Origin of the sequence: Scopulibacillus cellulosilyticus (genome assembly GCF_042665295.1) — a bacterium.
Lineage (GTDB): Bacteria > Bacillota > Bacilli > Bacillales > Sporolactobacillaceae > Scopulibacillus_A > Scopulibacillus_A cellulosilyticus.
On sequence record NZ_JBHTCO010000005.1, the window covers coordinates 173,015 to 288,357 of the forward strand.

102 protein-coding genes, 3 pseudogenes, 1 riboswitch and 1 other annotated feature (2 of these 107 running past the window's edge) are annotated in these 115,343 nt (G+C 38.6%); of the genes and pseudogenes, 71 read left to right on the forward strand and 34 right to left on the reverse strand.

Translation table 11 applies throughout. The features are described from left to right. A protein-coding gene (gene odhB / locus ACFQRG_RS07405) for a 2-oxoglutarate dehydrogenase complex dihydrolipoyllysine-residue succinyltransferase (RefSeq protein WP_380965222.1) crosses the window boundary here: on the forward strand, positions 1-981 show its 3' portion. The gene continues 270 nt to the left of window position 1, outside the view; only the last 981 of its 1,251 coding nucleotides appear in the window; the start codon falls outside the window, past its left edge; the stop codon is at positions 979-981. A gap of 111 nt (positions 982-1,092) precedes the next feature. On the opposite strand, the gene ACFQRG_RS07410 is transcribed toward odhB, so the two are convergent. Together ACFQRG_RS07410 and ACFQRG_RS07415 are read right to left on the reverse strand one after the other, a co-directional pair. Next, entirely contained in the window at positions 1,093-2,475 is a 1,383-nt protein-coding gene (locus ACFQRG_RS07410; protein ID WP_380965223.1) for an FAD-binding oxidoreductase, read from the reverse strand. 220 nt (positions 2,476-2,695) lie between these two features. After that, positions 2,696-2,845: a hypothetical protein gene (locus tag ACFQRG_RS07415; RefSeq protein ID WP_380965224.1), complete on the reverse strand. Its 150-nt coding sequence runs from the start codon at positions 2,843-2,845 to the stop codon at positions 2,696-2,698. A 94-nt stretch (positions 2,846-2,939) separates the two neighbouring features. On the opposite strand from ACFQRG_RS07415, the gene ACFQRG_RS07420 reads away from it, so the two are divergent. The 3 genes from ACFQRG_RS07420 (at position 2,940) to ACFQRG_RS07430 (ending at position 4,570) form a co-directional block, all read left to right on the forward strand. Continuing rightward, positions 2,940-3,353 carry a CDGSH iron-sulfur domain-containing protein gene (locus ACFQRG_RS07420; protein ID WP_380965225.1) on the forward strand — a complete coding sequence of 138 codons (414 nt, stop codon included), beginning with the start codon at positions 2,940-2,942 and terminating at the stop codon, positions 3,351-3,353. A gap of 151 nt (positions 3,354-3,504) precedes the next feature. After that, positions 3,505-3,834 carry a PadR family transcriptional regulator gene (locus tag ACFQRG_RS07425; protein WP_380965226.1) on the forward strand — a complete coding sequence of 110 codons (330 nt, stop codon included), beginning with the start codon at positions 3,505-3,507 and terminating at the stop codon, positions 3,832-3,834. Positions 3,835-3,850: 16 nt separating this feature from the next. After that, positions 3,851-4,570, forward strand: a complete 720-nt coding sequence (locus tag ACFQRG_RS07430) for a pentapeptide repeat-containing protein (RefSeq protein WP_380965227.1) — start codon at positions 3,851-3,853, stop codon at positions 4,568-4,570. Positions 4,571-4,949: 379 nt separating this feature from the next. Here ACFQRG_RS07430 and ACFQRG_RS07435 read toward each other — a convergent pair whose 3' ends face one another. After that, the gene (locus tag ACFQRG_RS07435; RefSeq protein WP_380965228.1) at positions 4,950-5,759 is read right to left on the reverse strand and encodes a VOC family protein; all 810 of its coding nucleotides are present in this window, start codon (positions 5,757-5,759) and stop codon (positions 4,950-4,952) included. A 124-nt stretch (positions 5,760-5,883) separates the two neighbouring features. Here ACFQRG_RS07435 and ACFQRG_RS07440 point away from each other — a divergent pair, with 124 nt between their 5' ends. The 5 genes from ACFQRG_RS07440 (at position 5,884) to ACFQRG_RS07460 (ending at position 10,943) form a co-directional block, all read left to right on the forward strand. Continuing rightward, entirely contained in the window at positions 5,884-6,105 is a 222-nt protein-coding gene (locus ACFQRG_RS07440; RefSeq protein WP_380965229.1) for a DUF3892 domain-containing protein, read from the forward strand. Positions 6,106-6,375: 270 nt separating this feature from the next. Further along, entirely contained in the window at positions 6,376-7,725 is a 1,350-nt protein-coding gene (locus ACFQRG_RS07445; protein WP_380965389.1) for an L-cystine transporter, read from the forward strand. Between the two features lie 263 nt (positions 7,726-7,988). Next, on the forward strand, positions 7,989-9,182 hold the full coding sequence (locus tag ACFQRG_RS07450; protein ID WP_380965230.1) for an LL-diaminopimelate aminotransferase: 1,194 nt from the start codon (positions 7,989-7,991) through the stop codon (positions 9,180-9,182). Positions 9,183-9,249: 67 nt separating this feature from the next. Further along, positions 9,250-10,269 (forward strand): hypothetical protein, encoded by a 1,020-nt coding sequence (locus tag ACFQRG_RS07455; RefSeq protein WP_380965231.1) that lies wholly within the window; start codon positions 9,250-9,252, stop codon positions 10,267-10,269. Between the two features lie 59 nt (positions 10,270-10,328). Then, a complete protein-coding gene (locus tag ACFQRG_RS07460) occupies positions 10,329-10,943 on the forward strand; it encodes a C39 family peptidase (RefSeq protein ID WP_380965232.1) in 615 nt (204 codons plus the stop codon). Positions 10,944-10,995: 52 nt separating this feature from the next. On the opposite strand, the gene queF is transcribed toward ACFQRG_RS07460, so the two are convergent. Next, positions 10,996-11,490, reverse strand: coding sequence for a preQ(1) synthase (queF, locus tag ACFQRG_RS07465; RefSeq protein WP_380965233.1), 495 nt, complete (start codon positions 11,488-11,490; stop codon positions 10,996-10,998). A 90-nt stretch (positions 11,491-11,580) separates the two neighbouring features. Next, positions 11,581-12,639, reverse strand: coding sequence for a M20/M25/M40 family metallo-hydrolase (locus ACFQRG_RS07470; protein ID WP_380965234.1), 1,059 nt, complete (start codon positions 12,637-12,639; stop codon positions 11,581-11,583). A gap of 252 nt (positions 12,640-12,891) precedes the next feature. Between ACFQRG_RS07470 and ACFQRG_RS07475 the strand changes: the two genes are divergently transcribed. The 6 genes from ACFQRG_RS07475 to deoC all read left to right on the forward strand — a co-directional run bounded on the left by ACFQRG_RS07475 (position 12,892) and on the right by deoC (position 19,827). Next, positions 12,892-14,376 carry a PAS domain-containing sensor histidine kinase gene (locus ACFQRG_RS07475; protein ID WP_380965235.1) on the forward strand — a complete coding sequence of 495 codons (1,485 nt, stop codon included), beginning with the start codon at positions 12,892-12,894 and terminating at the stop codon, positions 14,374-14,376. Positions 14,377-14,506: 130 nt separating this feature from the next. Beyond that, positions 14,507-15,358 (forward strand): formyltetrahydrofolate deformylase, encoded by an 852-nt coding sequence (purU, locus tag ACFQRG_RS07480; RefSeq protein WP_380965236.1) that lies wholly within the window; start codon positions 14,507-14,509, stop codon positions 15,356-15,358. A 225-nt stretch (positions 15,359-15,583) separates the two neighbouring features. After that, positions 15,584-16,570 carry an NAD(P)H-dependent flavin oxidoreductase gene (locus ACFQRG_RS07485; RefSeq protein WP_380965237.1) on the forward strand — a complete coding sequence of 329 codons (987 nt, stop codon included), beginning with the start codon at positions 15,584-15,586 and terminating at the stop codon, positions 16,568-16,570. Positions 16,571-16,655: 85 nt separating this feature from the next. Further along, the gene (locus ACFQRG_RS07490; protein WP_380965238.1) at positions 16,656-17,603 is read left to right on the forward strand and encodes a sugar-binding transcriptional regulator; all 948 of its coding nucleotides are present in this window, start codon (positions 16,656-16,658) and stop codon (positions 17,601-17,603) included. Positions 17,604-17,828: 225 nt separating this feature from the next. Further along, positions 17,829-19,133 carry a pyrimidine-nucleoside phosphorylase gene (locus tag ACFQRG_RS07495; RefSeq protein WP_380965239.1) on the forward strand — a complete coding sequence of 435 codons (1,305 nt, stop codon included), beginning with the start codon at positions 17,829-17,831 and terminating at the stop codon, positions 19,131-19,133. A 19-nt stretch (positions 19,134-19,152) separates the two neighbouring features. Further along, the gene (deoC, locus tag ACFQRG_RS07500; RefSeq protein WP_380965240.1) at positions 19,153-19,827 is read left to right on the forward strand and encodes a deoxyribose-phosphate aldolase; all 675 of its coding nucleotides are present in this window, start codon (positions 19,153-19,155) and stop codon (positions 19,825-19,827) included. Between the two features lie 52 nt (positions 19,828-19,879). On the opposite strand, the gene ACFQRG_RS07505 is transcribed toward deoC, so the two are convergent. Next, complete coding sequence (locus ACFQRG_RS07505; RefSeq protein WP_380965241.1) at positions 19,880-20,689, reverse strand: DUF2935 domain-containing protein; 810 nt, start codon at positions 20,687-20,689, stop codon at positions 19,880-19,882. Between the two features lie 331 nt (positions 20,690-21,020). On the opposite strand from ACFQRG_RS07505, the gene ACFQRG_RS07510 reads away from it, so the two are divergent. The 18 genes from ACFQRG_RS07510 to ACFQRG_RS07595 all read left to right on the forward strand — a co-directional run bounded on the left by ACFQRG_RS07510 (position 21,021) and on the right by ACFQRG_RS07595 (position 37,692). Further along, positions 21,021-21,323 carry an LSm family protein gene (locus ACFQRG_RS07510; RefSeq protein WP_380965242.1) on the forward strand — a complete coding sequence of 101 codons (303 nt, stop codon included), beginning with the start codon at positions 21,021-21,023 and terminating at the stop codon, positions 21,321-21,323. Positions 21,324-21,498: 175 nt separating this feature from the next. Beyond that, the gene (locus ACFQRG_RS07515) at positions 21,499-21,939 is read left to right on the forward strand and encodes a CoxG family protein (protein WP_380965243.1); all 441 of its coding nucleotides are present in this window, start codon (positions 21,499-21,501) and stop codon (positions 21,937-21,939) included. 181 nt (positions 21,940-22,120) lie between these two features. Then, entirely contained in the window at positions 22,121-22,624 is a 504-nt protein-coding gene (gene mug / locus ACFQRG_RS07520) for a G/U mismatch-specific DNA glycosylase (protein ID WP_380965244.1), read from the forward strand. 183 nt (positions 22,625-22,807) lie between these two features. After that, the gene (locus ACFQRG_RS07525) at positions 22,808-23,458 is read left to right on the forward strand and encodes a cyclase family protein (RefSeq protein ID WP_380965245.1); all 651 of its coding nucleotides are present in this window, start codon (positions 22,808-22,810) and stop codon (positions 23,456-23,458) included. A 38-nt stretch (positions 23,459-23,496) separates the two neighbouring features. Continuing rightward, on the forward strand, positions 23,497-23,946 hold the full coding sequence (locus ACFQRG_RS07530; RefSeq protein WP_380965246.1) for an SRPBCC family protein: 450 nt from the start codon (positions 23,497-23,499) through the stop codon (positions 23,944-23,946). Positions 23,947-23,978: 32 nt separating this feature from the next. Then, positions 23,979-24,821, forward strand: coding sequence for an SDR family oxidoreductase (locus tag ACFQRG_RS07535; RefSeq protein WP_380965247.1), 843 nt, complete (start codon positions 23,979-23,981; stop codon positions 24,819-24,821). 197 nt (positions 24,822-25,018) lie between these two features. After that, entirely contained in the window at positions 25,019-25,864 is an 846-nt protein-coding gene (locus ACFQRG_RS07540) for a nitrilase-related carbon-nitrogen hydrolase (protein WP_380965248.1), read from the forward strand. 40 nt (positions 25,865-25,904) lie between these two features. Continuing rightward, positions 25,905-26,312: a VOC family protein gene (locus tag ACFQRG_RS07545; protein ID WP_380965249.1), complete on the forward strand. Its 408-nt coding sequence runs from the start codon at positions 25,905-25,907 to the stop codon at positions 26,310-26,312. Positions 26,313-26,365: 53 nt separating this feature from the next. Further along, positions 26,366-27,238 (forward strand): FAD binding domain-containing protein, encoded by an 873-nt coding sequence (locus ACFQRG_RS07550; protein ID WP_380965250.1) that lies wholly within the window; start codon positions 26,366-26,368, stop codon positions 27,236-27,238. Positions 27,239-27,260: 22 nt separating this feature from the next. Beyond that, complete coding sequence (locus ACFQRG_RS07555) at positions 27,261-27,758, forward strand: (2Fe-2S)-binding protein (RefSeq protein ID WP_380965251.1); 498 nt, start codon at positions 27,261-27,263, stop codon at positions 27,756-27,758. Further along, a complete protein-coding gene (locus tag ACFQRG_RS07560) occupies positions 27,755-30,070 on the forward strand; it encodes a xanthine dehydrogenase family protein molybdopterin-binding subunit (protein ID WP_380965252.1) in 2,316 nt (771 codons plus the stop codon). The genes ACFQRG_RS07555 and ACFQRG_RS07560 overlap by 4 nt, the downstream gene beginning before the upstream one ends. Then, complete coding sequence (locus ACFQRG_RS07565; protein ID WP_380965253.1) at positions 30,067-32,388, forward strand: molybdopterin cofactor-binding domain-containing protein; 2,322 nt, start codon at positions 30,067-30,069, stop codon at positions 32,386-32,388. Before ACFQRG_RS07560 ends, ACFQRG_RS07565 begins: the two co-directional genes overlap by 4 nt. Before the next feature lie 13 nt (positions 32,389-32,401). After that, positions 32,402-33,088, forward strand: coding sequence for a GntR family transcriptional regulator (locus ACFQRG_RS07570; protein ID WP_380965254.1), 687 nt, complete (start codon positions 32,402-32,404; stop codon positions 33,086-33,088). A 30-nt stretch (positions 33,089-33,118) separates the two neighbouring features. Further along, positions 33,119-34,105, forward strand: a complete 987-nt coding sequence (locus ACFQRG_RS07575) for an aminopeptidase (protein ID WP_380965255.1) — start codon at positions 33,119-33,121, stop codon at positions 34,103-34,105. A gap of 7 nt (positions 34,106-34,112) precedes the next feature. Next, positions 34,113-34,742, forward strand: coding sequence for a nucleotidyltransferase family protein (locus ACFQRG_RS07580; protein ID WP_380965256.1), 630 nt, complete (start codon positions 34,113-34,115; stop codon positions 34,740-34,742). 271 nt (positions 34,743-35,013) lie between these two features. Continuing rightward, positions 35,014-36,084, forward strand: a complete 1,071-nt coding sequence (locus tag ACFQRG_RS07585) for an XdhC family protein (RefSeq protein WP_380965257.1) — start codon at positions 35,014-35,016, stop codon at positions 36,082-36,084. A 60-nt stretch (positions 36,085-36,144) separates the two neighbouring features. Continuing rightward, positions 36,145-37,020 (forward strand): LysR family transcriptional regulator, encoded by an 876-nt coding sequence (locus ACFQRG_RS07590; protein ID WP_380965258.1) that lies wholly within the window; start codon positions 36,145-36,147, stop codon positions 37,018-37,020. 120 nt (positions 37,021-37,140) lie between these two features. Further along, positions 37,141-37,692, forward strand: coding sequence for a GNAT family N-acetyltransferase (locus ACFQRG_RS07595; protein ID WP_380965259.1), 552 nt, complete (start codon positions 37,141-37,143; stop codon positions 37,690-37,692). Between the two features lie 96 nt (positions 37,693-37,788). Here ACFQRG_RS07595 and ACFQRG_RS07600 read toward each other — a convergent pair whose 3' ends face one another. Both ACFQRG_RS07600 and ACFQRG_RS07605 read right to left on the reverse strand, forming a co-directional pair. Beyond that, a complete protein-coding gene (locus tag ACFQRG_RS07600; protein WP_380965260.1) occupies positions 37,789-38,394 on the reverse strand; it encodes a manganese efflux pump in 606 nt (201 codons plus the stop codon). 149 nt (positions 38,395-38,543) lie between these two features. After that, positions 38,544-39,785 carry an MFS transporter gene (locus tag ACFQRG_RS07605; RefSeq protein WP_380965261.1) on the reverse strand — a complete coding sequence of 414 codons (1,242 nt, stop codon included), beginning with the start codon at positions 39,783-39,785 and terminating at the stop codon, positions 38,544-38,546. Positions 39,786-40,195: 410 nt separating this feature from the next. On the opposite strand from ACFQRG_RS07605, the gene ACFQRG_RS07610 reads away from it, so the two are divergent. Then, complete coding sequence (locus ACFQRG_RS07610; protein ID WP_380965262.1) at positions 40,196-41,152, forward strand: nucleoside hydrolase; 957 nt, start codon at positions 40,196-40,198, stop codon at positions 41,150-41,152. Between the two features lie 269 nt (positions 41,153-41,421). Here ACFQRG_RS07610 and ACFQRG_RS07615 read toward each other — a convergent pair whose 3' ends face one another. After that, entirely contained in the window at positions 41,422-43,191 is a 1,770-nt protein-coding gene (locus tag ACFQRG_RS07615) for a sigma 54-interacting transcriptional regulator (protein WP_380965263.1), read from the reverse strand. Between the two features lie 255 nt (positions 43,192-43,446). Here ACFQRG_RS07615 and ACFQRG_RS07620 point away from each other — a divergent pair, with 255 nt between their 5' ends. The 6 genes from ACFQRG_RS07620 (at position 43,447) to ACFQRG_RS07645 (ending at position 50,364) form a co-directional block, all read left to right on the forward strand. After that, complete coding sequence (locus ACFQRG_RS07620) at positions 43,447-44,616, forward strand: amidohydrolase family protein (protein ID WP_380965264.1); 1,170 nt, start codon at positions 43,447-43,449, stop codon at positions 44,614-44,616. Further along, positions 44,613-45,995 carry an APC family permease gene (locus tag ACFQRG_RS07625; protein ID WP_380965265.1) on the forward strand — a complete coding sequence of 461 codons (1,383 nt, stop codon included), beginning with the start codon at positions 44,613-44,615 and terminating at the stop codon, positions 45,993-45,995. Before ACFQRG_RS07620 ends, ACFQRG_RS07625 begins: the two co-directional genes overlap by 4 nt. Before the next feature lie 16 nt (positions 45,996-46,011). After that, positions 46,012-47,202 carry a M20 metallopeptidase family protein gene (locus tag ACFQRG_RS07630; RefSeq protein ID WP_380965266.1) on the forward strand — a complete coding sequence of 397 codons (1,191 nt, stop codon included), beginning with the start codon at positions 46,012-46,014 and terminating at the stop codon, positions 47,200-47,202. A 4-nt stretch (positions 47,203-47,206) separates the two neighbouring features. Then, positions 47,207-48,571, forward strand: a complete 1,365-nt coding sequence (locus ACFQRG_RS07635) for a glutamine synthetase family protein (protein WP_380965267.1) — start codon at positions 47,207-47,209, stop codon at positions 48,569-48,571. Between the two features lie 111 nt (positions 48,572-48,682). Next, the gene (locus tag ACFQRG_RS07640; protein WP_380965268.1) at positions 48,683-48,883 is read left to right on the forward strand and encodes a DUF3311 domain-containing protein; all 201 of its coding nucleotides are present in this window, start codon (positions 48,683-48,685) and stop codon (positions 48,881-48,883) included. Further along, complete coding sequence (locus ACFQRG_RS07645) at positions 48,880-50,364, forward strand: sodium:solute symporter family protein (protein ID WP_380965269.1); 1,485 nt, start codon at positions 48,880-48,882, stop codon at positions 50,362-50,364. The genes ACFQRG_RS07640 and ACFQRG_RS07645 overlap by 4 nt, the downstream gene beginning before the upstream one ends. 218 nt (positions 50,365-50,582) lie before the next feature. Here the strand turns inward: ACFQRG_RS07645 and ACFQRG_RS07650 are convergent, their stop codons facing one another. Further along, entirely contained in the window at positions 50,583-51,662 is a 1,080-nt protein-coding gene (locus tag ACFQRG_RS07650; protein WP_380965270.1) for a sulfite oxidase, read from the reverse strand. Between the two features lie 394 nt (positions 51,663-52,056). Between ACFQRG_RS07650 and ACFQRG_RS07655 the strand changes: the two genes are divergently transcribed. The 7 genes from ACFQRG_RS07655 (at position 52,057) to ACFQRG_RS07685 (ending at position 61,199) form a co-directional block, all read left to right on the forward strand. Next, the gene (locus ACFQRG_RS07655) at positions 52,057-53,478 is read left to right on the forward strand and encodes an amino acid permease (RefSeq protein ID WP_380965271.1); all 1,422 of its coding nucleotides are present in this window, start codon (positions 52,057-52,059) and stop codon (positions 53,476-53,478) included. Positions 53,479-53,567: 89 nt separating this feature from the next. After that, positions 53,568-55,223 carry an amidohydrolase gene (locus tag ACFQRG_RS07660; RefSeq protein WP_380965272.1) on the forward strand — a complete coding sequence of 552 codons (1,656 nt, stop codon included), beginning with the start codon at positions 53,568-53,570 and terminating at the stop codon, positions 55,221-55,223. 144 nt (positions 55,224-55,367) lie between these two features. Then, positions 55,368-56,135 (forward strand): GntR family transcriptional regulator, encoded by a 768-nt coding sequence (locus ACFQRG_RS07665; RefSeq protein WP_380965273.1) that lies wholly within the window; start codon positions 55,368-55,370, stop codon positions 56,133-56,135. Between the two features lie 147 nt (positions 56,136-56,282). After that, a complete protein-coding gene (xsc, locus tag ACFQRG_RS07670; RefSeq protein WP_380965274.1) occupies positions 56,283-58,052 on the forward strand; it encodes a sulfoacetaldehyde acetyltransferase in 1,770 nt (589 codons plus the stop codon). A 119-nt stretch (positions 58,053-58,171) separates the two neighbouring features. Continuing rightward, complete coding sequence (locus tag ACFQRG_RS07675) at positions 58,172-59,596, forward strand: amino acid permease (protein ID WP_380965275.1); 1,425 nt, start codon at positions 58,172-58,174, stop codon at positions 59,594-59,596. Positions 59,597-59,624: 28 nt separating this feature from the next. Beyond that, the gene (phnX, locus tag ACFQRG_RS07680; RefSeq protein ID WP_380965276.1) at positions 59,625-60,452 is read left to right on the forward strand and encodes a phosphonoacetaldehyde hydrolase; all 828 of its coding nucleotides are present in this window, start codon (positions 59,625-59,627) and stop codon (positions 60,450-60,452) included. 432 nt (positions 60,453-60,884) lie between these two features. Next, complete coding sequence (locus ACFQRG_RS07685) at positions 60,885-61,199, forward strand: ArsR/SmtB family transcription factor (RefSeq protein WP_380965277.1); 315 nt, start codon at positions 60,885-60,887, stop codon at positions 61,197-61,199. A gap of 16 nt (positions 61,200-61,215) precedes the next feature. Here ACFQRG_RS07685 and ACFQRG_RS07690 read toward each other — a convergent pair whose 3' ends face one another. The 4 genes from ACFQRG_RS07690 to ACFQRG_RS07705 all read right to left on the reverse strand — a co-directional run bounded on the left by ACFQRG_RS07690 (position 61,216) and on the right by ACFQRG_RS07705 (position 67,721). Continuing rightward, positions 61,216-62,514 (reverse strand): serine hydrolase domain-containing protein, encoded by a 1,299-nt coding sequence (locus ACFQRG_RS07690; RefSeq protein WP_380965278.1) that lies wholly within the window; start codon positions 62,512-62,514, stop codon positions 61,216-61,218. Positions 62,515-62,590: 76 nt separating this feature from the next. Beyond that, positions 62,591-63,865: an exo-beta-N-acetylmuramidase NamZ family protein gene (locus tag ACFQRG_RS07695; protein WP_380965279.1), complete on the reverse strand. Its 1,275-nt coding sequence runs from the start codon at positions 63,863-63,865 to the stop codon at positions 62,591-62,593. Between the two features lie 5 nt (positions 63,866-63,870). Then, positions 63,871-65,994 carry a beta-N-acetylhexosaminidase gene (nagZ, locus tag ACFQRG_RS07700; RefSeq protein ID WP_380965280.1) on the reverse strand — a complete coding sequence of 708 codons (2,124 nt, stop codon included), beginning with the start codon at positions 65,992-65,994 and terminating at the stop codon, positions 63,871-63,873. A gap of 5 nt (positions 65,995-65,999) precedes the next feature. Next, complete coding sequence (locus ACFQRG_RS07705; protein ID WP_380965281.1) at positions 66,000-67,721, reverse strand: serine hydrolase; 1,722 nt, start codon at positions 67,719-67,721, stop codon at positions 66,000-66,002. A gap of 385 nt (positions 67,722-68,106) precedes the next feature. Here ACFQRG_RS07705 and spoIIP point away from each other — a divergent pair, with 385 nt between their 5' ends. The 3 genes from spoIIP to ACFQRG_RS07720 all read left to right on the forward strand — a co-directional run bounded on the left by spoIIP (position 68,107) and on the right by ACFQRG_RS07720 (position 70,339). Beyond that, a complete protein-coding gene (gene spoIIP / locus ACFQRG_RS07710; RefSeq protein WP_380965282.1) occupies positions 68,107-69,255 on the forward strand; it encodes a stage II sporulation protein P in 1,149 nt (382 codons plus the stop codon). A gap of 164 nt (positions 69,256-69,419) precedes the next feature. Continuing rightward, positions 69,420-69,668 (forward strand): hypothetical protein, encoded by a 249-nt coding sequence (locus tag ACFQRG_RS07715; RefSeq protein ID WP_380965283.1) that lies wholly within the window; start codon positions 69,420-69,422, stop codon positions 69,666-69,668. A 263-nt stretch (positions 69,669-69,931) separates the two neighbouring features. Then, positions 69,932-70,339, forward strand: a complete 408-nt coding sequence (locus ACFQRG_RS07720; RefSeq protein WP_380965284.1) for a Fur family transcriptional regulator — start codon at positions 69,932-69,934, stop codon at positions 70,337-70,339. Between the two features lie 46 nt (positions 70,340-70,385). Here ACFQRG_RS07720 and ACFQRG_RS07725 read toward each other — a convergent pair whose 3' ends face one another. Both ACFQRG_RS07725 and ACFQRG_RS07730 read right to left on the reverse strand, forming a co-directional pair. Continuing rightward, positions 70,386-71,231: a YitT family protein gene (locus ACFQRG_RS07725; protein ID WP_380965390.1), complete on the reverse strand. Its 846-nt coding sequence runs from the start codon at positions 71,229-71,231 to the stop codon at positions 70,386-70,388. Positions 71,232-71,451: 220 nt separating this feature from the next. Beyond that, positions 71,452-72,528: a YeiH family protein gene (locus ACFQRG_RS07730; protein ID WP_380965285.1), complete on the reverse strand. Its 1,077-nt coding sequence runs from the start codon at positions 72,526-72,528 to the stop codon at positions 71,452-71,454. A gap of 125 nt (positions 72,529-72,653) precedes the next feature. Between ACFQRG_RS07730 and ACFQRG_RS07735 the strand changes: the two genes are divergently transcribed. From ACFQRG_RS07735 to ACFQRG_RS07750, 4 genes are all read left to right on the forward strand, one after another. Further along, positions 72,654-73,547 carry a selenium metabolism-associated LysR family transcriptional regulator gene (locus tag ACFQRG_RS07735; RefSeq protein WP_380965286.1) on the forward strand — a complete coding sequence of 298 codons (894 nt, stop codon included), beginning with the start codon at positions 72,654-72,656 and terminating at the stop codon, positions 73,545-73,547. A 282-nt stretch (positions 73,548-73,829) separates the two neighbouring features. Continuing rightward, the gene (gluQRS, locus tag ACFQRG_RS07740) at positions 73,830-74,795 is read left to right on the forward strand and encodes a tRNA glutamyl-Q(34) synthetase GluQRS (protein WP_380965287.1); all 966 of its coding nucleotides are present in this window, start codon (positions 73,830-73,832) and stop codon (positions 74,793-74,795) included. A gap of 160 nt (positions 74,796-74,955) precedes the next feature. Then, on the forward strand, positions 74,956-75,978 hold the full coding sequence (locus ACFQRG_RS07745) for a C40 family peptidase (protein ID WP_380965288.1): 1,023 nt from the start codon (positions 74,956-74,958) through the stop codon (positions 75,976-75,978). A gap of 184 nt (positions 75,979-76,162) precedes the next feature. Further along, positions 76,163-77,515, forward strand: coding sequence for an MFS transporter (locus ACFQRG_RS07750; RefSeq protein WP_380965289.1), 1,353 nt, complete (start codon positions 76,163-76,165; stop codon positions 77,513-77,515). 47 nt (positions 77,516-77,562) lie between these two features. On the opposite strand, the gene ACFQRG_RS07755 is transcribed toward ACFQRG_RS07750, so the two are convergent. Continuing rightward, positions 77,563-78,558, reverse strand: coding sequence for an MBL fold metallo-hydrolase (locus tag ACFQRG_RS07755; RefSeq protein WP_380965290.1), 996 nt, complete (start codon positions 78,556-78,558; stop codon positions 77,563-77,565). Positions 78,559-78,952: 394 nt separating this feature from the next. Between ACFQRG_RS07755 and ACFQRG_RS07760 the strand changes: the two genes are divergently transcribed. From ACFQRG_RS07760 to ACFQRG_RS07820, 13 genes are all read left to right on the forward strand, one after another. Continuing rightward, positions 78,953-80,119, forward strand: a complete 1,167-nt coding sequence (locus ACFQRG_RS07760) for an acyl-CoA dehydrogenase family protein (RefSeq protein ID WP_380965291.1) — start codon at positions 78,953-78,955, stop codon at positions 80,117-80,119. 335 nt (positions 80,120-80,454) lie between these two features. Next, positions 80,455-81,492, forward strand: a complete 1,038-nt coding sequence (locus ACFQRG_RS07765) for a zinc-dependent alcohol dehydrogenase family protein (protein ID WP_380965292.1) — start codon at positions 80,455-80,457, stop codon at positions 81,490-81,492. A gap of 40 nt (positions 81,493-81,532) precedes the next feature. Continuing rightward, positions 81,533-82,498 (forward strand): ribonucleotide-diphosphate reductase subunit beta, encoded by a 966-nt coding sequence (locus tag ACFQRG_RS07770; protein WP_380965293.1) that lies wholly within the window; start codon positions 81,533-81,535, stop codon positions 82,496-82,498. 21 nt (positions 82,499-82,519) lie between these two features. After that, on the forward strand, positions 82,520-82,972 hold the full coding sequence (locus tag ACFQRG_RS07775) for an SCP2 sterol-binding domain-containing protein (RefSeq protein WP_380965294.1): 453 nt from the start codon (positions 82,520-82,522) through the stop codon (positions 82,970-82,972). An 88-nt stretch (positions 82,973-83,060) separates the two neighbouring features. Then, on the forward strand, positions 83,061-84,230 hold the full coding sequence (locus ACFQRG_RS07780; RefSeq protein WP_380965295.1) for an acyl-CoA dehydrogenase family protein: 1,170 nt from the start codon (positions 83,061-83,063) through the stop codon (positions 84,228-84,230). A gap of 36 nt (positions 84,231-84,266) precedes the next feature. Beyond that, positions 84,267-85,799 (forward strand): class I adenylate-forming enzyme family protein, encoded by a 1,533-nt coding sequence (locus ACFQRG_RS07785; protein WP_380965296.1) that lies wholly within the window; start codon positions 84,267-84,269, stop codon positions 85,797-85,799. 51 nt (positions 85,800-85,850) lie between these two features. Next, positions 85,851-86,996 carry an acetyl-CoA acetyltransferase gene (locus ACFQRG_RS07790; protein ID WP_380965297.1) on the forward strand — a complete coding sequence of 382 codons (1,146 nt, stop codon included), beginning with the start codon at positions 85,851-85,853 and terminating at the stop codon, positions 86,994-86,996. Position 86,997: 1 nt separating this feature from the next. After that, positions 86,998-87,396: a Zn-ribbon domain-containing OB-fold protein gene (locus ACFQRG_RS07795; RefSeq protein WP_380965298.1), complete on the forward strand. Its 399-nt coding sequence runs from the start codon at positions 86,998-87,000 to the stop codon at positions 87,394-87,396. Between the two features lie 57 nt (positions 87,397-87,453). Beyond that, the gene (locus ACFQRG_RS07800; protein ID WP_380965299.1) at positions 87,454-89,598 is read left to right on the forward strand and encodes an acetate--CoA ligase family protein; all 2,145 of its coding nucleotides are present in this window, start codon (positions 87,454-87,456) and stop codon (positions 89,596-89,598) included. A gap of 31 nt (positions 89,599-89,629) precedes the next feature. Beyond that, positions 89,630-90,973: an MFS transporter gene (locus ACFQRG_RS07805; RefSeq protein ID WP_380965300.1), complete on the forward strand. Its 1,344-nt coding sequence runs from the start codon at positions 89,630-89,632 to the stop codon at positions 90,971-90,973. Positions 90,974-91,137: 164 nt separating this feature from the next. Next, entirely contained in the window at positions 91,138-92,214 is a 1,077-nt protein-coding gene (gene xerS / locus ACFQRG_RS07810) for a tyrosine recombinase XerS (protein WP_380965301.1), read from the forward strand. 144 nt (positions 92,215-92,358) lie between these two features. Then, a complete protein-coding gene (locus tag ACFQRG_RS07815; RefSeq protein ID WP_380965302.1) occupies positions 92,359-93,918 on the forward strand; it encodes a YhgE/Pip domain-containing protein in 1,560 nt (519 codons plus the stop codon). Between the two features lie 86 nt (positions 93,919-94,004). Beyond that, on the forward strand, positions 94,005-94,571 hold the full coding sequence (locus tag ACFQRG_RS07820; protein WP_380965303.1) for a PadR family transcriptional regulator: 567 nt from the start codon (positions 94,005-94,007) through the stop codon (positions 94,569-94,571). A 226-nt stretch (positions 94,572-94,797) separates the two neighbouring features. Here ACFQRG_RS07820 and ACFQRG_RS07825 read toward each other — a convergent pair whose 3' ends face one another. From ACFQRG_RS07825 to ACFQRG_RS07835, 3 genes are all read right to left on the reverse strand, one after another. Next, on the reverse strand, positions 94,798-95,052 hold the full coding sequence (locus ACFQRG_RS07825; RefSeq protein ID WP_380965304.1) for a hypothetical protein: 255 nt from the start codon (positions 95,050-95,052) through the stop codon (positions 94,798-94,800). A 369-nt stretch (positions 95,053-95,421) separates the two neighbouring features. Then, positions 95,422-95,748: a phosphoribosyl-ATP pyrophosphohydrolase gene (locus ACFQRG_RS07830; RefSeq protein ID WP_380965305.1), complete on the reverse strand. Its 327-nt coding sequence runs from the start codon at positions 95,746-95,748 to the stop codon at positions 95,422-95,424. 579 nt (positions 95,749-96,327) lie between these two features. After that, positions 96,328-97,950, reverse strand: coding sequence for an ABC-F family ATP-binding cassette domain-containing protein (locus tag ACFQRG_RS07835; RefSeq protein ID WP_380965306.1), 1,623 nt, complete (start codon positions 97,948-97,950; stop codon positions 96,328-96,330). Between the two features lie 186 nt (positions 97,951-98,136). Here ACFQRG_RS07835 and ACFQRG_RS07840 point away from each other — a divergent pair, with 186 nt between their 5' ends. After that, positions 98,137-98,856 carry an EcsC family protein gene (locus tag ACFQRG_RS07840; RefSeq protein ID WP_380965307.1) on the forward strand — a complete coding sequence of 240 codons (720 nt, stop codon included), beginning with the start codon at positions 98,137-98,139 and terminating at the stop codon, positions 98,854-98,856. 75 nt (positions 98,857-98,931) lie between these two features. Here ACFQRG_RS07840 and ACFQRG_RS07845 read toward each other — a convergent pair whose 3' ends face one another. From ACFQRG_RS07845 to ACFQRG_RS07870, 6 genes are all read right to left on the reverse strand, one after another. Further along, the gene (locus ACFQRG_RS07845) at positions 98,932-99,105 is read right to left on the reverse strand and encodes a serine protease (RefSeq protein ID WP_380965308.1); all 174 of its coding nucleotides are present in this window, start codon (positions 99,103-99,105) and stop codon (positions 98,932-98,934) included. A gap of 20 nt (positions 99,106-99,125) precedes the next feature. After that, positions 99,126-100,913, reverse strand: coding sequence for a phosphomethylpyrimidine synthase ThiC (gene thiC, locus ACFQRG_RS07850; protein ID WP_380965309.1), 1,788 nt, complete (start codon positions 100,911-100,913; stop codon positions 99,126-99,128). Between the two features lie 130 nt (positions 100,914-101,043). Next, positions 101,044-101,159, reverse strand: a riboswitch (TPP riboswitch). A gap of 124 nt (positions 101,160-101,283) precedes the next feature. Further along, positions 101,284-102,450, reverse strand: a complete 1,167-nt coding sequence (locus tag ACFQRG_RS07855; protein WP_380965310.1) for an NAD(P)/FAD-dependent oxidoreductase — start codon at positions 102,448-102,450, stop codon at positions 101,284-101,286. 188 nt (positions 102,451-102,638) lie between these two features. Continuing rightward, positions 102,639-103,001: a Replication termination protein gene (locus tag ACFQRG_RS07860; RefSeq protein WP_380965311.1), complete on the reverse strand. Its 363-nt coding sequence runs from the start codon at positions 102,999-103,001 to the stop codon at positions 102,639-102,641. A 458-nt stretch (positions 103,002-103,459) separates the two neighbouring features. After that, entirely contained in the window at positions 103,460-104,980 is a 1,521-nt protein-coding gene (locus ACFQRG_RS07865; RefSeq protein ID WP_380965312.1) for a CoA transferase, read from the reverse strand. Positions 104,981-105,033: 53 nt separating this feature from the next. Continuing rightward, a complete protein-coding gene (locus tag ACFQRG_RS07870) occupies positions 105,034-105,465 on the reverse strand; it encodes an acyclic terpene utilization AtuA family protein (RefSeq protein ID WP_380965313.1) in 432 nt (143 codons plus the stop codon). A 175-nt stretch (positions 105,466-105,640) separates the two neighbouring features. Here ACFQRG_RS07870 and ACFQRG_RS07875 point away from each other — a divergent pair, with 175 nt between their 5' ends. After that, positions 105,641-106,180, forward strand: a complete 540-nt coding sequence (locus ACFQRG_RS07875; RefSeq protein ID WP_380965314.1) for a TetR/AcrR family transcriptional regulator — start codon at positions 105,641-105,643, stop codon at positions 106,178-106,180. 675 nt (positions 106,181-106,855) lie between these two features. Here ACFQRG_RS07875 and trpS read toward each other — a convergent pair. Next, complete coding sequence (gene trpS / locus ACFQRG_RS07880) at positions 106,856-107,866, reverse strand: tryptophan--tRNA ligase (protein ID WP_380965315.1); 1,011 nt, start codon at positions 107,864-107,866, stop codon at positions 106,856-106,858. Between the two features lie 52 nt (positions 107,867-107,918). Next, positions 107,919-108,177, reverse strand: a binding site (T-box leader). Between the two features lie 220 nt (positions 108,178-108,397). Here trpS and ACFQRG_RS07885 point away from each other — a divergent pair. Beyond that, positions 108,398-108,835, forward strand: a pseudogene (locus ACFQRG_RS07885) (Tn3 family transposase); the annotation flags it as partial. Positions 108,836-108,885: 50 nt separating this feature from the next. On the opposite strand, the pseudogene ACFQRG_RS07890 reads toward ACFQRG_RS07885, so the two are convergent. The 5 genes and pseudogenes from ACFQRG_RS07890 to ACFQRG_RS07910 all read right to left on the reverse strand — a co-directional run. After that, positions 108,886-108,999 (reverse strand): annotated as a pseudogene (locus tag ACFQRG_RS07890) (aldo/keto reductase); the annotation flags it as partial. A 140-nt stretch (positions 109,000-109,139) separates the two neighbouring features. Further along, positions 109,140-109,886, reverse strand: coding sequence for an SDR family oxidoreductase (locus ACFQRG_RS07895; protein WP_380965316.1), 747 nt, complete (start codon positions 109,884-109,886; stop codon positions 109,140-109,142). 18 nt (positions 109,887-109,904) lie between these two features. Beyond that, positions 109,905-110,660, reverse strand: coding sequence for a carboxymuconolactone decarboxylase family protein (locus ACFQRG_RS07900; RefSeq protein ID WP_380965317.1), 756 nt, complete (start codon positions 110,658-110,660; stop codon positions 109,905-109,907). A 260-nt stretch (positions 110,661-110,920) separates the two neighbouring features. Next, the gene (locus ACFQRG_RS07905) at positions 110,921-111,208 is read right to left on the reverse strand and encodes an MFS transporter (protein ID WP_380965318.1); all 288 of its coding nucleotides are present in this window, start codon (positions 111,206-111,208) and stop codon (positions 110,921-110,923) included. 393 nt (positions 111,209-111,601) lie between these two features. Then, entirely contained in the window at positions 111,602-112,771 is a 1,170-nt protein-coding gene (locus ACFQRG_RS07910) for an MFS transporter (protein ID WP_380965319.1), read from the reverse strand. A gap of 185 nt (positions 112,772-112,956) precedes the next feature. On the opposite strand from ACFQRG_RS07910, the pseudogene ACFQRG_RS07915 reads away from it, so the two are divergent. Next, positions 112,957-113,195: pseudogene (locus tag ACFQRG_RS07915) on the forward strand (TetR/AcrR family transcriptional regulator); the annotation flags it as partial. Between the two features lie 255 nt (positions 113,196-113,450). On the opposite strand, the gene ACFQRG_RS07920 reads toward ACFQRG_RS07915, so the two are convergent. Together ACFQRG_RS07920 and ACFQRG_RS07925 are read right to left on the reverse strand one after the other, a co-directional pair. Further along, positions 113,451-114,905, reverse strand: coding sequence for an FAD-linked oxidase C-terminal domain-containing protein (locus ACFQRG_RS07920; RefSeq protein ID WP_380965320.1), 1,455 nt, complete (start codon positions 114,903-114,905; stop codon positions 113,451-113,453). Continuing rightward, positions 114,898-115,343: the final stretch of a (Fe-S)-binding protein gene (locus ACFQRG_RS07925; RefSeq protein ID WP_380965321.1), read on the reverse strand. 958 nt of this gene lie beyond the right edge of the window; only the last 446 of its 1,404 coding nucleotides appear in the window; the start codon falls outside the window, past its right edge — the gene reads right to left on this strand; the stop codon is at positions 114,898-114,900. The genes ACFQRG_RS07920 and ACFQRG_RS07925 overlap by 8 nt, the downstream gene beginning before the upstream one ends.

Consider the following 115,343-nt stretch of genomic DNA (forward strand, 5'->3'; position numbering starts at 1 on the left):
AAAGCGCCTGAACAACAACCGGAACAAGAAGCTCCCGAACAAAAAACAGAAAAACAAACAGCAGCTCCTGAAGCTTCAGAAGAAAAAGCCAATGGCGACCGTTTAGTTGCTTCGCCGGCAGCCCGTAAATTAGCCAGGGAACTTGGTATTGATTTAAACAAAGTAGAAAATCGCGATCCATTAGGCAGAGTAAGGGTTGAAGATGTGAAAGCCCAAGCTCAAAAAGCAGCTCAACCTGCGCCTCAGCCAAAAGCTGCGCAACCGGCCGCTGAAGCGGATGGAAAGCCTGTTGAACGTATTAAAATGTCGCGCCGCCGTCAAACAATTGCTAACAGACTTGTTGACGTACAACATACTGCAGCTATGCTGACAACTTTTAATGAAGTTGATATGACAGCGATTATGGATCTTAGAAAACGCCGTAAAGATGCATTTGTTAAAAAACATGATGTTAAACTTGGTTTTATGTCATTCTTTACAAAAGCTGTAGTCGGTGCATTAAAGGCATTCCCATTATTAAATGCTGAGATCCAAGATAAAGAAATCTTAGTTAAAAAATATTACGATATTGGTATTGCAGTAGCTGCAGAAGAAGGGCTTGTTGTTCCTGTTGTACGTGATGCAGATCGTCTCTCATTTGCTGAAATTGAAAGAGAGATTGGCTCTTTAGCGGAAAAAGCAAGAAATAACAAACTTGGATTAAAAGAACTCCAAGGCGGTACGTTTACAATCACTAACGGCGGTACATTTGGTTCCCTGATGTCAACACCGATACTAAACGCTCCACAAGTAGGTATCTTGGGTATGCACAGTATCAAAACACGCCCTGTAACTGTTGGTGACAGAATGGAAAACCGTCCAATGATGTACATTGCGCTATCCTATGACCACCGTATTGTTGATGGCGCCGAAGCCGTTCAATTCCTTGTTAAAGTAAAAGAAATGCTGGAAGATCCAGAATCACTGTTGCTTGAAGGTTAATTAATATAGCCTCTCTTCTTTAAAAAAAAGCGTTGGGTTCACGAAAGGTGTGAAAGCCAACGCTTTTTCTTTATGCTGAGAGTTATTTTAAAAAATTGCCAATCAAGTCTTTTACGATTCCGGCAAAACTTTTCCAGGATTTAAAATATTGTTTGGATCAAATTGATTTTTAATCATCTGCATCAAAGGTATCGTATCCGCATGTTCCTTTTTTAAATATTTTATTTTTCCAAGACCGATACCATGCTCACCAGTACAGGTGCCGCCGCGTTCCAAAGCATATTCCACAATCTTCCTGTTCACATTATTTGCCTTTTCCACTTCCTCAGGATCATTTTTATCATACATTAAGTTTGTATGGAAGTTGCCGTCTCCCACATGACCAAGCGCTGAACCGTATAAACCGCTTTCATCAATGACTTTTCTGCTATAAACGATTGCTTCAGATAATTTAGAGACAGGAAGGCAAACATCGGTAATCATCATTTTTTTATCCGGAAAACCGTGGATAAAGGCATACGCTAAATTGTGACGGGCTTCCCAAAGCTTTGAGCGTTTTAAGGAGTCCGTTTCAAATATAAGCTCTTCACAGCTGTTAGCATCCAACAATTCTTTTGTGAACCCGATATCTTGTTTTACCCCTTGCTCGTTACCATGAAATTCAAGAAATAAAGTTGGACGGATAGGGTAATCAGTCTCGCTATGTTTATTGACTTGTTCAATTGATTCCTCATCGACCAGTTCAACACGTGCAATGGAAATGCCGGCAGATAAAAGGGAGACAGCCCCGTTAACCGCATCTTTAACAGATAGAAAAGTTGCCCGGCCGGCAACAATCATCTCGGGTATCCCGTATACTTTTAAAGTAATTTCTGTAAAAACCCCAAGCGTCCCTTCCGATCCAACAAACAGGCTCGTTAAATGATAACCTGATGATGATTTCGCTGATAGCCCGCCGGTATGTATAACATTGCCATCGGCTAAGACAACTTCCAAGTCACGAACTTGATTCCTCATAATGCCGTAACGGACGCTTGTAGTCCCGCTGGCATTCGTTGATGACATCCCGCCGATTGTAGCATCCGCTCCTGGATCAACCGGAAAAAATAAGCCATATTTTTTTAAGGCTTGATTAAGTTCAGTACGAGTGAGACCTGGTTGAACCCTGACAAGAAAGTCTTCAGGTCTCACTTCAAGAACCTTATTCATTAATTGAAAATCAATGGATATTCCGCCCTTAATAGGAATAGCATGTCCTTCAAGGCTTGAGCCAACACCAAAAGGAACGACGGGAATCCTGTAACTGTTCGCAAATTGCAATATAGCTGAAACTTCTTCCGTGGATTCAGGAAAGACGACAACCTCCGGAAGCACTGGTGTATGGTGTGATTCGTCTTGACTATGATGTTCAAGAATTGTTTTGTTTCTGGTCACGCGTTTTTCATCAATTAATTTTTTTAATTCTAATAGCAATTCATCATGTGTTATGGACATAAAAAAGCCCCCTTTGTTGTTCTATATAGTTAATTAAATATTTAAAAGCTGAAACCCTTTTATTTTAAAAGAATTTATTAAAGTTTTTATATTTATTCAAACAGGAAGCGCTTCATTAATTATTCACACAAAAAGACCTTGCGCATATTTTATTAAAAAGCGCATAGACGCTGACGGAGTTGATTGTAATGATGATGGAGAATTGGCTCACCATTTTCATCTACCTTGCCGTCGGTTTCACTATTGGATGGATGTTAATACTTCCGCTTCGCGCTAATTTATCTAGTTGGAATCGCTTTTTTTTACTTGTAATAATGATCTTCTTTTGGTTACCGATTTCCTTAATCTCGTTTGCTGTTGCACCTTTCATAAGCGCATGTTCCTCGAGGTCTCGATAAGAGGCCTCTTTGGTATGTTCATACATAAGGTTGGTAAAGATAAGTGGAGAAACGGAGGGATGCAGTTTGTCTGAAGATAAGCATGATTATGAGTCTGATGATATTGTCGTTTCTTTCTACCCCAATCGCTGCAACCATATTGGCAGATGCGTTCGTCTTTTAAATGAAGTTTTTAATCCGGATAACAAGCCATGGGTAAATTTAGAGAATGCCGATATCGAGGCCGTGTGCCGAACAATAGAGCAATGTCCGACAGGTGCGCTTCAATATCAGCGTTTGGATGGTGCAGATGGTGAAACGGCTCCTGATATTACAACGATAAAAACAGTAAAAAACGGTCCTTTTTTTATTCACGGGAATATTGAATTATTAGATGAAGAGGGCAACCCGCTGACAGAAAACAAAAGGATAGCATTATGCAGATGCGGCCGGTCAAAAAATAAACCATTCTGTGACGGCACTCATAAAAAATATCATTAATAATAAAAAATATCATTAAAATACCTCTGATAGCCTAAAATAAGCGGGTTATCGGGGGTATTTTTTATTGGGAAAAAGACGAAATTTGATTGCTGATATACCCTGACAGTCATAGTAATTTACATTACGATATACATAAGGAGGTGAGGGAATGGTTCAATCAAAATTGTCCTCTGACCTGCTGCGCGGCCATGCGGATACGATGATTTTAAAACTCCTTTTAAACGGGGATAAATACGGGTATGAAATTAGTAAACTCATTTTGGAAAGTTCGGAAGGACAATATGAATTAAAAGAAGCAACGATGTATTCCAGTCTTAAGCGCCTTGAAAAAGAAGGGAGCATTAACTCCTATTGGGGGGATGCCACACAGGGCGGCAGACGGAAATATTATACAATTACGCCAATCGGTGTGGACACATATAAGCAAAATAAAAAAAACTGGGAACAGGCAAAAGAAATTCTTGAACGCCTGTTATAAGGAGGAGCAATATAAAATGATTGAACAATTAAAAGCGCATGTTGAGCGAATTTTTGCGCCGTATCAAAATGTAAAATCTGCACAGGAACTCGAAGAAGAACTGTCTCAAAACTTAAGAGAAAAATACAATGACTATAAACTAAAAGGATACAGTGATAAAGAGGCATATCAGTTGACCATTGATTCTATAGGTGAAGTTTCAGAACTCATTGAATCTATTAACCTTCAGCATAATGAGCTTGAACAGGCAGTAAGTATGAATTTTTCCAAACAACGTCTGCATGATTGTGATTTCCGGTCGGTATCTGTACATGATGGTAAATTCAATTCAAGTGATTTAAAGGGATCTGATTTCAGTTATTCCGATTTAACGAACAGTACATTTAAAAGCAGTAACTTGAATAACTGTACATTTAAAGAAGTTAATTTAACAGAAACTTTCTTTAAAATGTCAAATTTAAAAGGGGCAACATTTAAAGGCTGCACATATGACCGTGCGTATTTTAAAGGCTGCAATTTAGAGGGGCTTGTTTTTGATGGGGAAACATTTAATCAAACGATTTTTGAACACTCTTCATTAAAGAAAGCATCTTTTCGTCATGCCGTACTAAATAATGTTCAATTCCGCTTGTCAGATGCAAAAAAAATCGATTTTGACGATGCAAAAATGGATAAATTAACATACAACTTTTTAAAGGGAGCTAAGGCTGATCTTAGCAATGTCACATTACTTTAAAGGAGGAGGATTTACATGAGTATAGCAACTGCTATTGTCGTATCTACCGCAATCGTTTGTGCAACTGTCTTCATCACAGCAGTTACATTAAAAGGCATGGGGATGGGTGACTAAATATATAGCCGGATTAAATAAATGAATATATAATAAACCTTTCTGAAAGTTAATTTTAAGATGTTAATATGACTTAGGAAATGAGGTAAGAAATGACGTCTTCTAAAGAAAGTAAAATAGGGTTTGTGGTTGCCGGTCTATGTATAGGTTCTAAAATTAAGAATCGGTCAAAAAGCCAATCAACTGAAACTCCTTCCTTCGAATAATACCTATTTTATCCTGAGATCCGGTGCTGCCAGCGGATCTCAAGATTCTTTTTTGATTTTTAATCTAGTATATAGAGCCCGCCGGACAATTCAATTTGCTTTTCTATATTCGCCCCGGAAATTTTTATGAGAAAGGGTCTTTCACCCCGGTTTTTTAATGTATCCGCTAGAATGCCATCACCTGTTGGCGAACAAAGCACAAGGTTGGTTCCTTTTAAATGCAGTCTGCAGTATTTGGCATTTAATTGTTCGTTGAAGATAATCTGATGATTTTTTAGATTAAACCATTCCTTCCATTTAGAAACGCTTTTCTCTATATCCTTGACAGCTATACCGACATGGGAAAGCCTTGCATCTCCTGCCAAATGACGGTCAATAATATGTTGATTAATTAAACTATTTCTTCTTTCTTCATCTGTTTGCTTCCAGTCAATGATAAAAGGTAAGTGGTATGGATCGGATTCAGGATCTTCTATAAATAACATTGACCATTCTAATAGTGATCCATCTGCTCTTTTTCGACTGCCCTTTACCGGACCTTTTACAGATAATCCTTTTTTATGAAACCATTCTCCGGCTTGCTCAATGTTATTGGTTCTAAGCGCGATTCTTGATAAGCCTTCACCTGAATTTTTTTCAGCAACGATCTGTTTAATAAGAAAATTATCTAATACAGATTCAGCTTTATTGATATCTTCAACCCCAATATACTCAATGTAGCTTAAATCAAAATGGCATAGTCCATTATATGTTCCCCAATCCTGGTGCTGACCTCCTAATAAGGCATGAAAACCCAAATCATTCATTTTATCGATAGCAGATTCAGGATTGTTTGTAAAATGAACAACGTGGTCAAAACGAAAATCCATGTGAAACTTCCTTTCCAGACAATTTATTTTTACATAATTCATTCTTCACATGACAGCTGTTCTCCTTTTTTGTATAGTTGTTAACACACTTTGTCAATGATAAAGGTGAAGGAGTGATTTTAATATGGAGAAATTTGTAGCTGTCAGAAAAAATGGTGACGGGGATATTGTTGAATTAAAAACATCATCCGGTCAAATTGTTGATTATAAACAAGCTCAGCAAATGGCTAAAAACGGGGAAGTAGAAGGCGTTAATGTCTTTCGGGGCAGAGACGGCGATGAACATTTAAGATCAAATGCTGATGGAGATCCATCAAATAACCTTGATAACCTGCCGACTTTTTAAAAGAGCCTATTTTGGCTCTTTTAATTTCTGAAATTACGTTGATTGAATATATAAAATAATATCTTTTCCAGTGGATTTAAGAAGTATTTCCAACCCTCGCCGCAAAGCTGCGATGAGGTTTATTCAAGCAGCAGGCTCACAATTGGGAATCTTACCTTATAAAACGAAGAATTCCTACTTGACTAATGGGTTTAGTTAACATATATTTTATAAAAGAGAAAGGGAGGGGTAAGCTTGGCCACGTTTTTTGTTATTTTGAATATCATTATCATGCTTGTCTTTATTTCAGTGCTATTTTACATGCAAAAGAAGCATGTTTCATTTTCCAAACGTGTTTTTACTGCGTTAGGAATAGGTATCATCTTCGGTCTTATTCTGCAGTTCTCTTATGGTGCAACGTCTAAGGTCATTCAAGAGTCTGTCAGCTGGTTTGATATAGCCGGTGTAGGTTATGTTAAATTACTGCAGATGGTTGTTATGCCTTTAGTATTTATTTCAATTCTCGCTTCATTTACAAGATTAAAATTTTCTAAAGGCGTTGGGAAAATCGGCGGATTGATTATTGTCTTCTTAATAGGGACGACAGCTATTGCTGCTGCAATCGGTATCGCTTCGTCATTATCATTCCATTTAGAAGGGATTAATCTTCACCAGGGCAGTGCAGAAACAGCGCAAATACAACAAATTCAAAGCAAATTAGGCGATGCTAAAATGACACTGCCTGAAAAAATTCTGGAGCTGCTGCCGGGAAATCCATTCTTAGATTTAACAGGGGCACGCCCGACTTCAACAATTGCAGTTGTTATTTTTGCCGCCATTTTAGGCATTGCTTTTCTTGGGGTGAAACGAAAAGACCCTGAACATGCCGAATTATTTTCAAAAATTGTTGATGCTCTGTACGCTATCGTTATGAGGGTCGTTACTCTTATTTTGCGTTTGACGCCGTTTGGAGTCCTTGCATTAATAACAAAAGTAGGAGCAACAAGTGATTTAGATGCAATTTGGAAACTTGGAAAATTTGTTGTAGCTTCTTATGTCGCTTTAATTGTTATGTTTCTTATCCATTTGCTGCTCATTACAATTTCAGGTTTAAGTCCATCAAAATACGTTAAGAAAGTCATACCGGTTTTAACTTTTGCATTTACGTCGCGTTCAAGCGCAGGAACTTTACCGCTAAATATTAAAGCACAAACAAAAGAATTGGGCGTTCCGGAAGGCATTGCCAACTTTGCAGGGTCATTCGGCGTGATCATGGGGCAAAATGGCTGTGCCGGCATTTATCCTGCTATGCTTGCGATTATGGTCGCGCCTGCTGCTGGGATTAATCCGTTAAGCCCTTCGTTTATATTGACGCTGATCGTTGTTGTCGCCATAAGTTCATTTGGTGTTGCCGGCGTCGGAGGGGGTGCAACGTTTGCAGCGCTCATCGTTCTATCAACAATGAATCTCCCTGTTGCAATCGTCGGTTTGCTGATTTCTGTAGAACCATTGATTGACATGGGACGTACAGCATTGAATGTCAGCGGAAGCATGACATCCGGTATATTAACAAGCAAGGTAACGAAAGAGTTAGATACAGAAATTTATACTTCCGAAACAAAGCAACAAATCGGAGCGTAAACTAAACGTTTTAATCAAGGCTGTCGAATAAATCGGCAGTCTTTTTATGTATTCCTTTATTTTTTGTCCCGGTGTAACCGTCCGTAAGACTCCCGCCTAAAACTTAAGTTTAATCGCGGAAGTTTAGGCGGGAGATAACGGACTCTAACACCCCGATAAGTTCAACTAACCATCAGTGGGGGATGAAAAAAACCCCACCGATGGAAGTTTCACTATATGAATTGTGCTAAAATTAAAATTGAATGGATGAAGGAGGAGAAACAATGGATTTCATAACTTCTAAAAGAGTACAAGCTTTTGAGAAACTTATCTTCAGTGAACTGTCGGAATATAAGAAAAATAAGCAAGCAGAGGGTATTGATATGATCGATTTAAGTATTGGAAGTCCAGATCTTTCACCGCCGCCATTCATCATGGAGGCTTTAATAAAAAATATTCAAGACCCTTCACAATACGGATATACTATGACAGGTTCCCGGGAATTTAATCAGTCTGTATCTTATTATTACAAAAAGCGTTTTAATGTTGACCTTGATGCAGATAAGGAGGTCCTTATGCTCGGCGGTTCCCAGGACGGGATTGTTCATTTGCCGATGGCTTTTGCTGATGCAGGGGATATTATTCTAGTTCCCGATCCCGGTTATACGGCATATGAAGCAGGTGTTAAAGCAGCGGGGGCTGCCTTCTGCCCAATGCCGCTTTTAAAAGAAAATCATTTTATGCCTGACCTTTCCAAGATTCCCGAAAAGATTGCGCAAAAGGCAAAAATGATGATATTAAATTTTCCAGGGAATCCTATTCCGGCGCTTGCGACTTATGATTTATTTGCTGAAATCGTCGCTTTTGCAAAGAAACATCAAATTTTGGTCGTTCATGATTTTGCTTATTCTGAATTGGTTTTTGATGGAAGGCGTCCTGTAAGCTTTCTTGAAACAGAAGGTGCAAAAGACATTGGTGTTGAATTCAATTCATTGTCTAAAAGCTTTAATATGGCTGGATGCCGAATTGGTTATGTTGCGGGCCATCCGAAAATTATTAACGATTTTGCCAGCTTTAAATCAAATTTAGACTACGGAGTTTTTTCGCCGATTCAAAAAGCGGCTGTCGCGGCTCTGAAAGATGACAGCGATTTTTTATCTGAACAGGCTCTGATTTATGAACGCAGACGGAATATACTGGTTAATGGATTAAATGAGATTGGCTGGCATGTAGACACGCCGCCGGCAACTATGTTTATATGGGCCAAAATTCCTGAAGGGTGGTCATCAAAGCAATTTGCCTATGAATTGATTGATAGAGCCGGAGTTGTTGTGACACCCGGCATTGCATTCGGCAAAAACGGTGAAGGTTATGTTCGAATTGCAATGGTACAATCAGAGGAAAAGCTGCGCCTTGCCATAGAAAGGATCAAAGAAAGCGGTATTATTTTCTCTAAAACGATCTTTGAAAAACATTAATGACAAATCATTATTTCATCGCATATAGTATCCATGAAAGAGAGACTGGAGGAGGGCAGGGTGCATCATGTTATTTCACCATGAGATTGTTTCACAAAGTATTTGTGCACCTGAACAGGTACTCATTCCTGAATTTTTATTAAATGCGATTGAGCATCTGCTTGTGGTTAAACAGGATGTGCTTTGTCCAAAGTCGGACATTTATAAGTATTACTCTGATAAAAATGAAAATCAGCTGGTTCTTTTACTAAACCCAATCGATCCGGAAACTGTTAACGGTTTTTTTGAGGTTGAAAAGAAAACCGGCGTTGTAATTGAACAGATTTTCAAAAAAATTAAACATGATTTCAAACACATAGAATATGTTGATTTAATGGACTTAAAAACAGAAAGTCAGCATAAACAGATTCTTTTTTTGGCTGAAGAGAAAGAGAAAAGATTAACTCAAGCCCAAAAAACTTTTATTGAAGCAAAGAATACTTTGAACAATATTTACACTATTTATGATGAAGCGACCGACCCGGATCAAATTCAAAAGTTTATAAATGATTTGTATCTATGGGTATCTCCATTACTTGATGAGGAAGAAAATAAAGAAAAGGATATTCAGTCTTGTTATTTTCGCTCTCAATCTTTGTTTCATCTAACCCTTCCTTTTAGAGATATTAAGCAAAAGGTTATTTTGAAAGGACACTACAGAACCGGAATCTCTTACTGTCTTAAAGTTTTAGAAAATAAAATAAAGCAGTTAAATCAAGCCATTATCCGTTATCATTGCCCGCTATATTCAAATGATGCCGATATGCTTTACCTTTCTAATCAGAATCTGGCTATTATTGACGGGATGGATCCGCATAGATTCGAACCTATCCATCCCCTTGATAAGACCTTCAATTTAGATGAACAATGCATAGATCTGAAAAAAATTCTTCTATATACAAAGGAAATCAATGACGCAATGTCAAAATATAATAAATTGTTAAGCCGGGCAACCTTAATTTTACATTCTGCAAATGTGTATCAAAAACAATATCAACACATCATGATTCAAAATAATCCCGGACTGGAGAAATTATTTAAGATGTAGAATGACAGAACTTCCGTTTGTTTGAAATATATCAATAAAGTCACAGGGAGGAAAATATAATGAATGAAATGGAAAATAAAGATCTCTTAGACGTGCCATTAATTTCACAGATGCCTGAGCTGCCCAGGGGGTGTGAAGTAACAAGTTTGGCCATGGTTCTTCATTATGCAGGTGTTGAAGCTGATAAGATGAAGCTGGCAAAAGACATTCGAAGGGACCCGACCCCTTATGAAAAAAAGGAAAGTCAAGTCTATTTTGGTCATCCTAATAAAGGCTTTGTAGGGGATATGTACAGTTTTGAAACGCCGGGTCTTGGTGTATATCACGAACCAGTGGCGGATTTGGCCCGTGAATATTTGAAAGATAGAATCATTGACTTAAGCGGTCAAGGATTTCAAAGTGTCTTAAATCAATTGGATGACGGCAAACCTGTCTGGGCCATCAATAACACTTGGTTCGACTTTTTACCGCAAGAATATTGGGAAACATGGCAAACGCCTGAAGGAACGCTGCAAATTACATATAAAGAACATGCCGTCGTTTTAACCGGATATGACGATCAGTTCGTTTATTTTAATGATCCTTTGGAAAATGAAAAAAATAAAAAAGTAGATCGCGAAAAATTTATTAAAGGTTGGGAACAAATGGGCAGGCAGGCAATTTCCTATCGATAGCAGTTATAAATAAGGCATTCGCCAGTCAATTTGGCAAATGCCTATTATTTTTTTATCGATTATCAATTTTTTCCGGATACATATCATGGTTCGCTAAACGGTTAAAAGCGACTTCTTCCCACTTAGTTCCTTTTTTGCCATAGTTAACATAGGGGTCAATGCTAATGCCTCCGCGCGGTGTAAACTTTCCCCAGACTTCAAGATATTTTGGATCCATAAGTTTGATCAGATCGTCGGCAATTTTATTCATGCAGTCTTCATGAAAGTCCCCGTGATTTCTAAAGCTGAATAAATATAGTTTTAACGATTTACTCTCGACCATTAATTTATCGGGAACATAACTGATATATATCGTTGCAAAATCCGGCTGGTTGGTGATCGGGCATAGACTTGTGAATTCCGGAAAATTGAATTTTACAAAGTAGTCGCGGTGAGTATTGACATTATCAAATGACTCCAGTAAATCCGGGTCATAATCAAAAATATATTCCGTTTTTTTATTTCCTAAAAGTGTTAATCCTTCTGTTTGCTTATTTCGTTCTGTCACGTATTTATCTCCTTCATGAATATTTTTCAGGGAATTTACTAAAGACAATTATACTAAAAATAATTAAACTCGCCAATCGGCGAGTTTAGTTTATAGGTCAATAGGTTTTAAGCTCTCTTCTCCGGTGAGATTGACAATCATATCAACAAGCAGTTCAATTTCTAACTCTATATCATTCAAACTGACTGTCTCTACCGGGGAGTGCATATATCTAAGCGGAAGTGATACGAGTCCGATTGGCACGCCGGCACCTGTTAAACGCATCTTGTCGGCATCCGTTCCGGTTTGGCGCGGGGTTAATTCATATTGCAATGACATGTTAAGACGCTGTGCCGCATCTTCTAATAATTGATTAATTTTATAGTTAATCGGTGCCCCCTTTGCCAGAACCGGACCGCCGTCCAGACGGACATCTCCGTATTTATTGACGTTGACGCCGGGATAATCTGTCGCAAAAGTCACATCGCAGGCAATGGCCATTGTCGGTTTGATACCGGCTGCTGCGAAGTAGGCACCGCCCATATTTGTTTCTTCATTAACAGTACTTGCGGCATAAACACCGACTTTCGGATTTCTTTCAGAACAGCGTCTGAGAACTTCAGCAACAATGAAAGCGCCAGTCCGGTTATCAAGGCCGCGGCCGCTTAACCTGTCATTAAACAGCCATTCAGGTTGGCGCGTATAAACAGCAAGATCACCAATTTGAACATATTGAGCGATTTCATCTTTATTTTTTGCACCGCAATCTATGTATAGATCCTCAAACTCTAAATCTTCTTTAACACCGCCATGATGTTCCGCATTAACCCCGATCACACCGGTTAACTTTTTCTTATAGCCTAGAACATTAACCTTCATTCCTACAGCAACTTTAGGACTAATGCCGCCCATTTTATCAAAGTATAAGAAACCTTTTTCATCAATCCGATTAATCACCAGACCGATTTCATCGCAGTGACCTGCTAATAAAACTTTAAAAGATGCATCGGGATTTATAGAGCCAATGACGTTTCCTGCTGCGTCCGTTTCCACACGTTCAGAAAAGTCTTTAATATAATTCAGCCATTTTTTTTGAATCTCAACTTCCTGGCTTGAAGGTGATGGGGTTGATAATAAATCCAATAAAAATTGCCTGGATTTTTCATTCATATTATTCACTCCTTTTTATTAAGCATTACGATCACTCTTATGGTAACATAAGTTTGAAAAAGTCTTTATATAAATACATTTTTCTTTTAATGCTTTATACTTATTCTTATTATATTATCCCGGTGAAACCGTCCGTAAGACTTTCGCCTCAAAACTTACGTTCCAGCGCTGAAGTTTAGGCGTGAGTAACGGACTGTAACACCCCTGATGGAAGTTTTACTTTATCAGCTTTATATGATGGAGGATTTGCTAATGAATATTCAGAAAGATCCGCAGCATGTAAGCAATGAATATTTAGATCAAGAAGCTGGGGATTTTCTTACCTTTACAAAATATTTTTCAGACATGATCTCGAGACATATATTAAGTGATGATGGTTATAATGGTGCATTTATTTACGCTTCACAAGCGGCAAAAAATCTCATTGGCTTGGAGCCTTATGAATTGCAAGGCAAACCAATTTTTCATTTTATTCATCCAAATGACCGCCTGAATATTGAAAATTACTTAACAATAAACAAATCATTTCAAGGTGAAAAACTGTCATTCCGTTTAAGGCGTCATGAAGGGGATTACATATGGGTTGAATCAACATTTTTCCAGGATGAAGACAAGCAAAATGAGTTTTTGTGTATAACAAGAAACATCTCAGAATTAAAGCTGGCAGAGGAAGAAATACATGACAGTGAAAGAAAATACCGCCTTTTAGTGGAACACTCTCAAGATACTATTGGTATTATGACACACGATGGACACTGGATATATATCAATCATGGTGCAAAACGTTTATTAGGCGTGACCAGACCGGGTGAAGTCATTGGTAAAACTTTATATGACTATATTCATCCAAAGGAACATGACCGGTTGTCAGAACAATTATCTATCATTAAGAAAACGAATGACCCGGTTGAAGTTCAAGATCTTCGCATTTTAAGAACCGACCATGAAACACGCCAGGTCGAGGTAAAATTTATCCCAACAAGCGATAAGGATAGGAAAACAATACAAGTTGTTATGAGGGATATTACAAAAAGAAAAAAGGCGGAAGAGTTATTGCAGCAAGCGGAAAAATTAACTGTTGTCGGTCAGCTCGCTGCGGGTATTGCACATGAAATTCGTAACCCGTTAACCGCCATCAAAGGGTTTACTCAGCTGTTGGAAAGCTCGACCGAGAATCGCTATGTACGGGTTATTCTTCAAGAGCTGGACAGTATCGAAAATATCGTCAGCGATTTGCTTATTCTTGCCAAACCTCAGGTAGCTCAAACTGAAAAAACAGATCTTATTTATCTCTTAAACCGGACCGTCACATTATTAAATGCTCAAGCGATTATGAAAAATATCGAAATCCTTACTGACTATGAAATAGAGTTTTTAGAAATTGAATGTGAGCCGGACCAATTGAAACAAGTATTTATTAATGTCATAAAAAATGCCTTGGAAGCTATGGAAAATGGCGGTAAGATTTTTATAAAACTTCGATTTATTAGAGAAGATCGTATTTTAATTCGGATCATTGATCAAGGCGTCGGCATACCGCCGGACCGCTTAGAAAAAATAGGGGAGCCTTTTTATAGTACAAAAGAAAAAGGAACAGGTCTTGGTCTGATGATTTGTCAAAAAATTATTCAAAGCCATCAAGGAACAATGAATGTAAAAAGCACGCTTCAGAAAGGAACAACAGTAGATATAACATTGCCTACACTGTTATCACCAGAGAAAGACGGGGATAATTAGGAGAAATAAAAAATCGTTGCTCTCCGCAAATGGAAGGGGTCTAAATTCACTTTGTTCTAACAGTTGCAAAAACTGAGGAAATAGGTTAAATTGTATAAAAATTGTTGAAGGAATAGGAGAATTTATAGAAATGATAGGAAGATTACTCGTCTCATGTCAAGACCGGCCAGGTATTGTAGCAGCCGTCTCCCGTTTTTTATCTGAACATGGAGCTAATATCGTTCACTCGGATCAACATTCAACTGATCCGGAAGGCGGAATATTTTTTATGCGAATTGAATTCCAATTGAAAGAGTTGGATGATAAGATTGAAAGTTTAAGAGAACAGTTTACCGAAATAGGAAAGCATTTTGAAATGGAATGGCGGATCGAAAGCACTGCTAAGAGAAAAAAGACAGCTATATTTGTATCCAAGGAAGATCATTGTTTACAAGATTTACTATGGCGGTGGAAAATAGGAGAATTGGTTACGGATATTTCATTGGTTGTCAGTAACCATAAAGATTTAGAGTCTGTTGTAAAGCCGTTTGCGATTCCGTATTATCATGTACCTGTAACAAAGGAAACTCGTCATGAAGCGGCGAACAGTCACTTGCAACTGTTAGATAAGTATAAAGTTGATACGATTATCCTTGCAAGATATATGCAAATCATTCCTCCGCAAATGATTGAAAGCTACAAAAATCAAATCATTAACATTCATCATTCTTTCCTGCCGGCCTTTGTAGGAGGAAAACCATATGACCAAGCGTACGAACGCGGGGTTAAAATTATTGGTGCTACTGCCCATTATGTGACTGAGGAACTGGATCAAGGTCCTATTATTGAACAAGATGTTCAACGCGTCGACCACCGTCATCAGGTTAATGATTTAAAACGGATCGGGCGGGATGTAGAAAGAATGGTGCTGGCCAGATCAGTACAATGGCATTTACATGACCAAGTTTTGGTTCATGGCAACAAAACAATCGTATTCCGTTAAAGTTATCTTACAACATGAAAATTTAGATTAAGAGCCGTTTATAAATAGAACGGCTCTTCTTAATTTGCTTTAGAAGTAAATATACTTATTTGATTATTCATCATTGCGGGAAAACTGTTATAATAAATGTAGATAAAATACTAACCGGTTAGTTTCATTGGAAGTGAAAGATAAATTATATGAGACAACCATGTGTGAAATCAATTTTAAGAAAGGATGAAAAAAATGATCAAAAAATTGCCTGAACAGCTGACCGATCAAATTGTGCTGCCCGTTATTGCAGCGCCAATGTTCCTTGTTTCCAGTCCGGAGATGGTTATTGAAAGCTGTAAAGCTGGGATAATTGGTTCATTTCCTCTTCTAAACGCACGTACAACTGATATTTTAGAAGGGTGGATGGAACAAATTAATGGGAAGCTTGAGAAAATACGCAGGGAAAATCCTGAACAGCGGATTGCACCATGGGCGGTTAATCTTATTGTACATCGGACGAATATACGATACGAGGCAGATTTAGAGCTGATTAAGAAATACCGGCCGCCGATTGTCATTACGTCCCTTGGGAAACCAACGACTGTTATTGATATCGTCCATCAGTATAACGGTCTTGTTTTCTCTGATGTCAGCAGTCTGGTTCATGCCAGAAAAGCCGCCGAGTCTGGGGCGGATGGCCTGATTCTCGTTTGTGATGGTGCCGGTGGGCATGCGGGTACCATTAATCCAATAGCTTTCACAGGAGCTGTTAAGGAGTTTTGGGATGGTATTACAATTCTCTCCGGATGCATATCTAATGGGCAAGATATTCTGGCTGCAAAGGCGCTTGGTGCCGACTTGGCTTATATGGGAACACGCTTTATTGCTACTCAAGAAAGTTTTGCAAGTGAAGAATATCAAAAAATGTTGATCGAATCCTCCCTAGAAGATCTGATTTATACGGACGCATTCAGCGGCGTTAACGGTAATTATCTTATCCCAAGTATTCGGAAAGCCGGTCTTGACCCGTCTCATCTTAAGAAAAAGGACGCCGTAGATTTTTCTAAAATAAATCAGCCTAAAGCAAAGGCTTGGAAAGATATATGGTCCGCCGGTCAGGGGGTAAGTACAATTAATCGGGTGGTACCCGTTAAAGAGTTAGTTAAGGAACTTAAGAATGAATACGATCAAGCGTTAGCCTCATTGATACCTGAGCGCTCAAGACCTAATTTAGCCTGAAAATAACCATTGATTTGGCCTGTATCTTTTATGTTACAAAAATTAATGTTAAACTAAACATTAGTAAAATTGTAAAGGTGAAGATATGGGACAAGATAAATTGAGTAATATTATTGAAGCAGCCAAATTATATTATCAATTAGACTATAATCAGCAGGAAATCGCGAAAAAACTAGGGGTTTCCCGTCCTACTGTTTCCCGGTTTCTTCAACAAGCTAAAGAACAGGGGATTGTCAGAATTGAAATTGTTGATCCTTCAGAAAGCTTAGAGAAAATAGCGCTTGAACTTGAACGAAGATTTCATTTAAAGAAGGTTTTAATTGCCCCTGTCTCGGAGTATGAGGATCATGCAGTCAAACAATCGATTGGAAAATTAGCTGCTAAATACTTATATGAAACTGTAAAAGATAATGATGTGATCGGGGTCACGTGGGGAACGACTGTATATCATATCGCCAAAGAACTTAAACACAAACCGGTAAAAAGTGTAAAGGTTGTTCAATTAAAGGGCGGCGTCAGCCATTCTGAAATAAATACTTATGCCTCAGAGGTTGTCGATCTTTTTGGAAAGGCCTATGATACAGTACCCCATTACTTGCCTTTACCAGCTATCGTCGACCATCCGGTAGTCAAGAAAACAATTGAGGCAGATCAGCATATTCATAAGCTGTTAGAGATGGGCAAAAACGCAAATATTGCTGTTTTTACAGTCGGCGGTATCGTGTCTGACTCATTACTGTTTCGATTGGGGTATTTGAGCGAAGAAGACCTTCAGGTAATTAATTCGTGCGCTGTAGGGGATATATGTTCAAGGTTTTTTGATCGTGAAGGTCATATATGCAGTGAAAGTTTAAACAACCGGACGATTGGCATTGAATTAAACCATCTCAAAAAGAAGGAGCAATCCGTTCTCGCTGCGGGAGGCATGAAAAAGATTGACGCTATCCATGCAGCAATAAAAGGCGGATATGCCAATGTTTTAGCAACCGACCAATTTACCGCAAAATTTTTATTAGATAAGGAAAACGATTAGTGCGCTGTTCAAAAACATTTTTTATGTTGAAAGAATAATACTCATAATGGATAGGCTAATTCCAAGCAGCATGATTTTGGGATTAGCCTTTTTTGAATTTATACTTTTACATTTGATCATTGTTTAATTTACATATGTTCAATTGTTTGTTATATTGTTGGTAAAGATTAAATGATAATGTTCATCAATTGAGTTACATAAAAAAATGAACAGGGGTGTTTTTGAATGAGGATGGTAGATTTAATTGAGAAGAAGCGTGACGGGAAAGAACTTAGTCAAGAAGAAATAAATTTTATCATTGAAGGCTATACAAACGGAAGCATCCCAGATTATCAAATGTCCGCCTTTCAAATGGCTGTCTTTTTTCAAGGCATGACGCCAGGCGAAACGGCAAATTTCACAATGGCAATGGTTAAATCCGGTGACCAAGTGGACTTGTCAGCCATTGAAGGTATTAAAGTTGATAAACACAGTACGGGCGGAGTTGGTGATACAACAACGCTTGTCCTTGCACCGCTGGTTGCGGCTGTTGGAGTACCGGTGGCGAAAATGTCAGGCCGCGGATTAGGGCATACCGGAGGGACAATTGATAAATTGGAGTCTGTTGATGGATTTCATACTGAGATCAGCGATGAACAATTTTATGATCTAGTAAATAAAAACAAAGTTGCGGTTATTGGGCAGTCAGGAAATTTAACTCCTGCCGATAAAAAGATTTATGGATTGCGCGACGTGACAGCGACAGTGAATTCAATTCCGCTGATTGCAAGCTCTATTATGAGTAAAAAGATTGCTGCAGGTGCGGATGCGATTTGTCTTGATGTAAAAGTCGGCGCAGGCGCATTTATGAAAAATTTAGAAGATGCAAAAGAACTAGCCAGAACAATGGTTGAAATCGGCAAAAACGTCGGACGTAAAACAATGGCTGTTATTTCCGACATGAATCAGCCCCTTGGATTTGCTATTGGTAATGCGTTAGAGGTAAAGGAAGCTATTGATACACTGAAAGGTCACGGTCCGCGTGATCTGCATGAACTTTGTTTAACGCTTGGCAGTCATATGGTTTGCTTAGCTGAGAAGGCTGATACACCTGAAGCTGCACGAGCAATGTTAGAAGAGGTCATCGCCAATGGGAAGGCGCTTGAAAAATTCAAAGTATTTTTAGCCGCACAAGGCGGAAATGCCTCCGTTGTTGATCAGCCTGAAAAATTGCCGACTGCAAAATATACTTTTGAAGTTAAAGCAAAAGTTGACGGGACTGTATCAGAAATTGAAGCAGACAGCATTGGAACGGCGGCCATGCTTCTTGGAGCGGGCCGGGCTACAAAAGAATCAACCATTGATTTAAGCGTTGGTCTTATTCTTCATAAAAAAATCGGCGACAATGTGAAAAAGGGAGAACCAATTGTTACGATTCACAGTAATAGTGAAGAAAATAATGAAGTCATAAAGCGTATCTATGAGTCCTACTCAATAACACATGAGCATGTGGAGCGGCCAACATTAATTTATGATGAAATTAAAGAGTAACACTAAGGAGGAAATAGACATGAGCAACAAACAAGCAGCTGGAATAATAGATCATACATTATTAAAGGCAGATGCCACAAAAGAAGCCATTATTAAACTTGCTGAAGAAGCTAAAGAATATCAGTTTGCTTCTGTATGTGTGAACCCTGCCTGGGTTAAAACATCCTATGAAATATTAAAAGATACACAAGTTAAAGTATGTACAGTTATCGGCTTTCCTTTAGGTGCAACAACACCGGAAGTAAAAGCTTTCGAAGCCAAAAATGCCATTGATAATGGTGCAACTGAAGTAGATATGGTCATTAATATTGGTGCATTGAAAGGCAAGCAAGATGACATTGTAGAAAAAGATATTAAAGCGGTCGTTGATGCCGCAAAAGGGAAAGCTCTGACAAAAGTCATTATTGAAACCTGTTTACTGACAGATGAAGAGAAAGTTCGCGCTTGTCAAATCGCAGTGCGTGCCGGGGCGGACTATGTAAAAACATCAACCGGTTTTTCTACGGGAGGCGCAACCGCTGAAGATGTAGCTCTAATGCGTAAAACTGTAGGACCGGATATTGGTGTTAAAGCGTCCGGAGGCGTCCGCAGCTATCAAGATGTGCAAAAGATGATAGAAGCCGGCGCAACACGGATCGGGGCAAGCTCAGGCGTTGCCATTGTAAAAGGTGAAGCATCAAATACAGACTATTAAAAACTGAAAAAATGGTTGGCTGTCAGTATTAAATGAAAGCCAACCATTTTTTTTATAAATTTGTAACCCTGGGTTTAGCCGGATCACAATCAGGCTTTTGAAGTCCCCTGGATTCGGCTAATTTTATCAAATAATAACATTCTTCTCTTGCCATATGATCGGCCATCAAAGGGGATATGACATCAAGAACTTCACCTTTCAGTTCCATTTCCTCTAATTCAAGTAAGAACTCTTTAAATACTTTCATTTCAATATCAACCAGGTTGTTAAAACGGTTTAGTGCGGGAAACTCCTGTACGTATGATCTTAAATACCCGGCCATTTCAACGGCTCTTAAATAAAAATGTTCAAATGTTTTTGTGAATTTATCCGATTTATCTTTTAGAATATATTCTCTTTCGTCTAATGAGACTCTTATTGAATCAGCATGCCCTGCGGCATCCATTAACCATACAAGATGGTGATGGACCTCATGAACTAACGGGGGTGTCTCATCTTTCACTAAAAATTCAAGGACTCTAATATACTCTTCGACTTCGTTAACCATGTGATTTAAAAAGGTAGGGGTTAAATGAATCATTAAATGATTGGTTAAGTGTTCTTTAATTAATTCTAATTTGAAAGAACGAATGTCTTTAGCGCATTTATCTGCTTGTTTGGTAAGTATTTGAAGTTCTTCATTTGATGGTGACGATCTTGCCATCTCCAATAATTGATCAAATGCTTTTATGAACTGTTGTGCTGTTTGAACATGTTCTTTTTCATTTGGTGATAAAGCGCCATAAATAAATCTTGAATGATCACCAAGAACCTGTAACCAAAAACGATGCTCAAATAGACAAACTTCCCGAAAACCGGCCACAGTTATGTCACCCTCTCTTCATTGATGCATCTCTTAAATGTTTATGAAAATATTTATATAAACATGTTTTTAAAAAAACCAACGTTTGCCTCCATTAAAGCGCCCTCAATTATTTTATAGTTAAGCCATAAGCTAGTGATATAGAAAACTTTGCTGCCTGATGAATTTTAATAAGTTATGCCATAAAGATCTTTTTTTAGATGTGCCTTCTATTTTGACTTCTTGAATTTAAAATTTTGTGCCAAGGTTAGATGAAAAGACTAGCAGAACTGACACTGTAAAGAAAGATTTTTTATCCTTTCTTTTGAGTGCTGGAAAGGAGTGTATTAAGGTGTCTGTTGATCATTTCTATAATCAATGCAACCAACACATCAATAAACCTTGCGAAATCGTTTGTCATGACGGTACTATCCACCGGGGGATTGTTCATTCTGTAGACCGTGAGAACGTTTATCTTCGTCCTTTCGATGGTTTTGATGGATACCAAGGCCAGGACGGCCCTCCTTATGGCGTCTTTGCTTGGGGATTTCCCGGTGCATTTGCCGGCGGATTTGCCGGTGGATTTACTGGCGGATTATTAGGTGTGGGTCTTGGAAGTATTTACGCCTTTCGACCGTTCCCATACTTTTGGTAAGGATGAGCAATACAAAAACACGAGTCCATATCCCCGCGGAATACTATTCCGCGGTTTTTTACTTTACAGACATGTATAATGAGGGAATTTTCTGTATTAATACTTACAGGTTATAAAATTTAACGACTTCACATTTAATATAACTACATGATGATAATAGGTGGGATAAATAAAAATGAATATAAACGGAGAAATAGTTGTCGAGGTACCTCAAGAAAAGGTTTGGAAAGCCCTTAACGATCCGGATACTTTAAAAAAAGCAACGCCGGGGTGTCAATCCCTGGAAGAAGTCGCTCCGGATCGTTATAAAGCTAATATTGTGCTCGGTATTCCGGCAGTCAAAGGGAACTATGAAGCGGATATGAAAATACTTGAAAAATCCGCACCTGATCAATATCGGCTAATTTTGAATGCAAAAAGTACTAAGGGATTTGTTGAGGGAGATACTATAGTTAAATTGGAATATCAAGCACCGAGAACGATTATAAGGTATAACGGAGAAGCAAAAGCAGGGGGATTTATCGCGAAAGCCGGAAAGCCGATTTTATCAGGTATTGCTAAGATGTTTGTTAAAGACTTTTTTAAAAAAATAGCCAAAAATGCAAGGACACTTTAGGATTTACAAGCTTATAGGGCACTAATCTGATAAAATTTCAAAAAGGATAAATGGTTTTACAATTGACATTTGCCGTTTCCCATACCGGGATTCGGCTTTTTTATTTGATTTTGAAGTATTTAATTTATACAATAAACAATCGTATTTTATATTTAATTAATTTAAATTGGAGGTTAATACAATGGGTCCCATTCCGGATCATATTAAGAAAAACTTAAAAATTTTATTCGTTGGTTTTAATCCAAGCATTCGTTCAGGAGAAACCGGGCACCATTATGCAAACCCAAACAACCGTTTTTGGACAATCCTTTATCAATCAGGATTAACTCCGGTAAAACTTAAGCCGGAAGAAGATCACAAGCTGCTTCATTACGGCTTGGGCTTAACGAATATTGTTCAAAAGCCGACGAAGGAAGCAGCCGATATTTCTAAAGAAGACTACGAAATCGGCAGGGTTCAACTTAAGGAAAAAATTAAAAAATACCGTCCAAAGATTGTCTGCTTTGTCGGAAAAGGTGTTTATCAGCAATACAAGAAAGAACGTCGCGTTGCATGGGGTATTCAAGATGAACAGGAGGTTGAAGGTGTGATTGATTTTGTTGCACCGTCATCGAGCGGACTTGTACGAATGAAGCTGGATGAGATTGTTTCCATTTATAAGGAATTGAGAAATCTTATAGAATAATCCTATTCATAAACTTTATGAGATGATAAAAATTATGTATTTCACATTATATATAATGTATTTTACAATTTTAATTAATAGGAATAATCAGTCATTTAAATCCTTTATTTCAATTTGGCTCAGCTAATACCCAGTTTTTTAAGAATTCATTTAATCCCAATACATATTGGAGGGAAAATTAAAATGTCCAGACTGGTAGATTTAACAATGCCATGGGGAACCGAGGTGCAACCGCTTGAAGGTCATCCCCGTATTTCTTTTAAGCCAATAACGACACATGAAGTAGAGAAACGATCTAACACCGAAGTAGTTTTCAGTATTCATACTGCGACACATATCGATTCACCTTATCATTTTTTCTCCGATGGAAAATCAATCGCTGAATTGCCTCTTGAAACTTTTATAGGACCGGCTATTTTAGCTGACTTACGTGAAATTGCTAGACCCGGTCATGAAATTTCATTAGAAGAATTAAAAACAGTCGGCGGTTTAAGCGAGGAGCTTATCCGTAACAAACGTGTGATTTTATGGGGAGATTGGGCTTGTCATTATTGGAATACGCCAAATCTTTATAAGAATAATCCCTATCTTTCAAAGGAAGCGGCGAAATGGCTAAGAGATTCCGGGATTATTGCCCTCGGATTAGATTTTGCTGTAGACGGGGCACCGCCTTATCCGAATCATCCTATCTTCTTAGGCGCTGAAATCCCATTAATCGAAAATCTTCTTAATCTTGATTCTATTAATGCCAAGGAATTTACTTTAATAGCTTTTCCGCTCCCTGTTGTTGGGGGGGATGGTTCGCCGGCACGAGTGGTTGCAAAAATTGACTGATAGGTTTTTGAACACATATTTAAAAGGAGGCGTAAAAGATGAATGTAAAAGGTGAAGTTTATGTAGAAGCAACACAAGAAGAGGTTTGGAAAGCTTTAAATGACCCTGAGGTATTAAAAAAAGCAACGCCTGGCTGTAAGTCACTTGAAGAAACTGATACTGATCACTATAAGGCAAATATTACACTTGGAATTGCGGCTGTAAGGGGGAAGTATGAGGCAGATATAAAAATCCTAGATAAATCTAAGCCTGATAAATACCGGTTAATGATCAGTGCAAATAGTTCTATGGGATTTGTAGAAGGAGATGCTCTTGTTAATTTGGAGTATCAAGCACCAAAAACCATTATTAAGTATGATGGCGAAGCAAAGGTAGGCGGACTCATTGCAGGTACAGGACAAAGGATTCTATCAGGGATTGCCAAAATGATTGTTAAAGACTTTTTTAAGAAGATCGCCAAAAATGTGAAGCACGAACAGGTTGGCTGACAAAAAAATAACAAATTTTAAGGAGTGATCAAATGGATCTGCAATTAAAAGAAAAGGTGGCTCTAATTACCGGCGGAAGTAAAGGAATTGGACGTCAAACGGCTTTAACTTTATTAAAAGAGGGAGCAAAAGTCGCTATTGCAGCAAGAAACGAACAAGATTTGCAAAAAGCGGAACAATTATTAAAAAGCGAGGTTCCCGGCGCTGAAATTTTAACCGTGTCTGCTGATTTACAAAATGAAGCTGGCGCTGAAAAAGCTGTTCAACAAACAGTAAGTTATTATGGTCAGATCGATATTTTAGTCAATTGTGCAGGTGCTGCACCCGGCGGGTTATTACTAGATCTTACAGAGGAAGATTGGGATTTTGCGATGGGACTGAAATTCCGCGGTTATGTACGGATGGCAAAAGCAACTATCCCGCAATTTCTAAAACAAAAGCAAGGTGTTATCGTTAATGTCGTAGGAAATGATGGTGTCAAGCCTTCATGGTGGGAATTAACAGGTACAGCTGTTAATGCAGCTGATCTGGCTGTCATGTCTGCATTAGCCAATCAATATGGTAACGAAAATATAAGAATTAACTGTGTCAATCCCGGACCGGTTGATACAGGCCGTTGGGAATCTTTAACTGAAGCTTATGCCCGGGATATGAAAATTAGTATTGAGGAAGCAAACGAGGCTGCGGATAAATCAATGCCATTTGGCAGAATTGCCACGCCGCAAGAAGTTGCAAATGTCGTAGCTTTTCTAGCCTCTGACTGTGCTGCATTTGTTCATAACTCAGTTGTTAATATCGACGGCGGACAAATGAAAAACATTCTGGACAGAAAACAGCAAAAAAGTAAAGAAAACCTGCCGACCGGTAAGCCTTAAATGACAATGGCAAAGAAACAATTCCTTGAAACAGCTTCTTTGCGGCTTTACGACGAGAAGTGGTGATCCGCCGTTGAATATTCACCGGCGAAGGAGCACCTATAGTGAACTTATACTTTCATCCATTAATCATTTAAATCATTTAAAAGAAAAACAAACAGTTAATGTTGTGTTCATAAAGGAGGACAATATTTCCTATGAAATTTGGAATTGTCCAGTCAAAAAATCTCTCAGGCATTGAAAGCGTTTACCAAAATCGCAAGGCAAATAGAGAAGCAATAGAAGATCTGTTCAAAAAAGGTGCGAAAGTTGTTGTATTGCCAGAGTGTTCCAACTCCCAATATGTCATGAAAAACAAAAACGAAGTATTAACATTTTCCGAACCGTTAAAAGGTGAAAGTTATAACTGCTGGTCGGAGCTTGCCTCTTTTTACAATGGCTATATTGTTGGCGGCATTTTAGAGCGGGATAATAATGATATTTACAATACTGCTATATTAATAGGACCTGATGGCTATATAGGCCATTACCGGAAAGTCCATTTATTTGACTGGGAAAAGAAGTATTTATCACCGGGAAATTTTGGTTTTCCGGTATTTTCCCTACCTGATTTAGACATAAAAGTCGGCATGTTAATATGCTATGACCTGCGGTTTCCGGAAGCGGTGCGTTCAATAGCATTAGCAGGCTGTGATGTTTTGCTCGTTCCTACGACTTGGACCTCAATTGGCAAAAAGATACTTTGGGACGATAGAGGTTTTTGTCTGGCCAATTATTTGGCTGTCGCCCATTCGTATAGTAATCGATTGGCCATAGTCTGTGCAGATAGGGCTGGGCATGAACATGATGTCCGTTATTTAGGTTCAAGCTTAATTATTGATTCCGGTTCAATCGTTGCCGCCGGTCCAGCTTCAAAAAATTGTGCCGACTGTCTGATAGCCGACTTGGAACCCGAGGCATCAAGAAATAAAAAAGTAGGTTCAAAGAATGATTTATTCCGGGATCGGCGGCCTGAATCTTATTTTCAACCAGTCGGAAAATAATACTATTTTGTTTTAATTTTGATCATGAGGGTGAAAAAAAGTGGCTGTACAACAAATCGATCACATTGGCATTGTTGTTGCCAATCTTGAACTGGCGATTAATAAATATTGTGACACGCTTGGGGCAGAACTTGACCACATTGAGGATTATGGTGACGGTCTGTTAACCATTGCCTTTTTACCTATTGGAAATGTTCAAATTGAACTGATCCAACCGCTTAAACCAGGCAGTTCCGCATGGGATTTTTTACAGGAACATGGAGAAGGTATTGAACACATAGCGTTTAAGGTCGACGAAGTGAACAAAGAATGGGATAGAATTTTAAAACAAAAAATTCCTGTTAATGACTTAGAACCTAGAAAAGGTGCGGGAAATACAATGATAAGTTTTTTGCACCGGGATGCGCTTTGCGGCGTTTTAGGTGAATTTGTTTGTCATAAGAAGTGATTATACCCTTTAAGCGTTTGCGCTGATAATTAACCCCAAGAGGCGGTGTTGCTATGAAACCTGCAGTATTCGATTATTATAATCCGGAATCACTTAAAGAATCACTTGTATTACTGGACAAGTACGGCTTTGATGCAAAGATATTATCCGGCGGCCAAAGTCTTGTACCTATGATGAATATGCGTTTGGCACGTCCTGAAATTTTAATAGATATCAATAATATAGAGGAGTTAAATTATATTCGTTTAAAGGAAGACGAAATGATTATCGGCGGACTTACACGCCACTGCCAGATTGAAAATTCTGAGGAGGTAAAAAACGCTTGCCCTTTGTTAACCGAGGGAATTAAGCTGATTGGTCATTCCCAAATTCGTTCAAGGGGGACAATAGGCGGCAGTATTGTTCATGCTGATCCGACAGCTGAACTGCCTGTGATACTAACAACATTAAATGGAACGGTTACTTTAGCATCAAATGAAGGAGAGAGAACTTTATCGACCGATGAATTCTTTTTAACTTATTTAACGACAACGATTGAACCGAATGAAATACTGGTTTCGGTTCAAATCCCGCTTCCAAAGCCCCGGTCAGGTCAAGCCATTGAGGAATTTACATTAAGAAGCGGTGATTTCGCTATTGTTTTAGCCTCAGCTGCCGTCACACTGGACGCTTCAGGCCAAGTTGAAGAGGCTAGGCTTGTTTTAGGCGGGGTTGACGGAATACCGGTAGTCCTTGACGAAGTAACTGATCAACTAATTGGAAAAACAGCGGATGATGACCTTATCAAAGATGCCGCAAATATCATCGAAGACTTGATAGATCCCGAGCCGGATATTCATGCGACTGCGGAATATAGAAAAGATTTAAGTAAGACACTTTCCAGACGAGTACTGGAGCGTGCAATAAGACGGGCTTCAAAGGTTTAGTTTTCAAAGGGGAGGTGAGATAATGACAAATAAGAAAACTATTTCGTTAAAGGTAAATGGCAAGGAATATACCGTATCAGTGGAACCCCGAATGCTTCTTTCTGATGTATTAAGGGATGAGCTCAGATTAACCGGCACTCATGTTGGCTGTGAACATGGTATTTGCGGTGCCTGTACGATTTTAATGAACGGCCGTCCTGTCAGGTCATGCCTGTTATTCGGCGTTCAAGCTGAAGGGGCGGAAATAAAAACGGTTGAAGGGCTGACTAATAGTGATGGTTCGCTCCATCCGCTGCAGGAAGGATTTTGGGAAAAGCATGGTCTTCAATGCGGTTTTTGTACGCCGGGGTTTTTACTGACTGCTTTGCATCTGTTACAAGAGAATCCTGATCCATCACGGGAAGAAATCCGGGAGGCGATTTCCGGTAACTTGTGCCGTTGTACAGGATACCAGAATATTATCGATGCGATTGAATATGCGGCAAAAGTTTTAAATGCACAAAGGGAGGTGAAAGCATGACCATCGGTATAGGTGTCAAGCGAGTTGAAGATCCCAACTTAATAACGGGAAATGGAAAATATGTCGGGGACATTAATTTGGCTGACCAATGTGAAGCTGTTGTTGTCCGCAGCACCCGCGCACACGCCAACATTATTTCAATTAATAAAGAGGCCGCTGAAAAAAGTCCGGGTGTTTTAAAAATTTTAACTTCAGCTGACCTTCCCGATGATCTTCCGCCAATACCGATGCGATTGTCACCGGAAAAATCACTGAATTATGCCCTGCAATATCCTCTTGCCAAAGAAAGAGTCCGCTATGTCGGCGAACCAATCGCTTTGGTTGTGGCAACAAGCAGGTATGCCGCAGAGGATGCAGCTGACTTAATTAACATTCAGTACAGCCCTCTGCCTCCTGTAATAGATGTTTATCAATCTATTAAATTAGATGCTCCTTTGCTTCATCCTGACATTGGCAGTAATGATTTATTTGTCATTCACTCGAAAAAAGGCAATTTTGAAAATCAATTAAAGGCATGTCCATTTGTTTTGGAAAAAGAATTAACTATCCAGCGCCATTCAGGTGTACCATTGGAAACAAGGGGATTGGTCGCTGCTCCGGAACCGGATCATCATCTTACGGTGTATGGGGCAGCTAAAGTTGTCCATTTTAATCATCAGGTGCTGGCAAAACTTTTGAAAAAAGATATGGCTGACATCAGGTTAGTTGAAACAGATGTGGGCGGAGGCTTTGGTGTCCGCGGCGAATTTTATCCTGAAGACTACTTAATCCCTTATGCTGCTATGCAAATCGGCCGCCCGGTACGATGGATAGAAGACCGGCTGGAACATATGAAAACAACCAATCATTCCCGTGAACAAAAACATCGTGTAACGGCAGGCTTTAATGAAAAGGGACGCATTCTTGCCTTTCGGGATGAAATTTTTGTAGATACAGGTGCCTATATTCGTACACACGGTGTTACTGTACCGGAGCTGACACAAGGCATGCTGCCTGGTCCGTATGATATACATGCTTTAGAAATTGTGACCCATGTTATTGCTACGAATAAGACACCGGTAGGAACGTATCGGGGGCCCGGGCGTTTTGAAGGCACATTTGTACGTGAAAGGATTATAGATATGATCGCCCAGGAGTTAAAAATTGATCCCACGGTCATCCGGGAAAGAAATGTTATCAGAAAAGATCAGATGCCTTACACTAACGGTATCTATGCCCTCGGTCAAGAGATTAAGTTTGACAGCGGCGACTATCAATCTATTTTAAATAAAGCACGCCTTGCCGTTCAGTGGGAAAACTTCGAAGAAAGACGAAAGCTTGCAGAAGCAGATGGGCGGCTGTTGGGACTAGGATTCGCTATGTTTGTAGAAAAGTCGGGGCTTGGACCATGGGAGTTTTGTGAAGTCGAAATATCAAAGGATGGCCATGCGTTTTGTAAAACCGGACTTGCTGATGTTGGTCAGGGAATGAAAACAATGCTGTCGCAAATATGCAGTCAACAATTAGGCATCCCATATGACAAAATTAAGGTTATACACGGTGATACCGATAAGGTAGAAAAAGGGAATGGATCATTTGCAACGCGGGGAACCGTCGTCGGCGGTTCAGCGGCATGGTATGCCTCACAGTCGCTTAAAAATAAACTATTGGACACAGCTTCGAAACTTTTAAGCATTTCCTCAGATCAACTAAATCTTAGCGACGAGTCCGTTATGCATACAGAAAATAAGCTTAAACTGATACCGATAGAAGAATTGATTTCTGAATGTTATAAAAAAGGCATTCAACTAAAAGAAAAGTATACTTTTTCTACGGATCATATGACTTATCCTTACGGCGTTCATGCAGCTGAAGTGGAAATTGACCTGGAAACAGGAAAAATAAAGATTAACAAATATCAAATTGCTTATGATGTTGGACGATCCATTAACCCGTCTCTCGTTGGCGGGCAGCTGATCGGCGGTATGGCTCAGGGACTTGGCGGTACGCTTTATGAAGAATTGAAATATGATGAAACGGGCCAGCTATTATCTGGTACATTTATGGATTATTTGATTCCCACTGCAAAAGAAGTCCCTGAAGTTAATATAAATATTTATGAAAATGAACTTTCCCCCTTAAATCCATTAGGTGTAAAGGGTGCGGGTGAGGGAGGAACTGTCGGGGTTGCCCCGGCAATAGCCAATGCAGTCATGAATGCCCTCAGAGAATATTCAATTGAAATTATTTCCTTGCCAATTCGTCCGGACATGGTTAGAGAAGTCATAAGAAACGGAAAAAAGAGTAAAGTACCCCCGGAGGCGAGATCATGAATTATTTAGGAAAAGCATTAAAAAGAAAGCACGATCCGAGGTTACTTCGAGGACATGGATGCTATATTGCTGATTTACAAAAAAGAGGGACATTAAGCGCAGCGTTTCTAAGAAGCCCTCATGCTCACGCAAAAATTACTGATATAAATTTTGAAGAAGCCAAAAAACTGCCGGGTGTCGTTGCTGTATTTGGAGCGGACGGGTCTTCTGAACTTCCGTGTTTACCCTTAATATTCCCCCAGCCGGATTTAACAGGAGTGACACAACGCCCTTTTAATCCATTTGTGCATCATGTCGGTGAACCTGTTGCCATGGTTATTGCCGAGTCAAGATACATAGCGGAAGACGCCCTGGACCTTATTACTGTTCAATATGAGCCGTTGCCAGCTGTTGCTAAGTTAGAAGATGCTGATTTAGAAGGAGCAGCATTGGCTCATGAACATCTTAAGTCCAATTTAGCTATTGAATTTAATAAAAGTACCGGGGATGCTATGGCAGCAATGCAAGAAGCCGATATCGTCGTATCGCATCGTTTTGAGATTGGCAGGGTCAGCTGTTTGCCTATAGAAACAAGGGGATTGATGGCTGAATGGAAAGAGCTTGGCCCTGAACCGGTGCTTGAAGTTCATGCGGCCACCCAAAGTCAACATGAAATGCGCAATATTTTAGCAAAGCTTCTTAATATACCGGAAAACCAAATCCGTGTTATCGCACCTGATGTCGGCGGTGCATTTGGGGCAAAAGCTATTTTTTACGTTGAAGATTTTCTCATTCCGTGGGCTGCCCGTTTAGTAGGCGCACCGGTACAGTGGATTGAAGACAGGTTGGAACATTTAATGAGTTCAATCCATGAACGCGAACAGATTCATGAGGCGACACTTGGTATTTCAAGCGAAGGAAAAATTATTGCAGTTCATGATAAGATGCTGGCTAACACAGGTGCATACGTCCCATGGGGCGTTATTGTTCCCATTATGACAGCAACACTGATCCCAGGGCCTTATAAAGTACCTAATTACTTATGTGAAGCCAGGGTGTTGTATACAAACACAGTTCCGCTTGCGCCATTTCGCGGTGCCGGACGGCCTCAAGCGGCACTCATTTTAAATCGGCTTCTTGATTTAGCGGCAAAGAAATTAGGTATTGATCCCGTCGAAATAAAGAGAAGAAATCTCATTGAAAAAAATGAATTTCCATACAATACGGGATTAAAAGCAAGAGATGGCAGTCCGCAAATTTATGACAGCGGGGATTTTAAGAAACTTCTTGAGAGAGTTACAGAACTTGGGGAATATGATCATTGGCGTCATCAGCAGCAAAAATATCTTGAAGAAGGCCGGTTCATAGGCATTGGCGTCGTATCATCAATTGAAAATACAGGATACGGAACTTTTGAAGGCGCTACTGTCCGGATCGAAGTTAACGGAGATATTTCTGTTCATACCGGGGCAGCAACACAAGGGCAAAGTCACGAAACCACGCTTGCCCAGATTGCGGCAGAAGTATTTAATATACCATTGGAAAAGGTGAATGTGCGTGAAGGGGATACAGCATTGATTTCATATGCCACGGGGACCTTTGCCAGCCGCGTTGCAACAGTCGTTGGAAGCGCTGTCTATAATGCTGCGGTTAGGGTTAAAAATAAAGCTTTAAAAATTGCTTCAAATATTTTGGATACAGACATTGATGATCTGGAATTGACTGGCGGCTATATTCAAATAAGAGATACCGATTATAAAATTCATTTAGGAGAGTTAGCACATCAGGCAAGAGGTGTTATTCCCGGGTCAACCTTTTCTTTTCCAGTTTCGCCGGGTCTTGAGGTGACAGAATACTTTTCTCCAAAAGCCGCTGCTGTGACATCAATGGCAGATTTAGCAGTTGTCGAGGTTGATCCTGATTCTTATAGAATAAAGATTCTTAATTATGCAACAGTACATGATAATGGGCGTATGTTAAACCCTCTTGTTGTCAAAGGGCAAATTCAGGGAGGGGTGGCCAATGGTTTAGGCAACGCTCTCTATGAGGAAATTATCTATGATAATCAAGGTCAAATTTTAACAAGCAGTTTAATGGATTATCTTGTGCCAACAGCATGCGAAATCCCGGATATGAAAATAGATCATATTGAAACACTTTCTCCATTAAACCCGTTAGGAATTAAAGGTGCGGGTGAAAGCGGTACAATTCCCGTTCCTGCGGTCATTCAATCCGCAGTTGAGGATGCTTTGTCAACATTTGATATTAAGCTTAGTAAAATTCCTGTAAAACCTTCACAGCTTTGTGATCTTGTGAGCCGGTCAATGGTGAAGGGTTAAGGGGTGATGGGATTTGGAATCGCCGACCCAGTTTATTAAAGAAACAACGACGATGGCTGTTTACAAGCATTTAAAAAAACTTATATTAACCGGACAATTTCGGCCAGGTGAATGGATCAGAGAGCGGCAGGTAAAGGAATTGCTGGACGTCAGCAGCACACCAGTTCGTGAAGCGCTTCGAATGCTGGTTCAAGAAGGTATCCTGGTTTCTGTTCCGCATCGCGGCGTTCGGCTGAAAATATTATCTAAAAAAGAACTGCAGGATTTTTATGAACTTCGGAGCGAAGTTGAAGGATTAGCGGCGCGGCTTGCTGCTGCCCGCCGTACAGAAGCTCAATGCAAAAAAATGGATGATTTATTAAAAATAACTGAAATAAAATTGAACAACAGCTCCGATTTTGGAACCGATGCAGCCGATTATAATAATGCATTTCACGATTTAATAGCGGAAGCCAGCAATAATCAAGCATTAATAAATTCATTATCAAAAATGCGAACGGAAGTCAATTTATTAAGAGTCATGCTGTGGAAAAGTGAAAAACAAAGACCGATAACAACCTTAAATCAGCATCGCTTAATATTCCAAGCTATTGCTGAAAAAGACAGTCATTTAGCGCGTCAAAGGATCCGGGAACATATAGAAGACTCCGCTAAATTAGTATTGCGTGTCGCTGAAAAGGCATTAAACAAAGAAAATTGACTTATAGTCTGCTTTAGGAGGGAACAAAAAATGAAAAGTTTTAAATTATACGCTGTAGCAAACCGCATTTTAAAAGAATCGGTAAAACTTCAGGCAGGTGAAAATGTTTGTATTGTGACTGATACTAATACAATGGAAATAGGTGAGGTTTTCGCTTCGTGTGTAACAGCAATGGAGGCTGAACCGGTCCTTTTGGTTATTAACCCAAGAAAAACACACGGCGTAGAACCGCCAGCTATTGTTGCGGCAGCCATGAAAGAAGCGGACGTTATTTTACAGCCGATTACTTATGCGATTACACATACTAATGCTACAAAAGATGCCTTGGCAAGAGGATCACGTGTATTAGTTATGAGGGGCGTTACAACTGACTTAATGATAAATGGTGCAGTCGGCGCCGATTACCAAGAGATCGACCGTGTTTCTGAACTTGTCAGACGAAAAATGACAGAAGGAAGCCAAGTCAAAATCACCTCGCCATCAGGAACGGATCTAAATCTCAGTATCGATGGACGGACCGGCATTATGCTGACAGGACTCGTAAAGGGGCCGGGCACTTTTGCCGCTATGCCTGACGGGGAAGCTGCTATTGCGCCTGTCGAGGGAACGACTGAAGGAACATTAGTGATTGATCATACGATGGACGGTATAGGATTACTTGATGAACCCATACGGTTAAAAATCAAAAAAGGTCTGGTTACTGAAGTTAACGGCGGACAGTCTGCTCAAAAGTTAAAAAAAATAATTGAAGAAGCTGATGAAGGCGGACGTAATATTGCTGAATTTGCCATTGGAACAAATCCAAATGCAAGGTTGATAGGAAATATGGCAGAAGATAAAAAAGCCATCGGAACGGTACATATTGCTATTGGCGACAGCCATGTGATTGGCGGTACGGTGGAAAGCAATATTCACTTAGACGGCTTGCTTTTATCGCCAACAGTCATCATTGATAATGATTGTGTGATTGATAAAGGTAACTTATTGATTGAAAAAATTCCGCAAACAAATGTTTAATTGAGAAATGAAGACACCGGAGATCAATATTGTAGTCTTGGCAAGCGGTTTGTCAAGCAGGATGGGGGAGCAAAAACTCCTCCTTCCGTTAAAAGGAAAAACACTTTTGGATCATGTGCTTATTAAGGCAAAATCATCATGTATAAGTAAGCTGTTAACCGTAGTTCCTGCAAAAAATAAAGAAATTAAGAAAATAGTTTTTTCTCACAACGCTCGTCTTATATGTAATTTCCAGCCCGAAAATGGTATAGGTTCTAGTCTGGCATTAGGAGTGAAAAACCTGCCAAAAACAACTGATGCTGTTATCGTTTTGCTTGGTGATCAGCCAGAGATACAAATTGAAGATATTAATAGAATAACAGATTATTTTCTAAATCATTGCTCTTCTTTAGCAAACCCGGGGACATCAGGAACGATCATTCAAACCTGTTACAAGGATAAACGGTGCGGTCATCCTGTATTATTTTCAAAAGAATTTTTTCAGGCCATTTGTCAATTAAATGGAGACTCTGGCGGTAAGCATATCATTAGATCCAATCCCCGGAATCTAATAAAAATTCATAGCCCGAATATCTATCCCTGCGATATTGATACGCCAAACGACTATCAAAAATTATTAATTCGCAATAAAGTCTAAAGGAAAATCGCCAAATATGTTTAATAATATAGTGAAACTTCCATCAGTGGGAGTTTTGTTTATCCCCCACTGATGGTTAGCTGAACAAATTGGGGTGTTATCGTCCGTTATCTCCCGCCTAAACTTCGGCGCTTAAACTCAAATTTTGAGGCGGGAGTTTTACGGACGGTTGCACCGGGATAAATTCATTAGGCTTGCCATCAGCTCATTTAAATTAATGGGATGATGGCTTTATATCGATCAAATATGCTTTGCATAGGAGGATCAATAAATGAAAGAGCTTTATAAATGCATGCAAGTAATGAAAGAAAGCCCAAATGCCAAATTTGCGATGGCGACAATCATCCAGGTCAAAGGATCCAGTTATCGCCGTGAAGGAGCAAAAATGCTGATTGGGTCTGACGGGGAAATGTTCGGAACGATCAGTGCAGGATGTTTAGAGGAGGATTTGTATTATCAAGCTTTGCGAGTTCTTGAGACAAAAGAGACAAAGACTGTCAGTTATGATCTCAGATCAGAAGACGATCTATCTTGGGGACAGGGGGCCGGATGTAACGGAAAAATCGATGTGTATATTGAACCCTTTTATTGGAATTATATACCGAATTATTATGACAGCCCTGTCAGCCCGTCGGTTTATCAATATATGAACAAGGGTAAGAGGATCGTTTCTGTAAAATATTTAGGGGATCAAATTCAACCGGAGTTTTTATTGTTTTATTCCGATAATCAACAATTGTTAACAGAGCCTTATCAAACATTAATTGTTGACGATGTTATTAAACCTTATTTAGAAGGCTTCCTTAGCAGCGGACTCAAAACCAAAATGATAAAAATCAACGGTTTTGAGAATCAATTTTTGTTTGAAATCAATGAGCCTAAAGATCCGTTATTTGTTTTTGGAGCCGGTCCGGATGCAGAACCCTTAGTAGAACTTGCATCTAAATTGGATTACTCTGTAACAGTCATTGATCCCCGGAGCAGCCGTTGCTCCAATAAAAAATTTCCCTCGGCAGATTTTCTTTATGCAGAACACCCGGAAAAGTTTCTTAAAGAAACCCAATTGCCCTCATATAGTTATGTCATCGTTATGACGCACAATTTTAACAGAGATCAACAAATTTTACGTCATCTTGCCGATGTTCCGCTTCAGTATTTAGGAGTATTGGGGCCTAAAGATAGAACAAGCAGGCTGCTTTCTTCAAAAAGCATGATTAATAAGATTCACTCTCCTATCGGATTAAATATAGGTGCAGACGGACCAGAGGAAATCAGTGTCAGTATTATGGCTGAACTTATAAAAATAAGAAGTGAAAAATCCGTTTTTACTTTAAATAGATGACGATGTTCAATTAAATTACTGTTTACTTAAGTAAGAAAATCTTATAAGGGTGGTCATGCGATGAACTTAACTTATTTAGAAACGTTTTTAACTGTATATGAGTGCGGGAATTTTACCGAAGCAGCGAAGCAGCTTTATATTCCTCAACCGACCGTTTCCAATCGTATCCGTTATTTAGAAGAAGAACTTAGGCAGGATCTTTTTGTCAAAAATCAAAAAGGAAAGCGAAGTGTTAATCTTACGAAAGCGGGAGAAAAATTATTGCCGTATGCCCGGCAAATTCTTGAGACGATGACAGTTGTTAAAGAAGAATTAAATGTCACAAATCGAAAAAACCTGAAGATTGGCAGCACTATCCCGCTGACCCATCCTTTTATTTATAAAAAAATTCAAATGTTATATTCGCCAGATAATAATGTTAATGTCTACGTATCATCTATTAATCAATCTAATGTTATAGAAAATATAATCAACAAAGATATTGATTTTGCGTTGGTTACTGAACCAATAAATGATATGAATATTAAATCTTATCCCATAAAAAGCGAAGAATATGAACTTATTCTATCAAAGAAACACAGGTTATCAAAACTGCCAATTCTGGATAATATTAAATGTTTGGAAAATGAAAATATGGTTTATTACGAATACTATCGGTTAATTATGAAAATGTTAAACGCTCTGCAAATGAAATATAAGAAAAAGCTAGTAACTAACCAAATAGAGTTGGTCAGGAAGTTGGTAAAAAGCGACTATGGCATCGCCATTTTACCCTCCGTTTTATTTCAAAAGGAAATAGAGGATGGAGAAATTATAAATATACCTATTTCAAAAAGTTTTGGACTCGATAAAATCCACTATTATTTAGTTTGTAATCAGAATAATGTGATGCTCAAAAATATATTTTTATCAAATTTGCAAATGGAGCCAATTTAAATGTGCTATTTGCTATTAATAAGTAAACCAAAATAAAATAAAAAGGGTTATTTTTCTAATATTCGTGATAAAATAATAATTAATATACTAACTCCAATAATATAGACCGGAGGATAAGCGATGAATTTTATTATTAAAGAAATAACCAAGGAAACGAAGGATTCAATCAAAAACATTTTCATCGAACAATGGGGAAGCCCGCAAATGGTTTCTCGCGGAAAGTGCTATGACTTAATAGAATTGCCGGGGTTTCAAGCGCTTCATAACGAGCGGATTATTGGTATGATTACATTTAAAATGAAACAAAATGAGATTGAAATTATTTCACTTGACAGCATTGTTGAAAATCATGGTGTCGGTATACGCTTGCTAAACGAGGTCATTAACATAGCGGGAAAAGAAAACATAGACCGTGTTTGTCTTGTAACAAGTAATGATAACACTAAAGCGATGAGATTTTTTCAAAAAAGAGGTTTTAAAATGAAGGCTTTGCATTTAAATGCTGTTCATGATGCCAGAAAGCTTAAACCTGATATTCCGCAAACCGGATATGATGGTATTCCAATCGAACATGAAATTGAGTTTGAATATATATTAGGAAAATCGGAAAACCCGCAAGAGGTTATTAAGACAATCAACCTGGAAAAATGGGGGATAATGGAGAGTTCTTAATAAGGGGCCTTGTTTAATTTTTAACTAAAACTTTAAGCGCCTGCCTGTTTTAACAGGCGGACGCTTTTTAAATATCGAATAACATCACAATTGCATTTACGAGATCATTTCATAAATGCCAATCCCTATGAGTACAAGTCCTGCGATAAGCTGAGAGTATGGTCCAATAACTGACTGATAAGCTTTTTTGCCAATTCTCTGTCCCATCTCAATAGATATAAATGAGAAAAGACCGATAATAAACAGGAAGAAAAAAGAGTGTATACTGGTTAAACTTGAGCTGAAGGAAACACTCATTGCATTCATTGATAAGGCAATGCCAATTAATACGGCTTCAATATTAGATATGACACGGTCTTCGTTAAGATCACCTTGATCCGGGTTTCCTAAAATTTTAATAAAAGAAGAATTAATTTGCTCGCTATTTTTCTTAGTGCTGTCATGAATAATTGACCAAATCGTAAACCCGCCAATAATAATTAACAAACCGCCTCCCAAAGCATTTGTAATGTCTTGTGAAACAAATTTTGTAATAATTTCACCAGCAATAAGGGAAATTCCCGCCAGAATAATAGCTACAATACTCATAATCAGGTTTGATAAATAAGGGATTTTAACATTTTTCATACCATAGGAAATAGCTATGCCTAAATTATCTAAATTTGCGGCAACGCCTAATAAGACAATGGTTAACCAATACATTATGTCTCTCCTTATCATGACCTATTAACGGTATACGCTAAATGAGCCTAAAATGTGTTTGGCTAAAGAAAAGACAAAGAGAGACATAATAAAATAAAAAACTTGTCTTAAAAGGTGAAGACAGAGAAGCAACAACTTGAATAAAAAAGTTAATATAACGCTTTCGGTTCAGCTTTTTCTTCTTCAATTGTTTTTCTTGCGCGTGTTTCTTTACCAAGTAACAGCACATTAAGCGCGGCAATTATACATGATATAAAGAAAATGCTAAAAATAATAGTAAAAGATACCTTTGCAGCAACGAGGTAGCCGACAACTAACGGGCCGGCTATTGCCCCGATACGCCCAGCCGCGTTTGCCATACCGGAACCAGTAGCGCGGACATCCGTTTCGTATTGATCTGTTGTATAGGCATAAGTTGTTCCGGTTACGCCAAGGTAGAAAAACGAAAGAGCCATTCCGCCGCCTATTAACGTAGGGAGACTTTCAGCAGTACCGAAAATAAATGCACTGAACGCTGCCATAACTAAGTAGCTGATGAGTACAAATTTACGTCCTACCTTCTCAACAAGCCAAGCTGCGCTGAAAAAGCCAGGCAATTGAGTCAGCGTCATCAACAGGACGTAGCCGAAGCTTTTTATGAGACCGAATCCTTTAAGCACCATCATTGAAGGAAGCCATAAGAACATGCCATGATAAGAAAACATCACAAACAACCAGAGAATCCAAAGCATAAGTGTAGAGCGGGCATATTTGCGTGACCAAAGAGTTTTCATGTTTTCTAAGATAGTGTTTTTTTGCTTTATTGATGCCTTGAAAGCAGGAGAATCAGGAAGCCCGCGGCGCATATAGATCGCCAGAAATGCCGGAAGCGCACCAATGATCAAAGCTGCCCGCCAACCCCACACCGGCATGATGAAATAAGCAATGACGGCTGAAACAATCCATCCTACAGCCCAAAAGCTTTCGAGTAAAACCACCATGCGGCCGCGCTTATAATCGGGTACATTTTCCGACACTAACGTTGAAGCAACAGGGAGTTCTCCTCCCAGCCCAAGTCCAATAAAAAAACGAAGGATAAGAAAAACGGAGAACGTTAAGGCTAAGGCTGATAATCCGCTTGTGACAGCAAATAATAATACCGTATACATCAGAACCTTATTTCGCCCGATACGATCCGCAAGTGAACCCGCTATTACAGCACCGATTAGCATGCCAATCGCATTAATACTTCCAATCCAACCGGCTTGCTGAGGCGTTAAATGCCATTCACCTATTAAAGCAGCGGCAATAAATGATATAAGGCCCACATCCATTGCATCAAACACCCAGCTAAGTCCGGAAATAACGAAAATCTTAGGGAAAGATACATCTTTGGTATTTTTAGACCTCATCCGAATCCCCCATTTAAATTTCTTTTTTATTTGTGTTGAATAACATCGGCTAAGTAAGCGCTGTCACTAATGTGCGTTCAATCTATTCTGACACCACCTTTCTTAAATAACACGTGTTGTCCAGCCTAGGAAAAACATAAGTGTCCCATATTTCCAACTATTTTGAATATTTATCTTGATTATAGACTGCATAATATATAATGTTAAATATCAAAAGTTTATCAACATATAAAGTTTATAAATGTTACATAGGTCTTACGGAAAATTTCACAAAGAGGGGGGGATGAGCAAAATAAATAATGATAGTTTAAATTCAAGTATTACCATACTAACGGGGAATGAAGAACTCGTATCGTGAATACCATTGGAATAAACATAAGAATTAATGAAATAATTTTGGAGGATTATATATGAAGGTCATTATATTTACTGACACAGGGGTTGATGATACTTTTGCCCTTTTATATACATTATTTCATCCGGATATAGAAGTCATAGCAATTGTCGCCGGCTATGGTAATGTGTCCCGTAACCGTGCACTAGGCAATATACAGTTTATTTTATCTATAGCCGGAAAGGAAAATATCCCAATTATAAGCGGAGCCAGCCGTCCGCTGTTAGGGGATGAGCCGATTTACTATCCTTACGTTCATGGTATTGAAGGATTTGGAAGTTACATACCGCAGCAACAGCCTCATGTATTATATAATTTCAGTTCAATTTTTTCTTTATTAACACAGTCTTATGAACCCGTAACAATCATTAATATTGGCCGACTAACATCACTGGCCCTGGCTTTTATTTTACATTCGGAGATTCTGGATTTGATTCAAAACATTTATGTTATGGGAGGGGCTTTCTCAATTCCAGGGAATGTTACACCGTACGCTGAAGCGAACATTTTTGCTGATCCCACTGCTGCCAGTATTGTTTTATCACACAGCAGCCCGTTATCCGTACATCTTTTGCCTCTTAATGTGACTAAAAGGGTAATTTTTACTCCTGAAATGATTCAGTCGTTAACCCAACAATTACCTAAAACAATTCAACAAATATTAGATCAAATGTTCCAGTATTATTATTCCTATTATAGAAGGAAAAGTCCAAGCATAGCAGGCGCCCCTCTTCATGATTTGGTTGCAGCCGGCGCTGCCGTCAATCCCCAATTCTTTAAATATATTCAAAGGAATGTACAAATTGAACAAACATCACCATTTACTAAAGGAGTTACAGTTGCCGATCTTAGGGACACCCCAACTTTGAATCCAAGTCATAATGATTTCTCATTTATAGCACTTGATTTAGATTATCACAGCTTTATAAAAGACGTTTTCATGGTTTACCAGAGAGGAAGCACTACTCATTAGTTTAGCTTTCTTTCTAACCTATTAATATAGTTTACAAAAATAAAATTATGTAAACTATATTAAGTAAGCAAACTTTCTATCATTGATGAACCAACAATCATTGGATGTCCAAAGCTAATCGGTGCTAACAAAAGCTTTAAATACCTATAAAGGAATCTTACTTTTTGTCCCACATAAATCAGTGTTTTTTAAAAGCTGGGTAACTAGAGTATGGAATATCGAGATGGAACTAAAGGTGTAAAGAGTCATCGTAAATTCCTCATGACTCTTTACTTATAGAAAGGGACTTTCGATAAATGATATTTTTTTAATTTATAGTTTAAATTTTGCCTAGATATCCCTAGCGATTCACTTGCCTTTGATACATTTCCTCCTGATTTATTTAAGGCATCTTCAATCAACGAACGTTCTAACTGCTCTTTTTGTTCTTCTAACGTACCATTATAGGACAATGGAAAATCTGTTAAATGTTTTGTACTTTTTGTTATATTTTCTTCGATCATTTGTTTTTGAAATGCAGATGAAAGGTGATCAAATGTTATCAGTTTTTCATCATATATAAGATTTAAGCAACCTTCAATAGCATGTTCAAGTTGCCTGACGTTCCCGGGCCAAGAATAGTTAACAAATAAGTCCAAGACCTCTTCATCGATCCCCTTTACTTCAATGTTCAATACCTTAGCGTGTTTTTTAATAAAAAAATTAACTAAAGCAGGGATATCTTCCTTCCTGTTTCGGAGCGGCGGTATTTCTAAGTTTACGACACTTAACCGATAATATAAGTCTTCGCGTAATCTTCCATTTTTTATCGCTTCATAAGGATCCTCATTGATCGTAGCGATGATGCGGACATCGGTGTCAATTATTTTTTTTGATCCTAAGCGGCTGACTCTTTTTTCTTGAATACATCTTAATAATTTGGCTTGTAAATTAAGTCCCATCGAATTTATTTCATCAAGTAATAAGGTCCCTTTATGCGCTTGTTCAAAAAAACCCTCCCGTTCGACAGCGCCGGTAAAACTTCCGACACTTGTTCCGAATAGCAAACTTTCAAGTAAATTTTCTGGAAGAGCAGCACAATTTTGCCCGACAAAAGGATAAGATTGACGAGAGCTTTCATTATGTATACTTTGAGCAAATAATTCTTTTCCAGTCCCGGTTTCTCCAATAAGTAAAATGTTAGAAGAAGAGTAAGAGGCTCTTCTCGCTTGTTCTACTGTTTGGCGCATTTTTCTTCCATTAAAAATGATGTCATTAAATTTAAAGCGTGTATGATTATTGATCGATTGTTTATTCTCAATATGAATTGGCTCGTCTTTTTTTTGTAACTTTTGTATGGTTTCTAATAAATTTTTTTGTTCTGTGATATCTTTTAAGATTTCTACCGCACCCATTTTTTTATTCCCTACGCTAAGTGGGTAAGTTTGCGATAAACTTGTGATCGCTTTGCCGCTGCTATTAAAATGTGTTTCCCGGTGATTTAAGGTTTTCGAAAGTTGCAATGACTTAAGTAATTTGCTGGAATATTCGTTAAAATTAGGAAAAGCTTCATACAATCTCTTGCTTTTAACAGCATCAGGTTCAAGGAGGTCAAAATCGCCCATTTTTTTATTATAAAATATAACTCTTCCTTCGCTGTCGATTGCACATACGCCTTCATCTAATTTATCAAGGATTAAATCAAATAAATACTTTGATTCTTTCATTTTATGCAATTCAAATTTTAGTTGCTGTAATTTGGTCATACTTTTTATTATTAATAAAAAGTTGTTACAAACAGGCGTAATACTTAAAATGAATTCTTCAGTTCCAAAAGATAATGGAATCCCTGTTTTATGTTCATTATTGTTATGAGTAAAATACTTTTTGAATTCAATAGGAATCAGTTCAAATATTGATGTGTTTTCTGCATGATTCGCACTTAGAGAAAACAGTCTCATTGCAGAACGATTGATTTCTAGGATGGCTCCGTCTGAGTTAATAAGGATCATACCATCGAAAACAGTATTCCATATCTGTTGTAAAGGTATATTTTCCATTTTAAAATTCCCCCTAATGAAGTTTTTTACACCATAAATCCTTCTTGTATTTTTTAACTAATTATAATATATAGAAAATTATTTTTCGAAAGATTTTTTTCGATGTAAAAAGATTTTTCTCTTTAAAAATTATATTTACATTAAAAAGTAGCGCATTTAAAGGCTTTTTTATATCCTAGTGGAAAAAAATAACGAATAATTTTTTGGCATAGCTATTGCATTAAATATGACAAACGATAAAAAGGAGGATATTAAATGACTTTAAATTTAAGTCAAATTAAAACAATTGATGTTCATTGTCACCCATTCATTGCAAACCAGGAACCTTATACACCTGAGGAATTTTTAAAAAAGCTGTCCTTATCTGTTATTCCGGATATGTTTAAAGCAGGGGAAAAAGGAACTTTGAAGCGAATTTATCCTGGGATGAACATGTACATGCAAATTACACTTAAGAAATTAGCTGAATTTTTTTCATGTAAACCATTTTTACGTGATGTTGTTGAAAAAAGAAACGAAATGGCACAAGACTTCTCCAAGTATACGAAATTATTATTTCAAGATGCTCATTTGCAGGGACTCTTAGTTGATTTCGGTTATCCGACGCCGCAAATTTCGAGAAATGAATTTAAGGCATTAACAGGTGTTCCTCAATGGGAGATTCATCGTATTGAGCTGGTGATGGATCAACTGAGAGAAGAATGCACTGAATTTGGCGAATTCATAGAAAAATATCGAGATAATTTAAGACAAGCTTTAAATAAAAAACATATGCTGGGATTAAAATCAATTATTGCTTATCGAAGCGGTCTCGAAATTGGTGAGAAGGATGAAAATGCTGCCAGAAAGCAATATGAAGATTTTCATCATAATGAAAGGGCAAAGGCTAAATCTTTTCGGGATTTTTGTCTCCATATTGCTATGGAAGAATGTACTAGGGCCAATAAAGTGATGCATATTCATACCGGTGTCGGGGACGGGGAAGTTGTTCTTCCCAAGGCAAGCCCTTCGCTGTTAATAGATATGCTTAGAGATAAAAAATACAAGGACACAAAAGTACATTTTGTTCACGGCGGATATCCATGGATGGAGGAAGCCGGATTTATCGCCAGCATTCTTCCAAATGTCTATTTAGATATTTCATTGCAAAATCCATTTATGGGCCATGGCGTTGAGCGTATTATTTCACAAATATTTGAAACAGCACCATTTGATAAAGTTATGTACGGCTCCGATGCTTTTACCGTTCCGGAAATGAACTGGTTAGGTGTACTGCTATTTAAAGAATGCTTTGAACGCGTTTTAAACGACTGGATGAAAAAAGACTATATGGATAAAGAAATGGCGCAAGAAGTCGCGGAAGGTGTTTTATTCAGGAACTTTGAAAATTGTTATAAAGAGCAGCTTAAGGAGCTTTCTGTATGAACAAAAATAGGAGAGCAAATGAAGAGTTCCTTCCTGAAAAAACACTAGGTTTTTGGACAATTTGGGCTCTTGGTGTCGGCTCTGTTATAGGAGACGGCATCTTTCTGGCAATGGGACAAGGGATCGCTGCAGCTGGATCAAGTGCCATCGCCGCCTATCTTATTGCCGGATTATCACAACTTTTTTTAATGATCGCCTTAGGAGAACTGGCTGTTGGAATGCCAAATGCCGGAGCAATGTCACTCTGGGTAGAAAGATTTATGGGGAACTGGTGGGGTTTTTTATCCGGTTTTACTTTCGCTATTGGCTGGGTTATCGCGGGTGGAAGTACAGGGCTTGCTTTAGGAAAGATTACAGCCTGGTTTTTTCCGCAACTGAAAGGTGACCTTTGGCCAATTCTATTTTCTATTATCTTTTTAACTTTATTTGCAGTTTTAAACTTAATTGGAACAAGTATTGCCGCGCGTACTCAACTTTATCTTGTTATTGTCCTTACTGTTATTATGGCACTTTTTTCAATTATTGGACTAAAAGATATACGCATGAGTCATTTTAGTCATGTCATGCCGCATGGATTGGGGGGATTTTGGGCTGCAATACCAATGGGAACTTATGCCTATTTAGGCACAATCACCCTGACAACTTCGGGAGGGGAATGTAAAAATCCAAAAGATTTGCCCCGAGCTTTAATTTGGTCAAGTATAACATTCTTAATTCTGTATACCCTTGCGCAAGTTGTCTTACAAGGCATTATTCCATGGAATGAGTTTACAACAAATAATTCGCCATTTACTCAAGCGGCTGGACAAGTTTTTGGATTTGCGGGAGCTTTTATTATGAATCTGGCAGCTTGGATTGCTGCGGCAACATGTGTTCTGATGGGGACGCTGTATGCCGCACCAAGAATCTTTTATGCCCAAGCAAAAGAAGGATATTTACCAAAGTTTTTTAGTCAACTTCATCCAAAAACGAAAACGCCTGTATATGGAACCATCATTGTTTGGATTGTATCCGTTATTTTTATCATCATTAGCGCTCTGGCACCAAGCAGCATCTACGTAGAATTATCTTTACAAGTCACTTTAGCCTGGATGGTCTCATGGACACTTGCGTTAATTGCAGCCATTTTTTATAGGCAAAAATCAAAAAAAGAAGTAAACAATCTTCCATGGAAACAGCCGCTTTATCCTTTGTTTCCGATACTCGGTTTTCTAGGTATTTTGATTGTTTGTATAGGGACATTCGTCGGATCTCCAACATCATTAATCATTGGAGCTGTTTGGATAGGTATTCTATTTATTTTATTTAAAGTATTTTATCGATCTAAAAAGTCTATTCAATCTATAAAACGGTCAAACCAGAAAATGATAGACTCATAAGGAGGCAGCAATATTTATGGTATTAACAGATAAAAAAGTTTGGACTTGGCACAGCGGCCTGGATGCTGACCTGTATAAAATTAGAAAACACCTTCACCAAAATCCAGAGCTGTCATTTCAAGAGTTTGAAACAAGCCAATATATTTGTTCTTGGCTGGATCATTGGGGTATTCCATATAAAAAAATTTGTGAAACAGGGGTAATAGTGGACATTTGGGGTGAAATGGGAGAGGGTCCTCAAATTGCTTTAAGAGCAGACGTTGATGCATTACCGATCAATGAGAGGACAGGTTTATCCTTTTCTTCTAAAAAATCTAATGTTATGCATGCCTGCGGCCACGACGGTCATACAACCATTTTGCTTGGCGCTGTTTATCATCTTTGGCATTATAAATCTCAATTAAAAGGGATGGTTCGTTGCATTTTTCAGCCGGGTGAAGAGGCCGAAGGAGCGGCTAAAAAGATGATAGAAGAAGGGGTTTTGGATAATCCTCAAATACAAGAAATGATTGCGCTCCATTTATGGCCAAAGCTTCCTCTAGGTACAATAGGCATCAAAACTGAGGGTGTGACGGCTTCTTGCGATGATTTCTCCATTGAAATTAGGGGGAAAGGCGGTCATGCAGCGCGCCCTCATCAAGCTGTTGACGCTATAGCTATTGGGGCTGAGGTTATCAAGTCTCTGCAATTTTTATCTGCAAAAAATCAAGATCCTGTTGATCCTTTAGTCATTCATGTAGGTAAGATTAACGGTGGATCAGCAAATAATGCTGTCGCTGATAAAGTGACGATTGAAGGGACGATACGAACAATTTCAACAAATGCCCGAACGGATATAAAGTCTAAATTTTTAAAATTAATTTCCGGAATTATCGAGCAATACGGCGGAGAGGTAAATATCAATTATGTTGATGGGCATCCAGCAGTCATTAATGATTTAAAAGTAACTGACAAAGTAATTAAAAGCGCGGCTAGAATAATAGGCGAAAATCACATTATTAAATTACCAAGTCCTTCAATGGGCGCTGATGATTTTGGCTTTTACTCAGAGAAAATTCCGAGTACCTACTTTCGTTTAGGTATAGCCGAGGAAAATCAAGAATTCTATGATTTGCATCATCCGAAATTTCAATTTGACGAATCAGTGATTCCGATTGGCGCGCAAATTTTTATTGAATATGCAATGAATTGCTTGAAAGGGGAATAACAACATGGCGACAAAGGAATTAAGCAAAAAATATGAAGAAGTTTTACAAATTGTTGAAGAACAAAACATTGAATTTATTCGTTTTGAGTTTTTGGACTATGCAGGTGTCACAAGGGGTAGAACAATTAGAGGAAATCGCCTTAAAGAAGTGATGGAAAAAGGCATTAATTTTAGTACTGCGATCATGAGCTTTGATATTTTCGAAGAAATGATAGCGAATCCTTCGTATGGTTCAGGTGATGGCGACTTTTTTGCTGTACCCGATCCTTCTACATTCGCTATTATTCCCCATCGGAAAAACACGGCCCGAATGCTGTGTGATTTAGTTGATATCAACGGTGATCCTTGGATCGGATGCCCGAGAAATGCTTTAAAGAGGCTGTTAAATGAATTGGAATCAACATTGGGCGGAACATTGTATATGGCCTATGAACAAGAAGCTTATTTACTAAAAGAAGAGGATGGCAAAAGAATACCGGCTGATAACAGTCATTGTTTTTCAACTGACGGGATTGATATCCAAGAAGAATTTGTTCAAAGTTTTGTTCATGCATTAGAAGAAATGGGAGTTAAAACCGAACAAATATCAAGCGAATATGGACCAGGTCAGCTTGAAGTTAATTTAAAATATGCACCCGCTTTAAAAGCAACAGATGACCAGGTCACTTTTATGCATATGTTTAAACAACTTGCCAGGAAACAAGGATTAATCGGAACTTTAATGCCAAAACCTTTCAAAGATTTACCAGGAAGCGGATTACATGTACACATTAGTTTATATAACGAGGCTGGAGAAAATTTGTTTAAAGATGTAACTGATCAAAGAGGGTTGGATCTATCCGAAGAAGCTTACTATTTTATAGGCGGGCTTTTAAAACACGCGGGGTCGCTTATTGCCATAGGCGCACCGAGTTTTAATTCCTATAAACGTATGCAACCGGGATCATGGGCACCCGCTCATATCTGCTACGGTGCTGGAAACAGGTCTGTATTAGTCCGAATACCGGAAAAAAGGAGAGAAAGAAGATTCGAATTTAGAGGAGCAGACGGAACTTGTAATCCTTATTTGTTAACTACTTGCTTGCTCGCTGCTGGCATTGATGGCATTAGAAATAAAATTGATCCAGGTGAGCCGATCAAAGAGGATGTCAGTCACTTTAATGAAATTCAAATGCTGGAAAATGGCGTTCTATGGGGTCCTCGTACACTTGATGAAGCATTACACAGTTTAGCAAAAGATACAATACTTGCCAATACAATCGGGAGAGATATTTGGGAAGAATTTATTAAAATTAAACAAACCGAATGGAATAAGTATTGTCAACATGTAAGTGACTGGGAATTAGAATTGTTTTCTGATAGATTTTAGACTTAAAAATCGCAGTGGAGATAGTTTCAGGTAATAAATTTCTTAATAATGATAATAACCTAATCCTTGAAATAAGTCATTTACTGTTAAGTCAATGGCGGGAGGTTAATAATGAAGTATATTCGTTTATTAGCGTTTGTTCCGTTTGTCGGAATGTTAGGTTTTTTGCCATTTGTCAATAGAGTTACACCTTATATATTAGGCATGCCTTTTATTCTTTTTTGGATGGTTTTATGGGTAGTCATAACATCTGCAGCGATGGGAGCCATTTATAAATTCGACCCGGCTTGCAGGGAGGATGATATAGAATGAATGTTGCTCTGGTTATTATACTTTTATCACTACTTATAGCAATTATTTTAGCTGTTTGGGCAAAAAAAGGAAAGGAAATGAATCTTGAGCAATGGACCGTAGGCGGGAGGAATTTTGGGGCGACACTTGTATTTTTTTTAATGGCTGGGGAGTTCTACACAACTTTTACATTTCTTGGCGGAAGCGGATGGGCTTATGGGAAAGGAGGCCCCGCCTTTTATATTCTAGGGTATCTTTCATTAGAATACGTCATTGCATTCTTTTTCTTCCCTGCTGTTTGGGAATATGGGAAAAAACATAAATTGGTATCGCAACCTGATATTTTTGTCAGTAAATATAAGAGTCAATTGCTTGGTATTATTGTTGCAATAGTTGGTGTAATGGCCATAATACCTTATCTAGTGGTTCAATTCAAAGGTTTGGGAATTTTGGTTTCTATGTCATCTTATGGATCGATTTCATCTACTGCAGCAATATGGCTTGGCGGGATTTCACTTGGTATCTATGTTATGATCTCTGGTATTCACGGTTCCGCTTGGACGTCAGTTTTAAAGGATTTCTTAATCATTCTTGTTGTCATCTTTCTTGGAATTTATATGCCTTTCCATTACTATGGCGGATTACACAATATGTTTGAAGCCATAACGAAAGTAAAGCCAGACTTTCTAACACTGCCTGATAAGGGTTTAAATTCTTCTTGGTTTATTTCCACTGTCATTATGAATGTCATCGGTGCATTTATGTGGCCGCATGTTTATGGGTCGATTTTTTCTTCGCGCGGAAAAAAAGCGCTGCGAAGAAACGCAGCGATTATGCCCCTATATACACTCATGCTGCTTTTTGTGCTATTTATAGGATTTACTGCTGTTTTACAAGTTCCAGGACTAAAAGATCCGGATCTTTCTTTATTGCAACTTTCTGTAAAAACTTTTGACCCGTGGTTTGTTGGAATAATTGGAGGCGTTGGTTTATTGACCGCTTTGGTTCCCGGGTCGATTCTTATTATGACGGCCGCAACCTTATTATCGAAGAATGTCTATAAGGTTTTGGTTCCTTTAGCGAATGAAAAGCAAGTTTCAATACTGGCGAAGGTGCTTGTCCCAATTATTACACTTATTTCAATTTATTTTACACTTAGTGGTGGGAAAACAATTGTTTTCTTGCTTTTAGTAGGATTCAGTATTTCAGCACAGGTGGCGCCAGCTTTATTTTACAGCTTTTTGAAAAATAACTTTGTTACTAAGCAAGGGGCAATTGCAGGCATAATAGTTGGCCTTATTATTATCGGTTATATTGACATTACTGGTAGAACAGTGAGTTCCCTATTCCCTTTTTTACCGCAGTTTGTAAAAGATATGAATATTGGGATTATAGCTTTGGCTGTAAATATTATTGTCATGCTGGTTGTCAGTCTGTTAACAAAAGGGCTATCCCATTCGAATTCGAAAAATGAACAAGGAAAAGTAAATCATTTGATTTAAACAACCATTAAATTTTAAATCAGAATGCCAAACCATTGGAGGACTATAAAAAAGGCAGTAACCTAGCGAAAAAGTTGATATATTTAAAAGTAAAGCTGCGCACTCTAATTAAAAAAAGGACTCAATAATTAAAATTGCCATGTATTTTTTGTACATGGCTTTTTAAAATTATACCAATATAAGTCTAAGTGGATGGGGAAGAATGTTCAAAGATAAGATCACTGAATCTTAACATTAACTTTATCAATCGCATGATACCCATAACCTTTTCGATTCCACTGACTGGCAATTGGTTGTACGTATCCGCATGAATCTGTTGCTCTGGACATGATGGTGAATTCGCCTTTTGTTTCCGCCTGCCAATCAATAGTCCAATTTGTCCAAGTATATGGGGAACGAGAACTGGCGTTAAGTGTTGCTTCTGTCCAGGATTGGCCATGATCTGTACTAACGTCGACCCGGGTTATTTCTCCATAGCCGCTCCAAGCCATGCCTTTTATTTTATGAATCCCTTGATTTAGGATTGATAAATTCAGAGGCTGCTGAATCATTGAATTAACATGGATAATGGTAACGGGTTTTTTTCCTTCGTCGCTATCTTCATTAGGATAATAGACATAATCTTCGGTTTGGAATTGTCCTTTGAATGTATGATCAATAACTTTAATTCTCTTTATCCATTTAACAGAAGCCATCGCATACCATTGCGGCACAATCAGACGTAAGGGATAGCCATGTTTAAAGGGTATAGGCTTTCCATTAAATTCATAGGCAATGATGGTATCAGGATGAAGCGCTTTTTCAATTGGCAAACTGCGGGCATAATAGAGCGGGGTACTTATTCCCGGCATCAGACCCCAATCATATCCTTCAAAGACTATCTCTTTTGCAGTGTACTTTAATCCTGCATATTGCAACAGGTCTTTTAAAGGAACTCCTTTCCAATCCCCCTGACTCATTGCGCCGGCTCCCCATTGTTCGCCAAATACCTTTGGAATAAATAGCTGCCGTTTATTACCTGCACACTCAAGTAAAACTTTCACTGTTCTTGATGGAAAAGACAGAAGCTGCTGAAATGAAAAAATCCTTGGTTTATAAACTTCACCTGTAATTGGCAGAAAGAATGATTGTTTTGTCAGTTTAGGGTATGGAAAGTGATTTCGGCGGTAAAAGTACGATGGCGGTGTATTGTCATTTAATAAAAAATTAAGCGGTGTTTCTTGATTTTCAGGCATTAGGGTTCTTGTGATAAGGTATGGGCTGACAGGGGGAGTCGATGTCTCGTTTTTATGTTTCATAGAGCCTCCTGTACAAACAATATTATTCCCATTTTATGAACCCAGATTTTAAAATAGCATCCTTTATCCAAACTCTTTCGAAAAGTTCATAAATATAGTTATTTAGAATCAAAAATATGAGATTCAGTTCAAATAGTTTGAGAGTTGAACTTTATGGGTAATAAAATAAGGGTATAAAAAATGACGGCTCACCAATCTTTGTTATTGGTAATTAGTCGTCTCTTTTTATTCACGGCCCCGGGGATCATATAAATCCAAAAGAAAGAAGATGAATCTTTTAATGATGGACATTCCGCCTTTTTAAACACTATTAATATACCAAAACAACAGGAATCCAAAAGTTAAATTTAATTCATTCATCAATAATTGTTCTTAATCTAATAGGAGTGACACGATGAAAGACCGAAAAAAACCAAAATCAGAAGGTCTTGACCGATCATTAAAAGATAGGCATATACAATTTTTGGCTCTTGGAGGGGTCATTGGTGTCGGGCTGTTCTACGGCGCGTCTCAAGCTGTAAAAATAGCAGGTCCCGGGGTGCTAATTGCTTATATATTAGCTGGCGTGATTGTCTCAATTGTGATGAGGGCATTAGGGGAATTAACAGTAGAAAGACCAATTGCCGGTTCCTTCAGCAGATACGCCTATGATCTTCTTGGACCGCGAATGGGATTTCTTACCGGAGGCATGTGGTGGTTCCTTTGGGTTGCTACTGTTATGTCGGAACTCGCTGCTATCGGGAAACTGATTCAATTTTGGTTTCCTCATTTTCCAGAGTGGGTGCCGGGACTCATTGCACTTGTATTGTTCACACTTTCAAATCTCATGGTTGTTAAAATTTTTGGAGAGCTGGAATTTGTTTTTTCTATTTTAAAGGTATTGGCTATTATCGTTTTTATGGTATTTGGCCTATTAATGATTTTAACCGGTATTTTTAATCATGGAAATGTTGTCGGACTGACAAATCTATGGGCGCATCATGGTTTCTTGCCATATGGATGGTTTGGTGTTGTACAAGCGGTATCTCTTGTTATTCAAGGGTATGCAGGTATTGAAACATTAGCTGTCGAAGCGGGAGAGTCCGATAGTCCCCGTTCTTCCATGCCAAAGGCGTTTCGCAGCGTCACTTTCCGGGTGTCGTTTTTCTATATTGGTTCAATATTCATTATGCTGTGTGCTTATCCTTGGACAAAATTAATTCATCAAGATGGCAGTCCATATGTTTTACTATTTACGCAAGCCGGCATTCCTTTAGCGGCATCTGCCGTCAATATAATCATTATTTTTGCGGGGCTTTCGTCATGTAATACAGGTGTTTACGGAGGCGGCAGGGCGCTGTTTACGATGGCCAATGACAATATGCTGCCAAAAGCATTCTCAAAACTGAGCAAAAATCAAGTGCCTTATATCTCTATTATTGTGACTGCATTGGCCATGTCTATCGGTACAATCGTTACTTATTTATCACCAAGCTATGTGTATATCTGGATTACAAGCGCTTCAGCCTTTGCATCTATTTTTACATGGGCAGTCATCTTGATTTTAGAATTAATCTACAGACATAAAGCGAAGAAACAAGGAAGGACTTTTCATTATCCAATGCCGTTTTGGCCGGTTCTTCCTATTATCGGTTTGATCATGTTAGTTCTCGCTTTTGTTTCTATTGTTTCGTCGCCATTAACAAGGGTATCCGTATTTGCAGGTATTCTATGGTTGGTTATTTTACTTGTATACTACCAATTGGCGATTGCACCAAAACATAAAAAAGAAAAGATCATGCAAGAAAACAGTGAAAGACAAACAATGAACGGTTAAGTAATCGGCCCTTGATTGTTTTTGTAAAGGAGGTGGTTTGTAAAAAAATTTAGTGAATAGTCTAGATAACCAAAAGGAGGATTCAAATCATGGCTAAAGCAGATTTACTTATTACCAATGCAAACATTTTAACTTTGGACTCAACAAACAGAAAAGCAGGTTCTCTGGCAGTAACTGACGGACGCATTAGCGGTATATGGTCAGAATCAGAACCTCCAAGAAATGCTGTGGAAGTAACACCTGAAACCGAGGTTATTAATCTAAAAGGTGAAACTTTAATCCCGGGTTTTATTGAAACGCATAACCATATCTTGGGTTATTCCCAATTTCGTAAACAAGTAGATTGCAGTTCTCCGCTTAATCAAAACATTGATGATATCATTAAGAACATTAACCATAAAGCGAATCAAACACCCGCTGGAAAATGGGTTTTGGGACAAGGCTATGATGATACACTGCTCGCCGACAACCGTCATCCGACACGAGAAGACCTGGATAAAGCAGCGCCGGACCATCCCGTTCTCGTCAGGCATGCTTCTGGGCATATTGCTGTTGCCAACTCAAAGGCATTAGAATTGGCCAGTTTAAATGAGAAGGTACCGGATCCGCAAGGCGGACATTATGGAAAATATGATAATGGGCAGCTGAATGGTGTTATTTATGAAATGTCAGCGATGAAACCATTATCCGAGGTTCTGCCTAAACCAACAAAAGAAGATTTAATCAATGATTTGGGAGAAGCGGCTAAAGATTATATGGCTCAAGGAATTACAATGAATTCCGATGCTGCAATAGGATTAATGGGCAGCGGCGAAGATTTGGATGTTCATTTAGAAGCAGCTGAAAAAGGCATTAATCCTATGCGTGCCCAATTATTGATCATGCACCATTTATTGCGCGAAGACGGGCCATTTGCCGGGTACACTGCCGAGCAGCTGGATGAGGAAATCCGCAGCCGCTCTAACGGACGTGCACGATTGGACAGCGCAAAAATGTTCCAAGACGGTTCAATCCAAGGTTTAACGGGTGCGCTAAGGAAGCCATATTATTGTGATGAAAATTTGTATGGTGACCTTTACCATAATCAAGAGGATTTTAATAAAGAAGTTCTTGATCTTCATAAGCGCGGTTTCCGAATTGCTACTCACGGTAATGGGGACAGGGCTATTGGTTCGATAATTGAAGCTTATACCAACGCTTTAGATGATACGCCTAAAACTGACCACAGACACCGGATTGAACATGTGCAAACAGCAACCCCGGAGGATCTTGATGTCATGCAAAAGTATCATATTGCCGGTTCATTCTTTATTAATCATGTTTATTATTATGGTGACAGGCATAAGCGAATCTTTCTCGGACCTGAAAGGGCTGCGCGTATCAGCCCATTAAAAGATGCGGTACGTCGCGGGTTGCTCTTTACCCTGCATTCTGATTGTCCGGTGACACCGATTTCTCCGCTTCACCTGATTTGGGCTGCGGTGAACCGCATAACAAGGGAAGGGGAAGTATTAGGCGCTGAACAACGGATTGATGCTTTAACTGCATTAAGAACAATGACAATAGACGGCGCAAGATTAAATTTTGACGAAGAACATTCAGGAAGCATTGAAATAGGCAAGCGGGCAGATTTCGCTGTTCTTGAATCTGATCCAATTGATATAAATCCTAAAGATATTAAGGATATACCAATTAAAGCGACATTTATTGACGGTAAAATTGTATATGGACAAAAAGGTTTTTAATTGCAAAGCCAGTTGGCATTGACCAGCTGGCTTTGACTCTACAAATTTGAATTTATAGAAAATTAATTAAAATGTATTGACATTTTATCAATTGATGAAATATAATGAATTTACTAAAGAAAATGACGAACTAGGTGATTTGATATGAGTTTTTCTTTTAATTCAAAAATTCCATTATACTACCAAATTAGGGAAGACATCCTACATAAAATTGAGCAAGGTCACTACAATGTTGGTGATCAGCTGCCTTCTGAATTGCAGCTTGTTGAAGATTATGGTGTCAGCCGCCCAACGATTCGCCAGGCGATATCTGAATTAGTCCAGGAGGGGTATTTGATTCGCGGCCGGGGAAGAGGCACTTTTGTTTCTCAGCCTATGATCACTGATAATGCGCTTGTATTTTCCTCATTCGAAGAAGAGTCAAATATTGAATATCATTGGGAAAAAGTCGTTGAATGTAATATAATTAACGCTTCTTCCGAAATAGCAAGAGATCTGAATCTAACGGCTAATGATGAAGTTTTTGAAATTACTGTGTTAAAGGGCATATACCAGGATTGTTTAACTATTCGCACTTCGCAAATCCCGGTGAAACTGGCACCAGGACTTTTTGAAGCGGAAAATTTAAAGGATCTCCGGTTATATAAAATTTTAAGGGAAAATTATGGATTGGTACCTACAAATTCAAAACAATCCTTTCAATCAGTACCTGCTGCACAGGATGAGTCTGCCTTATTAGAAGTTGATCTCGGCAGTCCGTTAACACTATGGCGCGGTGTACTCTATTCGAATGAAGTGCCAATGGCAAGAGTAAAGACATTATTCCGCGGCGACAGATTCAGGTTTGAGATTACACAAAATGAAGGGGCAAAAGATACCGCTGTCATGAAATTAGTCAATTTATCTGATTAATTTCTTGACGTTTATATATTTTCTGTATCTTTAACAGTAAATGTCATGACATTAGTATGTTATGCGTTTATTATATATGCTGCAAACAGATGAAACCGCATTCAAGTTTTTAATTATTGCATATGAGAACAAAAGGAGGTTTTAAACATGGGAAATGTTGAAACGAGTGTAAAAAAGAAAACAAAACTAAAAATGACACCAAGTGAGGCAATCGTAGAAACTTTAGTAGCAGAAGGTATTGATCATATCTCAGGGATTCTGGGATCAGCTTTTATGGACATGCTTGATCTGCTGCCAACTGCAGGCATCAAATTTATTCCGGTCCGCCATGAACAAAGCGCGGCGCATATGGAAGATGCTTATACTCGTATTACCGGTAAAGCGGGCGTTGTTGTCGGCCAGAACGGCCCCGGCATCACAAATATGGTGACTTCTGTTGCGGCGGCCAATATGGCGCATACGCCAATGGTAGTGATTTCACCATCTGCCGGCACATCATCCATCGGCTGGGACGGCTTCCAAGAATGTGATCAAGTGTCCGTTTTTGAAGCGATTACGAAAGAAACCGTTCGTGTCCCGCATCCGTCCAGAGTGGCTGACTGCCTTAGAACAGCTTTCCGTATCGCATATGCGGAGCGCGGTCCAGTGCTTTACGATATTCCGCGTGACTATTTCTACGGGGAAATTGAAGATTACATCCTTGAGCCTCACCAATATCGCGCTGAATCCCGCGGCTCGGGTTCGCTTGAATCGATTGAAAAGGCGGCTGAACTTCTGGCTGAAGCGAAAAATCCAGTCATTATCTCAGGAAGAGGTACGGTTGACGCTGACGGCATTGATGTTGTTAAGGAAATAGCTGAACACTTAACGGCGCCGGTGGCAACGTCTTATATGCATAATGATGCTTTCCCGGCTGATCATCCGTTAGCGGTTGGCCCGATCGGTTATATGGGTTCAAAAGCAGCGATGAACACGATTAAGGATGCCGATGTCCTGCTTGCTATCGGCACGAGACTGTCAGTCTTCGGCACACTGCCTTGTTATGACATTGATTATTTCCCTGAGCAGGCAAAAATCATTCAAATCGACATTAATCCGAAACATATCGCCCGTCCACACCATGTTGAAGTAGGTATCGTCGGTGACGCTAAAGCGGCAAGCGTTGAAATTTGTAAACGGTTAAAAGAGAAGAAGCCGAATGTTCAAGTCGATAAAGAACGTATGGCCAAAGTTGCCGAAGAAAAAAGAAAGTGGGAAGAAGAACGTGTTGAATTAGCGATGATCGAAGGGACACCAATCAACCCGCGCCGTGCTTTACTGGAAATTTCAAGAGCGATTCCGGAGAATACGGTTGTGACAAGTGACATCGGTAATACGTCATCAACCGCTAACGCTTATTTCGACTTCACTCAAAGCCGCAAGCATATTGCCGCATTAACATTCGGCAACTGTGGTTTTGCTTATCCTGCAGCGATTGGCGCAAAAATTGCAGACCCTGATTCTCCAGTTATTGCGATTGTCGGTGATGGCGCCTGGGGCATGAGTTTGCACGAGGTCAGCACAGCTGTAGAACAAAAGCTGCCGGTTGTTGCCTGCGTATTTAACAATGGCGCATGGTGTGCAGAGAAGAAAAACCAAGTGGATTTCTACAATAACCGCTTTGTCGGCGCTGATATTGAAGGACCAAACTTTGCGGAAGTGGCTAAAGCAATGGGGGCAAACGGTGTAACGATTGATCGTCCTGAGGATATTAAGGGAGCGATTGAGGAAGCAATAAAATCTGATAAACCGACTGTTCTGAATATTAAAGTGGATGGTACGCAATTAGCACCGCCATTCAGAAAAGACGCTCTAAAAATGCCTCACCGCTTATTGCCTAAGTATGCACACTTAGATGTTGAAAATTGGGATAAATAATAGACTTCAGAGGATAGGCTTGTCTTACGGCAAGCCTATCTATTAAGAAGTATTATCTGAATATTGAAATAACCATCCAGAAAAGCAAACAAAAAACAAGCTTTTTTAGGAGGAGAATGATGGAAAGTCAGCAGAAACCTAATTCTGAAGGACTAAGCCGTTCTTTAAATAATAGGCATATACAATTTTTGGCTTTAGGCGGCGTTATAGGTGTCGGTTTGTTTTACGGTGTATCCCAAGCGATTCAAGTGGCTGGACCAGGTGTCATTATTGCTTACATATTAGCTGGCATTGTTGTTGCCATCGTTATGAGAGCTTTAGGTGAATTAACAGTAGAAAAACCAGTAGCCGGTTCGTTCAGCCGTTATGCAAATGACTTTTTTGGACCTCGTATGGGGTTTGTCACAGGCGGCATGTGGTGGTTTTTCTGGGTCGCTACCGTTATGTCGGAACTCGCTGCTATCGGTAAATTGGTTCAGTTTTGGTATCCGGCATTTCCTGTATGGGTTCCAGGATTAATTTCGCTTGTATTATTTACAGTCTCTAATTTATTAGTTGTTAAGTTATTCGGAGAGCTGGAATTTGTATTTGCGATTTTAAAAGTTCTTGCGATTATTGTATTTATGGTGTTTGGTGCATTAATGGTTTTAACAGGTGTATTTAACCATGGTGATGTTGTTGGATTAACTAATCTTTGGTCGCATCACGGGTTTTTGCCTTATGGTTGGATAGGGGTCATTCAGGCCGTTTCACTTGTTATCCAAGCCTATTCCGGTGTTGAAACATTAGCTGTAGAAGCCGGAGAATCGGGAGATCCTACCGCTTCAATGCCAAAAGCATTCCGGAGCATCACCTTTAGGGTGTCATTTTTTTACATCGGCTCAATATTAATTATGCTTTGTGCTTATCCATGGATTAACTTAGCTCACGCAAGCGGAAGTCCTTATGTTCTCTTATTTAAACAAGTTGGGATTCCGGCAGCGGCAACAATAGTTAACTTAATCATTATTTTTGCAGGATTATCTTCATGTAATACAGGTGTATACGGAGGCAGCAGAGTATTATTCAGTATGTCACATGATAAGATGATGCCTGATGGTTTTAAGAAATTAAATAAAAATCAAGTGCCGTATATAGCAATTATTATCACAGCTGTTGCCATTTCTATTGGAACAATTATTACTTATTTTGCGCCGGACTATGTTTATATCTGGATTACAAGCGCTTCAGCCTTTGCATCGATTTTTACATGGTTTGTCATTTTAGTTTTGGAAATAACTTTCAGATTCAGGACATCCAAAAGCGGAGAGGGATTGCAATACCCAATGCCATTTTGGCCAATACTCCCGATCATTGGGCTCATTATGCTTGTTCTGGCTTTTGCTGCCATCGTTTATTCACCATTAACAAGAATTTCGGTACTTTCAGGGATTGTTTGGCTGGCATTATTACTCGTTTATTACCAATTAGTTGTGGCACCTAAGTATAAAAAACTAAATTTTAAAGGAGAAAAATCATTAGAAGAAGAAGGGTTTGATATGTAAACACTGGACACAGAAAGGAGATTGAAAAATGCGTCACTTAGATAATCATGTTAAAGCCGTTATATTTGATTGGGGGGGTACTCTTGTTGATTATGGATGCATGGCTCCGGTAGAAGTTTTTATTGAAATATTTAATCGAAAAGGGATTGAGATAACATTAAAGGAAGCAAGGGAACCGATGGGATTAGAGAAAATGGATCATATCCGGACGATTCTTAACATGAACCGCATCAATAATATGTGGGTGGAAAAGTACAACAGACAACCTGATGAACAAGATATTCACGAACTCTATGGAACATTTGAACCAATATTATTAGAAAAGCTTCCTCAATACTCTGAACCTGTCCCCGGTGCCATAAATAGTGTTAATCATTTAAAAAAGTTGGGTATAAAGATAGGTACAACAACAGGCTACAATCGTAAAATGATGGAGGTTGTTGCACCTATTGCGGATAAAAAAGGTTTAAAAGTGGATTCAATCGTTACATCCGATGAAGTGCCAAAGGGGAGACCTCATCCGTGGATGTGTTATCAAAACGCAATCAATCTTCAAGTCTATCCAATGTCACAATTAGTAAAAGTAGGTGACACGGTTAATGATATTATTGAAGGTATTAACGCCGGTATGTGGACTGTCGGTATCATTAAAGGCGGAAGTGAACTTGGACTTTCTGAAGATCAAATCAAAAATGTTGAGTCAGTTCAATTAAATGAAAGCATAAAATCAGTGGAAAGAAAATTTTATGAGGCAGGCGCTGATTTTGTTATAGAAGATATAAATGAACTGACTGATGTTATTGATAGAATTAATGACATGATCGAAACTGAAAACCTGCAGTTGAACAAGAAATGAAGCTTTTACTTTAAACGTCTAAACAAATTTACGCTGACTTGCATATCTTTTACTAAAGCAAAAAAGTTTGCCAATGGAAAGATGTGGACGGAATGATGAGAAAGGATCCTCTGACATCAGTGTATATGACGGTTTCATTGCTTCACAAACTGCATATTTTTAGTGATAACGAAGCTAAAGACCTGTTATCAAAAATTAAAAGTAAAAAGATAAGGAATACTTGGAACTAAGCTGCAGCCCCCTCCCTTTGAAAGGGAGGGGGTGCTTCAATTATAAATTAAAGCATTAGAGAATTTATTTATCTTCGCCCGCAGACTAACTGTCAGCGGGGATGAATAAAACCCCCGCTGATGGAAGTTTCACTTTATTTGACTTAAAAAACAGACGTTTGATACCTTTAATATATACATAGGTAATTTGACAAAAGAAGGTATGAATGTGAACGAAAAAAATTATGTTGATTTAGACGAAGAAACTTTATTTACCGTTTCACAAATATTTAAGGCTCTTTCCGATCCGACAAGAATTAAAATTCTTTATTTGTTATCTCAAGGTGAATGCTCAGTGACTCAAATTTCAGAGCAGCTCGATTTACTTCAATCTACAGTATCCCACCAATTAAGATTTTTAAAAAATTTACGGCTTGTTAAATCAAGACGAAGCGGCAAAACCATTTTTTACTCTAACGATGATGATCATGTGATCAACATATTGCAGCAAACCATAAATCATGCAAGACATGAATAATAACCATATTCTTTCTTTAATATATAGCATCGGCTGTCAGTCTCGCGATCGTCCTCCTGATATTATTTATGGATGGTGTATGTCGTGTTGGATGGACACGGTTAGTTAATAAAATAACAATCGTATTGTTTTTCGGGCTAATAACTACCGATGTCCCGGTAAATCCTGTATGTCCCATAGTATTCGGGGCGGTTAATGCATCCATATACCACTCTTGCCCGAGTTCAACCCCTAAACCATGGGGATGGTTTTGAAACTTGGACAGCTGGTTTGTTTCCATTAATTGAACTGTTGATGGCTTTAGAATTCGCTTTCCCTTATAGCATCCGCCATTTAGAAGCATTTGGCTGAATTTAGCAAGGTCAGAAGCAGTAGAAAAAATCCCCGCATGACCTGCCGTCCCGCCTAATGCCCACGCTTTTTCATCATGAACCTGCCCCCAAACCAGACCGCGATCCGTCCACGGCTGATATTCAGTTGCCGCAATTCTTGCCTTTAAAAAAAGGCCGGGGTTGTACATTGTATCTTTCATTCCAAGAGGGGCTGTCACATGCTTTTTTACAAACTCGTCCAGTCGCTCTCCGGAAAGCTTTTCAATTAGTGCCTCAAGAGTCATCATATTTAAGTCACTGTATGTATAGGTTGACCCAGGCTGATTTTTTAACGGGTATTTTAAGACATATTGCAGCTTGTCTTGATGTGAGCCCTTAATTTTAAATAAGGATGTCTTCATTCGCGAAGGGAACCCCGAAGTATGTGTCATCAGTTGTTTTATAGTGACCTTTTCTTTACCGTTTTTGGCGAAACCGGGCAAATAGTTTACAACAGGATCATTCAATTGAAATTTTCCTTGCTCATATAATTGTAAAGCAGCAACCGTCGTAAAAAGTTTACTGATTGATGCGAGATCAAATATTGTATTTTTAGTCATTTTAATTGGATTCTTTAAAGGGGAAAAATCAGCATCCTTATATTTTAAGGCATAACCGTAAGCTCTTTCTTTTACAATGATCCCTGAACGCGCTATCAAGACGACAGCCCCCGGCATGACCTTTTCTTTAATGGCTTTGTTGATTTTATTGTCAATCATTTTTAACGGTTTCTGCCTCATATGTGCGTCTTTAGCTGAACCGGCATGCAAAACAGGCGATGATTGACCAGAATAATCACATGCATTGGGTAAAAAATCTTTATTAATGTTCGACTTCTGTTCAATGATTTGCTGATCCTCTTTAGCATTTACCGTATCACCCGGCATTAAAAATGCTCCGCTTATAATAAAACAGGATAAAATAATACTTAAAGTTTTTCTCATGGCAGCCTCCTTTCAAATTATTTTGTAAAAGTCTGCATGCTTTTATGAAAAAAAAGGCAGGAGTGATTCCTGCCTTTTACTTATATAATAAATACTTCTTTCTTTTCTTTTCGAATTGTTTCGACGCAGGCTGCCATTTCTTTTCCATGCTTTGAATAGAAACGCCGGCATTGATATCTTTTCTTATCCATCCGTTTCCAACTAAACGGTCAAACTGAGAGATGCCATTTTTGTCTTCAGCGCTGAATTGAAATTTGTCAGGGTACATGTCATGAATTGTTTTAATAATCGACAACCCGGTAATGACCGGTTCGTAAGTCTGTTTATCAATGACATGGATTTGAACGCCGTGAACAAGTTGGCCGCTGTATTTCGAAAAGGTCGGAGTAAATGATGCATCTCGAAAGATAACGCCTGGTAAATGCAAATCATTTAAATGTTGGGCAAGCTTCAATCCGTTAATAAAGGGTGCACCCATCAATTCGAATGGCCGGGTCGTTCCCCGTCCTTCAGAAATGTTTGTCCCTTCTAATAGACCGGTTCCCGGATAAACAAGTGCGGTATCCTCGGCAGGCATATTAGGAGATGGCATGACCCAGGATAAATTTGTATCACTATAAGACATCTCCCGTTTCCAGCCTTTCATTTTTACAACCGTTAAATCGGCGTTAATATGATATTCTTTATTAAGGTAACCGGCTAACTCTCCAACCGTCATGCCGTGCCGGATCGGAATAGGATATAGGCCTACGAATGAAGCGTATTTCGGATCGAGTACCGGTCCTTCAACGTGAGTGCCGCCAATCGGATTAGGCCGGTCCAGTACAATAAAAGGGATATGATTTTCATGAGCTGCCTGCATCGCATAAGCCATTGTCGAAATATAAGTGTAATATCTTGTGCCGACATCTTGTATATCAAATACTAAAGCATCAACATTTTTAAGCATTTCCGGCGTAGGCTTTTTGGTATCGCCGTATAAACTGTAGACGGGGAGCCCTGTTTCTTCGTCAATATATTTATCGACTTGTTCGCCGGCCTGTGCGCTTCCCCGAACGCCATGCTCGGGACCGTATAAAGCAACAAGCTTGATGTCCGGATCGTGAAATAATAAATCGACATCACTCTCAAGCTTCTGATTGACGCCGGTAGGATTAGTAATTAATCCTACACGTTTTCCTTTAAGTAAATCTTTCTTTTCGTTTAATAATCTATCAATACCTAATTGAATGTCTCGGTGATGGTGCGGCGGCTTTCGAGATACTGATTTTTCGCTATGCCCTGAAGCTGATACAGCAACCGTCGATAAAATTAACAATAAAATGCCTAGAGACAGTATCCATTTTTTCATGCCATTCACCTCAATTTATTAATATCCGCGGCATAGTAATGAAGACCAAACCCAAATGGATAAAGCGGTTTACCCTTAGGACCAGGAATCGTGACTGGTAATTGTCCTTTTGGATCATTTTTGCCAAAAATAGTGGCAGCCGATGCTTTAAAATTAGCGTCATTAAAAGCATATTGGGCGAGATACGCGTCAACTTTTGGATACGCCATAATGTCATAAGGGTTGCGAATAGCTACAGCAATCACTGGTTTATTTAATTTATTAATTAATTGATTGACGAGTTGCATCTGCGGACTTGTCTTTGCTCTGCCATTAACATCAGACGTATAGGTGCCGATGATAACTGCGCTTGAATGTTTAACTTGGTTGAGCTGTGTATCATTAAGCGGGCCAGCTGCGTCTATTGTTGTTATATTTGAATGATATTTTTTTATTGCACTTGATAAACCATCTAAATAATTATGTCCGATAACGGTAATGTTGCTGCTTTTATTATTTTTTAAAGGCAGCACGTTTTGATTTTTAATAAGCGTAACGGCCTGATTAGCCGCGTTTTGTTCAATTTGTTTATGTTTAGGAGAGCCGACAATGCGAGTGGCCCGGTTGATTTTTTTGTTAAGATCATCCGTTTTTTCAGATTTTATAATGCCTTTGTTGATTTTTAAAGTTAAAATGCGCTTAACAGAATCCTTAATACGCTGTTCTTTAATATCCCCGTTCTTTACAGCATTATTGAGACCATTGTATACGCTGTCAAGGTCAACAGGCATTGTTAAAATATCAGCGCCAGCGTTAACCGCTCTAATCGCTGCATCGACGCTGCCAAAGTTATCGGTAATCGCTTGCATATTCATGGCATCGGTAAAAATAACACCCTTAAAACCCATTTGCTCACGTATAAGGCCTGTCAGAATTTTATGAGAAAGGGTAGCCGGCAATGAAATCATACTGCCGTCCTTTTTCGAAACAACCTTTGTATCATCTATTTTTGGAAAAGTGATATGGGCAGTCATGACAGCGTCCAATCCTGCACCCATTGCCTTGTTAAAAGGATATAATTCTACCTTTTTTAATCGGTTAAGATCATAAGGAACCGAAGGGAGGCCAAGATGCGAGTCTACGGCTGTATCACCGTGGCCCGGGAAGTGTTTGCCCGTTGCTGCGATACCGCTGTCATACAGACCGTTCATATAAGAAATTCCCAACCGTGCGACAAGCTTCGGATCCTCGCCAAATGATCTGACGCCAATGACAGGATTATCCGGATTATTATTCACATCGAGAACAGGTGCCATGTCCATATTAATACCCAAAGCAGAAAGCTCCTCACCAGTGGCTTGTCCGACTTGCTTGGCCAGTTTCTCCGATCTTGCTGCCCCTAAGGCCATATTGCCGGGCATAGCAGTTCCCGATTGAACGCGGGTAACGATGCCGCCTTCTTGATCAGTTGTCAGTAAAAGACCGTATTTATCACTGGCTTTTTGATAGTCTTCTGTCAGCTTGACAATTTGCTTAGTGTTTACAAGATTTTCCCGGAAGAGAATGACACCGCCTAAATGATATTTATCAATTTGCTCACGAATTTGCGGCAGCATTTCTGTTACATCTTTTCCATTATAAGTTCTAAAGTCAGGCATAAGCATTTGCCCGATTTTTTCACCAAGTGTCATTCTTTTCACTGCATTGTTGACGACATCATATTTCGAACCCTTTTGTTTAATGATTTTTGTGATTGGTTGGGCGTTACCTTTGGCGCCTGATTTTTTAGACTCTATCATGATTCGGTCACTATGGGCGCCGTCAGTGACCTTAATTAATGACCGTCCGGGATGACTGGTCATTTTTACAAGACCGTTGTGATCTACGGTCGCAACTTTCTTATTAGATGAAGACCAAACAAGGTGTGAGGACGTTTGCGTAAAATGTCCGTCCGAATAAGTGTGGATCGCCTTAAGTTGAATCCGCAAATTTTTTATTTCATTTTTGATTTGCGGCACATTTTGCAAAATGATTAAATTCGTCATTTGATTTTTTTCCTTTGCATGTGTGGGATGGGATGAGAGCAGTTGGGAAGCAATAAGTAAAACGGCTGTCATGCAAGTCATCGCTTTTTTACTCAATTTAAACATTTCTCTTAATCCCTCCGTTTTTGCCAATCAGTTTTGTCAAAATGAAGTTCATGGGTTTTACCATGCATGTCACTAACTTTAGGATCCAAAACATACCAACCGCGGCCGTTTACAGAATCATCGGTATGATAATTAAAACGGACGTAGTTTGCATTAGCCGGCAGTTCAATTGAGACCTTGTTCCAATCTTGATTGCTTCCGGTCATTTTTGCACCAGCTGTTGACCATTCTTTACCGTCAGAAGACCATTCAACGACACCATAATCATGCTCATTTTCAGTAAGATACCAAGTTCGGAATGTTAATGTTTTCTTTTGCCCTTTTGGCAGCGTTGCTTGCATCGAGCGGTCTAAATTATCGCCGTACCCGGAAAACCATGCCGAGCCGCCTTTTGGAATAGCAACAGGTATAGCATCCGCCGTAAGTCTTGCCACCGTTCTCCGGATGCCGTTGGTTGAGACTGTATTTCTCGTCGGATGGACCCGGTTTGTTAATAGAATCGCTATCGTTTTATTATTTGGACTGACGACAATCGATGTACCGGTATATCCAGTATGTCCCATTGTCGTCGGCTCGGTCAGCGCATCCATGTACCAGCCTTGTTGGAGTTCCCAACCGAGACCATGGGAATCATCAGGGAATTGGGGAAGCTGGTTCGTTTCCATGAGATGAACGGTTGAAAGTTTCAAAATTTGCTTTCCTTTATAACGGCCGCCGTTCAGAAGCATCTGGCTGAAAGTAGCAAGATCATTAGCCGTCGAAAAAACGCCCGCATGACCGCTGACACCGTCCAGCGCCCAGGCGTTTTCATCATGAACTTGCCCCCAGACAAGACCGCGGCCCGTCCAAGGCTGGTATTCAGTTGCTGCAATCCTTGGTTTTAATGAGGCAGGGGGATTGTACATTGTATCTTTCATATTAAGAGGACCTGTAATATGTTCTTTTACATATTGGTCCAAACGTTCCCCGGAAAGCCTTTCGATAAGCACATCGAGTGTCATCATATTAAGATCGCTGTACGTATATGCCGTACCCGGCGGATTCTCTAAAGGATGTTCTAAGACATATCGCAATCTGTCTTCACGGCTTCCCTTAATATTATATAACGGTGTTTCAGGGTCGGGCCGAAATCCGGAAGTGTGGGTCATTAATTGTCTGATTGTCACATTTTCTTTACCGTTCTTAGCAAATTCGGGGATATATTTTGCGACTGGATCATCTAATTTAAATTTCCCTTGTTCATATAATTGCATTGCAGCTATGGTTGTAAACAATTTACTGATGGAAGCAAGGTCGAATATTGTATTTTTAGTCATTTTGACAGGATCTTTCATAGGTGTGAATTTATCATCTTTATATTCTGCTGCATATCCATAAGCTTGCTCTTTAACAATTGTTCCCCTGCGGGCAATTAAAACGACGGCGCCCGGCATCACTTTCTCATTAATCGCCTGCTTAATTTTGTCGTCCATCATTCTTAACGGCTCCTGTCTCATACCGGCTGCTCTCGGCGATCCGGGATGCAAAACAGGTGATGATGGTCCTGGATGATCCCATGATTTTGCTGAATCGTTTTTACTGGGAATGGCAATAGATGTTTTAGGTGTTTGTTCTATTGTAGGCTGGGGAGGGGGAGCTCCCTTGGCACCGGCAGGATAGCCGGCAAGACATAACCATGAACCGCTGACAAAGGATGAAACTAAAACAACATTCGCAATTTTTTTCATAGCAGCCTCCTGTAAAATTAAAATTTTGAAAAGCGATAAAGCTAACCTCCTTTTAATGTCATATTATTTTAAATTTTTGCATACTTTTATTAAATATATCAGGTAAAGTCATAATTTGACAATCGCGCTTTAGTCCCAAAAAATGTATATGATATCATTCAAAAATGACTAGTAGATTTTTTAGACTTTTATTGATATTGACGCAACAATAAAGTAAAAACAAAACATGATTGAAATTGTTTTGAAAAGTTAAGGGGTATATGAGTAAAAACCGCAACTATTTTAATAGTTATTTATACATAGCGGGACGCGTGGCAATTAATCGTCATTTTATAGATTTATAGACATAGAATAGTAAAAAGCCGAAGCCGAAAAGGAAGATAAGATGTTATCACCATATTCAAATCGATTAAAGCATATGAATTTTAAAAAGGCGATTGCTTTGCTCCCGGGTTTCACTATGATTCTATTTATCTTTGTCAGTCTATTGACAACGGATAAAATGAATGGGTACTTGACTTATGACAATGTAAATAAAGCGCTTAATTCATTAAAGGCTGAAATGATTGTTGATTTAATGGGAAATGAGAATCCTTACTTTAAACAAGTATTACCGGATGGTTATCAATCCGTTAATTTGGCCAAGCTTTCTTTTCAAGCCATAACTAACATTAATGTCGGGGATACGAGAACTCTGCTTGGAAATGAGCTTCCCGGTTTTTCAATTTATGATACAGATATTTATGTTGCAGGAGTCGGTACTAATTATACGAATATACCGATAGAGTCGCCGCCGCCGCTTGATTACATTATGAAAGACAAACAAGGCAACAGTAAAAATGATAGCAAAGATAACAGCAGTCAAAAGGTACCGCCGCAAAAGAATAAAAATGGACAAGTTTTTATTTATTCAACCCACAGCTGGGAATCATTCTTGCCAATTTTAGGTTTATCAGGCGATCCGGATAGTGACAAAGCGACCAGCGATTCAAAGAACATTCACATCGTCGATGAAATGTTAGCCAAGGCGTTGGATAAGAAGAACATACCGACTGTAGCCGACACAACAAGCGTAACAAAAATATTAAATGACAAAGGCATGGGGACAGGACAAGCTTATGATGCTTCACGAACGATTGTTAAGCCGGCTGTAACCAGCGGGAAGAATTATCAATTATTTATTGATATTCATCGGGATGATAGACGCAAAAAGGATACAACCGTTACAATTAATAACAAATCTTATGCCAGGACAGTTTTTGTTATCGGTAAGGAAAATCCAAACTTTGAGAAAAATAGAGATGTAGCCGATAAACTTAATAAAAAATTAGACAACTTGTATCCGGGGCTAAGCAGGGGGATCATCGGCAAAAGCGGGAAAGGGGTTAATGGTGTCTATAATCAAGATCTTTCACCGCATGCTATTTTAATAGAAGTAGGGGGGGTTGATAATACAAAAGAGGATCTGCAAAATACGGTTAATGCGCTTAGTGATGTCATCAGTGATTATATAAAAGGGAATCATCATACTTAGAAACACGATCTGGAATCATTCCAGATCGTGTTTTTCATTATTTTCACCCTGAATACTGGCACTAACCCAAGTCAGTTCCAAGACGGACAATATCCTATGCAAACTAAAAAAGCCATCATATGATGTTAATGACTCACAAATGTATCTGTCTAGGAGGGGAGTCTATGTCAGGACAAAATATGTATGCCCTTTGCCAGCAGCATTTAAACAAAGCTGTTGAAATAAGATGCCACGATGGCACTATTCATCGGGGTGTTGTCACCAATGTTGATCAGCAGCATGTTTATCTCAGACCATTAGATGGTGACGGTGTTGACGGACCTGGAGTATATGCATGGGGCTGGGGCTGGGGATTTCCCATCGCTTTAGCGTCTATTGCTGCAATCTCTTTATGGCCATGGTTCTGGTGGTAATGGTATAACAAAAATAATAACAAGCATCGTTCCCGCAGCGGTGCTTGTTTTATTGCTTAGAGGAACGCAGCGTATAAATTTTTATAAAATGATCACAATCTCTATAATTTTAACCCTCTTTTTGTTATTATCAATTTATGAGGGTATATAACTTTATTGCTTATTTTTAATTTGGGACTTCATTCTTTTTATTCTTTTAATTAATGATTAGTTATTAATCACCGATAGTCTCAGTGAACGATAATTAAGGAAGTGTTAGTTCCATGAATTTAAGTCAAGCGCTTGACTGCTTAAAAGAAAAAGGTTATAAACATACAGATAAAAGAACGGATATTTTACGCCTTTTTGAAAAGAGAAAAGGATATCTATCCGCTAAAGACATTCAGTTTAAACTGAAAGATCGATACGCGGGATTAAGTTTTGATACGATATATCGAAATTTATCCTTGTTTGTTGATCTTGGTATTCTTGAAGCAACCGAATTAGATGGTGAAAAGATGTATCAATATAATTGTTCTAATCATCACCATCATCATCTTATCTGCCTTGAGTGCGGAAAAACAGAAACGATAGAAGCCTGTCCAATGGCTCAGCTGCCTGTGTCCCATTCCGGCTTTTTAGTCACTGGTCATAAATTTGAAATTTATGGATGTTGTGAGCATTGCCGTTAATAGATTAAAAAAGACAACTGAGAACTCATTCAGTTGTCTTTTTATATTAGTGAATATCTCTCTTTTTAAATCGTCCGCCTTTAACGTCATGAATATTACCTACAGCCAGAAAAGCAGCAGGGTCTATATCTTCGACAATACTCTTTAATTTAGCTTCTTCAAGTCTGGAGATAACAGTAAAAATGACCCGTTTGTCATCACCTGAATAAGCGCCTTCTCCATTTAAATATGTGACACCCCGTCCGAGCCGGTCATTAAGAGCATCACCAATCTCATCATATCGATCACTAATAATCCATATTGACTTTGATTGGTTAAAGCCTTCAATGGTAATATCTATGACCTTAAAAGCGATAAAATAGGCAAGCAGTGAATACATGGCATGATCCCAGCCGAATATAAAGCCGGCGCCGCTTAAAATAAAAATGTTGATAATCATGACCACTTCACCTACGGAAAAAGGCGTTGACTTATTAAACAAAACGGCTAGTATTTCTGTACCATCCGTTGAACCGCCGTTTCTAATGACAATACCTACGCCAACGCCCATAAAAACGCCGCCAAAAACAGACGCAAGCAAAGGATCTTTAGTCAGAACATCAACTGGAATAAGAAAGCTTGTAAATAATGACAAAAGAATAATACCATATAATGAAGTCAGTGCGAAGGTTTTTCCAATTTGTTTATAACCGAGTAAGAAAAAAGGGATATTTAAAAGAACAAGAAATAAACCAAGCGGAAGTGACGTGAGGTAGGATAACATAATTGAAATACCCGTTATGCCGCCGTCAATAATATTATTTGGTACTAAAAAAATTTCAAGCCCAATGGCAATAAGTAAGGCACCTATTGGAACAAATATTAATCTTTCAAAAAATTTTCTTTTTGACATCTTTCGGTGCTGAAGTTTAACTGTATCTTTAGGTGCTGGATTCACTATAGGCTAACCCCCCATTATTCATCAATTTTAAATGATAAGAAAACGGTAAAAAGAATAGAACGCAGAGAAAAGCGGAATTTAGGATAGGAAACAGAAATCTTTCTAATACTATTTTACCAATAATTAAATGTATTGACAAATTAAAAAACTGGGCCGGAAAGCCCAGTTTTGATTAAACAAGCAAGAATATTACAAATGACAGAAGGACTGATGTCATTGTCATGGCTAGTAAAGGACGCAACGCCTTGCTTTTAAGCGCTTTAAAACTGACGTTTAATCCAAGTCCGACCATTGCCATTGTTAAAATAAATGTTGTTAAACTCGATACCCCATCCATAAAGCCTTTAGAAACAGGGATATACTTGCCAAGTACATAACTGCCGAACAGACTCATAGCTACAAATCCGATAAGGAAATATGGAAATTCAATTTTTTCTCCGCCTTTTCCTTTCCCTTTGCGTCTCATCCACCAAACTAGCACAAGGCATAAAGGAACGAGTAAGAAAACACGGCCCAATTTAGCTAAAAGTGCGATGGCAAGGGCATTTTGGCCTGCCGGCGCACCGGCCAGCGCTACATGGGCGATTTCATGTAAACTGGTGCCGGACCAAGTACCGTATTGTACTGCAGATAATGGGAGATAAGGTCTTAAAATCGTATAGGCAATTGCAAAAACCGTACCCATTAAGGCAATAATTCCAGCGCCGATCGCAGTGTCTTCTTCTTTAGCTTTTACAATAGGGGAAACAGCTGCTATTGCTGAAGCTCCGCAAACGCCGGTGCCGACACCAAGAAGAAAAGACAGGGACATATCAGCTTTAAATAATTTAGCGATGAAAACCGTTACAATGATGGCAAAAACTACTGCAAATAGATCGCGGGCTAATAACCCTAACCCATGATGTAAAATCGTATCGACATTTAACTTTAAACCGAACAAAACAATGGCGTATCTCAATAATTTTTTTGATGAAAAAGTAATACCGCTCTTTAATGCTTTCGGATAGCCAAAAATCTGTCTGTAAATCACTGCGATAACGATTGAACATGCCATTGGCCCAACCATGCTGAACCCCGGGATTTTAGCTAGAAAAAAACCGATCAGTGCGATAACAAAAGTAAATCCAACTCCGGCGATCCAAAGTAACGCTTTATTGCTGCCGCCGCCGGGCTGAGGACTGCTTTGGCGGTTCGTTTGGCTTAATGGTTCATTTTGAAAATCTTCTCTTAATGCTTGCTGTTCGCTCATATTAACACCCCTTGCTTTTGAATTGTGACCTGTTCATATATTCAATATAATAGAGGTGTAATCATAAGTGAAATATAAATTAATGATAGTAATCATTAATAATCCTAATGATTGGAGCGATGATCATGTATATTGAAGCTCTCCAGACATTTGTAACTGTTGTTGAGGAAAAAAACTTCACAAGGGCTGGGGAAAAGTTGCTGTTATCTCAGCCAAGCGTCAGCCTCCATATTAAAAATTTAGAGAGTGAATTCCAAACAAAGTTGTTCGATCGTTCGCCAAAGCATCTGAATATTACGCCGTCAGGTAAAATTCTCTACGAAAGGGCAAAACAAATTTTAAAATTATACACTAAAACAAAAGAAGAAATTTACGATTATTATAAAACGATTAAAGGCACCTTAAAAATTGGCGCCAGTTATACTATAGGTGAATATGTATTACCCGCGTTACTGCCTGAATTCCATGAAAAATATCCAGATATTGAACTTGAAATCAATATCGATAATACTGAAAATATCAGTAAATCTGTCAGACTTTTGCAAAATGATATCGGTTTGATAGAAGGGAGAACCAATGAAAAGGATCTGGATATTCATCCCTTTATGGAAGATGAAATGGTCATTGTTGTCCCTGAACGCTATTATCGTCAATGGCACAAGCCGGTCACTTTTGAAGACCTTCAGGATCTGACTTGGATAGCCCGTGAAAAAGGATCAGGCACTCGTGTATATATGGATCATATTCTCAGATCTTATGGAATTCGAACAAAGCAATTAATTACAATAAGCAGTAATCATGGTGTAAAAGAGGCCGTTATTAACGGGGTAGGTGCATCCATTTTATCTTTATGGGTTGTAAAAGATGCCATTCAAAATCATCAATTAAATATTGTTCATTTAAAAGATTTGAATTTTACAAGGATGTTTTCTTATGTTCTGTCTCCGCATATTGAACACACAAAAGCAGCGGAAGCATTTCTTGAAATTTTAACAAAAAAAGAATCACACAAAAACTAGTTTTCAGGCTTGATTCAGGGATGGGAGACCAATTTCAACAGTTTTGAAATGTTCTGGCAAGGTTTTAGAGCGCAGGTGAAGGATGTACGGCGGCTTATTAACAGATACTGAAAAGATAATAGATGATTTTGAACGAATCAGAAGACCAGATTTGTTTTGATTTCCGCCGTATATAAAGGAGTTTTTCATTGAGAACATTTGACTTTTTTTAGTTGAGTACAGAAAATATTGATAGGACTATTGAAAATTGTAACGAAACAGTGACGTTTGGAGGAAGCCAAAATGATTCGCGGACGATTTGCGCCGACCCCTTCAGGAGACTGTCATATCGGCAACGCGAGAACAGCTTTGCTTTCTTGGCTGCAAATCCGGCAAGCTGGGGGCGAGTTTGTGTTACGGATAGAGGATATTGATCAGTCAAGATGCAAGCCTTCTTATGCTGAGCAAATGATTGATGATCTGCTTTGGCTTGGGATAGATTGGGATGAAGGGCCGGGAACAGGGGGACCGTATGCTCCATATGAACAAAGTAAAAGAACCATTAAGTATCAAGCAGCTTTTGATCAGCTGAACAATAACGGATGGCTCTATCCTTGCTTTTGCCGCCGGAAAGATTTAAAAGCTCTCGCAAACGCACCGCACGGTCTTTCGTCTGAAGGACCTGCCTATCCGGGATTCTGCAGATATCTCACATCCAATGAAAGGAAAACTAAAGCGAAAGAAAAAGATCCGTCATATCGCTTTGCCATGCCGGACAAGCCTGTTGCCTTCGTTGACGGCATAATGGGAGAGCAACATTATGCCGCTCGTGCAGGCGGTGATTTTGTTGTTCGGAGAGCGGATGGCTTTATCGGTTACCAGCTTGCGGTTGTTGTCGACGATGCCGATATGCATATGACAGACATTCTTCGCGGCGCTGATTTATTAGACTCAACGCCCCGGCAAATTTTACTCTATCAAGCATTGGAATGGCCCGTTCCGCGTTTTACGCATGTGCCATTGCTTTACGGACCTGACGGGAGACGCTTATCTAAACGGCATGGAACAGCTGTCACGCTCCATAATATCCGTCAAGCAGGTGTAAAGCCGGAAAGTGTTGTCGGGATTTTGGCCTTTATAAGCGGTTTAATTGACAGGCCCGAGCCGGTCAAAGCTAAAGAATTAATTCTTGAATTTGATTTATCAAAAATACCGCAAAGTCCGGTCGTTTTAAGTCATAAAATGCTGCAGAATCTTTCTAACTCATAAGTTGTTAGTTCTGCAGCACTATTTTTTGCGAAAGTAAAAAAAACACTGTACTATTAAAGTTTCTTAACATGTTTCGATATCCCTTCTATTAATCTAGTATTTTTCGACAAAATCTATTAAATTATTAAATGACTAGATAATCATTCGGAGGGAAAACATCATGAAAAAAACTGCTGCAGCAGTCGCAACAATGGGATTGTTAGGAACTGTAACATTTGCAACAAGTGCATCTGCACAAACAATAACGATACATAAAGGAGACACACTCTGGGATATAGCCCAAAGATATCATACAACTATTGATCATTTAAAAGCAGTCAATCATTTAAACTCCGATCGCATTTACGCCGGACATACTTTAAACGTACCTGATGACAACAAAACATCAGGTAATTCTTTTGCAGGCACAGATTCCAGTACTTATACAGTAAAATCTGGTGACACTTTATGGGGGATTGCAAAATCTCACGGAACAACCGTCAGTGCTATTAAATCTCTAAATGGTTTAAAAGGAGATACAATTTATGCCGGCCAACATTTGAAACTCAGCGGCACTTCCGGACATTCAGACAACAGTTCAGGTTCATCAAGTTCTAGTTCTAATGCCAGTACTTACACTGTTAAGTCTGGAGATACTTTATGGGGAATTGCAAAGGCTCACGGAACAACCGTCAGTCAGATTAAATCACTAAACGGTTTAAAAGGTGACACGATTTATGTCGGTCAGCATCTGAAACTAAGCGGTGCGGCAAGTCATTCAAACAGCAGTTCAAGCTCAAGCCACAGCGCTTCCAGCCATGCACATGCAGAAAGTTCAGCTTCGTTAAATGTTGATCAGTTAATTTCAGATGCAAAAGCTCTAATGGGAACGCCTTATAAATGGGGCGGAACGTCACTGTCAGGCTTTGATTGCAGCGGATTTATCTACTATGTCCTTAACGAACAAATGTCATACCCCCGGTTAACCGTGGCAGGCTATTGGGACAGAATGGAAAGCGTCAGTTCGCCGCAGCGTGGTGATTTTGTATATTTCCAAACTTACAAAAAAGGTCCTTCTCATATGGGAATTTATTTAGGAAACAACCAGTTTATCCATGTCAGCTCAACCCGCGGCGTAGAAATTCAAAGCTTAAGCAATCCATACTGGCACCCGCGTTATTTGGGTGCTAAACGTTTTAATTAATTTAAATGCCCTTCTAAGATATTTTACTGTATGCTTGGAAGGGCTTTTTATGTGATAACTCTGCTATGCAGTAATATTTGACGCTTTTGTCATAAAGGTTTAGCATTTAAGCTAACTATTGTCACGTTCTGTAAAACCAACTTAATAATATAATAGCATGAGACTATAAGTGGGAGATTTTGTAATGAGTGAGACGATAAGAAAACCTTGGCTTTTAGTTGTCACAATCGGTCTTGGCACGTTACTCAATCCGCTCAATTCCTCAATGATTTCGGTTGCCCTTACACGATTGCAGCATGAATTTGATTTAACCTTTGCAAGCGTTTCGTGGTTAATTTCAACATTTTATTTAGCAAGTGCAGTCGGGCAGCCTATTATGGGGAAATTGAGTGATATGTTTGGACCGAAAAGAATGTTTTTAGCAGGGCTGATCATTATTTGTTTGGCGTCAATCCTGGCACCATTTTCACCAAACTTTGGCTGGTTAATTGTTTTCCGGATGCTTCAAGCCATAGGGAGTTCCACGTTGTTTCCAAGCGGTATGTTAATGATACGGCAAAGCATTTCTAAAAATCGGGCCCGGGCACTTTCAATATTAAGTATATTTTCCTCAACTTCAGCTGCCTTTGGGCCGTCCATAGGCGGATTTTTAATTAATTTTGGTGACTGGCCGGCTATTTTCTTTATTAATTTTCCTTTTATTATAGCTTCGTTCATTTCAGCTATCTTTATTTTGCCAAGGGATGGCAGGGTGAAGCTGGATTTAAGACGGATCGATTTTATTGGTATCATCCTGTTCATCATCAGCATTGTGATGATCCTGCTGTTTCTTTTATCTTTTGAGGGACCGATCCATTGGTGGACTTTGGCCGTTGCTGTCATTTCAAGCTTGCTTTTTTATTTTCAGGAGAAAAGGCCAAAAGAACCGTTTATTGATTTTAAGGCTTTAAAAACAAATATCAATCTATCATTTGTTTACCTGCAGTTTATTTGTATCAATTTAATTTTTTACTCAATCTTTTTTGGTATGCCGTCTTTTCTGCAACAGGCACAGCATTTTAGTGAAAAGAGTACAGGAGTTATTATGCTATCCATTGCCGGTTTCGGCGTCATTATCGCACCGTTTGCCGGACGCTGGATTGATAAGAAGGGCTCAAAACCGCCGCTTTTAGTCGGCGCCTTAACGGTTATTATAGGGACAATATTACTTTTGACTATCCATGTGGCTTCACCTGTATGGTGGATGTTCTTAGTGCTATCGATATTAGGGATTTCTAATGGCTTTAACAATATCGGCATGCAAACCGCACTTTATGCTTTTGCCAGACCGGAAGAAACAGGCTCAGCATCAGGCTTGTTTCAAACAAGCCGTTATATTGGCACCATTTTATCATCAGTTTTACTCGCGCTGTTCTTTAATAAGCATATGGACGGTGCCCACTTGCATATTATTACAATCATTTGTCTTATCGTTAGTGTCATTATTTTGCTGCTTACGATACGTATGCCGGCCAAAAAGCGGGATACGAGCCGTTAAGGACAAAACGCCGCCTGTTCTAAACAGTCGGCGTTTTGTCTTAGAAATCATTTTTCATTTACGGGTTTGCTTTTGTAGTTTAAGGCATCAGGCTGAATCTCATGCCATGTAATAAAATCTTGAAAATAGTCTTCAAATTCATACCCTTGATTAATCAATCGTTCAATATGTTTGGCAATACCGATAATTTCCGATTTAACCAGGTTTTTGTTTTGTTGATGGTTTATTAAATAATAAAAGATCTCTTGATAAACAATGTCTTTTGGACGAATACCTTGTTGGATCGATTTTTTTACTTTTTCCTCACGTTCATATATTTTGTCAATGTATGTATACAGACGCACCTCAAATTCTTTTCTTTCAAATATACCTTTATGATGAGCGGTAACATAATATTTAGCATCAGTTTCCAACGTTTTTTGAGATGATTCAATAAATTGATCAATGTCCGAATCAGCATCGTTGTACCATGGCCCAAAAGAAGTCAGGTCGTAATCTCCGACGAAAAGGACGCCATATTCAGGAAAATACGGACAGCAGAAACCTTCCGTATGGCCGGGAGCATGAATTGCTGTCATCGTTGTTCCGGCAATGTTTATCGGCCTGCCGTAGGGATAAATGTGTTGAGCAATGCCTATAACAGGTCCCCAGCTTGGTTTGTTTTCATTTACGGGGGCTTTTTTATTCATCATTTGTTTTTGAACCCATTTTTCTACACCTTGACTGCCGTATAAGGTTTCTACGCCATTAGCTTTGGCAAGTTCATAAGAATCGGTCAATTTATTAAAGTCATACGGATTAATAAAAATTTCAGCGCCTTCAAATAAATAAGCCCCCCAAATATGATCGAGATGGTAATGGGTCAAATAAATCTTGTCAACAGAATGATGCTTTTTTATATAATCAAAAACTTTCCTGCCGCCGCCGCAATCAATGAGTACCGTTTCATCCTCAGCTTCCACTAACAGTGTTGTACAAAAAGGGACATGGCTGTTATTTTCACCGGTTAAAATACGAATCGGTCCGACTTGTTTGTATGACATTAAGATTTCTCTCCTATTATAGAATTCTGCCGTTTTATACTATTATAGCTTGATATTTCCTTATCTCAATCTTTAAATTTTTATTTAAAGCAAACAACCTTTATTGCATTATTCAGATAATATTTATATTATTATAGCATACTAACCATTAGGTATGCTAAATGATGAAATTTTTATAGACGGTATATCTAATGTTAGATCGAGACTATTTTTCGTTAATCATTCAAGATTAATTTCGAAGCCTCCACTACTAAAATATCGATTGGGGATTGAATTTTCTAAATAATTGTACTAAAATTTAAAACAAATACTAACCAGTTGGTATATAAAAGTTGTTTGCCGGGTTGCCTGTTCAAACAATATAAAAACAATAATAGACTGGAGAGAATGTCATATGCATTTGCGATTAAATGATGAACAAAAAATGGTTCAAAAAACAATTAGAAAGTTTGTTGAAAAAGAACTTATGCCTCTCGAAAACGAAGTTCTTCGCAATGAATTAGAAGGGAAGCCGGGAATTTCCAAAGAAAAAATCAAAGAATTACAAAATAAGGCTAGAGAAGCTGGTTTTTGGGGCATCAATACCCCTGAAGAATACGGGGGTGCTAACCTGGGCCAAATGATGCTCGCCATTGTTACGATCGAAACAGCGAAAACTTTTGTCCCATTTTCCTTTGGCGGCTATGCCGACAATATTCTTTATTACGGAAATGAAGAACAGAAAAAGAACTATCTCATCCCGACGATTAACGGTGAAAAGGTTTCCTGTTTCGCATTTACAGAACTTGGGGCAGGCTCAGACACAAGAAATATCAGAATGTCAGCCGAAAAAAGGGGAAACGAATGGGTACTTAACGGCGAAAAAGTTTTTATCACTAACGGCAATGATGCTGATTTTGCGATGGTGTTTGCTGTTACTGATAAATCAAAACAAGGCCGCGGCGGTGTCACCTGTTTTCTCGTTGACCGTGACATGGGCTGGAAATCCGAATACATTCAAACAATGGGTGAATGGGGCCCAGCGTCACTTGTCTTTGATAATGTCCATGTTCCGGAAGAAAACATTCTCGGGGAGTTACACGGCGGATATAATCTCGGGTTAGAGTGGATTGGTTTTGCAAGATGGATCGTCGGTGCAAGGGCTGTCGGTTCTGCTGAAAGACTATTGCAAATGGCAATTGATTATTCAAAGGAAAGAGAAACATTTGGAAAGCCGATTTCATCAAGGCAGGCAATCCAATGGCAAATTGCCGATTCTGCTGTTGAAATTGAAGCAGCGAGGTGGCTCGTCTTTAACGCTGCCTGGACGCTGGATCAAGGTGAAGATAACCGTCATCTTGCTTCAATGGCCAAATTATTTGGGGCCAATATGGGTAACCATGTTGTTGACCGTGTTCTGCAAATTCACGGAGGTTTAGGATATACAAAAGAATTACCGATTGAACGTTGGTACCGGGAAGCCAGATTATGGCGTATCTATGACGGCACAGACGAAATCCAACGCATGATTATTGCCAGAAACTTATTAAAAGGCCATGTAAAACTTGGAGATTATTATTAAATCAATCCAAAGATTTAGTAAGCTAAAATACTTTGAATCAGGTGGAGAGCGATCCGCCTGATTGAAATATCACATTACTTTTTCTTTTTAAATAAAATAGTTTTCAAAACTTAATAAGTTAACGCAGGGATTCCGTTTTACAAGTTGAACTAAAATATAAACTCATTGATAACCTTTTAAATATCCGCTAATAACTTTTAACCGCACAAATTTTGCTGCAACTAAAAAACCTTCACAGTCAATCATTCCCTAAGTTCTTCTGAATCATTAGAGACAACCATGAATATAGATCGCTTAAACAATAAACTTATTTTAATTAAGAAAGGATGAAAACTATGAAAGCGGCTGTTATGGAAGGTCTTAAGAAACCGCTCGTCGTCCGCGATGTTCCCGACCCGGTTATTGATGCAAACGGTGCTGTTATACGTGTTGAAGCTAATGGCGTATGCCGCAGTGATTGGCATGCCTGGGTGGGAGATATTGAAGTGGCTTCGCTCCCTTTTGTGCTTGGACACGAATTTGTTGGTGTCATTGAAGAGGCCGGCAAAGATGTTAAACGGTTTAAAAAAGGAGACAGAGTTATTATTCCCTTTTCTCAAGGGGACGGCACTTGTCCTGAATGTTTAGCAGGACATCACAACATATGTGATAACAGTATGATGCCGGGATTTCATTATTGGGGAGGCTACGGACGCTATGCCGCGATTCCCAACGCAGATGTCAATCTCGTCGAATTGCCTGAGGAAGTTTCCTTTGAAGCAGGCGCGAGCATTGGCTGCCGTTTTATGACGGCATACTATGGTTTAGTGGAACAGGCGAAGGTTCGTCCCGGGGAGTGGGTTGCTGTTCATGGCTGCGGAGGCGTTGGTTTGTCTGCTATTCATATTGCCAGTGCTGCCGGTGCGATTCCTATAGCCGTTGATATCATGCCTGAAAAGCTGGAATTTGCGAAAAAGCTTGGTGCAGCTTACGTTGTTAATAGTAGGGAACAAAATGCACCTAAAGCAATTAAAGAATTAACAAAAGGCGGTGCACATGTATCTGTTGATGCACTTGGTATTTCCGATACGATTTTAAATGCTCTATTATCATTAAGAAAACGCGGCCGCCATTTACAATTAGGCATTGCTTCATCGGAAAACAAAATGACAGCGCTTCCAACTGACTATATTGTCTTTAAACAAATTCAATTTCTAGGTTCGCTTGGAATGCCTGCACCTTACTACCCGACAATGTTGCAGCTCGTTGCAACAGGCAAATTAAATCCAGGTTTATTAGTGACAAAGCGTATTTCTATTGAAGAAGCGGGAAAAGAAATTGAAGCAATGACCGAATTTCAAACATTGGGCGCTTCAATTGTTACAAAGTGGTAAAGCGATGATCAACACGCAGCGTAAGGGAGGGAAGAAGATAATGACAACTAATTTTGAAAAGATCGATAAGGTCAGTATTGATTCACTACATACTGATTTTCACGTTGACAATGTCATTGACTATGTCCATGAAGGCTTACAGAAAGTCGATTACAATTACCCGCTTGAGCTTCATAAAAAATTCGAGAAACAGCGCTGGAATGTCCACGAATTGGATTTTTCCCAAGACCGGGTTGATTGGAATGAAAAGCTGTCAGATGACCAGCGCAAAAGCTTCCTCAGTATCGCGACAGGTTTTCATCACGGGGAACGTCAAGTTGCTGTTGACGTTATACCAATGATATCAGCGATGCCGAAGGATGAGCATAAAATGTTTATGGCAAGCCATCTTGAAGATGAGGCAAGACACACAATCTTTTTTGACCGGTTTTACAGGGAAGCCATTGGATTAGATGCCAATGACATGACAGAAACGCTTGACAAATCTTTTGACTATATGAGCGAAACGTTTATTGGTTCATTTGGTTTTCTTGCGTATCTGGTTGACGAAATTCGGCTGCACCCTGAAGACAGGCGCTTGCTTGTTTCCGCTTTGACCAATTATCAAATGTGGATTGAAGGTGTTCTTGCCTTAAGCGTCATGAAAGTTACGTTAAGCTTTTGCAAGGAAAATAATGTATTGCCATCTTTTCATAAAGGGTTTATTGCAACAACAAGAGATGAATCCCGGCATGTTCAATTTGGCATGAAATTGCTTAAAGAACTCCTGAATGATGATCCTTCTTTAAAGAGTGTTGTTTACGATACTGTCGAAACAATGCTGATGATAAGCAGCACTTATACGCAAAAAATTGAATTTTCGTCACTTGGATTAGAGAGAGACGCTTTAAAAGGGATCATGATGAAAAATTTACAAAAAAAATTTAAAATGATCAGCCTCCCAATTCCAGACGAATTACAAAAACGGCTTGAAGAAATTGAGCCTGAAGCGGCTGCCGGAGGTTGATTGGTAAAAAGGAGGGATATAATGGCCTGCCAGCTGTTTAGTAATGAATGGGTAGAACAATTTTCGAAGGAATTAAAAAAAGGACCCAGTTTTGAGAGAAAACAAGCAGTTGATGATCATTACTGGCAATGGATTGATAAATGCAAGGGAAAGATGGATATCCGTCTGGCACTTGTTTTAACAGAGCAAAACAGCTTAGATCGTTATGCGTATTTTGATTTAAAAAAAGGGGAGCTTGTTCATTCACACCTTGGAACAGAAGAAGAACGCAGTTCAGCTGATTTTGTATTGGGAGGCAGTAAGGATGATTGGTTTGAGATCATTAATGGCAAGCGGGAGCTTACGCAAAACTTAATGTATCGCAAATTGCGATTATTACAAGGGAATCTGCATGCATTTTTTCGGGGCATTTACTTTTTTGTTGAACTTCTTCGTGCAGGGATCCGTGTGCCAACAGCATTTGAAACTGCATAATGCCGGCGGCTGCCAGGGCGATTTTCAATATGAAATGACTAAAAGGATACTTTTGATTAATCAATAGATTCCAGGAGGGTGATTTTATATGGAATTCACTTTAACAGAAGAGCAAAAAATGGTTCAAAGAACGATCCGGAATTTTGTAAAAAACGAACTCATGCCATATGAGCAGCAAGTCTTGCGAAATGAACGGGAAGGAAGGCCGGGAATGACCCGGGAAGAGATTAAAGATTTGCAAATGAAGGCTAAAGAACTTGGCTTTTGGGGTATTAATACGCCTGAAGAATATGGCGGCGCGGACCTGGGGCCTGTGATGACGGCACTTATTCAAATGGAACTGGGACGCACGTTTGTACCTTTCAGTTTCGGCGGTTCTGCAGATAACATTCTTTATTACTGTAATGAGGAACAAAAAGAGAAATATTTATTGCCTGTCATTAACGGTGACAGGAGATCGTGCTTTGCCTTAACAGAACCAACAGCGGGCTCAGACGCTGCAAATATTCGTATGCCGGCCGTCAAAGACGGAAACCACTGGGTTTTAAACGGTGAGAAAATTTTTATTACAAACGGCAATGAAGCGGATTTTGCCATGGTGTTTGCGGTGACAGATAAAGAAAAAGGCGCCCGCGGCGGGGTCACATGCTTCCTTGTCGATCGCGATATGGGATGGCGATCTGAATATATTCAAACGATGGGAGAATGGGGACCGGCTTCGTTAGTTTTTGAAAATGTCCGCGTTCCTGAAGAAAATATTCTCGGGGAACTGGGCGGAGGCTTTAATCTGGGAATGAAATGGATCGGTCAGGGCCGTTGGATGATTCCCGCCCGCGGTGTAGGCGCTTCGGAACGTCTTTTACAAATGGGGATCGAACAATCGAAATCCCGTGTCACTTTTGGTAAACCGATTTCCGAACGTCAGGCAATCCAATGGATGATCGCGGATTCTGCAGTAGAAATAGAAGCAACGAAATGGCTGGTTCTTCGTGCTGCATGGCTGGCTGAAAAGGGCAAAGACAATAGACACATGGCATCAATGGCAAAATTGTACGGTACAAATATGGCTAACAGAGTTGTTGACAGGGTTTTGCAAATTCATGGCGGTATGGGATATACAAAAGAATTGCCTATTGAAAGATGGTACCGTGAAATGAGATTGTGGAGAATTTTTGAAGGAACCGATGAGATTCAGCGTTATATTATTGCTCGGAACCTGTTAAAAGGACATGTAAAGGTCGGCGAATTAATGGATTAGAAAACTTTTATACTTAAGCGGAAGGGATGACATTTAGTGTTGCTAACCGATCTTTTAAAGAAAAATATCGAAACATTCGGTGAATACCCTTTTTTATATTTTGAAAACCATTCATACAGCAATCTGGAAACGTTGACCTATGCTAAGAAAGCTGCTTGGGGTTTAAGGCATTTAGGCATCAAAAAAGGTGATCGTGTGATTGTTTGTATTCCGAATATGCCGGAAGTGATTTTCTCTTATCAAGCAATAGCACGAATCGGTGCCGTTATTGTTCCGGTCATGTATCTGCTTCATGGAAAAGAAATCGGGTATATTGCCGGCCATTCCGAAGCAAAGGCAATTATAACTTCTTCAGAAATCTTGCCAAAAGTAAAAGTTGGCCTGTCAGAAAGCAAAGTTAAGCCATCTATCATTACGGTCGATCAAGTCCCTGATGAAGATGTTATCGGTTTTTATGAATTATTAACTTTGGCTGATGAAAATGAAACTGCGGCAGAATCAGATGAAAACATTGATAAGAATGATACAGCAGTTGTCCTTTATACATCAGGAACAACAGGAAAGCCTAAGGGGGTTCGTTTAACACATAAAAATTTATATTCAAATGCAGAGAGTGCCGCTGTAAATAATAAAGATAGAGGAACAACCATTGGCGTTTTGCCATTAGCTCATGTCTATGGTCTGACAACATCGAATGTATGCTTTCTCACAGGGAGCTCAATTGTCATATTTTCAAAGTTTGATGTTTCAAAAGTATTTCAAGCGATTGAAACATATAAAGTTCGCAGCTTTTCCGTTGTACCGGCTATGGTTCATGCCATGTTATCCAGTCCGGATGCCAATTTATATGATTTATCAAGTTTAGAAAGGGTTGGTTCGGGATCGGCGCCGATGCCTCTGGCACTCATAAAAGCTTTTAAAGAAAATTTTAATGCTGATGTATTTGAAGGTTATGGTTTGTCTGAAGCAGCACCGGTTGTTACAACGCATCGTGAAGGTATGCCGCATAAACCCGGATCGGTAGGCGTCCCTATTCCCGGTGTTGACATACGTATTGTTGATGAAAAAGATCATCAGGTGCCGACAGGTGAAATTGGGGAACTTATTGTTCGTGGAGATAACGTAACACCGGGGTATTTTCAAAATGATGAAGAAACGAAAAAAGCATTAAAAGGCGGATGGCTTCATACCGGTGACCTGGCAAGAGTAGATGAAGACGGCTATCTTTACATTGTAGACCGTAAGAAAGATTTAATTATCCGCGGCGGTTTTAATATTTATCCGCGCGATCTTGAAGAATTGCTTGTCAGTCACGAATCAGTCTCAGAAGCCGCAGTTATTGGTGTCCCGGATGACAGAATGGGAGAAGAAGTATTGGCATATGTTGTGAAAAAGCCTGAGACAACAATAACAGAAGCTGACCTGCTTCAATTTTGCCAGATGCATTTAGCAAAAAACAAAACCCCGCGTAAAGTTATCTTTGTTGACGCTTTGCCAAGAAACGGCGTTGGAAAAATATTAAAAACAGAATTAAGGGAATTAGCGCAGAGCGCTGATTTATTTTCATAGTTTTACAATGTTGAGATTTGCTTTGGTATGTGAAAAAGAGAGGTGAGACAAATGAAATCAGAACGTACAGCTGCTATTGTCGGTGCCGCTGAATCAGACCTTGGCGAGACTCCGGGTAAGACTGTCCTTCAGCTTCAAGCACAAGCGGCCAAGGCTGCTCTGGATGATGCAGGATTTGAAAAAGACGATGTTGATGCAATTTTTACGGCTGGTAACTGGGCGTGGTCACCTAATTTAATGCTGGCTGAATATCTTGGCATTCAGCCCAAATATACTGACGGAACAAATATCGGCGGTTCATCTTTTGAGGCTCATATTTCACACGGCGTTGCAGGTATTCGTGCCGGTTTGTTTGATGTTGCGCTTATTACCTACGGCAGTACACAGCGGTCTGATCGCTCGCGTTACCGCTCCTTGCCGATCAGTGCGTTAACAGAGCAATACGAAAGATCATTCGGACTGCCGACGCCGGTTGGTGCCTATGCCCTTGCCGCTATGCGCCATATGCATCAGTACGGAACGACTTCGGAACAGTTGGCTGAAATTGCTGTGGCAACAAGAAAATGGGCTTCAATGAATGAAAAAGCTTTTAAACGCGAGCCGATCGAAATTGAAGATGTATTAAATTCACGTTGGATTTGTGAACCATTGCATTTATTAGATTGTTGTTTAGTTACTGACGGCGGCGGGGCCATAGTTCTCGCATCGCCTGAGGCTGCCAAAAATGCCAGAAAACGTCCGGTTTGGATATTAGGACACGGCGAAACGCATACCCACAATACGATCACAAACATGCCTGATCTTACCATGACAGGCGCACGTGAGTCTGGCAGACAAGCTTTTGAAATGGCAGGTGTCACTCATAATGATTTAGATGTCGTTGAAATTTATGATTCATTTACGATTACCGTCCTATTAACACTTGAGGCTTTAGGTTTTTGTAAGCCCGGAGAAGGCGGTGCTTTTGTCAGCGGTCAGCGTACCGCTCCAGGCGGATCTTTTCCAATGAATACGAACGGGGGCGGCCTTTCCTATTGCCACCCGGGCATGTACGGTATTTTTTTGTTAATCGAAGCCGTCCGTCAGCTCCGGCATGAATGCTGCGACCGGCAAGTCAATGATGCGAGATTAGCTTTAGTTAATGGAACGGGCGGGGTTTTATCTTCGACTTCGACTGTTATTTTAGGGAGGGATTAGTATGGAAAATCAAATCCCCAAACCGCTTATAGACGGTGATTCTAAACCCTTTTGGGATGGAATCAATAGACATGAATTATGGATACAGCTGTGTGAGAGCTGCGGGAAACATATTTTTTATCCGCGTGCCATTTGTCCGCATTGTTTCTCTGAATCTATCAAATGGGTGCAATCTAAAGGGATTGGTAAAATATACTCTTATACAGTTGTTCACCGCGCCTTTGGTTCATTCCATAATCAAACGCCTTTTGTGATTGCTATTGTTGAACTGGATGAAGGTGTAAGAATGATGACGCGGATTCTTGGTGAAAGATCAAAAGTGCACATAGATGAAACGGTAAAAGTTGTATTTGAACAGGCAGGCGATGAATTAACGTTGCCTTATTTTGAATTAATATAGAAAAAATAAGCGGACAGTTATTAAAAAGGGGAATAATTGAGGAGCGTGATTCTAAAAATGCCGTTAGCCCCTGAGCGATTGCGTGAATTCTTTTGTCCTGACAGTATTGCCTTAATCGGTGCGACTGACCGTTCCAGGTGGTCATTAAATACATTCATGAATCTTAAGAACTCAGGTTTCAACGGACCGGTTTATTGCATCCATCCTTACAAGGATGTTGTACACGGAGAAAAAGCCTTTCGATCCGTTTTGGAAATCGGTAAGCGGGTTGACTTAGCATTCGTAATGGTACCGAAGGATCAAATTCTGAAAGTCTTAAAAGAAGCATGTCAAGTAAACATTCGTAACTTTGTTATTTTAACGTCCGGGTTTAGTGAAACCGGCGAGAAAGGAGGTGAATTGGAAAAGAAGATATATGAGTTTGCCAACAAGCATGACCAAGTCATTCTAGGACCTAATGGCAATGGTTTTATTCATGTTAGCAAACAAATTACTCCTTATGGGCTGCCTCTTCCTCATTCACTATTGTCTGGACCGGTTGGTATTGTTCTTCAAAGCGGTGCATTAGCCAGTTCGTTAGTAACCTTGTCTGAAGCTCGCCATGTCGGGCTTAGTCTCCTCGTGTCTATGGGAAATGAAACGATGATGTCAACAACTGATGTAATAGAATATTTAATCGAAGATGATGCCACTCGTGTGATTGCTCTTTTTCTGGAATCGATTCGTAATCCTGATGAATTTCGCCGCTTGGCGCATAAAGCTTTATCTTGCGGAAAACCAATTATCGCATTAAAGATTGGCCGCAGTGAGGAAAGCGCCCGGACTGCTATGGCTCATACCGGGTCGTTAGTGGGAGATGACACCGTAAATGATTCAGCTTTTCGTCAGCTTGGGGTCATTCGTGTTCACTCGTTAGAAGATTTAATAACAACAGCTGGTATTTTAGGTTATATTGATCACCTGCCCGGCAAACGAATGGGGGTTGTTACGCCATCGGGAGGTGCATGTGATATCATTTCCGACCGAGCCAAAGATGAAGGGATTGAATTGCCTGCGTTTTCATCTGAAACTGTTAATAAGCTTGAAAAAATTGTTCCTGATTTTTCTACTGTCCATAACCCGCTTGACGTCACTGGTTACGTTGTTGTGGATAGAACATTAATGTTAAGAGCCTTAGAAGTTGCATCAGGTGACCCGGGGTTTGACTTTATCCTATGCCTTTTAGATGTCCCTCGGATAAAGCCCGATAATCCTTTACCTATCTATGAACAATTCCGTCAGGCGGGTGAGATTTCGGCCAAGTCGAAAATACCAATTGCTTTTGTCACTAATGCTTGTGTTGATATTGTTTCTTTTGGAAAGGAAGTGGTAAATCAAGCCAAGGTTCATTTTATTGGCGGGATAGAACATGGCATGAAAGGTCTTGGGAAAGCGCTATGGTGGTACGAAAAGAGAAAAAACTATTTAGAAAGTCAAAGAGCTTCAGTAACTCTGCCATTTGTGAACCATTCATATTTTAAAGAAAATTCATCGCTTGTCACATGGTCTGAAAATGAGGCCAGACACTTTTTAGCGGAAAACGATATTCCGGTAGTCCCCGGCATACTTTGTTCAAGCATTGATAAAGCAGTCGCCGCTGCCCGTCAAATAGGATTTCCTGTTGCGATGAAAATTCAGTCGAGTAATATTGCCCATAAAAGCGATATAGGGGGTGTTTCATTAGATTTAAAATCAGATAGTGAGGTTGAAGCGGCGTATGTAACGATGGTCGAAAAAATTATGAAAAAGGGTGACAACCGGTTAGAAGGGGTACTTATTAGTCCAATGCGGAAAAAGGGAATCGAATTATTGGTCGGTATCCTGAAAGATCCTTTGTGGGGACCGGTTCTTGCTGTCGGATTTGGCGGAGTATTCGTGGAGGTGTTAAAAGATACAAGTTTACGGATATTGCCTGTTGAACGAAGTGAAATAAGAGAGATGCTTCGTGAATTGCGCGGCGCTGATTTATTAGAGGGAGTACGGGGACAACCGCCGGTTAATATCGAAAAGATTGTAGATGTTATATATCAATTGACAAAAATAGCAACTGATAACTCCGAATATTTGCAGGAATTAGAGGTTAATCCGCTTTGGGCTGACAATTCTAATGTAGAAGCTTTAGATGCTATGGTTGTTTGGCGTCAACCAGCTAAAATTTTTTAATTTAAAAGAGGAAAAGGGAGGTTTTACTAAAATGGCCCGCTCCAACCGCATGTTTTATGAACGTGAATTGACCATTTATCCGATTGGCGGAAGAAGGATTTGGTTGCTGTTCATTGTCATCCTTGCTAATTTTATTGCGAATTATGAAGCGCAAATTGCCCCTGTTGTACCAATGCTTCTTAAAGATCTTCGTATAGAGTTAACGCAATATGGCATGATTTCTGCGGTTTCTACGATTGCTGCAGCTTTATCGGCTTTAATATTCGGGCCGATAGCTGATCGTCATGGCCGGGTAAGGTATCTTGTTCCAAGTCTGTTTTTAACCGCTATATGCGTTTATGGCATGACACTTGTTCATTCAGTATTCGGCTTATTAGCGGTCCGGGTTCTTCTCGGTTTGGTTGAAGGTATTTCCATTAGTACAACAGCAGGGCTTGTCCGTGACTTTTCACCGCGGATGGGGCGGGCCTTGGCCTATGGTTTTTGGACGTTCGGGCCGGTAGGATCAAACTTTTTCGCTAATGGTTTGGCAGGTTGGACGCTTCCAGTACTTCATACATGGCAATCGCAATTTGTTATTCAAGGGACGATTGCATTTGTTAGCGCGATTTTAATTTTATTTTTTATTTATGATTTATCACCTAAATTACGTGCGCAAGTCATTACAAATAACCAGCAAGCTGAATCAATTAATAAAGCACTCAAAGGTCGAACTGAGGATAATGAAAATCAAAAAATGCGTGAGATTACCCGTATACCGCGAATTTGGACACTGAGTATCGGTATTTCTTTATTCTTGGTGACTTATTTAACAGTTCAAGCATTTGGTCCTACCATACTTGTTCAGGGCTTTGGCTATGGGCATTCTCAAGCAGCGGAAATTGCCAAATATTTTTGGCTGTTAAATTTAGCGACGCTGCTTGTTGCAGGTTGGATTTCTGATCGTCTTAAACTACGTAAAGTTGTATCTTTAACCGGCGCTGTTCTTTCATTTATTTATATGATATACTTTGCTACGTTGTTTGGACAGGATATCCCAGAAGGGCAAATGATCATTTATACTTCATTGTTAGGCGGCTTAATGGGTATTTGCTATGGCCCGTGGATGGCATTGTTCTCGGAAAATGCTGAGGACATTAAAGCTTCATTACAATCCGCCGCATGGGGATTATGGGGATTTGTCATTCGTGTTATTGCGGTTGTCATTTTAATAATCGCACCAGTTGTTGTAGCCATGCACGGATGGGGAGCATGGATGTGGATTTCGGCAATAAGCGCACTCATTTATGTGCCGTTAGTTTTTACAGCAAGGGGTCCTTGGTTCCGACGTACTCAAGTAGAAGAAGAGGTCGTTCCTCCAGATGTAACAACGTAAAGGCTTAAAAATACCAGGACGGTTGGGGCTCATTTGCTCCAACTGTTTTCTTAATAATAACAATTGTTTTTATTATATTTATTTATAATATTGAATACATAATACAGAAAAAGTTCGTAAAAAAATAATTTTACGTAATTATCTCATATGTTATAATGCATTTGGTGATAAAAATGACAGCAAACCATCATTATAAAAGGTTAAAAGAGAAGGTGGGGGAGCTTCCGTGGTATGTAGGGGAGTTCATAGATCAAAAAAAGAGGAAGATGGCGGTCCTAACTTTATTAAACTATTGCCATGATTACATCATCTTTTTCGATTGGATGATTGCTGAAGGGTTTCATAAAGGTAAACGCCAGGAGATCACTCTTAAAATGCTCGAAAAGCTCACACCTAAGCAGTTAGAAAGTTTTTTGTCCTATTTAGAACATCAATTAGGCAATACTAAACAAACCGTCAATCGTAAAATTTCATCATTAAAATCATTGTTTCATTATCTGCAAAACATTGCTGAGACTGAAGAACTTGAACCGTATATTTACCGGAATGTCATGGCTAAAATTGATTTTAATGATATTAAAGAGGATCAGGAAACGGTCGCAAACCGGATTGAAGGAAAGATACTTCATGGGGATGAGTATGAACAGTTCAGACAATTTATTGCTTCAGATTACGGTGAACGCAATAAAGATAATAAAAAAGTTTATCATTTTCATTTAAAAAATCGTGAACGGGATACTGCCATTGTTTCTTTAATTCTTGGTTCCGGGCTGCGTTTATCAGAGTTAGCCGGCCTTAATTTAGACGATATTGACTATAAAAAACACAGTTTAAGAGTTGTGCGTAAAGGCGGTAAAGAACAATACGTTTACTTTAGTGAGCAAGCAATGATTGATTTAAAGGAATATCTGCAAATTCGCGAAAGTCGCTATCAACTATCTTCCAAAGAAAAAGCTTTATTTGTTTCTACAGCAATTGGTCCCAAAAAAGCTTCCCGGCGCTTATCTAACCGTGCCATTGAAAAAATCATTGAAAAATATGCCACAGCTTTTGGTAAACCGGCACTTTCTGTTCATAAATTAAGGCATTCGTTTGCAACGCGGTACCATATGGAAAATAACGATATACCAAAACTTAAGAAGCATCTCGGACATTCATCAGTACAAACGACTATGCTTTATACCCATATGACAAATACAGAAATGAAAAAAGCGATTGATAAAATGGATAACCCGAATTAAAACACCATTAAAATAATGGTGTTTTAATTTTGAAAAAAAGCATTTAAATTTACAATGCACTTTAATTAAAGTATCATATTCATTTGGATGTTCATAATAAACGATTTTAGGTAAACAATAAAAAAATAAAGGAGTGAACTGGACTTGAAAAATGCGTTTGTACATATACTCAAACATAAATTAGCAATTTTCGGATTGGTGATGGCCGTCTTTTATCAATTTCTGTTCATTATTTGCTGGCAAACAGGATTTGGAAGCATTCCAAACAATGTATCCAATTTAAAAGTCGCCATTGTCAATGAAGACCCTCATATAGGATCAACTATAACAAATGCTTTAGTAAAAGAGCTTCCATATAAAACAAAAGTGGAACATTCTATGTATAAGGCCCGGGATGAATTAAGCGACCGCAAAGTTCATATGATCGTAAAAATCCCTAAAGATTTTACAAAAGACGTTACAAATCTTAGTAAAAAAGCACAACTTGATTATTATGTGAATGAATCAAATCCAATGCTTGTTGCCAGCACTATGGAATCAACAGCTTCTAATGTAGCTTCAGCTATTGATAAAAAGTTTGTTCAGACAACTTTGGATAAGGTTTTGTCAAGATTAAATGTTCCTGATAATCAAGCGGCAAAAATAGTAAAACAAGCATCACAAAGGGTTATACCGGATATTCATAAGATACACCATGATACAAACATGGGTCACGTCATGGCGCCGTTTATGCTTGGCCTAGCCGGATATATTGCTGCAATGATCCTTCAATTAAATTTATTTAACGCCTCAAGAATGATTGGCGGGGTTGCTAGTAAATGGCAGAAATTCGCGGCAAGGAATATCATAAATCTCATAACGGCTTTTGTATGTTCTTTTATTGCGGTATGCTTAGTCGAATTATTTAATGTACCAGTTAATAAAGGCTTTTTTGTCATGTGGGGATTTCAATTTGTTGCCATGCTGGCCTTTATGGCGGTTACGCAAATATTTGTTATTCTGTTTGGTCTATATGGATTGCTCGTCAATCTCACAATACTGATTTTGCAAACGCAAATAGCAGGCGGTTCAATTCCGATTGCCGCATTACCTGATTTTTACTATTATTTAGGAAAAATTATGCCGATGAAGTATACGGTTAACGGCACCTTTGATATTTTATTAGGCGGTCCATCTATTATCAATGATGTTTTTGCCTTAGTACTTTTTGTCGTTATCGGTTTTATAATTTGTGTATTCTTTACATCGACTATTGTAAAAGAAGAAGAAACGGAAAAACCAATCCAATATGCAGATAACGAAGAAGAAGTAGAGGAAGTTATGCCATCATTTCATCATGAAGAACATGTTCATCATGAACATAAAGAAGTCCCGGCAAATCAGTATGTTTCAGCAACTTCTCAAAGAAATCTAATGAAAAATAAAGAAACAGATACTATGCCTATTAGGAAACCTAATATTCACGAAATACCTCATGACTTAACCAAAAAATCTAAAAAAACCGCTGAAAAACAAGAAAGTATTCTGAATAAAGATCAAAAGGATACATCTGATGACAGTTATCGGTCTGCTCTTCGTAAAGAATGGACAGATTTAAACAAGGATATAACAGAGCCTTCAAAAACACCATTAAAAGGTAAAAAGTCTCATGATGACAAGGGTATTCGCGAGGCGCTCCGAGAATTAGGAAAAAATAAAGGTTAATAAAAAACATCAAGAGCAAAGAAATTTATCATGCTCTTGATGTTTAACAACATTTTAATAAAAATTCAAAATTGGGTGTGAAATGGATGTCTCTAAAACTGGTGATTCTTGGTTCTCTTATGAAAAAGAATCGCTATCCGTATGAAATTAAACAGCTTATCAATGAGAGTTATTTGAAAAATTATATAAAAGTACAAGATGGAACGCTTTATTATGCGATTGACAAGTGTTATAAAGAAAAGTTAATTGAAGTTGTTGAAGTCAGACATGAAAATAAACGGCCCAGCAAAACAATTTATCGTATTACTGATCAAGGCCGAATTAGATTTCAACAAGAATTATATGATCAACTTAAAGAAAGTTTTGTATTTAGAAATCCAATATTTCCAGCCCTGATTTATACGGAATTTGGAAATACCGGTGAAATTGCTGTAATTTTGGAAGATCGTCTAAAACATATTGAAGAACATCTTCGTGATTTAAAAAATAATCGAAAAGTTGCTGATGCTAATCCGGGTTTATTTTATATTTTAAAAAACGTGATAATCCATTATCAAGCTGAGTGCGTTTGGCTGAGAAATATTATTCAAGATGCGAAGGACCATAAACTTGGCGAAACGAAAAGTTTAAGTGAATTATTTAAGGATATATAAAAAGCAGCGGTTACATTTGAGCCGCTTTTTATAATTTTTATTTTAGTTTACATAATATATATTATAGGAACCAATATAAAAAATAAAAAAGTTAATTATTCTATCAAATATCTTCTTATATTTCTTATATATATCTCTCATCAATAACCACTTTTTTTATTTTTATATATACTTACATATATACACCATGAGTCAAAGAGTCAAAAATTTTTTGTTTATATATTGTCTATCTATTGACAATATAAATTACCATTGCAATTATGGCTAATAAAAATGTCGCTGCATAAATAAATATTAAAACCAATATATTCACACGCTTGCTTTTAAAATAATGTTCTTTTAAAAGTTTGTCATGTTCTTCCTGTGAAACAGTTTCTTCAAGTTTTTTAATTGTCGTGTTAACTTCCTTGCCGACTAAAAGCGTACTAAATAATGCAATAACCCCAACTAATATTATTAGCACCGTTAAAACGGCATACATGCATCTCCCCCCTTATTTTGATTTTCTGCACTACTCAACAAAACGGCAATACTTTCTGGTGTATTACATTTTTATTTGATGTATGCTCATGAACAGCTTTACAGTCATTAATTTCAAAATTTCGTATTAACAATCTTTCAGTTGTTAAATACATTCGTTGTTCTCCATCAAATATATCTTGCTTTTTAAAATTTTAAAAACCGTATTAATTAGGACATCGACTCATTTATTTTTTTAGTTTACATAAAATTATTACAATATTAGTTAGTGACAAGTAACAAAAGATTAAATTCTGTTAGATGGCAGCAAACGACTGCAGAATAAATCGAAAGAAATACGATAATTTATTCTCCGTATTCAAAATTAAATTTAAACCTTACTGATTTCAATCAAGAATATTTTTTCTTTAAATCCACCACGTTCAATCAATTTCTTTTGTCTCGCTGCTTCTATCTCCTCAAATCCTTTCCCATGGATAACCGATAGAGAATATATTATTTCTAAAATATCAGCAAGCTCTTTAACTGAATCTTCATCATTTTCCGCTTGTAAATACTCGTTCAATTCCTCTTTTAATTTTACTTTTAACTTTTGGAAATATGTTGAAGGATCGAGTTTAATAATCTTGCAAGTTTCTCCATTTTCTTGAATTATCTTAGGTATTTTGTCACGAACTAGTTTATTATATATTGGCATTAATTATTCCACCTTTTCTATTAATTGATAATTGATAACAATATTGAAAGTATAGGTTTGTTTATGACCAAAGGTTTATGGTTTCAAGTGAAGTCAAGGGTGTAAAATTGTAAACTTCTTGTTTTTAAAGCTCATGTTGTATATAATAAATAAAAAGATAAATAATAAAAAGAACGCTGGCGGTCACCAACGTTCAGTTACAGCTACTCCGCAAGAAGTGCGGTAGCGGTTTGGAAAAAGGTAGCCCTTCTCCTACTTTGCCGATGCAGGGAGGGTTACTTTTTTCTTTCTGAAAGTATCATGACGACTAACGTTTCAAAGCTGATCATTAAGACCAAAGTTTGATACGTCGTCATTATTGGCAACACCCCCTTCCCCGTTGTGACATTGCACAGACGAGAAACGTGTTACAGAGGGCGCTGCCACCCACCCTGCTTAGCAGCTGTTATTTTATTATAACATAAACATTTTAAATTTCGACAATTTATATACAGAGTATTTCGAAATATAATTACTTTTAATTAACGATTAGGCATTATAAACATAAAAGCCACTCTAAGAGTGGCTTTTATGTTTATTTTATTGGACGTACATCGCTTCAACTTTCTTCTGCAGTTCCTCATTTTCTAAATACTCATCATACGTCATTTCTTTGTCAACTAATCCATTTGGCGTAATCTCAATAATACGGTTTGCGATCGATTGAACAAATTGATGGTCGTGTGATGCGAATAACATTGATCCTTTAAAGTTAATCAGACCGTTGTTCAATGCTGTGATTGACTCCAGATCAAGGTGGTTTGTCGGATCATCCAATAGGAGAACATTCGATCCGCTGAGCATCATTTTCGATAACATACAGCGTACCTTCTCCCCTCCTGACAGAACATTGGCTTTCTTTAATGCTTCTTCACCTGAGAACAGCATTCTTCCGAGGAATCCTCTCAAGAAGCTTTCTGTTTGGTCTTGAGGTGAATATTGTCTTAGCCAATCAACAAGGGTTAACTCACAGTTTTCAAAGTAATTTGAGTTATCCTTTGGAAAATATGCTTGTGAGGTTGTCACGCCCCATTTAAATGAACCGCTGTCCGGCGCCATTTCACCCATTAGAATTTTAAACAGCGTCGTGATCGCTATTTCATTCTTACCAACAAGAGCAATTTTATCGTCTTTATTCATGATAAAGCTTATATTATCAAGAACTTTAACGCCATCAATGGTTTTTGTAAGCCCTTCTACCATTAATAAATCATTTCCAATCTCACGCTCCGGTGCAAAATGAACGTAAGGATAACGGCGTGAGGATGGCTGGATATCCTCAAGGGTAATTTTCTCTAAAAGCTTTTTCCTTGAAGTTGCTTGTTTCGATTTAGACGCGTTAGCGCTGAATCGGGCAATAAAGTTCTGAAGTTCTTTGATCTTTTCTTCCTTCTTTTTGTTTGCTTCTTGGGCCATTTTTAATGCAAGTTGGCTTGATTCATACCAAAAATCATAGTTGCCAACGTAAATTTGAATTTTCCCAAAGTCTAAGTCAGCGATATTAGTACAAACTTTATTTAAGAAGTGGCGGTCGTGGGATACAACGATAACCGTATTTTCAAAGTTAATGAGAAACTCTTCTAACCATTGGGTAGCTTTTAAATCAAGGTGGTTTGTCGGCTCATCCAGCAGCAAAATATCCGGTTTGCCAAACAACGCTTGCGCTAAAAGCACCTTAACCTTTTCGGCTCCCGTTAATTCGGCCATCTTTTTCGTATGAAGCCCTTCTTCTATGCCAAGTCCTTTCAATAGCACAGCTGCTTCAGATTCAGCTTCCCAACCGTTAAGTTCAGCAAATTCCCCTTCCAGCTCGGCAGCTTTAATGCCGTCCTCATCAGAGAAATCAGGTTTCATATATATAGCGTTCTTCTCCTGCATCACTTCGTATAATCTGGCGTGCCCCATAATAACAACATTTAAAACATCATAATCTTCGTATTGAAAGTGATCTTGTTTGAGCACTGCCAAGCGTTCGCCGGGTGTAATAGAAACGTTTCCGGTCTGTGATTCCATTTCCCCTGATAAAATTTTTAAAAAAGTAGATTTACCAGCGCCATTAGCCCCGATAAGTCCATAACAATTGCCTGGTGTAAATTTAATGTTAATATCTTCAAATAATTTGCGGTCTCCAAATCTTAAACTCACATTATTTACTGTAATCAATTGTATCGATTCCTCCAAAAGTAATATCTAGCTGATTATAACATGTATTAGAAGCAAATGGGAATGCTCTATAGCCTTATATACTTATAGTGTTGAAAATTATTATTGTTAAGCGGTGTGCTAAACATAATAAGGCTGATCATTTATAATATAAAATAAGACATATCAATTAAAGGATGTTTGTGCATGGATTACGAACAACTTGCCCGCAAGGAATGCTTTGATTGGCAGAAAAAAATGATGAAACGCTCTTCAGCCTTCAGCCGGGCAGCGAATTCCGTTCAGAAGAAGATTAATGATAAAATTCCCCAGAAGGTTCATGATGTCATTACAAAAAGTGTTAAAGGCGTCGTAAAGACTGTCATGTTTGGATCGGAAATTACTACAAAACAATCACCGATTAAGGAAATGTCTCTATATAAGCGGGAAGAATTAGTTAAACAAATCATAACTAATTATAAAAGATTAGCAACTATTGAAGGTGCCGGGACAGGTGCAGGCGGCCTTTGGTGGGGGTTGGCGGATTTTCCAATGCTGTTAACGTTGAAAATAAAATTTTTATATGAAGTGGCAAGCATTTATGGATTTGACGTTAAAGATTACCGGGAACGTTTATATGTCCTGCACGTTTTCCAGGTCGCTTTTTCTAATGATAAAAAACGAATGGCAGCTTTCTTAAAGTTAAAAAATTGGCCGGAAACAGTCAGCCATTACTCAACGATTGAAGAACTTGATTGGCAAGAGTTTCAACAAGATTATCGCGATTATATTGATCTTGTTAAACTATTGCAAATCATACCCGGTTTTGGAGCGATTGTCGGGGCCGTCGGCAATTATCGTTTTCTTAATGAACTCGGGAAAACGGCTATGAACGCTTACCGGATGCGTCTATTTGATTTAGACTAAAAATTTTAATGCCTTTTATTTACCTAAAAAAACAGCCGATGTTCCAAATAAATGGAAACATCGGCTTTAGGTTTATTAATAATATAATGGTTCTACATATTTACATTTAATGCACGTCTTAAAAAGGGCAGTATTTTCAAATTGATGTTCACAGTGCTGCTGAACAGATTTTAGTTCCCCTTTTAATTTGTTAATCTCTTTTTCTAAACCTTGAATCTTTGTTAAAATGATTTCTGCGTGATTATTCATAGAAAGTACCCTCCTTAGCATTACACTTCCTTATATAAGGTACCTCCTGCTTCTTTAAATTCTTTTGCCTTTTCTTTTAGCCCTGTTTCTATTGCTGATTGTGTATCAAGGCCTTTTTCTTTTGCATACTCTCTTATATCTTGTGAAATTCTCATGCTGCAAAATTTAGGGCCGCACATTGAGCAAAAGTGCGCGGTTTTCGCCCCTTCAGCCGGCAATGTTTCATCGTGGTATTCTAATGCTTTTTCAGGATCGAGAGATAAATTGAACTGATCACGCCAACGGAATTCAAAACGTGCTTTAGACAGGGCATCATCACGATTTTTTGCTCCTGGATGCCCTTTTGCAAGGTCAGCGGCATGAGCAGCTATTTTATAGGTAATCACTCCCTCTCTCACATCATCTTTATTTGGCAGACCAAGATGTTCCTTCGGAGTGACGTAGCAAAGCATCGCTGTACCGTACCAGCCAATCATCGCAGCACCGATGGCCGATGTGATGTGATCGTAACCCGGCGCTATATCCGTTGTCAGCGGCCCAAGTGTATAAAACGGCGCTTCTTGGCATATTTCCATTTGTTTATCAACATTTTCTTTAATAAGGTGCATAGGTACATGACCCGGCCCTTCGATCATGACTTGAACATCATGTTTCCAGGCGATTTTTGTTAACTCGCCTAATGTTTCCAGTTCTGCAAATTGCGCCTCGTCGTTAGCATCGGCAATTGAACCAGGGCGCAACCCATCACCTAACGAGAAAGCTATATCATATTTTTTCATAATCTCACAAATCTCTTCAAAATGAGTATAAAGAAAGCTTTCTTTATGATGATATAGGCACCATTGCGCCATAATTGATCCGCCCCTGGAAACGATTCCTGTCACACGTTTTGCAGTTAGCGGTACATAGCGTAGAAGAACACCAGCATGAATAGTAAAGTAGTCGACGCCTTGTTCAGCTTGCTCGATTAATGTATCACGGTACACTTCCCAAGTAAGATCTTCAGCAACACCGTTTACTTTTTCAAGTGCTTGATAAATAGGGACTGTTCCAACCGGGACTGGTGAGTTACGAATAATCCATTCCCTTGTTGTATGAATGTCTTTACCTGTGGAAAGGTCCATCATGGTATCTGCGCCCCATCGAGTTGCCCATGTCATTTTTTCAACTTCTTCCTCAATTGATGAAGTAACCGCAGAATTGCCAATATTGGCATTAATCTTTACATGAAAATTCCGTCCAATAATCATCGGTTCGCTTTCTGGGTGATTAATGTTGGCTGGAATAATGGCGCGGCCGCTGGCAACCTCGTCGCGGACAAATTCAGCTGAGACATTTTCCCTTATTGCAATGAACTCCATTTCCGGAGTAATGATACCTTTTCGGGCATAATGTAATTGGGTTACATTTTTCCCTTCTTTTGCGCGTAATGGCTCTCGCTTTAATGATTGATAATGCTCGCGGCTTGTTTGTTTATTCCGATTTTTATAGCCATTATCCTCCGGTTTGACTTCACGTCCCTCGTATTCTTCAACATCGTCGCGCTCTAATATCCATTTTCTTCGTAAAGCCGGTAACCCCTTTCTGATATCTACAGAATAATCGGGATCGGTATACGGTCCGCTTGTATCATAGACGCGTACGGGAGGGTTTTCCTCATTGCCAAAAGTGCCGGTTGTAGGACTTAGCTCAATTTCACGCATTGGCACTTTGAGATCTGGCCTTGACCCTTCTATGTATACTTTTTTACTGCCGGAAAAATTAGACATGATCGAAATGTTCATTTCATTAACAGAGCTGTTTGCCATTGAAAATCTCTCCTTTTCAAAATGTTATGATTTTGTTAAGGACGAGATCCGGAACGTAATATCCAACATGAAAAAAGCCGGATCCAATTGACAGGACCCGGCTAGTAAACTCAAATTTATAAGTTTATCATAGTCGCAAAATTAACTTTCCCACGCTGGTATGAACCAGATCAGGTCCCGAGGGTCAAGAAACATCGTCGCGCTTCTCTCTCAGCCCAAGCTTTTTGGACACCCCTAGTTAAAAGTATATTTAATTTTCCATGCTCTAACTATAACCTATACTTCTATGATTGAAAATGGTTCAATATGCCTAATTCATAATCCAGCTTCATACGGCGGGAACGATGTCAGCGATTACATAAATTGCTGTTTAAACAATTGCTCCTTCAATGACCAAGTCGTTTTCCGCAAACCGCTCGACTCTTAATGGACTCAAGTCAATCGTTTCATACCGTCCTTTTCTAATCAGTTCTGACAGCCCCTTACCGACAGCAGGCGCCTGCTGCATGCCATGGCCGCTGAAACCGCAAGCTAAATAATAGCCTTGGCATTGAGGATGCTCTCCTATAATCGCATTTTGATCCTTTGTATTAAAGCTGTATAACCCTGCCCAACCTTTTTCTAATTTTATTCTTTCAAAATTGCTGATACGTTCGGCAAGTACAGGCCATAGCTTTTCGATGAAATAGGATCGTTTCCAAGTAAAATCAATACCGGGTTCTATATCTTCAGAAAAACCGCAAATTAATGTTTCCCCTTCATGGCGGAAATAAACGCCTGTCGGATCAATTGTCAGCGGTAATTTATTTTCCAAAGGGGTTTCTGTATTAAATTGGAAAATTTGCCTTTTTAATGGAACGACGGGAATTGGAAGACCGGCCTTTTCACTTAAAAAAGATGCCCAAGCGCCTGCACAGTTAATGACGACAGGCGCATGATACTCAGTACCATCCGCTGAACACACGCCATTAACCTTATTATTATTAATGATCAGGTGATCGATTTCTTGATAAATGTATTCCGCTCCCAGACTTTTAGCTTTCTTGACATAGCCCTGCATCACAGAATAAGGATCAAGGTAGCCATCTTCAGAGCAATAAAGGCCGCCGGCTAAATCTTCAACATTAAGTTCAGGAATAATGTCGAGAAGACCCATTTTATCAAGTAATTCAGAAGGTACACCGTAAGCGTTTTGCAGCTTTAATTGCTTTTTAAAGCTATCAATCATACCCTCTGTCCCCAGAAACAAATAGCCTCTCTTTTTAAAATCGATTTCAGCATTCTCACCATCAACAGCCATATCTTCAGGAAAGGTTTGATAGACTTGCAGGCTGTAGCGGCTGATTTGTATATTAATCGCTGTTGTATATAGCTGGCGAAGACCGCCGGCGCTTCTGGGAGTTGATGAAAATTCATAAAGCCTGTCTTTCTCAAAAAGAATAATCTTGCCTTCATAACCGTCTTTTAAAAGATTATAGGCAACACTGGAACCCATTACCCCTCCCCCGACAATAATAATATCTGCTTTATGATACAATCAACCCACCCCTTTTAAAATAGTCATCTATACTATTATTTATATCGTTTTATTAACGGTTTGCCTATATGAATATTGAATATTTTATAAATTTAAAAAGACCTTATAATAAATGAAATATTTCCACCATTTTAAACGTTGATCAGCTATTTATATTAAAAAGGGATTTGTACCAAGACTAGAGACTTTTAATAATTATCCCTTAATATTTTGTTAATCATCTGCTGGCTCCGGTCAAGATCTTGCTTTACTAATTTCTTGTAAGCCTTGGCTTTCTCATATCCACCTTCTGTAAATTGATAAATTACAATCTCCTGAAAGCCATCTTGACCTTCTCCTTTTAATTTTTTTGTCCGAAATAGTATCCCCTCTTTTGTTAACTCATGCAGCGACTTATAAATTTCTGAATGTGTCGGCCGAAATCCATAAGGCTCAAATTCTTTTCTAAGCAACTGAAGAAATTGCAGTCCATATAATCTATCTTGTTCAACTAAATTGATGAGGTACAGTTTTAACACAGCTCGTTGTTTTGTTAAAAATCGGTTAGCCATAACTTTACTCACCTGCTTGTCATTTCCTATGAAATTATCATATCATATAATTCGACAAGAATTTCCCTTATTAACTAAATTTCTTTAAAATAAGGGCTCTATTGAATATTAAGAACAGTGTTCCTAAAGAACAATAGAAAATAGAAAAAAATTCAAAACTTGTATATAAGGGAATTTTTCACTTTAATTATTTACAGTAATGAAGTGCCATGGCGTTTTTTTCCATATATAGGGATTGTAAAGGCTAATTTATTTTCATTGATTCAAATAATCAGCCAATTATTGGAAAAAAGATATACAGAAAATGATTAAAATTTTTATAAAAGAATAGTGCAATAGAACATATCAAGAGCGTGTTTTAAATAATTTTTATCAAAACACGCTCTTTTTTTACTCGTTTATAGTGGCTGTTTAATTAAACTCTATTCATAGCCGTACTAACTACCCAATTTAAATCTCTATAATTTAAAATTCATCTTAAACTGTGGATCACGAGGCAACCAAACAGCCTGATTGGATCCCCGAGGCATTAGTACAGTCCTATAAGATTCAGGAGTTTCAGACATATGAACTTGATCAGTATATCCTTGATATAGACCGACACTAGTTTGCGCTTGGAATAGCTCCGGCTTCATCTCTTCATATCCTTTTACTTTACCGGCCGTTGCAGCAACATAATCTTTATCAAAGATACCTAGTGAAAGTAGCCATAAAGAGACCCTTGTAAGGGAAACATGAACACGGTAACTTCCGCCTTCTGCAGCTCTTCTAGCCAAAGCAGCCATACAACCTGCCGCAGCTAACCAAGATACTAAGTAGTCATTTACAACATTAATAACAGGTATTTTAGGGCTCTTTTCATCACCTTCAAAAGTCATCATTCCTGTAACAGCACCAGCAACTTGGTCAAATCCAGGACGATTCTTCCACGGGCCTTTGTCTCCATGTGCACTTGTGTTGCAGTAAATGATACCAGGACGCATTTCAGCACACTCTTCAGCAGTCATTCCGATCTCCTCCATTAGCCTTGGTCTGCGATTAGCGAATAAGATATCAGATTCCTTCAACAACTCTTTTAATCGTTTTTGTCCTTCAGAAGCTTTATAATTTAATCTAGCTGAACGCATGCCAACGTTCGCAGTATAATAGGCACCATCATGCTCGAATTCATTCAAACGCCAAATATTCAATACGTCTGCTCCGTGTGCTGCAAATACACGGCCTATTCCGGCTCCTGCTATAACATGTCCTAATCCTAAAGCCCTTACTCCCTCCAACGGTGTTGATGGGTCTTGTGTAAATGGCTCAGGATCACAATCACCGATTTTTTCTATTTCAATTAGAGGTGTATTTTCCAGATAATCTTTATAAACAGGCTCCTTCATAAATTCTTCCAATGTTCGTACCATACCCATGACAATGCCGTTTTTTTCGCCTGCTTTTTCAAGGTCTTCAGCATTCCATTGAGAAATCGCTTCGGCAACCGATTTTGGATCATTTCCACAACCTAACAATTTCTGCATCTTATCCCGTAATTTTGGGTATATATTTGATGGTATAATAAATCGATTATCTTTTGTTTTATAAAATGAAATAAGAGAATAAAGGTTTAGATCTGTCATGTCAAATGGATAACCATTGATACGTTCCAACATTTTATAAGAAACGCCCAATCTTTCTACAGCTTTTGCTAAATCCACATGAAGGTTTTGCCCTTTTCCACCGCGCATTTTATAGATATTGGCTGCGGCAACCGATTTGGCCATGAGCCCTACGGCAGACCCGGCACCTAAGCGCACCGTGCTGTTTACAATTGGATCTGCTCCATAGAAACTAATACCCCCACCAGCGTCCTTTGCAGAAAGCCCTATTTCATTTAAGACCTGTTCTAATTCATTATGAATATCGAAATCTTCTTCTAAAGCTATCCTTGAATGAATAGACTCTTTTAATCTTTCTGTTAATTCTATTTTTGTCATGCTAGCCCACCTCTTCAAGATTCAACTGTATTTTTTGTAAAACAAACATTAGGTTAATTCAGAGGAACAAGCTTTTCCATATGTTTTAATTGTCCTTCCGCACGTAATTCATCTACTCGATTTAGAAGATTTTCACCTTCCACAAGTGCCGCTGTAAGAGATAAATTTTGATTCTGTATTTCTTGACGAACAGCTTCGACAAGCCCTCTTGGATTAAATACTCCGGCATTCACAACTATTTTAATACCTTTTTTCGCAATTAGAGATAATTCCGGTTTTAGTTGTTCTAAGAAAATATCTGCTGAAAATCCATCTAACTTTTCATTATTTCCAATGAATTGTGTGGCGACATTTGCCATAGTGATTTCTGCCATATAATCGCCAATTGCTACATCTACCGGTTCACCATTAACAACCTCTGATAACGCGGTAGTACGATCTCCAAGTGCCCCAGAGAAGTTTGCAACTCGTATAGGTCTTTTCATTGTTATATTTCCTCCTTCAACAAAATTTCCAATGAAAAAATAGCTATTATAACCATGGTTATTTCATATTTAGGTTTTTGATGTTACAATTGTAACATCTATAATTTTAGGGGATTTTCTTTCGTTTAACAATGACCTGCACGGCTACTGTGACAAAAAAGGGGAATTTGTAATAATGGAAAATGGTAACGTACAAAATATTTTAGTAAAAGAATGTATATTTGAGGCGTTTATGATCTTGCTGGCGAATAAGAATTTTAATGATATATCGATCACTGAAATCACTAATAAAGCTGGAGTTTCAAGAATGGCTTATTATAGGAATTATAGTTCGAAAGAAGAAATCATACATGACCATCTCAACGAATTAATTTTGCATTTCTTGAATGAATTTGAAAATAAAGATTCGGTAACCCCATACCAAAAGGCTAAAACCTTTTTTTGCTTTTTTAGACATCATAAAATATTACTTGATAATTTAATTAAATCAAATGTGACATATATCCTTCTGGAACACCTTGAAAAAAATATACATCCTTTATTACAAGCATCATCTTTAGAGTTGGCTAAAAATACGGTGGAAGCCAAATATAAGGCTCATTTTATTGCTGGTGGATTGTTTCAGATATTAATTGAGTGGTGTAAAAACAATATGCTTGAAAGTGATGATCAAATGGCTCAGTTAACCATGGATTTTATACTGGTTAAACACTGAATTCAATTCAATAATGGTAGAGCCAAACCTATACCAATACATTTCTTGGAAATGAAAGATGGGTTAACCAATTCTTAACCCATCTTGGGGTTCCGGCAGAAAAACGCAGAAAACGTACACTAAGCAAATTTCGACATGGAAAAAGCCGATTTTCTTTACGCTAAAACAAAATTGGCAGCATATGGTAAATAATAAAGGGAGAAAATGCATAAACATTTGCTGATATATTAAACTTTAATTTAGAAGAAAACCACCCGAAAAAAAGTGGTATAATATGTACCTAACTTATAATAAGTAGTAAACTTTTGATTGCCCTATAGCCAAAGTTTACACCAAACCCTATTAAAACCAAGCCAGCAATAACTGATAACCATTTTAAAAAGGGGTATCGTCAGGAAAATGCGGATTTACAACGCTAAGCACATTTTCGAGACGATTCCCCCATTTTTAACAACGTTAAGAAAGTTACAATGGTCTTAAAGAATCTATGGAGATTAAATATGAAAAAAGTATTATTATTTTAATCGTATTACTTTGTATTGCAGGAATATTAATAGGGTCGTTTTATTAGGGGTAGTACCAGCGAAGCTGTCACCACCCGCAATAAGGAAATGTCAAGATTACAATAAGTTGTTTAAGTTTAATACTTTCAACGCGCATACCCCTATCTATCCATTATTTAAAATAATTTATTCCTATTGCTTCCCTTACTTCTAAAAGTGTTTCTGCTGCGACTGAACGTGCATTTAGACTTCCTCTTTTCAATACTTCAAACACATAGTCCAGATTTTTTTCATAATAGTTTCGTTTATTTCTAATTGGTCCTAATTCTGCTTGAAGTATATCATTCAAATATCTTTTTACTTTTACGTCTCCTAAACCACCCCGTTTATAATGTTCTTTCATTTCCTCTAATTTCACTTTATCTAAACAAAAGGCGTCTAAGTAAGTGAAGACTGTATTATTCTCCACATTCCCAGGGTCTTCTACTCTAATATGATTTGGATCTGTATACATTGACATAACCTTCTTTTGAATTGCGTCCGGAGAATCCGACAAGTAAATAGCATTATCTAATGATTTACTCATTTTTGCCTTACCATCAATACCAGGTAATCTCACTAATCCCTTTTCCGGAAGTAATGCATTTGGTTCGATTAGTACTTCTCTTTTATAGATAGAATTAAAGCTTCTTACAATTTCTTTAGTTTGTTCAACCATAGGTATTTGATCTTCTCCAACTGGAACCACAGTTGCTTTAAAAGCCGTAATATCCGCAGCTTGGCTAACTGGATAAATAAGAAATCCAGCAGGCAAGCTCTCGTTAAAATTCTTTTCCTTAATTTCATTTTTAACAGTAGGATTTCTTTTAAGTCTAGAGACTGTAACGATATTCAAATAATGCATTGTTAATTCATTAAGCTCAGGTATCTGTGACTGAACAAAGATATTTACTTTGGAAGGATCGATGCCTACTGATAAGTAATCTAACGTTACTTCAGTAAGATGCTTTCTAATTTTCTCAGGATTTCTTGCATTATCAGTTAATGCTTGTTGATCTGCAATCATTATAAAACTGTTATATTGGTCTTGTAATTGAACTCGATTCTTCAACGAACCTATATAGTGCCCAATGTGAAGTTTGCCTGTAGGTCGATCTCCTGTTAACAAAATTTCTTTTTTCATAAGCTCTCTCCTACTTTTCTTATTTTTTAAATAAAAAAACTCCGCCCTAAATTAATAGGACGGAGATTATTTCCGTGTTGCCACCTAAATTGTGTAATTATTTTATTAAATATAATCACACCACTCATTATCGAGTACTAACATACTCTATCTGCTATAAGGTGCAGCCCACCACTTAGATACTCTCTTTATAGATTTCACCTTGTTCCTTAGAGGTCCATTCATTAAATTTCTTCATGCTAGGTTCTCATCTACCCTAACTCTCTGTATTGAAGCTAAATTTAATTACTTCTCCTCATCATAGGACATTGCAATTATTTTATTGTAATTATTATATAAACATATATATTCCAAGGTCAAATCAATTTCTTATTCCGTTGAAGTGCAATCCTTCACAATGAAATAACACGACTGATATTTATAAACAACTTTATGATTTAAAGAACTTAATAATTCATGAACAGAATAGAGTGATTGAAGCTTTTAACTTAACTACTTTTTATAAAATAAAATTTTTTATGAAAACACCGTAACAAAAACGACCCTACTTATCAGGCCCTTTCTGAGTTAGGAAAAGTCATTAAAACCATTTTCTTGTGTGATTATATAGGCTCGGAAGACATTCGGAGAGAAATTAATGAAGGGCTCAATGTTGTAGAGAATTGGAATTCCGCCAACGGGTTTATTTTTTACGGAAAAGGTGGAGAAATTTCAACAAATAGATTGGAAGACCAGGAGATTGCTGTTCTTTCCCTCCATTTATTACAAAATTGTCTTGTGTATATAAATACACTCATGATTCAATCTGTTTTATCAGAAAAGAAATGGATGGATATGATGACTCCGGAAGATTTGAGAGCGTTAAGTCCGCTTATCTACAGCCACGTAAATCCTTACGGCATCTTTAAATTGGATATGATGGAGCGAATTCCAATTGAAGTAGTGCAATCAGAAATGGTGTATTTTTAATTTAATTCCTTATTGCGGGTAGTGACAGCTTCGCTGGTACTACCCCTATGCTCTTCATTAAGTACCCATTGATGAATCCATTTTTCAGCTTCACCAAAACTCATACAGCCAAGACAAAATTTAGAAACATCCAATCCTGTATTTCCAAGTTTCGTATATTCCATTTGATTCGCCTCACTTTCTATGAACAAAGATCAGTTACACCGAAATTTTTACTATTATCCCTTTTTAGGTGGCAGATAATATATGATCTTTCCATGCGTTTGACCCTTGTAAAAATAATGAGCCAAATGTTTTGATACAATTAACCAACTTGAACAGTTGGACGAATAATCATTTCATTGATACCAACATCTGATGGTTGCTCTATTGCGAATGCAATGGCACGAGCAATCCGGTCAGCATCGATTGCCACTTGGTAAAATTCATCTAATCCTGCTTTCATCGTTGGGTCTGTTGTAGTTTCTAATAATTCACTGCTGACAGCCCCAGGAGAAACATTTGTGACACGGATATTTGTCCCATTCATCGCTTCTTCTTGACGCAAGCCTTCAGAAATGGCTTTAACTGCAAATTTGGTACCGCAGTAAACCGTTCCGCCAGGGTAGATGTTATGTCCAGCTACCGAAGAAAGATTAATAACATGACCGGATTTGCGTTCTCTCATAGATGGAACGATAGCAGCGATGGCATACAAAACACCTTTGATGTTGACATCAATCATCTTATCCCACTCATCAACTTTATTTTCATTAAGAAAAGCTTGTGGCATGATTCCGGCATTATTGACTAATACATCTATTTTTCCAAACTTCTTAAGAGTATGGGCAGCGAGTTCTTCCATTTGTGTAAGAGAAGTCACATCTGTCACTTTATAAATAGCCTGTCCGCCATTATTTTGAATTTCATCTTGTAATTTCTTTAAACGGTCTTCACGACGAGCTGCAAGTACCAATTTCGCACCTTTTGATGCAAGTTCTTTTGCAGCAGCTTCTCCAATCCCGGAAGAAGCACCTGTAATAATGATAACTTTATCTTGAATATGAGACATAATAAATAACACCCTTTCTTAATTTTCAGGAATAATTTCATTGAAACAAGCTAATGCGTTAAGTGTTCTCGGAAAACCCATATATGGCAGGCAGTGGGTGATGGCGGTGATCAAAGTTTCCTTGTCATTACCGACATTCAAGTTTCCCTGCACATGTGCCTTCACTTGACCCTCAGCACCACCGAGCGCACTTATGATGCAGAGTGTTAACAACTCCCGTGTTTTCAAATCGAGCCCGCCACGAGTGTAGAAGTCTCCAAAGCAGAAAGCCGAAAGGTAATCTTGTATATGCTTCTGATTTGATGGGGCACTCTCCCGATTTTTTGCAATAACATCACCAAAAATTTCTACCTGCACTGCAAGTCCCTTGTCAAAACGATTATCTTCTTCAACCTGACTTTGGCTTTCAATTGGTAACTCAATATTCTTTGATTTGAAAACCTCATTTATCTCAGTGATGGCATTAAGTGTTTTGGGGAATCCAATGTACGGAGCACACTGGTAAACTGCCTCTTTTATTTCTACAGGTGTCAGCCCCGCGTTCAGAGCCGCACCAACATGCGCCTTTAGCTGTGGTAACGACTGGTTGGCAGCAAGCACTGCCAGAGTAATAAGCTCACGTTGCTTATCATCCAGATTACCTTGATAAAAAACTTCCCCAAAAATGAATCGGCTCAGGATGTCCTGAAAATCAGGATCAGTAGCGTATGCGGCAGGAACTCCATCGCCAAATAGCTGTTTGTATTTTTCTTTGCTCTTTTCAATACGATCCATAAATTAGCCTCCTGTTGAACTTAATTTATTTCTATTATTTTCAAAGCCAGCTGAACTTATTGCCTATTTAAAATCAATATTGATTGATTAATCAACATCTGTTTACAATTATAAAAAGAAACAAGTTGCTTTCAATGGTTAATTGAACGCAATTCGTTGATTACTCAACATATCAATCAAAATTGTTGAGTAATCAATGAAATTTTTAATGCTAGGCAATTCACTTTTAAGAAAAGGAGGCAGTCTACGTGCCCTCTTTCCTACTTAGAGAGCTCTTTTACCGGGTTATATAGAAAGCTTCGGACGAGAATAGTCACCCAACTTAAAATCAGAAATAACACTCCTGCCCAGACGATGTATTTGATACCCATTCCCGATATCAGTAAACCTCCCACAGCTGTACCGATGCTTATTCCCCAGTTGGAGCAGGACACAAATAATCCGTTTGCAAAATCGGGTGCCTCAGGAGCAGCCGACGTAATCCAATATTGGTTAATATTATTTTGTATGGAAAACAAAATTCCAAATAGCGCCATTATAATTACCATAGAAACTATAAACTCACCTGTGAAAAACCATACAATATAAACGAGCCCCATTATAATCGGAAACAAAATCGCCGTTTTCGAAATACCTGAAAATACCACCGGTAAAACTGGTACAGCAATAGCGACAACAAGCGCAAAATCTGTTTATTACTGAAAAAAAGCAGATGTTCCTAGTTGGAAGATCGGCTTTTTTAGGTTAAAATTCACAATTCGTGTTTCTTTAATGCTATTTTTGATATTGTGCAATTTGGAAATAAAAGTAAGCCTATGACCCATTTTTACACGTATCTCGGTTTAGCCCCAATAACATCCTTTCTTAATAAACTTTTTTCTTTTTCTTTTGAAAACAATTCTTTAATAATAGGCAACTTTTATAGAATGTTGAATTAATTCCTATCTAGAAAATTGATTTATAGGACTATATTTGTAGTTTCTCATTAAAATAAATACTAAACTCAATATTAAGAATAGGAATCCGCCTAATACGACGTACTGTGTACCCATTCCTGATATAACTAATCCGCCTACCGATGTACCGGTTGTTACCCCTAAGTTACCGGATGCTAGAAACAATCCATTCGAGAATTCAGGGGCTTCTGGAGCTGCAGACGTAATCCAATATTGACTAATATTATTACCTATAGCCACTACTATTCCAAAAATCAAAACAATTAATGCCATAGGTACAGTGAACTGTCCTATTAAGAACAATAAGATGTAAACGGCCCCTAATACGAATGGAAAAGATGCTACAGATATTATGGCATTTTTAGTAAGCAACTTCCCGGCGACGATGTTTCCTATTATACTTGCCCCACCGAATATGAATAACATTAAACTAATCGTTTTCCCGGGTATATTCGTAATGGTTTCAAGATACTCAGCAAGGTAACTACTAACTCCATACATCGCTGCATTTATAAAAATGACAGCAGCAATGGATAGCCAAGTAATTGGTTTTTTTAATACACTTAATTGAGATCCATAAGAAAGTCTTTCCTCAACAGGCATAGATGGTACAAATAGTAATATAGCAATGAATGCTATAGCATTCACAATAGTAAAGAAAACAAAAGCCATTTCAAGCGAAGTTGTATTAGCAATAAAACTAGAGACTGGTGCACCAAGTATCATCCCCCCCGTTACTCCCATAAATACTTTAGAAGTAGCTTTTGGAGCTTCTTCCTTGCTAACTGAGGCTGCTGCTGCGGTCAAAGCTATTGAGACATAAACTGGATGTAAAAAGGCTGGAATCACACGAGCAATTAATAAAATGGTAAAGTTTGATGCAAATATGGAGACAATGTTACCCAGAACAAAAACACCTAGTACAAGTAACATTACCTTCTTGCGATTTATGCTCGAAAACAATAACGGCATAGTTGGCCCAGATATTGCAACAGCAAGTGCAAAGAGACTCACTAGCAACCCTGCTTTGGATATACTGATATGGAAATGATCAGCAATTAAAGGTAATATCCCAACGATCCCCATTTCCGTATTTAAGATACCGAATACACCTATGGTCAATATTAATATAAGTAAATTATTTCGTTTAGCCACAAAATTCGCCTCCTACTTTCATTAATGATAAAACTCGAAAAATAAACAGATGCTGATTAATCAGCATCTGTTTATAATTATAAAAAGAAAAAGGATGTTTTCAATCGTTAAATGAACGCTATTTGTTGATTATTCAACAAATCTATCAAAACTGCTGATTATCTGGAAAGATTAGTGACCTAACAATGTCTAAAGTGGATAGAAGAATAACCAAAAGCCAGGAAGCTATCAAAAAAGCTGTTATCGAACCGATGTCTGATAAAAATTTTGATGATATTACCATTCAGGATATTGCTGACCGAGCAAATGTTAACCGAGGAACCATTTATCTTCATTAATTGGATAAGTTTGATTTACTGGAAAAATCATTGAAGAACATATTAATGAACTAAGGATAATGTGCGAATCAGCAGCTGAAATGGATTTAGATTTTGTAATGTAGTGAGATGAAGAAGATTGTAACTGAAGTGTCTGAAAGGTGAGAAAGGGATAGTTTCGATGATGGTTAAAGTAAAAGTTGGTAATAAAGCTAGGTATTATTACTAACTAATTATAAACACTTTATAAATTTATTAAAAAAAAATCCAATCTCTCCATTTAGTAAAATGTACCCTGTAGAGTAGACACGTAAAAAGTCTACCTATAGGGTATTTTTTATTGAGAAATTGGTTTCTTTCATTTAAGTCGTCACTTTTTTCAGCTCTTGTTTGATTTCCGCACAGCGTCCTGGAGACGGAAATAATTTGCCGGGATTTAATAAATTATTCGGATTAAAAACATCACGAATTTCTGTCTGGGCATTAATTTCCTCATCGGTGAAAATAAAACGCATTTCTTCCTTTTTCTCAATACCGACACCATGTTCGCCCGTAATAGAACCGCCGGCATCAGCACAAGCCTTCAGACATTGTGAACCTGCCTCTAACGCCCGTTCGGTTTCCCCGGGAATTCTTGCATCAAACAAAATCAGGGGATGCAGGTTCCCGTCACCTGCATGAAAAATATTCGCAATCCGAAGATCGTAGGCATTACTAATTTGATTTATTCTTTCCAATACTTCCGGCAATTTACTTCGCGGGATAACTCCGTCTTGAACCAAATAATCCGGGGAAATGGCACCCATTGCCCCAAACCCCGTTTTTCTGTTTGCCCACCATCTTGCCCGCTCTTGTTCATCAGCCGCCACTTTAACTTCCCTTACATTCCTCTTTCGGCACACGTCCAGGATCTCATTAATCTGATCTTCAATACCGCAAGAAATACCATCGACCTCTATCAATAGAAGGGCCTTCAGACCTTTAGGATGACCGACAGGAAACGCTGCCGCTTCAACGCCCTCGATCGCTGTTTCGTCCATCATTTCTAATGCCGCAGGAACAATACCGGCGGAAATAATATCAGAAACAGCGAAACTTGCGTCTGCTATATTATCAAAATATGCGAGAACGGTTTTCTTATCTTCCGGGTTTTTCAAAATACGTACAGTAATTTTTGTCACGATTCCCATTGTCCCCTCGGAACCTGTCAAAAGCCCCATCAGATCATATCCGGGTACATCAGGGATCCCTTCATCAGCGATTTGGATCACTTCTCCATTAGGGAGAACAACCTCAAGACCTAGAATATGATTTGTTGTGACACCGTATTTTAGGCAGTGGGCACCGCCCGCATTCTCAGCCACATTACCGCCGATTGTACAGCAATACTGGCTGGAAGGATCCGGGGCATAATAATATCCCTTATCTGCAATTGAATTTGTCAGTTTCAAATTAACAAACCCTGGTTGGACAACCGCTTGACGATTTTCGAAATCAACATGCAATAGCTTTTTCATTTTGACAAGACTGATAATCACTTCACCGCCCATTGGGATAGCGCCTCCGCTTAGACCGGTCCCAGCTCCCCGTGCGATAAATGGAATGTTCTCTTCATAAAGAAAGGTCACAATCTTGGAGACCTCTTCCGTCGTCGTTGGGAAGACAACTGCTTTAGGCATGCCTTTATGAAGGGTGAAGCCATCGCATTCATAAGCGGTTAAGTCTTCTTTATGATGAAGCACCGCACCGGGACCAACGATTTTCATTAACGTCTGAATCGTTTTATCCCCTTTTGCTGCGATCTTCTTTTTAAACATCAGTCTCCCTCCCTATTGTAACTATATCCATTTTATCTTTCTTAAGCGATTCTTCTTTCTCATAAGCCCAGTCCAACAGCTGGATGGTATGGACAACCTTTTCACTTCGGCCATGGCGGCATACGCCTATTGCCATTTGCAGCATACAGCCGGGATTCCCCATGGAAATCATCTCGATATTGTCAGGGATATCTTCCATTTTTCTGTCAAGTACTGCTCCCGCCATTTCCGGATTGGTTAAATTATAGATACCTGCGCTGCCGCAACAGCGGTCAGAATTCGGCAAATCAACCATCTCGACACCTGGGATGTCATGAAGTAATTGCCGGGGTTCTGAACGGACACCTTGTCCGTGGGCTAAATGGCATGCATCGTGATAGGTCACTCTTGTATTCACTTCAGCCTTTGGTTTTCGGTAGCCGCTGTCGATCAAAAATT

Coding starts and splice junctions, on each gene's coding strand:
- ACFQRG_RS07770 (WP_380965293.1), top strand. CDS start 81,533: ATGACAACTAATTTTGAAAAGATCGATAAGGTCAGTATTGATTCACTA.
- ACFQRG_RS07460 (WP_380965232.1), top strand. CDS start 10,329: ATGAATGAAATGGAAAATAAAGATCTCTTAGACGTGCCATTAATTTCA.
- ACFQRG_RS07830 (WP_380965305.1), bottom strand. CDS start 95,748: ATGCCAATATATAATAAACTAGTTCGTGACAAAATACCTAAGATAATT.
- ACFQRG_RS07865 (WP_380965312.1), bottom strand. CDS start 104,980: ATGACAAAAATAGAATTAACAGAAAGATTAAAAGAGTCTATTCATTCA.
- ACFQRG_RS07530 (WP_380965246.1), top strand. CDS start 23,497: ATGAATGTAAAAGGTGAAGTTTATGTAGAAGCAACACAAGAAGAGGTT.
- ACFQRG_RS07640 (WP_380965268.1), top strand. CDS start 48,683: ATGAAGTATATTCGTTTATTAGCGTTTGTTCCGTTTGTCGGAATGTTA.
- ACFQRG_RS07655 (WP_380965271.1), top strand. CDS start 52,057: ATGAAAGACCGAAAAAAACCAAAATCAGAAGGTCTTGACCGATCATTA.
- ACFQRG_RS07580 (WP_380965256.1), top strand. CDS start 34,113: ATGAAGACACCGGAGATCAATATTGTAGTCTTGGCAAGCGGTTTGTCA.
- ACFQRG_RS07610 (WP_380965262.1), top strand. CDS start 40,196: ATGAAGGTCATTATATTTACTGACACAGGGGTTGATGATACTTTTGCC.
- ACFQRG_RS07895 (WP_380965316.1), bottom strand. CDS start 109,886: ATGTCTCATATTCAAGATAAAGTTATCATTATTACAGGTGCTTCTTCC.
- thiC (WP_380965309.1), bottom strand. CDS start 100,913: ATGGCAAACAGCTCTGTTAATGAAATGAACATTTCGATCATGTCTAAT.
- ACFQRG_RS07635 (WP_380965267.1), top strand. CDS start 47,207: ATGGCGACAAAGGAATTAAGCAAAAAATATGAAGAAGTTTTACAAATT.
- ACFQRG_RS07560 (WP_380965252.1), top strand. CDS start 27,755: ATGACCATCGGTATAGGTGTCAAGCGAGTTGAAGATCCCAACTTAATA.
- ACFQRG_RS07595 (WP_380965259.1), top strand. CDS start 37,141: ATGAATTTTATTATTAAAGAAATAACCAAGGAAACGAAGGATTCAATC.
- deoC (WP_380965240.1), top strand. CDS start 19,153: ATGAGCAACAAACAAGCAGCTGGAATAATAGATCATACATTATTAAAG.
- ACFQRG_RS07920 (WP_380965320.1), bottom strand. CDS start 114,905: ATGTTTAAAAAGAAGATCGCAGCAAAAGGGGATAAAACGATTCAGACG.
- ACFQRG_RS07575 (WP_380965255.1), top strand. CDS start 33,119: ATGAAAAGTTTTAAATTATACGCTGTAGCAAACCGCATTTTAAAAGAA.
- ACFQRG_RS07445 (WP_380965389.1), top strand. CDS start 6,376: ATGCTTGTCTTTATTTCAGTGCTATTTTACATGCAAAAGAAGCATGTT.
- ACFQRG_RS07600 (WP_380965260.1), bottom strand. CDS start 38,394: ATGTATTGGTTAACCATTGTCTTATTAGGCGTTGCCGCAAATTTAGAT.
- ACFQRG_RS07590 (WP_380965258.1), top strand. CDS start 36,145: ATGAACTTAACTTATTTAGAAACGTTTTTAACTGTATATGAGTGCGGG.
- phnX (WP_380965276.1), top strand. CDS start 59,625: ATGCGTCACTTAGATAATCATGTTAAAGCCGTTATATTTGATTGGGGG.
- ACFQRG_RS07860 (WP_380965311.1), bottom strand. CDS start 103,001: ATGGCTAACCGATTTTTAACAAAACAACGAGCTGTGTTAAAACTGTAC.
- ACFQRG_RS07620 (WP_380965264.1), top strand. CDS start 43,447: ATGACTTTAAATTTAAGTCAAATTAAAACAATTGATGTTCATTGTCAC.
- ACFQRG_RS07555 (WP_380965251.1), top strand. CDS start 27,261: ATGACAAATAAGAAAACTATTTCGTTAAAGGTAAATGGCAAGGAATAT.
- ACFQRG_RS07765 (WP_380965292.1), top strand. CDS start 80,455: ATGAAAGCGGCTGTTATGGAAGGTCTTAAGAAACCGCTCGTCGTCCGC.
- ACFQRG_RS07410 (WP_380965223.1), bottom strand. CDS start 2,475: ATGTCCATAACACATGATGAATTGCTATTAGAATTAAAAAAATTAATT.
- ACFQRG_RS07540 (WP_380965248.1), top strand. CDS start 25,019: ATGAAATTTGGAATTGTCCAGTCAAAAAATCTCTCAGGCATTGAAAGC.
- ACFQRG_RS07790 (WP_380965297.1), top strand. CDS start 85,851: ATGAAATCAGAACGTACAGCTGCTATTGTCGGTGCCGCTGAATCAGAC.
- ACFQRG_RS07905 (WP_380965318.1), bottom strand. CDS start 111,208: ATGGTAATTATAATGGCGCTATTTGGAATTTTGTTTTCCATACAAAAT.
- ACFQRG_RS07450 (WP_380965230.1), top strand. CDS start 7,989: ATGGATTTCATAACTTCTAAAAGAGTACAAGCTTTTGAGAAACTTATC.
- ACFQRG_RS07495 (WP_380965239.1), top strand. CDS start 17,829: ATGAGGATGGTAGATTTAATTGAGAAGAAGCGTGACGGGAAAGAACTT.
- ACFQRG_RS07795 (WP_380965298.1), top strand. CDS start 86,998: ATGGAAAATCAAATCCCCAAACCGCTTATAGACGGTGATTCTAAACCC.
- ACFQRG_RS07870 (WP_380965313.1), bottom strand. CDS start 105,465: ATGAAAAGACCTATACGAGTTGCAAACTTCTCTGGGGCACTTGGAGAT.
- ACFQRG_RS07585 (WP_380965257.1), top strand. CDS start 35,014: ATGAAAGAGCTTTATAAATGCATGCAAGTAATGAAAGAAAGCCCAAAT.
- ACFQRG_RS07650 (WP_380965270.1), bottom strand. CDS start 51,662: ATGAAACATAAAAACGAGACATCGACTCCCCCTGTCAGCCCATACCTT.
- ACFQRG_RS07485 (WP_380965237.1), top strand. CDS start 15,584: ATGATCAAAAAATTGCCTGAACAGCTGACCGATCAAATTGTGCTGCCC.
- ACFQRG_RS07675 (WP_380965275.1), top strand. CDS start 58,172: ATGGAAAGTCAGCAGAAACCTAATTCTGAAGGACTAAGCCGTTCTTTA.
- ACFQRG_RS07515 (WP_380965243.1), top strand. CDS start 21,499: ATGAATATAAACGGAGAAATAGTTGTCGAGGTACCTCAAGAAAAGGTT.
- ACFQRG_RS07875 (WP_380965314.1), top strand. CDS start 105,641: ATGGAAAATGGTAACGTACAAAATATTTTAGTAAAAGAATGTATATTT.
- ACFQRG_RS07840 (WP_380965307.1), top strand. CDS start 98,137: ATGGATTACGAACAACTTGCCCGCAAGGAATGCTTTGATTGGCAGAAA.
- ACFQRG_RS07645 (WP_380965269.1), top strand. CDS start 48,880: ATGAATGTTGCTCTGGTTATTATACTTTTATCACTACTTATAGCAATT.
- gluQRS (WP_380965287.1), top strand. CDS start 73,830: ATGATTCGCGGACGATTTGCGCCGACCCCTTCAGGAGACTGTCATATC.
- ACFQRG_RS07425 (WP_380965226.1), top strand. CDS start 3,505: ATGGTTCAATCAAAATTGTCCTCTGACCTGCTGCGCGGCCATGCGGAT.
- ACFQRG_RS07805 (WP_380965300.1), top strand. CDS start 89,630: ATGGCCCGCTCCAACCGCATGTTTTATGAACGTGAATTGACCATTTAT.
- ACFQRG_RS07550 (WP_380965250.1), top strand. CDS start 26,366: ATGAAACCTGCAGTATTCGATTATTATAATCCGGAATCACTTAAAGAA.
- ACFQRG_RS07720 (WP_380965284.1), top strand. CDS start 69,932: ATGAATTTAAGTCAAGCGCTTGACTGCTTAAAAGAAAAAGGTTATAAA.
- ACFQRG_RS07475 (WP_380965235.1), top strand. CDS start 12,892: ATGAATATTCAGAAAGATCCGCAGCATGTAAGCAATGAATATTTAGAT.
- ACFQRG_RS07730 (WP_380965285.1), bottom strand. CDS start 72,528: ATGAGCGAACAGCAAGCATTAAGAGAAGATTTTCAAAATGAACCATTA.
- ACFQRG_RS07755 (WP_380965290.1), bottom strand. CDS start 78,558: ATGTCATACAAACAAGTCGGACCGATTCGTATTTTAACCGGTGAAAAT.
- trpS (WP_380965315.1), bottom strand. CDS start 107,866: ATGAAAAAAGAAATTTTGTTAACAGGAGATCGACCTACAGGCAAACTT.
- mug (WP_380965244.1), top strand. CDS start 22,121: ATGGGTCCCATTCCGGATCATATTAAGAAAAACTTAAAAATTTTATTC.
- ACFQRG_RS07605 (WP_380965261.1), bottom strand. CDS start 39,785: ATGAGGTCTAAAAATACCAAAGATGTATCTTTCCCTAAGATTTTCGTT.
- ACFQRG_RS07845 (WP_380965308.1), bottom strand. CDS start 99,105: ATGAATAATCACGCAGAAATCATTTTAACAAAGATTCAAGGTTTAGAA.
- ACFQRG_RS07565 (WP_380965253.1), top strand. CDS start 30,067: ATGAATTATTTAGGAAAAGCATTAAAAAGAAAGCACGATCCGAGGTTA.
- ACFQRG_RS07660 (WP_380965272.1), top strand. CDS start 53,568: ATGGCTAAAGCAGATTTACTTATTACCAATGCAAACATTTTAACTTTG.
- ACFQRG_RS07760 (WP_380965291.1), top strand. CDS start 78,953: ATGCATTTGCGATTAAATGATGAACAAAAAATGGTTCAAAAAACAATT.
- ACFQRG_RS07625 (WP_380965265.1), top strand. CDS start 44,613: ATGAACAAAAATAGGAGAGCAAATGAAGAGTTCCTTCCTGAAAAAACA.
- ACFQRG_RS07780 (WP_380965295.1), top strand. CDS start 83,061: ATGGAATTCACTTTAACAGAAGAGCAAAAAATGGTTCAAAGAACGATC.
- ACFQRG_RS07900 (WP_380965317.1), bottom strand. CDS start 110,660: ATGGATCGTATTGAAAAGAGCAAAGAAAAATACAAACAGCTATTTGGC.
- ACFQRG_RS07800 (WP_380965299.1), top strand. CDS start 87,454: ATGCCGTTAGCCCCTGAGCGATTGCGTGAATTCTTTTGTCCTGACAGT.
- ACFQRG_RS07430 (WP_380965227.1), top strand. CDS start 3,851: ATGATTGAACAATTAAAAGCGCATGTTGAGCGAATTTTTGCGCCGTAT.
- xsc (WP_380965274.1), top strand. CDS start 56,283: ATGGGAAATGTTGAAACGAGTGTAAAAAAGAAAACAAAACTAAAAATG.
- ACFQRG_RS07705 (WP_380965281.1), bottom strand. CDS start 67,721: ATGAAAAAAATTGCGAATGTTGTTTTAGTTTCATCCTTTGTCAGCGGT.
- ACFQRG_RS07435 (WP_380965228.1), bottom strand. CDS start 5,759: ATGGATTTTCGTTTTGACCACGTTGTTCATTTTACAAACAATCCTGAA.
- purU (WP_380965236.1), top strand. CDS start 14,507: ATGATAGGAAGATTACTCGTCTCATGTCAAGACCGGCCAGGTATTGTA.
- ACFQRG_RS07715 (WP_380965283.1), top strand. CDS start 69,420: ATGTCAGGACAAAATATGTATGCCCTTTGCCAGCAGCATTTAAACAAA.
- ACFQRG_RS07665 (WP_380965273.1), top strand. CDS start 55,368: ATGAGTTTTTCTTTTAATTCAAAAATTCCATTATACTACCAAATTAGG.
- ACFQRG_RS07455 (WP_380965231.1), top strand. CDS start 9,250: ATGTTATTTCACCATGAGATTGTTTCACAAAGTATTTGTGCACCTGAA.
- ACFQRG_RS07535 (WP_380965247.1), top strand. CDS start 23,979: ATGGATCTGCAATTAAAAGAAAAGGTGGCTCTAATTACCGGCGGAAGT.
- ACFQRG_RS07685 (WP_380965277.1), top strand. CDS start 60,885: ATGAATGTGAACGAAAAAAATTATGTTGATTTAGACGAAGAAACTTTA.
- ACFQRG_RS07470 (WP_380965234.1), bottom strand. CDS start 12,639: ATGAATGAAAAATCCAGGCAATTTTTATTGGATTTATTATCAACCCCA.
- ACFQRG_RS07490 (WP_380965238.1), top strand. CDS start 16,656: ATGGGACAAGATAAATTGAGTAATATTATTGAAGCAGCCAAATTATAT.
- ACFQRG_RS07725 (WP_380965390.1), bottom strand. CDS start 71,231: ATGTCAAAAAGAAAATTTTTTGAAAGATTAATATTTGTTCCAATAGGT.
- ACFQRG_RS07630 (WP_380965266.1), top strand. CDS start 46,012: ATGGTATTAACAGATAAAAAAGTTTGGACTTGGCACAGCGGCCTGGAT.
- ACFQRG_RS07695 (WP_380965279.1), bottom strand. CDS start 63,865: ATGAAAAAATGGATACTGTCTCTAGGCATTTTATTGTTAATTTTATCG.
- ACFQRG_RS07615 (WP_380965263.1), bottom strand. CDS start 43,191: ATGGAAAATATACCTTTACAACAGATATGGAATACTGTTTTCGATGGT.
- nagZ (WP_380965280.1), bottom strand. CDS start 65,994: ATGTTTAAATTGAGTAAAAAAGCGATGACTTGCATGACAGCCGTTTTA.
- ACFQRG_RS07750 (WP_380965289.1), top strand. CDS start 76,163: ATGAGTGAGACGATAAGAAAACCTTGGCTTTTAGTTGTCACAATCGGT.
- ACFQRG_RS07415 (WP_380965224.1), bottom strand. CDS start 2,845: ATGAAAGGTGCAACAGCAAACGAGATTAAGGAAATCGGTAACCAAAAG.
- ACFQRG_RS07690 (WP_380965278.1), bottom strand. CDS start 62,514: ATGAGAAAAACTTTAAGTATTATTTTATCCTGTTTTATTATAAGCGGA.
- ACFQRG_RS07735 (WP_380965286.1), top strand. CDS start 72,654: ATGTATATTGAAGCTCTCCAGACATTTGTAACTGTTGTTGAGGAAAAA.
- ACFQRG_RS07440 (WP_380965229.1), top strand. CDS start 5,884: ATGGAGAAATTTGTAGCTGTCAGAAAAAATGGTGACGGGGATATTGTT.
- ACFQRG_RS07745 (WP_380965288.1), top strand. CDS start 74,956: ATGAAAAAAACTGCTGCAGCAGTCGCAACAATGGGATTGTTAGGAACT.
- ACFQRG_RS07775 (WP_380965294.1), top strand. CDS start 82,520: ATGGCCTGCCAGCTGTTTAGTAATGAATGGGTAGAACAATTTTCGAAG.
- ACFQRG_RS07825 (WP_380965304.1), bottom strand. CDS start 95,052: ATGTATGCCGTTTTAACGGTGCTAATAATATTAGTTGGGGTTATTGCA.
- ACFQRG_RS07820 (WP_380965303.1), top strand. CDS start 94,005: ATGTCTCTAAAACTGGTGATTCTTGGTTCTCTTATGAAAAAGAATCGC.
- spoIIP (WP_380965282.1), top strand. CDS start 68,107: ATGTTATCACCATATTCAAATCGATTAAAGCATATGAATTTTAAAAAG.
- ACFQRG_RS07525 (WP_380965245.1), top strand. CDS start 22,808: ATGTCCAGACTGGTAGATTTAACAATGCCATGGGGAACCGAGGTGCAA.